Origin of the sequence: Salinivibrio sharmensis (assembly GCF_001995985.1) — a bacterium.
GTDB classification, from domain to species: Bacteria; Pseudomonadota; Gammaproteobacteria; order Enterobacterales; family Vibrionaceae; genus Salinivibrio; species Salinivibrio sharmensis.
The window spans coordinates 173,015-266,116 of record NZ_MUFC01000004.1 but is presented as its reverse complement, the minus strand read 5'-3'; the positions used below and the strand labels follow the sequence as shown (position 1 = coordinate 266,116).

The window sequence follows — 93,102 nt, the reverse complement described above, 5'->3', positions numbered from 1 at the left end:
ACGGCTCACAGCCGTGACCCCATTATTAAAATATTTTTGAACAATTCAACTATCGTTATAGTGATAGCATAATTGCGCAACAATTTACTGCGTAAGATCAAGCTAAGTGTGCACGGACTAGGCAAAAACAAAAACCGATAAATAGCTCACAGCGGCCACTACCAACACTAATGATAAATAAGCAAACAGTTTGGCACGCCTCCGGTGGCCCCAAGTCCCCAGGCCCGTGAACAAGCTACGATGCGGGCGCATCACCCCCAGACTGAGAGCATATTGATGAGCTAGACGTTGGTGGCCTTGCGCATATAACCGCTCAAGCAGCTGATGGACATGCGCCACTGAGCAGTGACCCAGCACAGCCATACACTCCTCATGGGGCATGACCGTGAGCAATTCAACTTGCTTGTTGAGCTCATATTGCAAAAAGGCATTGCGAGCGGCCACGATTTCTGACGTTGAAAAAGTGGTCGGTTCAGTAAAAGGGTTGTTCATTACCGTCATGGCGAATCTCCCGATTGGCAGTAGGTAACGACCATCAACAACATAGTGCCCAACTAGGCAAAGTGATGTGTAACAGCGAGAGGAGAAAAACAAAGCGGGCGGAGCCAACTATCGACGACAGTTGGTAACGATGAGATACAGCAATACCAACAGTCGCTATTTTTCTCTGTTCAGACTCGGAGGATGGTCGGTATTGTTCATGGTTGTCTCCAAATACATGTGTTGCTTGGAAAGCATGACAACTATACCAAGAAACGCAGGGACTGTCTGTCAACGGAAGGTCATCTCTCACCCCATAGCTCGATCAACAATAGCCATGACATTAGGATTTCGTTTCAGCGCGCTGACGACATAACAACAAACTGGCGCCCAACAATTGCGAAAAAGCGACCGTTAAATCGGTTTGCATTTGTTGTTCACACTCTTGTTGTAGTGTTTTTAAACATCTGAATGCGGCACCATTATCGGCTTTACCGCTGATTAACACATAAAAACAAAGCTTTAGCGTTGCTTTAAACTCACCCTCGGCATGCATCGCTTGCATCCAGCTTTTCATAAACGCATTGATGGTACTGCGAGTATCGAGGGGCGTACGCAGGCTCTCCACCAAAAAAGGCTCTAATGCGACCATAAAATCTTGCTTGCGGGGAAAGTGGTGGCTGATCCCGGTGCGCGATACGCCTGTCGCTTCACTGAGCGTGGTATAAGACATTCCTTCATAACCAAGCGCCAACAGCTGCCGCTTCGCCTCTGCCAAGATAGTCTCAATGGTTTGCTGTGTTTGGGCTTTACTGCGTTTTGGCATGCGTAATCTGTTCTCCCCGTCAATCGCCGTCATTGGCGCTGTGATGACACGCGCGCCACTCGGCTCGCGGTCAGGCTAACTCACGAAAAAGTCCCGCCCCTTTTAAAATAGTACAGACTGACTCACTCAGCCTGACACTAACGCTGTACCAAGACGCTGAAGCGGATCAAACTTCCAAAAACCTTATTGAGAAGAATATGAAAAAACTGAAAAATCCGAAGCAAATCACTGCAAATAGTGCCGTCAGTCATAATTTGAACACGTGTTTAAATGATTATCTTGCTTCTCCTCGCCCCTGATCACTAAATTAACATTATTATAACGTTTAAACGTAGTCTTACGTTGCGACAATGAGGAAGTCCAATGTCACATATCAAACCGAACGATCAGATCCTGCGGTGGGCCGAGGAACGTCCAAGCCATGTTTTTCTGCGCCAAATTCACGGTCGCCGCTTTCATGACTACACCTTTGCCGATGTCGCAGACCAAGCATTGCGCATGGTGACTGCACTGCGTGACATGGGGCTCAAGCCCGGTGATAAGGTCGCGCTCATCTCCAAAAACTGTGCGGAGTGGTTTATTGCCGATTTAGCGATGATGATGGGCAGCTATATCAGCGTGCCGATATTTCCAACGGCCGGGACAGACACCATTGACCATGTGGTGACCCACAGCGAATCGAAAGCCATGTTTGTGGGCAAGCTTGATGACAGCAAAGCCCTGAGCACCTCACTGGAAAGCATGCCAGGCTTAAAAACCATCGCCTTTCCTTATCCGACGATCAGCTGTCATTTCGAGTGGCATGATTTAATCGCCAACCACGAACCATCAAATGAGCGCCCGGTACATCAAGACAGTGATGTAATGTCTTTGGTCTATACCTCTGGCACTTCCGGCTTACCCAAGGGCGCCATCTTAAGTTACGGCGGCTATTGCTGGTCCGCCCAGCGCTTGATTGATCATATTGGTATTGAGCCTGATGATCGCTTGTTCTCTTATCTGCCACTGGCGCATATTACCGAGCGAGTTTACATCATGGGATCGGCGATCATGGGCGGGATCCCAACCGCTTTCCCTGAGTCACTCGATACCTTTATCGAAGACGTCAAAATGCATCGCCCCACCTTGTTTATTTCTGTTCCTCGGCTTTGGACGCTGTTCCAGCAACGCATTCAAGAGAAGCTTCCGGACGGAAAGCTTAATCTTCTCCTTCGCATCCCCTTGGTCAATAGCCTGATTAAAAACAAAATCGCTAAAAACCTTGGATTGGATCAGGCACGCGTGTTGGGGTGCGGCTCAGCACCTGTCGCGCCCGCATTATTGCAATGGTATGAAAAACTTGGGTTGCACATTACCGAAGCGTGGGGCATGACAGAAAGCTATGCCTACAGCACCCTCAACTATCCGTTTAGAGCCGATAAGATTGGCACAGTGGGTAACGCAGGGCCTGGGGTTGAGATCAAAATTGCCGATGATCAGGAAATCTTGGTAAAAAGCCAAGGCCTATTCAGTGGTTACTACAAAAACGAAGAGGCCACCGCCGAAACCTTAGTGGATGGCTGGTTACACACGGGTGATTTAGGTGAGCTGGACAGTGAGGGGTATCTGAGTATTTCCGGGCGTAAGAATGACACCTTTAAAACCGCCAAGGGTAAATTTGTCGCACCGGTGCCGATTGAAAAACGCTTGTTCGAACTCTCTAATGCCGAGATGCTATGTGTGATCGGTTCAGGCATGCCTGCGCCTATTCTACTGGCGTTGCCTCATCACTTCCCTAACTTTGACCGTGCGCGGTATGAACGCCGTGTCAAAAAAGTGGTCGACACCATCAATAGTGAGCTGGAATCGCATCAGAAAATCAAAGGTGTGTTGATGATTAAAGAGCCGTGGAGCATCGAGAATGGCAAGCTCACGCCGACACTCAAAATCCGCCGTCATAAATTAGAACAAGAGTACCATGATATTGGTACCCAATGGCCTAAAGACACCTTGGTGCAGTGGGAAGAAGACTGGTGTTAGTCTTTTAAACGCATTGTTTACACGTTCACCCACTATTAGCGCATTCGCCAATAGTGGGTGATGTCTTTGTCAGCACCTGTATCGCTGTCATCGCCACGCCGTGCGACAAAGCCCGCAAAATCTGACCTGCCTCAATGTGCCACAACCTAGAGTCTGCTAAAGATCAGTGTATTGATTTTACAGCAGGCGATCAGCACCTTTTCTCATGCCTGCTGTTTGTTTAATTGTAGGGGAATACCATGAAAGAGAATCAAACCGATGCCTGTGATGCATGCGGCGTCAGCGCTGAAATTGGTTATATTATTTCGGAAGGCGACGAAGTGGCTGAAGTGACCATTCACGGCGACAGTGGCGACGCGATTCAAGCACGTTTTGACAAGTATCTTGCACTTGCGACCAGCATTAACCCTGAGGTTAAGCACGACTTTGAACCGCAACGCATCGAAGGCCATACCGCACACATTAAAATGCAGTTTGAGTGCAGCGCCGAGAAGCTGATTTTTGAACTGCGCAGCCGTGGTCTTAATAACGCCTAAGTGTTACACAGAAACGGCGTGGTCAAGCAACAGGGTGTTTTCTCACACCCTGTTGTCGCTTGCTGAAGGCCTGTTACAAGCGCAAGCTTTGCCAAGCCTCACACATTTCACGAAACGTAGTCGCGTCCCCTTCCGGGCGATCGGGGTGCCATTTGAGAGCCATTTTGCGCCACTGACGCCGAATTTCATGCTCACTGGCATTCTCATCCAACCCCAACACTTTTAACGCCTTATTGCGCTCCAACATGGCTTCACCCGGCGCCTCGTTGCCGATATGACGCTGGTAGTGCTTCCAAAACGAAGACAACAATTCTTTGACGTCATCTTGGCTCGCATCATAGTTGTTCCAGTCCATGTAGTAGTCGCGTAGCGGGTCTTGGTAATCGATCTCTTTTGCCACGAAACCACTGTTACCAACCCGCCACTGCAACTGAATGTCCATGGATTCCACCTGCAACCACTGCTGCGGCAACAGCATTTCTTGCAGCTGATACAGGGCATTCATGATCAGGAAATTACGTTTAAATAAATCAAGGTGGGGGTCAGCATCGAGCTGAGCCATCATGGTATCTTTTTGCAGTTCACCTAAAAGGTGGTGCACTTTCCAGCTTTGTCGTGTTGACTCTAGAATACTGAGTATTGGCCAAATCAGGGGGTTATCGATTTCGTCCCGTTTTTCAGCAAGCATGACGTTCATCCTCTGTCGCTGGCCAGCTACCTTGAACCGGCATCTCTTAGGGTTGGTTGTAAAGCCACCTTATTAAGGTATAAACCAATTCTGGCTATTTTGTGGCAATTATCAGGAAATCCCTTCTTTGTCAGCGAAACTCGTCATTATAATGACGCGCCGTCAATTGCCGGTTAATTATTAAGCATATCTAGTGCCAACTTATGGGCAAACCGTAAGGTTTTGCTACACAGCAGTACCATGCGCGCGTTGCCTTCGGGGAAACACCGATATCGCACACCACTTTATGCGTGCAAACCCCATAATTTTTGTCATCTAATTCGCATTCTGCTCAGAACTCCATTAATCTTTCTACAAGCACAGACTAAACAATCTCTTTTCTATGACAGCTTCTCCAACACAATGCGAGGCCTGCAGGGATGCGCAGCCGCTCACATTCGAATTTACCATGGCATTCCAACCGATCATTCAGCTTTCTACCGGTTCCATTTATGCCTATGAAGCACTAGCTAGGGGGATAGATGGCAGTGGTGCAGGCAGTGTGTTCCAGCATGTCAATGCAGATAATCAGTATAAGTTTGACCAAACCTGTCGCATCAAGGCGGTGAAGCTGGCCGCTGAGCTGGGTATCCCTTGTTATCTCAGCATTAATTTCATGCCCAATGCGGTTTACGAGCCAGAGCGTTGTATTCGTACCACCCTTAAAGCAGCGAATGACTATCACTTCCCACTTGATCAGATTCTGTTTGAGTTCACGGAAGGTGAAGAAGTGTTGGATTACGGCCATATTCAACGCATTATTCGCTATTACCGCTCGCAAGGTTTTTTGACCGCAATCGACGACTTTGGTGCTGGCTATTCCGGCCTAACAGCACTGGCCAATATTGACACCCATATGGTGAAACTGGATATGGCATTGGTACGGAATATTGACACTGACGTCACCAAACAAGCCATTGTTCGCCATAGTGTGGCTATGTGTCATGAGCTACATCGTCAAATTATTGCCGAAGGCGTTGAAACAGAAGCAGAGTTGCAGTGTTTGGTCGGGTTGGGGGTCGATTTTTTTCAGGGCTATTACATTGCCAAGCCTGGATTTGAGTGTTTACCTGAAATCAATCAAGCACCTGGATTGGATGCCTTTCACCGTCAATAATCTGACTGCCCAGCGAGTTTGACCGCTCGCTGTTTTAACTGCCTCACACTCACAATTGATAATCTTTCTCAACTATTGTCTTCCAGGGTATACTGGCGAGCATTCACCATGTTGAGGAGGTTTACAGGATGAGCTGGGATAAGTTGAGCTCTCAGGGCGTTTCCCGACGCCAATTCTTACAAAAAACGGTAGCCATTGCAGCGCTTTCCACTCTGCCCGCTTGCTCCCTAGTCTCTGCCTCTCGGCAAAACGGCCAGTGGGAATACCATTTAAGCGCTGAACCCAGTCAGGCTGAGTTGGTGCCCGGTCATCAAACCGACGTGCTCGCCTTTAATGGCGAAATCCCAGCCCCCACGATCCGCTGTCGCCAAGGCGAGCCAGTAACGATTCACTTTACCAATAACCTCAACGAACCCACCACCATTCACTGGCATGGCTTACGTATCCCGATTGAAATGGACGGCGTCCCCTTTTTATCGCAAGCGCCTATTCAGCCGGGTGAAACCTTTATCTACCGCTTTACCCCACCGGACGCTGGCACTTTTTGGTATCACCCCCATATGAACTCTGTGGTGCAGCTAGGAAAAGGACTGGTAGGCACCATTGTGGTGGAAGAGTCATCACCGGTCGAGTTTGACGAAGAACATGTTCTCATGCTCAAGCACTGGCATCTCGACCGCCAAGGGCAATGGAAAGATCTCGCTATTCCGCGTTATAGCGCTCGCATGGGCACACCCGGCGAGTGGGGTACCGTGAACGGTATTCATCACCCTGAGTATACACTGCAAGAAAAAGCGACCACTCGGTTGCGGCTCGCTAACGTGGACAATACGCTCACTTATCCCATTCAAGTTCGCGGCGCAAAAGCCTGGATAATCGCCATCGATGGTAACCCGATTGCCACACCACGCCGGTTAGAGGAGCATAAGATAGCCCCAGGGATGCGGCTAGATATTGGCCTGATTGCACCAAGCGCCGGTGAAAAAGTCGAAATAATGCAGATGAAAGGTGATTTTCCTTTCTTGCTCGCCAGTTTTATCTCGACGCCCTCGCAGTTGCGCGAGACAAAGCTTCCGGCGCTCCCGCTCAACCCTGTGCCTGCGCTTGATTTAGCCAACGCCGAAACCCGACATTTTGTTTTTGAGTGGGCTGGAGCCATCACACCTGCTGATAAGCAAGGCAAAGGAAAACACGAGTTTTGGCTGATGAATAAGCGTGCCTGGGAGGGAATGAGTAGAGGTAACATTCCTGAGCCGATCGCAACACTCGAGCGGGGTAAAACCTATATTTTCGATTTGAAGAATGTCACCCAGTACCACCACCCCATTCACCTGCATGGACATACATTTACAGTACTAGAAATGGACGGTAAGCCGGTGACACCTTTCCACACTGATACCGTGCTGTTGGGTAAAAATGGCCACGCCAAGGCAGCGTTTGTGGCCGATAACCCGGGCCGATGGATGTACCATTGCCATGTGATCGAGCACATGAAAACCGGCCTCATGGGCTTTGTTGAAGTTAGCTAGCGGCCAAATGACGCCCATAAAAAAAACGGCGGGCACTTGGCTCGCCGTTTTATATTGTCGCTCAATGTCCCCGACGCCGTTACCTGCCCTTCTCGGTTTTAAATCGGTTGACCAGCTCAGAGAGCTCTGAGGCCACCATACGCAGCTCGGCCGCCGTGGCATTGGTTTGCTCTGCCGTGGACGCTGCACTGTTGGCGCCTTCTAACACACCAGTCACATTCTGATTGATATCTTCAAAAACAGAGTGCTGCTCCTCGGTGGCCGTGGCAATTTGTGCCGCCATGTCGTGAATTTGCCCTACCAAACTTTGGATGGTGTCAAAGACGCTCAAGGCCTCTTCCGTCGCCTCCGTGGTGGTTTGTGAGTGCTCAACACTGCCTTGCAGCTTCTCGGAAAGCTGATTCGTGCGCTGGGTTAAGGCCTGCAACAGCTCATCAATTTCTTCGGTTGATTTGGTGGTTTTTTGTGACAGCACCCGTACCTCGTCGGCCACCACGGCAAAGCCTCGCCCATGCTCCCCCGCACGCGCTGACTCAATCGCCGCATTAAGCGCAAGCAAATTGGTTTGTTCAGCAATGCCTCGAATGGTATCCAGCATGGCGGTGATATTATCGTTCTCTTTGGTCAGCTCAGCCATCGCGCTATCCGCTTCGTTTAGCGTGGTGGCCATTTCTTGCACCGCTGCGCGCGTATTATTCATCAAGGTCATGCCACGATCGACCTCCGACTGACACTGCTGGGCAGAATCCGCCGTTTGATTGCAGTTTTGAGAGACTTCGTTGGCGGTGGCCACCATTTGGTGGAAGGCGGTGGCGATTTGTTCTAACCCTGAGCGCTGTTGGTGACTGGCGCCGTCCAGCTGTTCAGCAAATTGAGTGGTGTGATCGGCATGAGACGACAGCTTGGTGGATCTGTCCTTGATACCGACGATCAACTCTTGAATCACATCCACAAACTGATTAAAGGCACCCGCCGTTTTACCCAACTCATCCTGGCTGCGAACCGGTAAACGCTTGGTCAAATCACCATCACCGCTTGCCGCATCACTCAGCCCATCACTGACGGTAATGATAGATGCAGATATACGTTGAATCATAAAGTAACCAAGCACACCAAACACGACAACAAGGATCAGGCTGATGGATAAAATAACGGTTTGCAGCCGGGTAACCTGACCTAGAACTTCTTGCTGCGGCACAATCCCAATCAAGCGCCAGCCACTCTCTGGCGCTTTGTACTGATTGACAAAATAATCTTTACCAGAAAAGGAAACAGCAGTGAGTGATTCACTAAAATTCCCACCGCTGTAAACACTGTCGACACTCTGGGCAGGTTCAAAGTTATTGTCTGGGTTGTTCGGGTCAGCAAGCACCGTGCCTGTGTCTTCCACCAGCACAATATACCCCGACTCACCGAGGGTGACGTCACCTAACATATTTGTCAGTGCTTCTAGCGTAACGTCGACACCAATCACACCACTCAGGCCGTCTTGGGCTTGAAACTCCATCACATAATCAAGGAGGGGGGCACCCGTCGTCACATCTTGATAAGCAGGCACCCTGACAGGATTATTGCCGCTTCCCTGGCCCGTCTGGTACCAAGGACGCTGACGAGGATCATAGTTGCCAGATTCCCCTTGCGGCCACTGAATGTACCCACCATCACTTAGCCCAAGGAACACATACGCAAAATCTTCTCGTGACTCGCCCATCGCCTCAAGCAACCCATATGCCCGTGCTTCAGCGGGGCTATTTTGCTTGGAGGTCATGGTTTTGGTTGCGCCCATGTATTTGGTGACGGAGCTGTCTAAACGTTGAAGGGCGTCGCTGTTACCCAGCATTTTGGCGTTTGCGGCCAACCCCTCTAAGTAGAATTTAAACGCATTGCCTATGTGCTGCATCTCTTTGTACGAGCTCTGCTCATAGCTTTGCAACGTACTCGTTCGGAACTGGTAGAGTGACACAATGGCGATAATAAGCGTGGGCAGGATAACGCCTGTCAGGACTACCACGAGTAATCGTTTTTTAATACTCATACTGACCTCCGTCAGTGACTGCACATAGAAGCATATCTAGTTAAAAGGTGAAGCGTGTTGTTTTAAACTAGAACAACTGTTAATGACAATCTAATAAATAACGCGTTTATCCCTATTTTTCCTAAAAGGCCGACTTGTGCTGCTCGCCTTTTTAGACAAATGCAACGACTCGGCAGGCACAGATTGCATCTACACGCAAAACCCTTTAAATTAGACAAAACTAAACTAAAGGGCAGGCCTTATGACGAAGAAAAACTATCAGGAAATCAATCAGCAACAATTGGCGCTCAATAAACAATTTAAAGCTCACAGCAGTGATACTCTGTCCGCATTTGGACAGCTTCATCGGGCAGCCATGGCAGAGGGCGATCTTGACGTAAAAACCAAAGAGTTAATTGCACTAGGGATTGGTATTGCCGCACGCTGCGATGGCTGTATTGGTGCGCATGTGGCCGCCGCGCTCAAACACGGTGCCACCAAGCAAGAGTGCGTCGAGACCATTAACGTCGCCGTATTGATGGGCGGCGGCCCGTCTTTGATTTACGGCTCTCAAGCACTGGAGGCGGTCGAACAGCTGAGTGAGGCGTAACTTATTAGCGCTCGGCAACATTATCAGGCTGAGATTAGACGGTCTCAGCCTTATCGAGGACCCTTGTTACTACTAACGCAAATAGTGTATCGATATGCTGCCAAAACACCTACTCGTAACATGTTCGATAATCTCTCGAATCCCACCTCCCATGAGCACAGAGAACACAAACATTCCCAGCCGCCCATCTCAGCGAAAATCGGTTCATCCCCGTGGGCACGGGGAACACAGAACAAGCCAGCCCCGAGGGTGCCGCGCCGCGGGTTCATCCCCGTGGGCACGGGGAACACCGGTCTATTCTTTAACAAAATCCGTCTAATAGGCGGTTCATCCCCGTGGGCACGGGGAACACCCAGGCATTGAGATGGTTTTTGATCGCCATCACGGTTCATCCCCGTGGGCACGGGGAACACGCTTTAGCATTATGGATTAAGATTACCCCAGAGCGGTTCATCCCCGTGGGCACGGGGAACACCAGAATTCACCATCAATCGGCTCAGGTTGATACGGTTCATCCCCGTGGGCACGGGGAACACAGCATCTGAGTCATCTGTTCCTGTCTTTTTAGCGGTTCATCCCCGTGGGCACGGGGAACACAGATAAGAGTTGGTTTGATGACCGTGTAAAACCGGTTCATCCCCGTGGGCACGGGGAACACCGTCCATCAAAAAGAAAACATCTTGCTCAATGCGGTTCATCCCCGTGGGCACGGGGAACACGCTCAGCGCATCGATAGCGATGGACCCAAGCGCGGTTCATCCCCGTGGGCACGGGGAACACTCAGACGAACAGCACGCCGACGCGCCGAATGTCGGTTCATCCCCGTGGGCACGGGGAACACATCAGCGCGCAGCTTGTCATCAAACTCGATGGCGGTTCATCCCCGTGGGCACGGGGAACACACCAAGACTTTGAGGCCACCGTGACAGGCGGCCGGTTCATCCCCGTGGGCACGGGGAACACCCGATGATTATATCGAGAGGGAGCCCAGTAAACGGTTCATCCCCGTGGGCACGGGGAACACCCGACAGACTCAATCGTTAGGCCGCCAACCACCGGTTCATCCCCGTGGGCACGGGGAACACGATTTAGTGTCCGTGTCGGTCGCCAATGACGGCGGTTCATCCCCGTGGGCACGGGGAACACGGTTTCGCATCACGCAAAGCCTATGCCGATCGCGGTTCATCCCCGTGGGCACGGGGAACACGCATGGATTGAAAAAATCCGTCGTGATCTCGACGGTTCATCCCCGTGGGCACGGGGAACACAATCACCGTTTGAACACCTTAAGCACAGAACGCGGTTCATCCCCGTGGGCACGGGGAACACTTTGATTTGGCCGGCATACGCATCCGAGCGTGCGGTTCATCCCCGTGGGCACGGGGAACACAAGGTATAGCACCCGTCGAAGACACTGATGAACGGTTCATCCCCGTGGGCACGGGGAACACGGTTTGCCAGAGCCGAGCCTCGCTGATCGAAACGGTTCATCCCCGTGGGCACGGGGAACACGCTGACAGAGATTTGGCCGCGCCTTCGCGATTCGGTTCATCCCCGTGGGCACGGGGAACACTTCACCGCGCCACCGGAACCCGCGCCGGAACGCGGTTCATCCCCGTGGGCACGGGGAACACAATGATGGCATTCATTATGAATGCAGTCTTGGCGGTTCATCCCCGTGGGCACGGGGAACACTCCGCCATTGGTGCAATTACCATTTCGAGCGGCGGTTCATCCCCGTGGGCACGGGGAACACGCGGTAGGCTTTTGACGGCCACATCAGGCAGGCGGTTCATCCCCGTGGGCACGGGGAACACACTTGATGCGTCATTGAAATTAACGCGCATTTCGGTTCATCCCCGTGGGCACGGGGAACACCCAACCCGCTCTGTCAAGACCCCATGTTCATGCGGTTCATCCCCGTGGGCACGGGGAACACTCAGGGTCTATCCCATGCGACTGAACCACTGACGGTTCATCCCCGTGGGCACGGGGAACACGTTTCATGTTGATGTTGAGCAAGGGACTGTATCGGTTCATCCCCGTGGGCACGGGGAACACAGAAAAGGAAGAAAATGCCCGTCTAATCAAGACGGTTCATCCCCGTGGGCACGGGGAACACGCTTTCGACTTCAACAGGTGGCATTTCGCGCACGGTTCATCCCCGTGGGCACGGGGAACACGTCTGCAAACAAGACATTGTTCACACTAATATCGGTTCATCCCCGTGGGCACGGGGAACACAGAGGGATACAAGGCAGTCCCACGCCCAGCACCGGTTCATCCCCGTGGGCACGGGGAACACTTAAGATATTGTTTCGCATTTTGGCGGGGTCACGGTTCATCCCCGTGGGCACGGGGAACACCTTATTCAGCTCACGCACAACGTCGTCGTGCGCGGTTCATCCCCGTGGGCACGGGGAACACTGAGCGATAGTGGCGGTTGGTTTGATGGGGTGCGGTTCATCCCCGTGGGCACGGGGAACACTGATATTGACGTGTTCAAGCTCGGAAAGATCGCCGGTTCATCCCCGTGGGCACGGGGAACACTTAATTTAATCACTGATTTGGGGATCGTGCGGCGGTTCATCCCCGTGGGCACGGGGAACACATCACGCACCTAGCGCCCAACTCCCGCGAAACCGGTTCATCCCCGTGGGCACGGGGAACACGCCAAGATGCCGTAGCCAACGGGTATTGTCCGCGGTTCATCCCCGTGGGCACGGGGAACACGCATTTATCACCGTTATCGGCACACGTATTTACGGTTCATCCCCGTGGGCACGGGGAACACCAAACGTGCCGCACAGGCTCGCCGTGCGCGCGCGGTTCATCCCCGTGGGCACGGGGAACACCGTAACTGATATAAGCGGCGGTGTTGTTTTCGCGGTTCATCCCCGTGGGCACGGGGAACACTAGCGGAATTGCAAACGGCATCGCTACCCCTCCGGTTCATCCCCGTGGGCACGGGGAACACATATCTATACGAGTAAATCCTAACTGCCCCGCCGGTTCATCCCCGTGGGCACGGGGAACACGACTCTGATGCCTTTGCTAACGAGTTATCGCTCGGTTCATCCCCGTGGGCACGGGGAACACGTTGCGTATCAAGATGGGGAAAAACGAGTTTTCGGTTCATCCCCGTGGGCACGGGGAACACTCAATGATGACGAAACCGTTCTCTGAGATAGCCGGTTCATCCCCGTGGGCACGGGGAACACCGCTCGGGATAATCGAACATCTGACGGCCAACCGGTTCATCCCCGTGGGCACGGGGAACACTTAAGATATTGTTTCGCATTTTGGCGGGGTCACGGTTCATCCCCGTGGGCACGGGGAACACCTTATTCAGCTCACGCACAACGTCGTCGTGCGCGGTTCATCCCCGTGGGCACGGGGAACACGGGCAGTTCGCGCACTTTAACGGCTGGCAACGCGGTTCATCCCCGTGGGCACGGGGAACACGCTGCTTTGGCCGCTTGGTACACATCGGCGAGCGGTTCATCCCCGTGGGCACGGGGAACACGCGGTAGGCTTTTGACGGCCACATCAGGCAGGCGGTTCATCCCCGTGGGCACGGGGAACACCAAACGTGCCGCACAGGCTCGCCGTGCGCGCGCGGTTCATCCCCGTGGGCACGGGGAACACCGTAACTGATATAAGCGGCGGTGTTGTTTTCGCGGTTCATCCCCGTGGGCACGGGGAACACCGAATGGCGTATGCCACGTCCTGGCGTACTAGCGGTTCATCCCCGTGGGCACGGGGAACACTTGAAGTAGTGAATTCGGTGGCGGACATAGTTGCGGTTCATCCCCGTGGGCACGGGGAACACGCCTCGTGGGTAGGTCAAGAACGCGGTACCAGCGGTTCATCCCCGTGGGCACGGGGAACACTGGTTAGTGAATGCTGTATAACCCCATTGTTCCGGTTCATCCCCGTGGGCACGGGGAACACCAATGGGCAGGGCGCGAGGCTGCTTCTAATGCCGGTTCATCCCCGTGGGCACGGGGAACACTCGGTATTAGGGCCGCTCGGTGAGGGCGTGAGCGGTTCATCCCCGTGGGCACGGGGAACACAGCTCTATATCAAGATCGGTGAGTGTCGTTTTCGGTTCATCCCCGTGGGCACGGGGAACACTTGCTGGTTTTTTTATGCGTGTCGTTCGCACACGGTTCATCCCCGTGGGCACGGGGAACACATTTCACCTCGCTTAACATTCAATACAAATCACGGTTCATCCCCGTGGGCACGGGGAACACCCACGCCACGGTGCCCGACTCGATAACGCGGCCGGTTCATCCCCGTGGGCACGGGGAACACGTAAACAAACGACACGTTCATGTCGTATTGCGCGGTTCATCCCCGTGGGCACGGGGAACACATTCGGTCACGAACCGCCGGAACATCTGCAATGCGGTTCATCCCCGTGGGCACGGGGAACACGTGCGCTTTCAGTGCGTTGTACAGCGCAAGGCCGGTTCATCCCCGTGGGCACGGGGAACACGTGAGCCAATCCACCAACTCTTCGAGAATCGGCGGTTCATCCCCGTGGGCACGGGGAACACCTTACGCCATGAATATCACCAATAGTTGAATACGGTTCATCCCCGTGGGCACGGGGAACACTGTCGTTTGGATAGTTCATCATCGAACCTGGGCGGTTCATCCCCGTGGGCACGGGGAACACACAATACAGAAAGTAAAATGACCGTAATACAGCGGTTCATCCCCGTGGGCACGGGGAACACCTCGCTCATAATAGTCTCGGCTACGGTAGTAGCGGTTCATCCCCGTGGGCACGGGGAACACCCGTTCGGAGACTATGAGGGCAAGCTCGCAGGCGGTTCATCCCCGTGGGCACGGGGAACACGTATGGGGGCTGGGCGATGGCAACAAGCAAGCCGGTTCATCCCCGTGGGCACGGGGAACACTGGTCGGGGTTTCGCGTGGATGAAGAAAACGGCGGTTCATCCCCGTGGGCACGGGGAACACGTTATCTTCCGGATTCGCCGATTGGCTGGCCGCGGTTCATCCCCGTGGGCACGGGGAACACTCTAAGCGGATAGTACTGTTTTATATAACAAAAATCGACCTGCATTTTTCTACCAACTTTTTAAAGAGCAAACTGGGCTTATTTATCCTCATCACTCGGCTTGAATACCACCAGCCTTAAACCATCCAAATCGACAGGCTCTCGGCGATTCTCACCATAAGTTTGAAAGTCAAAACCTGATTCATTATTCACCGCCCAACACATCACCACGTTGCCTACATCAGCGAGTTCAGTTATCTGCTCCCAAATCATTTCCCGCACGCGACGTGTTACATCGCCCACATAAACACCAGCGCGAACTTCGAGCAACCAGACAGCAAGTCTGCCACGTAATCTTGGCGGTACGGCTTCGGTGACGACAACAAGCATACTCATTATCTAGCCGCTCCTATGTCCGCTATCACCGATTGATTTTGGCTCAGGTATAGCTGGTGGTTGAGCGTCATGAGGCGGTTCAGGTGGTGTAATATCACCGGCCGCTAATACCTCTTCGATCATCGGAATAATATTTTTCAATAACTTGCTAGTTCTAAAGAGTTCACGACAAGCAAGGCGTACTTGTCTGTCAGGTGCTGCGGGTGAAGAGGCGGCAACTTTGAAGGCGAGTGGTACGACCGTGTCAAACTTAACAATGTCTGCAATATCATAAACAAACGAAAGTGGTTTACCCGAGTGGATAAATCCAATCGCCGGCGCGTAACCAGCTGCTAAAATAGCCGCTTCAGTCACGCCATAAAGGCAACTGGTCGCCGCACTAATACATTGATTGGTCACATCGCCTTTATCCCAGTCATTTGGATCATAGTTGCGGCCATGCCATTCAACGCCGTATTGCTTGGCCAATATTTTGTAGCTGTTGCGTACTCGAGCCCCTTCAATTCCACGTAATTGTTCAACACTACGTCTTTGAGGCGCCGGCTCACCAAATCGTAGCTCAAACATTTTACGCACGACTTTTAGACGTAAATCAGGGTCAAGCGCAAGCTGCGCTTGGTATAAAAGACGATCAGACCGCGCACCGCCAGGTTGCCCCACAGAATACAGTCTCACCCCTGCTTCACCGACCCAAATCAATAATGTACCCGTTGTTGCCGCGAGTTTAACCGCAGCATGACTGATGCGCGTACCCGGCTCCAACATAATGCATACCACTGAGCCCACCGGGATATGCATTCGTTCACCATTAACCTCATCAATCACAACAAAGGCACCATCACGCACATCAATGCGCCCCATCCCGACAAAAACCATCGAACGCCTGTCTTTTACCGGGATAGGTTTCAACGGAATGAACCCCATGGTGCCTCCATATTTATTGGCCAATATCTATGCAGGCCGAATCAGCATTAACCCACAACCCATAGCTTTGGCGCGCCCAAAACCTTTTGCATATTGTTCCAAAAAGCGTTCGCTGTCTTGGAGCGTTAAAGTACCGCGAGCATTCACACTCGAAAACTGCACATGCGCGCCACTCTTTTTCCAGCTTTGATGTTGGGTATATCCCTCAATCGTTGGCACGTTATCGAATGTTATACCCCACTGCGACAATCGATTTTCATCACAAAGCCATTGTTGCGCGGCCTGATCCATAGTTTCCTGCAATGCGATAGCGCTTACTTCCCCCACTTGCTTTTTCGCATGCATAAGGACATCGTGCCGCTGTCGCTTTCCTTTTGCATCTGTCACACAAATCGTCGGGTTAACCCTTAGCTGAAAGTGAAGTCGCTGACTATTGTATAACTGGGGCGAAAATGGCTTGATTTGGAGGTCGAACACACCGGTTTCATCTTGTGGTGGAATAGTAGAAAGCACATAAAACAGAGGCCGTCCCGTGGCTTGATCTTGCTCCTCTCGATATATAAACGGTCGTTCACTCGCATGACGAAAGAGTTGCCAAATGATTTGGTGAGCACTATATGCACCATTGTGGCCAAATTTTGAGATCAGTTTAACTGCTTGTGCGGATGAAAGTAGCCGGACTTTAGACAGATACATCATTGGCCTCCTTTACCGTCAATTGATGCATAACACGTTGTTTAAACTGCCAACGACCGCGATTGATAGGCTCATCCCAAGGGTGGGTGGTTAATACGCGCTCATCATCAATTTCTCCCACATCGCCTTCCCAAAAGTAAGTCGCATAAGGTGTCGCCCCCAGCCAGAGTGCATCGCTTTTATTCGATGCTGTTATCGCTGGAAAATCGATATCTAATGCTGACTTTAAATCAGCATTGGCCACCAAGGTAGGTTGTAGTGGTAAGGCCGGTGGACATGATTTTCTCCCCAAAGAAAGGGGATACACAGGCTTTAACAACGCCTTTTTTAGCTCGTTTAATGACATCGTAGCCGAGGGCGAGAGCCACACTGCAACTACCCACAAACCGTCACAACGATAATCACGTTTTGAGAGCACAGTTTGTAGTTTCTTTCCCGTTTTTAATTCACTTTGGCGCGTGCGATGTATGCGCTTTTTATCGTGACTCGGCACCTGCGCGGTATGGTAGTCACGCAAAAGCGAACCCGGTACACACTGTTTGATGCCGATACATACGCTTTGTTGCAAGCTCAAAAGCTGCGTCTCATCATCCCGTTTTATGCCAAGTGCCGCCCCAAGTAATCCAAGTACGGCTGAACGCGACGGATACGCGCTGGTGGGTCTGTCGCCACCAACGGCTGGCTCCCCCCAACTGGCTAGCGGTCCATATAGTCGAAAAACAAGATAATCTCGCATCTTGCCTCCCACTTATTCTGTAACGAAGTTGAGTAGTTCATCAAACGAGCCGCTACCCTCAAATACATTTAATGCATAGCGGCTATCTGCACACTCACCATACACTTGATCGAATTTTTGCACTTGATCGTTGAGCGCCGCTACGGCCGCTTGACCTTGATCGGGATCGTTAATGGGTTTAAGAAACGCTACCGATAATTGTCTTGGCTGGTGTTCGCCTTTCTCGGCTAAAACAAAACTCGCGTAAGCACGTGAAGCAAAGCTATTTTGTTTTCCTGAAGGTGCTACTTTAACCGCCGCTTCCGTCAGGGCTTTGATCGCGCTATCGGCAAGTGCCTCATCGCCCTGCAAGTTGTCAATCAACTGCGTTTTGTTGATGCAGATATAGGAATAGAATAAAGCGGCCGCAAAACCCGCTTCGCCAAGGTGAGCGGAGCCCGCATCTTCCTCTTTGTTGTTCAAATCATCCACAGCAGTGAAATAATCATCTTCCACAACCACGCTATGAACACTCAATGCATGCGCAACTTGGCAGGCCGCTTCTACGTTAGACTCCTTAGAAGCGGTTAACATACGGCCAAATAAGGCGATGTCGGCTGCTGCATGACCCGCTTTTAATAGATCCAGTTCTTCTTTTTTGGGCGCACGATTTTCTTCTGCTAATACCGCAACCAAAGAGCGTGCAGCATCTTGCTCTTCTGGGCTAATATGAACAATTTGCTTAGTGTCTAATTGATCTTTTTCAATGTTACCAAAAACACCCGCTATCTCTGCCGCCCATACTTTGGCGGATTTTTCGGTAACACCTTGTTCGACAAGCTCACTGTATAACTGTCGGCCGAAACGTTTGGTCCGAACCCCAATTTTACCTGCCAACGCCGTTTCAAAAACTTCCGATGTCCGCCAATGACGTTTTAAACTTTGCGAGCTCACACGCAAGCGCTCAAATCCGCCCATTTTTGCGGTTTTGGGCCGACCTAAATCGTCACGGTTCAGATTAGAAGGCGCATACGAAGTCAGTAGGTGTAGTTGAATAAATTGGCTCATTCTCTTTTCCTTTTTTCTATTTAGTTCCCGCTGCGCGGTAATAGTCCATTGCCCATTGAACAGTGATGCGTTTATCTGCTTGGCGAGGATAAAATTGGCTGTGTTCCCCAAACCATTGATAGATATCTTTCGCCAAAGATGAAACCAAAACACTGTGATCAAGCTGATGCAGGATCCTCCTTAAACGGCGCAGAAATTCATCCGGTGTCTTGGTATCTTGTAGTTGTGCAAAGCGCAGCTCACTCACTCTCGATTTATCACTCTGTGCTTTGCTCCCCGCCGCCGTCGCCAGATTGTGTGCGCTATCATGCTTCACATGTACTAGCGCACCAGCAATAGCTGCCCAGCATTCCATGTCATTTGATGTGGCATGCTCCGTTATAGGCGCAGGCAAGCTTTGCCATAAGGCACGAAACCCTGGCGTCAGCATAACGGCGTCAAGATCTCGACAACGTTTTAGCTGTGCTTTTTGTGCGTTTGGGGCTGGCGTGATACCTTTTTTGTATAATTCATTCGGTGATAAGTACATACTTTGCCACCAGCGTAAAACACTATGTTGTAGTGTACTATCCATTAGGCGATCTCCTTATCAATCGCAATATCGTGTTCACGAATAAATGCTTTTATATCTTTACTGTTAAATAGCCACCAGCTCAGAGTCTGTCTCGCTTTAATCCGTCTCGCCATATTCCTCGCATTACCCAGCTCAGTCATGGCATAACCATCAAATAAGTCGAAACATACAGCGCGTAATGTGTTGAGCCATTTTTTTGCTTGTTCCGGGGTTAAGCTCTCGTCTTCTTGCTCTATATTTTCAATCAACTGCGACACGGCAGTAAAAAAACCAGACTCCGTCTTCTGCCAGAACGCGAGATCGATAAAAGATGTATCGCCTTTCGCATCCTTTGGACGATCAAACCACGCATTTTTAATTTGGTCGCGTAGCTGATTAAGACTTTTTACCGATAAATCTTGCAGTGTGTTAACTTCTAGTACTATTTCATTTTTCTTATTTAAATCCAAATAAAAAATGGGAAAAGTGGAAGAGTACCAGCCGTCGACACGAGCACTATTATTTATATCATAGCCAAACATCCATAATCTTGGGATATGTGGATCAACACCATCTTGACTATTTAAACGTAATGAGTAGAACCTATCAACTACTTGTGCGCACTTCAGACCATAAGAATCGTGATTAAGAAATAATGACGTCCAGTTTTTATGGTAAAATTCGTTGCAATGCCCGCCAAATGGTAAATATTTATTCTCACCACTTTCCTTCTTAACTCGATAAGGCGTTAGAGGATGAATCCAATTTCCCTTATAACTATTCCCATACCCTTTAAATTTACACGATGATACTGAGTATGATTTTTCTCCCGAGATATCACAGCATGCAACTCTATTTTCACAAGATAGTCTTATTCGATATGGCATTGCCCAATACATGTGTAAGGGGTGAAGGGTGGATGGGTATATTTCAGAACCTGGCTTATCACTTACTTTCGTTTTTCCTAACCAAGGAAAAACAGAAGCATCGCTAAAACATGGTTCATTATATTTAAAGTCTTTCCGATTAATAATATTAAGCCAGAGCTTATGCCAAAGAGTAGACTTGGTATTAGTAGGCATAATCAAGGTTGTTAGAGGACCAACTCCCCTTAATCCGGCACGCCCATTTTTACACCCACGATTTGGAACGGTATTAATTTGAAAAGTAAACAAAGCCAACGCTGCCATTTCGAGAGACAACACTTGGCCAATACCCCGCTTGATAAAATGATCGGTATTGTTCTTTATGCCGTTTGCGCCAGGCGCTTCTATCAATAGCCCTGAGACCGTGGTCGATGGCGCATCCTCGAGGGAGTCAAAATCCTGCATAAATAAGGGACCTTCTCCAACCACATTAAAGGCGTGACTGACCTGATTAAAAGCTTCTTCCAAAACAACATCGGCCGGTGGCGTTTTAAAGTAATGGTGCCATTGTGACAAATCTTTTGGCGCAAACGCGGTTTGTAATAAGCCAATAGCAAACTGATACGCTGCGCCATAAAAATCGGCCCTTGGTAGTGAAAAATCTACGACGTCGGGATCACATATCGCAGTGATCGGCCGTTTCTTAATGTCGCCATTACGATGGATATAATCCAACCATGGGTCTTGAATTAAATTCATGTCGCCTCCTGTGGCCGCTCGTAAAATCCTTTTTCCTCGCTATAAGCAAAGCGAGAATCGTTTTCGGGCAACCAAATTTTCATATATTTCACATGAGGGTGTTGCTCGATCAACTTTGTCAATGTAGGCTCAAGCCGCTCGGGCAAAGGCGCAAGTTGTTCAGCGTACTTTCTTTTTGACAGCTTGACCGTACTCAGCGCCACTGCAAATCGATTGTCTTTTGCTATTGGCACTAGTTCACCTTCTTGTTCGTTAACCAGCAAAACGTCCACGGTTTCTATGTCGTTATAGCGGGTACTAATATCTGTTTCATCATCAAACCAATAGTCTGCACTGCGATCACAATAACCATATTGCCAATCAATACATTGCGACTGTGCTCTCGCGCCAATACTGTATGTTTTCCCCAAATACTCTTCTTCCATAGGTTGGAGCGCGGTTGGAATTTGTGCTAGTGATTCATCACTGTAAACGGCTTCAACCAATTCACGTGCATGCGTTGGCATGCAGATTTCGCCTAATTGGCGTAGTTTTCTAAGCCCCAACCAAAGTCGTCCAGGTGAGCGATAAACAAATTGCGTGGGTTGAAAGTGACGACTTAGCCAGTCGGCTTTCGGCTTGTCTTCCCAAGAGGGGGCATGAATATAGAGAACGGGAGGGTCGCGTTCGTCGTCACCTTGCGCAATATAGACACCTTGTTTGTTTCTTTTATGACGGTGCAAACGTCCCGCGCGTTGGATCAAGTCATCAATCGGACAAATATCGGATATCATCACATCAGCGTCAGCATCTAAGCTCTCTTGAAAAACTTGAGTCGCAACTAATACACGACCTTGACGCTCTGATTGCGAACTGCTTTTTCCAAAATTGTCGAGAACGGTTTTCTCAATATTTTTTCGATCGGCTAAGATAAATCGGCTATGAAATAAATGGCACCGTTCCGGATGATCAAGCCGACTCATTAACGTTTCATACGCTTCACGTGCATCATCCACGGTATTTCTTATCCAAACCACGCATTGCCCTTTAGCAACCGCCGTCAACACCGTTGCTAAACAGTCATCAAACTGAGTGAGCATATCTACTGCGACCGCACGTTTTTGTTTAGCTTGCCGAGCAATAGCGGTTTCTTTCAGCGCTGGGGCTTTATCAATCGCCACTTGGGTAGCTAAAGGGAAGTGATCCTGACTCGGCATCACAGGGGCTAAACCGGCGGCTTGCTGCCAAACTTGACATAAGCGTTGCCGTTGTTGCTGAGATAAGGTAGCCGTTAACAATATAACCGAGCCGCCCTGATGCAGATGCAATGATAATAAGCTTTCCAACAAGGCGAGCATATATTCATCCGCTGCGTGGATTTCATCAAAAATCAGGATCTTTCGGTTTAACCCCAGCAAGCGCAAAGATTGGTGCCGACGAGGCAGAACAGCGAGCAACGCTTGATCAATGGTGCCCACGCCAACAGGTGCCAACAACGCTTTTTTGCGCGAATCCGCAAGCCAAGCATTACATTGTGCCGTCACGGTTGCATCACGCTGGTGATAGTTGCTATCTACCGTACCTGTGGTGTGCACCATTTCTCGAAATCGGTCATTCATATCACGGGCACCGTGTGCCAGCGTAATACTGGCTTGTTCTCCCTCACCAAGTTTCACCATTTGCGTATAGTGATCGGCGACTCGATCAAACATGGCATTGGATGTCGCCATGGTCGGCAAGCCAAAATAAAAACCATCGGCCGCGCCTGCGGCCATGAGTCGATGTGTGAGTGTGAGCGCGGCTTCAGTCTTCCCTGCCCCTGTCATATCTTCTAAGATAAACAGCTGAGGTTGGTCGTTGATTTCTACCGACGCCGCCCAAGCCTGCAAAGGTGTTGGGGAAAAGGGGAAGATATCGGAAAAGGCACCAAAAGGTGTCACTGTCGGTGTGCGAGATAAGTCGGTATGGCTTAATGCTTGTTCGGCACACGCCAGCGCACAATGCCAATACTGTTCAAGCGGTTGAGGCTGAGAGACGTAGGGAAAAAAGTGAGTATCTGAACCCATCCAGTCCGCCAGTACGGCCAGCCCTGCTAGTTGCCAGCTCACTTGTTCAAGTCGCGTTCGCCAATCAGCAGACGACAATATCTCAATATTAATTTGCGGCTGAAACAGTTCACTCACATCGGCAATAAATGCTATCACCGCATCATGGTTACGCACTTCTGTAAAAGACTTAATCCATGGCGGCATTTGCCGATTGATTGGCTGACCGTGATGTCCCAATACACATTGCGCCAGCACGTCAACTGCTTCATAGATGGCTATTTCATCATCCATTGAACCGAGCGATTGACCACAAATAGCTTGAACTATCTCAGTCTCATGCTGCTGCCAGAAATAATACCCTAGCCTGTCATGTCGGTATTCTCGCCCGTCATATTCTTTTTTACTTCGAGGGTTTAATAGGGCAGCGGAAACACTGAGGTTCAGTTCCTGAAATGCGGACGCATACTTGCCTAAGTCATGAAGCGACATCATGAAACACCATAGGGTTCGTAGCTGTTCTGGAGAGAGTTCGAGAAATTCCGCGATGGCTTTCGTGAGCGGCCGCTCTTTATGAAGGAGGCGATAGCTAACGGCCGCTACGTCCAAACAGTGATAGGCCAGCTGGTGATAAGCATCTCCGCCTCCTAAATCAGCACTGGCTTTTCCCCAATAGGAAAAATAAGGCTTATCGTTATCCACAACCCATACCCAAGTCCTACGCTTTTATAGACGCTAACATAGGCATATTCAGCCAGCAATTTAGCCATTTGAGTTATGTGAGTTAGAAACGAATCGAAACAGTCGCGGTATAATGTCATTAAAAATGAAGATGGCACATCGAACCCCTATTCACCATAATCAATAAGTGATGTGTGCCATCTATATGAGTAACAATCATTTAACCGCGATAATACCGCTGCGGTACAAAGGGCATTTTTTCGACTGTCATGGGCAGTTTTTTGCCACGTACTTCCGCGTATACCTCGGTGCCGGGGGCAATGAACGCAGGAGGGAGGTAACCCATTGCCACGGGCATGCCTTTGGTGGGGCCAAAGGTGCCGCTGGTGACCACGCCGATTTCATTATCGTCTGCATCAAACAGCTTGCTGCCTTCACGCACAGGGGCTTTGCTTTGGCCCACAAGGCCAATCCGCTTGCGGCTCACCGCTTTGGTAGCGATTTGATCGAGTATTTTCCCCTCACCGGGGAAGCCACCCGCACGCTCACCATCCGCACGGCGCACTTTACTAATGGCCCAAATCAAGGTTGCTTCAACCGGCGTCGTGGTGGTATCCAGATCGTGCCCATACAGGCAAAGGCCGCACTCAAGGCGTAGTGAGTCACGCGCGCCGAGCCCAATCCATTCCACCTCATCGTGAGCTAACATGGCTTTGGCGAGTGACTCTGCATGTTCGGCCGGGACAGACACTTCAAACCCATCTTCGCCGGTATAACCTGAACGACTCACTACACACTCAATGCCATTAATCTCAACAGGTTGAATGTCCATGAACACCATGTCATTAACCTTCGAGTTGAATATCGCCAGCACTTGCGCCGCCTTCGGGCCTTGAAGTGCCAATAAGGCGCGATCCTCAAGCACCTCGACGGAGACATTCCCTTTCAAGTTATCGCGCAGGTGCTGAATGTCTTGTGCTTTACATGCCGCGTTGACCACCAGAAAAAGGTAATCGCCGAGGTTGGCAATCATCAAGTCATCCAAAATGCCGCCCTGCTCATTGGTGAATACGGCATAACGTTGTTTACCTTGAGGGAGATCCAACACATCGACTGGGACGAGCGCTTCTAATGCTTTGGCCGCATCCGCGCCGTGAAGGCGGATTTGCCCCATATGAGAAACATCAAACAACCCGGCATGCTCACGGCAATGAAGGTGCTCTTTGCGCACACCCAGCGGATACTGGACCGGCATGTCATAGCCAGCAAAAGGGACCATTTTTGCGCCCATATCAAGGTGCAGGCTGTGTAACGGGGTCGTGAGTAACTCTGCCATTATTCTCTCCATATTGTGCCAGCGGGCATCTTGCCCACGTTAAGCAATGCGTTTATGTGGTTGGTTAAGACGCCGTTACCCATAAGATCAGTGCATCGTCATCACTGACGGAAGCTAGCATGTGTCCCATGGTGGCGTCGTAATATACGCTGTCACCCTCATTGAGCGTGATCGCTTCATAAAACTCAGAAAAAAATTGGATGCTGCCTTCCAACACCAATAAAAACTCTTCACCGTCGTGTCGAATCCAGTCGCTATAATCCTCAAAAGCACGTGCCCTGACCCGCGACTTAAACGGCATCATTTTTTTATTGCTTAGCTGTGTTGCCAACAATTCATGCTCGTACGTGCCAGTGGGATGCGCTTTACCCTGACCGGCAAACGTCACATCTCGCCGTCCCGTAGCTTGCCGTTTTTTGGGCGGGGCAAACAACTGCGGGATATCAATGTCCAATCCGTGCGCAAGTTTTTGCATGGCTTGAAAGGTGGGAGATATCTGCTCATTCTCAATTTTGGACAAGGTTGAACGCGCCAAGCCTGTGCGCTGGCTGGCCTCTTCAAGTGTCAGCCCTAACCCGACCCTCACCGCTTTTAAGCGCGGGCCCAAACGCAACGGCGCAATAGGCTCACTCGCTTCCCCCTCGCGCAGCGATCGTTCAACCTGCATCGACGGGTACACATCCTGTGTTGATTGGTCTGTTGTCACCAGCTTTTCGCCTCTATCGGTTTGTCCCACTGTGTTTAACGCTTTAACACTTTTAACAAAAAAGTTTCCTATCGGAAAATAGCGATACCATAAACGTGACCTCGCAAGCGAATTGGCAAAGAAGCACGACATTCGATACGTAGTCAACGTGGCAGCATTGAACATTAAACACTACTAAAAACAATGATTTAAACGTTTACATGGCACAATAACAGTGCTAGCCGCTGACAAAGGCTTCGTGTTGTTAATGCTGCCTATTTGCAATTTACCCTAGTTTAAGATAAAAAGGCAAACGTTTGCTTTGCTTGGTACGTGGCCAACAGAGCAAGGTTTTGTCTCCATGATCACAACATACGTTTCTTATTGGAAATTTATTTTGCGGAAAAGTGAACGCTTAGGTACGTTAACAAAATGTTTAAATCAACAGTAAGCGTAGAATCATCGCGGATCTGTTGAGTGCAACGTGAAGCAATGTCGACATCGCCGATGTCAGGACAACATAAATAATGACAACAACGTACCTTACTGATTTAGGAGACAGGCCATGAGTCACAGCATGTTTGACCTGTTTAAGATAGGCGTCGGGCCATCTAGCTCACACACTGTCGGCCCGATGGTTGCCTGCGCACGCTTTACCCAATATGCGGCGCAAACGCTGTCCATGACCGATATCGACAACGTCAGAGTCGACCTATACGGTTCGCTGGCGTTAACCGGTAAAGGCCATGCAACTGACGTGGCATGTGTGATGGGGTTAATGGGCGAAATGCCTGCCACCATCGAGTCAGATGAAATCGATACCATGACCAAAATGGTCAAAAATGGTGGCGAGCTTCCTTTTGCGGGGCGCCACTATATTCGATTTAACTGGGAGGCAGATATTGCCTTTCACTATGAGAAGGTGCTGCCCGAGCACCCCAATGGCATGACGGTAAGCGCCTTTACCAACGCAGGAAAGTGCCTTGTTCGCAAAACCTATTTCTCGGTAGGCGGTGGCTTTGTGGTGGAAGAAGGTGAAACGGATGCGCTGGCGACTGATTTCACTCCGCCGTATCCATTTGAGAGCGCGGCGGAATTACTTGAGCAATGTACAAAAACGAACATGACCATCAGCGAGCTGATGTTCGCCAATGAGGTGGCACGCGCGCAATATCACGACACCAAGGCCACACGCGACACGGTCAATCAAGCGCTCGACCATATCTGGCAAGTAATGCGTGAGTGTATTGATCGCGGGATTAAACAAGGCGGCGTGCTGCCAGGGGGTTTGAACATCAAGCGCCGGGCTAAAGGCATGTTCGAAGCGATTCACGATAAACAAGCCCATGGGTTACCGACAGATACCAATGATTGGGTCAACCTCTTTGCGATGGCGGTCAATGAAGAGAATGCCGCCGGTGGCCGAGTGGTCACCGCCCCAACCAATGGCGCCGCGGGCGTGATCCCTGCCGTGCTTGCTTATTACGATAAGTTTGTATCGCCCAATAACCCAGATGGCATCCGTACCTTTATGGCCACCTCCGCGGCTATCGGCTCTTTGTACAAGACCAATGCCTCTATTTCGGCAGCAGAAGTCGGTTGTCAGGGAGAAATTGGCGTGGCGTGCTCGATGGCGGCGGCAGGATTAGCAGCAGCCATGGGTGCAAGCAATCAACAAATTGAAAATGCGGCAGAAATCGGGATGGAGCATAACCTAGGCCTTACGTGTGACCCGATTGATGGCCTGGTGCAAGTCCCCTGCATAGAGCGCAACACCATGGGCGCTGTAAAAGCGATTAACGCCACCCGATTGGCAATGGGTGGCGACGGTGAACACCATGTCTCACTCGATAGCGTGATTAAAACCATGCACGAGACAGGGCTCGACATGATGAGCAAATACAAAGAAACCTCACAAGGTGGCCTCGCCACCAATGTGATCCCGATTAACGTCGTGGCCTGTTAGCCACCATCGCCAATAAGGAAAGCGCAATGAAACCGAGCTACCCGAATGTAGAATTGGAGCAGTTTTTCTCCACCAACTTATCGGAATCCGATGGTGCTGTGATGTCGGCCGTGCAGGCCGAACACAAACGTCAGCAACAACAAATTGAACTGATCGCCTCAGAGAACATCGTCTCGCAAGCCGTCATGCAAGCGCAAGGCACCTGCTTAACCAATAAATACGCCGAAGGCTATCCGGGCCGCCGCTACTATGGCGGCTGCGAGCACGTTGATGAAGTCGAAGCCATCGCCCAGGCCCGCGCAAAACAGCTGTTTAGCTGCGAGTATGTCAACGTACAGCCGCACTCTGGCGCACAAGCCAACGGTGCGGTGATGCTTGCGCTGCTGCAACCTGGTGACACCATTTTAGGTATGTCGCTCGATGCCGGCGGCCACCTCACTCACGGCGCGCGCCCTGCGCTATCGGGTAAATGGTTTAATGCCGTACAGTACGGAGTGAGCAAAGAGAGCTTAGAAATTGATTACGATGAGGTTGCGGTGCTGGCTCGTGAGCATCAACCCAAGATGATCATCGCTGGTGGCAGCGCGATCCCGCGTCCGATTGATTTTGCCCGTTTCCGCGCGATTGCCGATGAGGTAGGCGCCTACCTGATGGTTGATATGGCGCATATCGCTGGCTTGGTTGCCACTGGTGCCCACCCCTCGCCACTACCCCATGCGCATGTGGTCACTACTACTACCCATAAAACACTGCGTGGCCCGCGCGGTGGCATGATCCTGACCAATCACGAAGACATCAACAAAAAGATCAATTCGGCGGTGTTCCCCGGCCTGCAGGGTGGTCCGTTGATGCACGTGATTGCGGCTAAAGCCGTCGCATTTGGTGAGGCGCTAGAGCCTGAGTTTAAATTGTATATTGATCAAGTGGTTGCTAACGCCAAAGTCTTGGCCGAAGTACTACAAACACGTGGCTGTGACATTGTCACCGGCGGCACCGATACCCATTTGATGTTGGTTGATTTACGCCCCAAAGGCTTAAAGGGCAACCAAACTGAGCAGGCGCTCGAGCGTGCTGGGATCACCTGTAACAAGAATGGCATCCCCTTTGATACCGAAAAGCCAATGATCACCTCCGGCATTCGCCTCGGCACCCCCGCTGGTACCAGCCGCGGTTTTGGCACCGAAGAGTTCCGCCAAGTTGGTCAGTGGATTGGGGACGTGCTCGATGCTTTAGTCGAGGCACCAGAAGGCAACGCCGAGGTTGAGGCACGCGTGCGTAAAGAAGTGCAGCAGCTGTGTGCTCGTTTTCCGCTTTATCGTCAGTGATAAGGATATGAAGCAACTCGCGAAATAATCTCGGCATCGTCTATCACGATTGCAACCAGCACAAGCAAGACACAGGAGGCGGTGTAATCACCCAAACGCCGTCTCAATTTACATTGTAAATCGCTCAACGATTGAGCAGCTCGTATTAAAGCAGGAGAGTAACAAATGGACGCGACACTAAAGTTTTCTGAAAGCCATGAGTGGGTCAAAGACAACGGCGATGGCACTGTCACTATGGGGATCACCGATCATGCCCAAGGCCTGCTTGGCGATGTCGTGTTTGTCGATCTGCCTGAGGTGGGCGACAGTACTGAAAAAGGTGAAGGCTTTTCATTGGTGGAATCGGTGAAAGCCGCGTCGGATATCTATGCCCCCGTAGACGGTGAAGTGGTAGCCATTAATGAAGATCTGGAAGATAGCCCAGAACTGGTCAACGAAGAACCTTTTGAAGGTGGCTGGATTGCCAAGATTAAGCTGGCAGACGACACCAACTTGGATCATCTGATGGACGCGGACGCCTATACCGCCACAATCGACGACTAATTCAGGACGAATACCATGACGCAGACTCGTTTACTCGATAGCCTGGTAGCCGATAATGATTTTATCGCGCGCCACAATGGCCCTGATACCAATCAGCAAAACGCGATGCTGGCAGCGATCAATGCCACCAGCCTCGAGCACGTGATTGAAGAAACTGTCCCTGCTGACATCCGCTTACCACAGCCTCTTAACCTCAGCGCTCCTAAAAGCGAAACCCAGATGCTGGATGAGCTAAGTGACATTGCCGCGCAAAATACCATTAAGCGCAGCCTGATCGGTCAAGGCTACTACCACACGCATACTCCACCGCCTATTTTACGCAATGTGCTAGAAAACCCGGGTTGGTACACGGCTTATACCCCTTATCAGCCCGAGATCTCGCAAGGCCGGTTAGAATCGTTGCTGAACTTCCAGCAGATGGTGATGGACTTAACGGGGATGGATTTGGCGAACGCGTCACTGCTCGACGAAGCTACTGCAGCCGCGGAAGCCATGACCCTGTGTAAACGTGGCGGCAAGCACAAAGGCAACGCCTTTTTTGTTGCCAGCGATGTGCACCCACAAACCTTGGACGTGATTAAAACGCGCGCCAACTTCCTCGGCTTTGACATCGTTGTTGATGGCACCGACACACTGAACCAGCACGATGTATTTGGCGCCCTGCTCCAGTACCCGGGCACCACCGGTGAAGTGCGCGATCTCAGCGCGCTTATCGCGGAAGCGCAAAGCAAGAAGACCTTGGTCGCCGTCGCCACCGATCTGCTTTCACTCACTTTGCTCAAAGCACCGGGTGAAATGGGCGCGGATGTGGTGATTGGCTCAGCACAACGCTTTGGTGTGCCCATGGGTTACGGGGGTCCACACGCCGCCTTTATGGCGACACGCGACAAGCTAAAACGCACCATGCCTGGCCGCGTGATTGGCGTATCGGTCGATAGCAAAGGCAACCAAGCCCTGCGCATGGCGATGCAAACGCGCGAGCAACATATTCGCCGTGAAAAAGCGACCTCGAATATTTGTACCGCCCAAGCATTGCTCGCCAACATGGCTGCTTTTTACGCGGTCTACCACGGCCCCGACGGTTTGAAGAAGATTGCCCGCCGTGTACATCATCTGACCGCGCTGTTCGCCAAATCGGTACAAGCGGCCGGCTTAAACCTCGCGCACGATAGCTTCTTTGATACCGTCACGCTTAATACAGGCGAGCAAACTGATACCTTGTACCAAAAGGCGCAAGATGCCGGTTTTAACCTGCGTAAACTGGATGGCCAACTCGGCGTGAGCTTTGATGAAGCGAGCACGCTGGCAGAAGTCAATCAATTGCTTACCGCGCTCACCGGTCAAGGCAATGCGGAAGCCGTGTCGAGCGACATTGAAGCAGATGAATTTGCCGCCATTCCTGCCGCATGCCGCCGAAGCAGTGCATACCTGACGCACCCCGTCTTTAACCGCTATCACAGTGAAACCAAGCTGATGCGGTATATGAAGGCGTTGGAAAACAAAGACTTCTCCCTCACCCACGGTATGATCCCGCTGGGAAGCTGTACCATGAAGCTGAACGCCGCGGCCGAGATGATCCCTGTTACCTGGCCAGAGTTTGGCGCCCTGCATCCGTTTGTGCCATTGGAGCAAGCCAAAGGCTATCAAACACTGGGCAAATCACTGCGTGACATGCTGTGTGAAATCACCGGCTACGACGAGATCTCCATGCAGCCGAACTCAGGCGCACAAGGGGAGTATGCGGGCTTGATCGCGATTCAGCGCTACCATGAAAGCCGTGGTGACAGTCACCGCAACGTGTGCTTGATCCCAAGCTCCGCGCACGGCACCAACCCTGCCTCCGCGGCGATGGTCTCAATGAAAGTGGTCGTGGTTGGTTGTGATGACGATGGCAACATCGACATTGACGATCTGAAAGCCAAGATCGATAAACACCGCGATGCGCTCTCGTGCATTATGATCACCTACCCATCGACACATGGTGTGTACGAAGAAACCGTGCAGCAAGTGTGCGAACTAGTGCACGAGTCAGGCGGCCAAGTTTACTTGGATGGCGCCAACATGAATGCGCAAGTGGGGCTGACAACGCCGGGTTACATTGGCTCAGACGTCTCGCATCTCAACCTGCACAAAACCTTCTGTATTCCCCACGGTGGTGGCGGCCCGGGCATGGGACCGATTGGCGTGAAATCGCACCTTGCGCCTTTCCTCCCCGGTCATGTCGAGCAAGGCGACGAATTTGCCGTCTCGGCTGCACCAATGGGTAGCGCCTCGATTTTACCTATTTCATGGGCGTACATTGCCATGATGGGTGAACAAGGCCTGACCCGCGCGACCGAGTTGGCGATTCTCAGCGCCAACTATGTAATGGAGCGCTTGCGTCCCTACTACCCCGTGCTCTATCGCGGCAAAAACGGACGCATTGCGCACGAATGCATTATCGACATTCGTCCGCTCAAAGAGGCATCCGGCATCAGCGAAGAAGATATTGCTAAACGCTTGATGGATTATGGCTTCCATGCGCCGACCATGTCGTTCCCGGTCGCGGGCACCCTGATGGTTGAGCCGACCGAAAGTGAAAGCCAAGAGGAATTGGATCGCTTCTGTGATGCCATGATTGCCATCCGCGAGGAAATTGCCAAGGTGCAAGACGGTGAGTGGACGCTGGAAGACAACCCATTGGTCAATGCGCCACATACCCAAGCAGATCTAATGGCTGACGAGTGGTCCCACGCCTATTCACGTGAGCTGGCTTGCTTCCCATCTGCTCATAACAAGGCAAGCAAATACTGGCCATCAGTCAATCGTGTCGATAACGTCTACGGTGACCGTAACCTCATTTGCTCTTGCCCTAGCATTGAAAGCTATATGGATGAGTAATCCACTCCGTTAACGGACACAGTGATGTTAATGGCGAGCCACTCGGCTCGCCTTTTTTGATTGCTTCGTGCTATCCAACATTGCGATTCAACAACCTGTAGTGACAGCTTTGGCCAATCCCGCTCAGCGAAATTTTTCCCCGCCTTACCGCTTGCTGGCTAAACTTAAAGTAATGCACCATTTTACTGAGAGTGATCAAGCCTTGCTGAGTCTATGTCGACGCCCTGTTGTACGTGTGCTATTGATGGTACTGCTGTTGGGAATGACCGGAGTAGTCCATGCTGCTACGGCAACCGTGCGCTTAGTCACGTTAGAATACCCTCCCTATATTCAAACCTCGGATGGCTCACTGGATGGTGTAGCGGTGCGGGTGGTCAGTCGAACCTTCGCCAAGCTAGGCTATGACGTCGAGATTGAAGTGCTGCCATGGGCGCGAGCACTCTACCAAGTCCGAACCGGCCTAGCGGACGGTATATTCACCATTTTCAAAACATCAGAGCGCGAAGCCTTTCTCGATTACTCTGAGCAGATTTTATTCCAACAAGGGATCCGTTTTGTTCATCGCCCCGATGTCAGTGTCTCTGAAGATGCTATTCAATCGTTCAATTTTGACGCTTACTCCGTCTGCGTGATCAATCAAGTCAGTTACGGCAGCCGAATGGATACTGCCTTGGCGCAAAATCAATTCGATCAGGTTTTCCGGCTAACTCGCGCGCCACAGTGCCTTCGGATGTTGGAAAGTGGCCGAGCACGCTTGTGGCTCAGCAACCATTTTGGAGCACGCGCGCTGATTAGTCAGCTGAATATGAAGGGTATTGTCGAGATCAACCCCCACCCGATTGAAGACACCCCCAGTTACATTGCCTTTTCTAAAGTGCAAGGGCTATCAGCTCTGCGCGACCAATTTGATCACGCGTTAGCAGACATGAAAGCCACCGGAGAGTACCAAGCGATCATTGATGACTTTTTTAATGATTAACCGCTGACATTCCTGCAGAAGGTTTTATCGCGCACCCACTTTGAGCCGCTAAAAAGCAGCCGCTTATCATCCAAGCTCACCCTCACACCGTAGTGGAGCATGTCAGTTATCAACAAAGGACACGACATGCTCTCATTTTTAAAGCCAAATCCGGTTAAAAAGCTAAAAAAGCAGTACGAAGCTAAGCAACAGCAAGCCTTTGAGGCCCAGCGCAATGGCGATATCAGAGGTTACTCACTACTCACCGAAGAAGCGGAAAAGATTGACCAACAAATCAAAGAATTGGAAAACAACGCTTAAGGATGCGATGGCTGACTAAATTGCCGTTTTACCAAGCGTTGATACAGAGGGCAGCGCGCCAGCAAGGCGGTATGGCTGCCTACATCAATAAGTTTGCCTTGATCCATCACTACAATGCGGTCGGCATGCTGAATGGTCGATAAGCGGTGAGCGATAATCAAGGTCGTGCGGTCCCGCATTAAAGCTGCCAAGCCTTGCTGCACCGCATGCTCACTTTCACTATCGAGTGCACTGGTGGCTTCATCGAGCAACAAGATCCGTGGGTCTTTAAGAATCGCGCGAGCGATCGCAATTCGCTGTCGTTGGCCGCCCGAAAGCCGCACGCCTCGCTCACCTAGAAAGCTGTGATAACCATCCGGTAATTGCTGAATAAAGGCATCGGCGTGCGCTTGCATGGCCGCCTCTTTCACCGCTTGCTCACTGGCATCTGGCCTGCCGTAGCGGATGTTACCTATCACATCATCGCTAAACAGGGCGGGTTGTTGTGGCACCAGAGCCATTTGTTGGCGCAACGCTTGCGGGGACAAGCTGCGGATATCTTGTCCGCCCAACATAACCGCGCCTGATTGCGGATCGTAGAAACGTTGCAATAATTCAAACACGGTGGTTTTCCCCGCTCCCGATGGCCCTACTAACGCCACGACTTCACCGGGCTGAATAGCAAGGTTCAGCGTATCAATCGCCGGTTGATGGGACCGCGTGGGATAATGAAAATGCACCGCTTCAAAGCGAATATCATTGCTCAGTGATTGGGCATCGACACTCGGTGAGGTAGAAGGAGTGCGAATATGGCTTTGCACGTGCAACAGCTCCACCAAGCGCTCCGTCGCACCTGCCGCGCGCTGCAACTCCCCCATCACTTCCGACAAGGTAGCCATCGAGGAGGCAACCATGATGGCGAAAAATACAAAGGCGCCCAAATCGCCTGCTGACATGGTATCTTGAATCACATCGCGACCACCGACCCATAACATGCCAGTAATGGCGCTGAACACAATCACGATCACGCCAGAAATAAGAATGGCTCGTTGTTTCACGCGCTCGCGTCCGATGTGATAGGCACGCTCCACCTCTTGCCCAAATGCGGCTTTGGCGTGATCTTCTACTGCGAAGCTTTGCACGGTTTTGATATTGGTGATGGCTTCACCGGCATAGCTGCCTACATCAGCCATCGAATCTTGGCTTTGCCGCGACAACGCCCGCACACGACGGCCATAGATAAGTATTGGCACCAAAATAAAAGGCACGGAGGCCAGCACAATCAAGGTCAGTTTAATATTGGTGGCAAACAGCATGATGATGGCGCCCACGCACATCAGCGCACTGCGCATCGCCATGGAAAAGGAAGAGCCGATTATATTTTGCAGCAAGCTAGTATCTGTGGTGATACGCGACATGATTTCGCCACTGCCATGGGTTTCAAAATAGCTCGGATGCAGGCCAATTACATGATCAAACACCGCTTGGCGAATGTCGGCACTGACCCGCTCACCCACTGACGACACCAGATAGAATCGGAAGAAGGTGCCGATCGCGATTAATACCGTGATCAGCAAAATAAACTGTACCGCATTCCCCAGCTCAACCAGTGATTGCTGCGCAAAGCCTTGGTCAATCAAAAGCCGAACGCCGTGTCCAACCGACAGCGTTAATGATGCAGTAAACACTAAGGCCAGCAAGGCCGCACTCACTTGCCAGCGATAAGGACGAATAAACGCAATCAGCTCCCACAGAACCGTCAGGTTTTTACTGTTGCGACTTGAAGCAGATGGTGTCGAGGCGGTGTGTGTTGAAGCGGAATTGGCCATAAGCTCTACTTAGTGCGGTCCTTGCACATTTAGGGGCGGGTGAGCAATATCATTAACTCGCGATTGTCGTTGATAAGCGCATCGATGGTGCATGCATCCAACTCCTTTAAAAAGGCTTGTTTGGCTTTCGCTAAACGCTCTTTTAAGCGGCACGCTGGAGTGATATGACAAAACTCAACCGAGCAATTGACGAGTTCCAACGGTTCAAGATCGCGTACGACTTGCCCCACCGTGATCGCGGTCGGCGCTTGCAGTAGACGAATCCCCCCGTTCTTTCCGCGCACCGTTTGAATATATCCCAACTGCCCTAACCGGTTGATGACTTTCACCATATGATTGCGCGACACACCAAACAAACGTGTCACCTCAGTAATGTTGGTAAGCTCACCCTCTGGCAAGGAGGCCAGAAAAATCAACGTGCGAAGCCCGTAATCTGTAAAGCTGGTTAGTTGCATATGTGCCTCTTGCTGCTCCGCCAAATTGTAAGTCTTCACTCAGTGAAAACAAAGCTATCGTCACTGTTATCATCGTCTTCTTGTCTCACTTTTTCTAAGAAAGGTTAACCAAAAACAGTTTAAAAAAGTCGACCACATTCAACTAGACAGCCAAGACTAGTCTACTATGCATTGAGGAAAGGTGTAATGTGTTGGTTTAGGGGAAAAGAATGACATCAATATTCAAAGGCTCTACATTTTACAAATATTTGATTTCATTTGTTATTTTTGGAATTCTGATCGTAGCAATCACGAATGCGCTCAACTACTACCATCTCAACCAGATATCAAAAGGGATCATAAAAGACCAAATCGACTTTCAATTTGATCGGGTTGGAAACACGACGCGCACGCTGATTGGCTCTGCTGAGCTCACCGTAGTGAACGCGGCGCAGAGTGACTTTATTGATAGTTACCTGACAACCAAATCTCCAGATGCAAAAGAAAACCTTCAGCGCTATCTGCTCGGCTTGGCGCGTGCTAACGCCGCTATCTTTCAACTGCGGCTACTTGACGTGAATGGCAATGAGATTATCGACGTTTATAAGCCCAACAGCGCAAACAGCGCAAACAGCGCAAACAGCGCCTATCGAATTGAGAAACCGGAGCAATTGCAAGACAAGTCGGACAGCCGTTATTTCGCTGAGCTACAAACGCTTTCTGACGACACTACCTATTATTCCAGTATTAACCTCAACAAAGAGTTTGGTGAAATTGAACGCCCACTTCGACCCACATTACGCGTCGCTCGCCCTGTGATTTCGCCAGTGACGGGAAACCGTGCCGGTTATATTATTGCTAATATGAACGCCTCGTACCTGCTCGGTATCTTGGTGAACAGCGATAAACTAGATATTACTATCACAGATAAGGATGGTTTTATCCTTACATCGACTAACAGCGAATATGACTTCAGTCGCTATCTTAATAAATCACCCACGGTGCAAACAGAAATCGCATCACTGAGAGAGCAGCTTTTATACAGCGACGGCTCTGTTTTCCAATATGATCTGGATAACCTAATTAAAAATGACAATGGCTTGGTGCTTTACGCACGTGCATCGCAAAATTTCACCAATCAACTCACCGCCGAAGCGATAGAAGGGGCACTTCAGTCAGTTATTGCGATTCTAGTATTGGCTTTTCCTGTTGCGTTTTTAATTGCAAAGTCTCTATCAAAAACAGCCAATGCTTTGCAAGAAAACATAGAAGAGAACAAGAAGTACAGCAGCATTATCGATCAATACATTCCTATTTTAGAAACCGACAAAGAAGGCATCATTATTGGCTGTAATGATGCAATGTCCGTGCTTTCTGGCTATCGACGCCGAGATGTCATTGGTGCACCCGCTTCTATTTTTCAGCATGATGCATGCGTACCCTCCGACTTTACCCAGTTGTGGACGAATTTAAAAAACGGGATCAGTTGGAAAGGTGAGTTTCACAATAAAACCGCACAAGGTGAAGAGTTTTGGCTGCAGACCCATATTATGCCCAATAAAAACGAAGCAGGAAAAGTGATTGGTTATATTGGTATCGGCGCTGATATTACCGATAAAAAACTGTTGGAGCGTCGCTCTGAAGTCGACAGTATGACGGGGCTGTTTAATCGTTTAAAAGGCAACCATATTTTAGAACAACAGCTCGATAATGCCTCGTACACGGGCAAGTCGTTTGGTGTGATTATTCTCGATGTCGATCACTTTAAACAAGTGAATGATACCTATGGCCACCTTGAAGGTGATCTGGTCTTAAAAGACGTTGCCAACATTCTAAAGTACAACGTGAGAAGTACAGATTATGTCGTTCGCTGGGGCGGCGAAGAATTTTTAGTGATTTGCCCCAATCTTGACTTAGCAACGTGCGTAAAAGTGGCAGAGAAATTGCGCGTGCAAGTTGAAAGCTTCCCGTTTGAAGGCCAAGCAACCGGTATCACGGTCAGTGCCGGCGTCGCGGTATTTACGGGCGCTTCCACCATCAACGCGTTACTGGCTGATGCGGACAACTTTTTGTATCAAGCCAAAGAACAAGGCCGTAATCGCGTGGTTTCCGCACTATCAAAATACACCGCTGAAACCCATATATCAGCAAGTGATATGCAAAAAAGCTCATAGAAATTCCTCCTCTTTCACCTAGCAGGACTCAACGATTGAGTTCTGCTAGGTTATAACTAACATACTGCTTAACAAACACTTTTTTGTTCTCTGTTTTCTCTTCACATTTTTCTTAGCCATTTTACATTGACCTAAACATGCATTTTAGATACAACTTAAACATGCATTAAGTATACATGTTTAGAGAGACGCGAATGTTAAGCCAACAAACCATTGATATTGTTAAATCAACTGCCCCTGTGCTCGCCGAAACTGGCCCGAAGCTGACGACCCACTTTTACCAAAGACTGTTCCACCATCACCCCGAGTTAAAGGACATTTTTAACCTCCGCCACCAGCAAAATGGCGATCAGCGGGAAGCGCTGTTTAACGCGATTTGTGCCTATGCACAGAACATCGACAACTTGCCCGCTTTACTGGGTGCGGTAGAGAAGATTGCTCACAAACATACCAGCTTGCTGGTCCAAGCCGAGCATTATCCGATTGTCGGTCAGCATTTATTGGCCACCATTGATGAGCTCCTTTCGCCGGGACAAGCCGTGCTTGATGCATGGGCTGAGGCCTATCAAGTGCTCGCGGATGTATTTATCGCCAAAGAGCAGCAGCTTTATGAAAATAGCCACGCCCAAATCGGTGGCTGGCAAGGGCAACGAGCATTCACGTTGATTGAAAAACGCCCCGAGAGTGAACAGGTCACCAGTTTTGTGTTTGCCCCTCAAGACGGTGAGCCCGTCGCACCTTTTACGGCCGGGCAATACATTGGCATTGTCGTGAATCATACCGGCTTTGAACATCAAGAAATTCGCCAATACAGTTTGTCACATGCGCCTAACGGCCAGCATTATCAGATCTCGGTAAAACGGGAGCCACAAGGTCAGGTCTCCAATTACTTACATGACGAATTAGCCGTTGGTGGCACTGTGATGCTCACCCCACCGGCGGGCGATCTCAAACTGAACGTGGATCCGCATACACCCGTGGTATTAATTTCTGGCGGGGTGGGCGTAACGCCAATGTTAGCGATGCTGGAAAGCCTGACCGAACATGACGCGCCCGTCACTTGGCTGCATGCGACCGAGAACGGCAAACTGCATGCTTTCAATCATTCTGTCCGCACCCTCGCGCGTCAGCACGCGCATATTCAGACGCACATTTGGTATAACCAACCTCAACCCACGGATACGCTTGGACAAGACTTTGATCATACCGGATGGATGGATCTCACTGCGGTGAGCAATACGTTCAGTCCAGCCGCGGTACAGGTGTATCTCTGCGGCCCAGTTGGCTTTATGCGCCATATTCAAGCGCAACTTCGCGAGCTTGGCGTGCCTGACGAACAGTTCCATTATGAGTGCTTTGGGCCACACAAAACCTTGTAGTGCGTTTTTAAGCTAGGGTTATTCAGCTTTTTAGAACAAGATGCTCAATCTTACGCCGTGTTCGCACGGCGTTTTTGTTTCTACACTGCATTTATTGTTCAGCGTTACCGCTGTTCAACATCGAATTAGTGAGGAGAAGCATTATGATCACCGTCCGTCATGCCAGCGATCGCGGTCAGGCCAACTTTGGCTGGCTACAAAGTCGCCATACTTTTTCATTTGGTAGCTATTACGATCCCCATCATATGGGCTTCTCTGCACTGCGAGTGATCAATGATGATATCGTCTCGCCCGCCGCAGGCTTTGATACCCACGGACACCGTGATATGGAAATCATCAGTCTGGTGCTGGAAGGGGAAATCGAACACAAAGACAGCCAAGGCAACCGACAAACCCTACCCGCTGGCGAGTTCCAGCTGATGTCGGCGGGGCGCGGTATTTATCATAGCGAGTATAATGCCTCGTCAACCCAAGCCTTACGCTTTCTACAAATCTGGATTGAGCCCAATGAGCAAGGCGGAGAGCCGGGCTATCAGCAAAAAGATTTTGGTAAGCAGGCTGGCTTTACCATTATCGCGACCCCAACAGGGGAAGATGGCACCTTACACATCAAACAAGATGCGCGTTTGCTACAGCTTATTCTACCGCCCAGTGAATCGGTCACCTTGCCATTGGAGGCTGGACGCCATGCCTATGTGCATCAGGTCGCGGGCACGCTCGACGTTGAAACGACATCTCTGGCCCCCGGTGATGGCGCAAAAATTGAAGATATCCATCACGTAACCTTCAGTAATAAGAGCAATGAAACCAGCCAAGCTCTGGTGTTTGATCTCCCCTAACGCTCGGACTCAGCCGCCCTGGCCTGCCGGTCTATTTGCGCCGCAGGCCTTATTCTGGGTACACTGCGCCCTTTCTTTATACATGAGAGGTTGAATGCTCACTCTATCGAATAAGGTGGCGATTCCCGACAATGAAATTGAGCTCACGGCCATCCGCGCCGCAGGGAAAGGCGGGCAAAACGTCAACAAAGTATCGAGCGCCATTCATCTACGCTTTGATATCCAAGCCTCGTCACTGCCTGATGCGTACAAAGCCAGATTAATGGCTCTGTCTGATTCGCGCATCTCCAAAGAGGGCGTCGTGGTAATAAAAGCGCAAAACTATCGCACTCAAGAATTAAACCGAGAGGATGCGCTAGAGCGGTTGCAGGCGTTACTCAAAAGCGCGATGGTAGAGCAGAAAAAACGTAAACCCACTAAGCCCACCAAAGCCTCACAACGTCGCCGCGTAGACGCCAAGAAACGCAAAAGCCAAACCAAAGCGCTGCGAGGCAAAGTGGCGCCTTAACCGTTTCACGCCACCACTTTATTCCGACCACCTGCTTTCGCCGCATACAAATTCGCATCCGCTTGACGATTAATTTCTTGAGCACATTTTGATGCCTCGCTTTGCGTGATCCCGATACTGACCGTGACTGGAATGGCGCGCTGCTGATAAACAATGGGGGTTTTCGCAATACGCTTGCGGATTCGCTCTGCCATCGCTAGCGCATCATGATGAGAAACACCTTCTAATAGAAGACAAAACTCCTCTCCCCCTTGCCGGAATACATTGTCACTCCCCGCGACCTCAACCATGGTGTTCACCACCGATTGCAACACGACATCGCCGCCATCGTGGCCATATTCATCATTAACCGCTTTAAAATGATCAATATCCAGCACCAAAAGATGAAACCCAGCTTGCTGATCTTGTAATGTTTTATAGCGATGCTTCAACGCGAGGCGGTTATTAGCTCCAGTTAGCGGATCACACGTAGCCAGTTTACTCAGTTTATTTTCCGCCAGTACGCGATTGATTTCATAGGCATGTGAGACAACGGCAATGGTGACGTAACAAAACGAAAAGTTAAGCATCATGGTTATCATGTCGAAATACTGCTCAGTATTAAACTGAAAAGCGATATTAACCATTTGGATGAGAAATAAAGAAGCAGTGGCCAAAAATCCCGCTTTGTGTCCTAACAGCAGGTAATAAATAATGGGAAAAATTAACGTCCAAAAGAACACGCCAGTGTCCGTTGGCTTCAAAACCGTTCCCGCAATCACTAACAGTGTCAAGCTGGCCGACATGATGTATTTGTGGCCATTAAAAATGGTCGTTTTAGCGGTCTGTCGATATACATGCCAAGAGTAAAGCGCGTACAGCATCACAAAAGAGGCATAGATATAGCTTTGACTAACAAGTACATTACCGATCGCCACCAAGACCGCTAAACCACCCACACCCAGGCTTAATCCTTTAAGCACTTTGAGGCGCAACTCAGAACTGCTGTTGAGTTCACTCACTTCCATTTTCATTCTCGTATAGGTCAATCTTTTAACATCAGCTATCATAGCCTGGATTGATTAACATGTTAATAACAAAGGCATCAATGGTATGTGCACACGCATCTTTAACAACCTTAATCCACAGTATCCTATCACTGCGCGCAATATGGACTGGTTTTGGCCGATTAATACCTATTTCTATCGTTTCCCAAAAGGTATGAAAAGTCGAGGACTGGACGCGAAGTCTGCTAGCCAGCTCGGTATTCGTAAGCAGCAGGTACTACAATGGCGCTCGGAATACGCAAGTCTCGTCACTGTCATGGGTAGTGACAAGCAAGGTTATGCTGCCGTGGACGGCCTCAACGAAGCCGGATTAGCCGTGAATGGCCTATATGACTCAGATGTCAGTTACGGGCCGGCAACCGGAGACGGACAATTTTTGAGTGCTAACCGCTGGGTGCAGTTTGTATTGGATTGTTTTGCCAACGTTCATCAAGTGATTCAGTTTTTTACCTCAAACACGATCACCATCGTTTCAGAACGCTTACCTGATACATCGGACACCGACTCTCATTTGCATCTATCACTTTCCGATGCCGATGGAAATGCCGGAGTTATCGAAGTGCGAGACGGCGCTTTTCAACTCTATGAAAGCCATGACGATACTGTTGTCACCAACCAACCCGACTATAAAACACAGCAAACGCTGAAGGCTTACTGGACTTATACGTGGGGCCTTGATCCCAACAATCCTATTGCTCACCCGGTTTATTCAGCACCCGGCGGCAACAGTGCTACACAACGCTTTGAACGAGCCAGCTATTACTTAACCTTTAGCCGGCCCGCGCAAAACCAGTGTGAAGCGGTTTATCAAGCACGTTCGCTCGTGGCTACATGCTCCGTTCCTGTCAATTTTAACCCTTATCACACAGAAAAAGCGTCTTACACCATTTGGACTAATGTGGCTGATCATCGTCAGCATGTTTATTACCTTGCCAACACCTTGACCATGGATAGCGTATGGATACACTTTTCACCGGACCATCAAGACTGTCAGCGACTGCAACTCCAAAAAGAAAAATCGACAAAGTCCGTCTGCCCAGTTCAATCGGGTGATGTGAGTCGCTATCTCACGCTATGCGAGAACCCGTTTCAATAGTGACTTTGTGACTGTCTCGCTATTAAGCGTTTTACTGTAAGGGAACCCTATGACTGAACTGAATCAACGCCTTAAGGCAATTCGCATCGTGCCAGTGATTGCGATTAACAATGCGGATGATGCCGTGCCGCTCGCCAAAACCTTGGTAGATAATGATCTACCGTGCGCTGAAATTACCTTTCGCACTGACGCCGCCGCCCGTGCTATTCGTCTCATGCGCGATGCCTATCCCGATATGCTGATTGGTGCCGGCACGGTACTCACTGCAACCCAAGTCGACGCTGCGATTGACGCAGGCGCCGATTTTATTGTCAGCCCTGGGCTTAACCCAACCACAGTGAAACATTGCCAACAGCGCGGTATTCCTATCATCCCCGGGGTCAACAACCCCAGTTTAGTCGAGCAAGCCATGGAGCTTGGGCTGGATACGTTGAAGTTTTTCCCCGCGGAAGCTTCAGGCGGCATCGCGATGTTAAAAGCGTTATCTGCCGTGTACCCCGTGAGTTTCATGCCAACCGGCGGCGTGGGTGAGGCGAATGTAAATGATTATCTCGCGTTGCCCTCAGTACTTGCATGCGGCGGTACCTGGATGGTGCCCGGCAAGTTGATTGACGCGCGCAGCTGGGATGACATCGCAGCATTGGTTAAGGCGTTGTAATCACGCTTTTCTGAGTTAGAAAAGGTTCTCCGCTTACTCAATAGAATGGGGTTGCTCGCACTCACGCTCTCTTGTGCTTGCAACGTTAACACGTCGTCGATACCGTCTCTTCCCTTGTTTATAAAAACCACTAGGTTAAAAAAGGGGGAGAGGCGGCATGTTGACACAAGCACTTGAGCACATTTTTGGGTTTTCATCATTTCGAGCAGGGCAAGAATCGGTCATTGCTCAGATAATGCAAGGAGAGTCAGCCTGTGCTATCTTTCCTACCGGTGCGGGTAAGTCATTGTGCTATCAACTGCCCGCCACACAACTGCCTCACTTAACCTTAGTGATTTCACCTTTATTAGCGCTCATGCATGATCAAATCGCATTTATGCGCCGTAAAGGTATTGTTGCCGCTACCATTGATTCCACACAGACCCCCGAGCAAACTAAACAAGTGATGGAGCAAATCCGTCGCGGCGACATCAAAGTCCTGATGATTTCGGTCGAACGGTTAAACAACGAACGTTTTCGCCAATTTATCACCCCTATCCCCATCTCTTTACTGGTCATAGATGAAGCACATTGCATCTCAGAGTGGGGCCACAATTTTCGCCCTGATTACCTCAAACTCCCTGCTTATCGAGAGCAATTAAATATCCCGCAGGTATTGCTTCTCACCGCAACTGCAACCCCAGCGGTGGTCGAAGACATGCAGCGAAAGTTTGCCATTCCGTCAAACAACACCACGTTGACCGGCTTTTATCGTCCAAACCTTCACCTGAATGTGATCGCTGTAGAGGAAGTGCAAAAACGACAAGCACTGATTGAGCAGTTGCAACCTGATCCCCATTTGCCGACTGTCATTTATGTCACTCAGCAGCAAACCGCCGAGGATGTAGCCCAGTGGCTACAAACCCAGCATATCCCCGCGACGGCTTACCATGCCGGTATGAGTCACGACACCCGCGTGTCGATACAAGAGGCGTTTATGGCGGGCCGTTCGCCGTGTATTGTCGCAACCATCGCCTTTGGGATGGGGGTCGATAAGGCTGACATCCGGCGTGTCATCCATTTTGACTTGCCTAAATCGATCGAAAACTATAGCCAAGAAATTGGCCGCGCAGGGCGAGATGGCCTTCGAGCAACGTGCACTGTGCTCGCCAATCAGTCGAGCCTGAATGTACTGGAAAATTTTATCTACGGTGATACACCCGATAAGGCAGCGATTGAGGGGCTGTTGCAAGAAATAAAACAAGCAGGTCAACAATGGGAAGTCATGCTCCATAGCCTGTCACGGATGTATAATATTCGCCTTTTGCCTCTTAAAACGCTGCTGGTTTATTTGGAAATGGCCGGCGTGATCACCAGCCAATACAGCTATTTTGCCGATGTGAAATTCCAATGTGTTGAGTCGCCAGCAGCCATTACGGCTAAATTTCAGGGCGAGCGGCGCGAATTTGTTGTCCAACTATTTGCGTGCGCGGTCAAAGCTAAAACCTGGTACAAAATGGATTTCCAGCAATTGTGGCAACGCTTTGGGGCAGAAAGAAAGCGTGCGTTAGCAGCACTGGACTATTTTCACGAGCAAGGTTGGATAACACTTGCCACCCAACAGGTCACGCAAGTCTTTTCGATCAGTCCCCATGAGATTGATGTTCCAGCGCAAGCCGAACAATTGCATGCCCTTTTTGCTAAAAAGGAAGCGAGCGAACTGGCCCGCATCAACCAATTACTGGCTTTATTGGCCTCTTCAACCTGTATTAGCCAGCGTCTTGCCGACTACTTTGGCGATCACGCAGCGCCAACCACCTGTGGCCATTGTTCCGTATGCCAAGGACATATTGCTCAGCTACCCCCACGCCCTGAGTTACCCGCGATCGATGTACAGGCATTATCATCATGGTGCCAGCACTTCGCCGTCGCTTGCGATGCAACGCCAAGTCACGCGGCAACGACACGCTTTTTACTCGGCCTGTCTTCACCGCTTCATACCAAAATCAAAGCGAAGACAATACCCGGTTTTGGCGCCCTTGCGTCGTATCCGTTTCAAACGGTCAACGCTCATGTGCTCGCTGAGCACGGGGCCAAACAGTAACAGATTAACAATGTGGCGCACCCAGCTTAGCAACGCCCGGAGCGCCACCTCATACCGTTAATATTGCCCAAATCGGGTGCATCAACACCAACGCACTATCCTCTCAATCTTGCGGAAAAAGTGATATTTATCCCCAGCCGCTAATGTTTTGTTCATATACTGGTAGTAATGGGCGCGTGCATTGGGCGCCATTATTTCTAGCCATTGCCAGATTCAAGGGTTGTTTATGCGGCATTCTGGGGTGTTATCTGTGGTGACTCGTGTCATCGTTGCGGTTCTGAGCGTTGGCGTCCTCTTGACCATCACGCTGGGTGTTGACGCTGAGCAAAACCAACAGTCCAAGTCGCAAAGCCCTGTTTTAAAAGTGGCGAACTCGCATGCTTGGCGACCATTTTCCTACCTTGACCGCAATCAAGAGCCAAAAGGGATCTTGATCGATTTTTGGAAAGAATTTGGCAAACGTAACGGCTATCAAATTGAGTTTGTGTTAACTGATTGGCAGCAATCGATTGATGCAGTACGAAGCGGTCAAGCCGATGTTCACGCAGGCTTACTTCGCTCGCCAGAGCGGTTAGCGTTTATGGATTTCGGCACCCCCCTTTTTAGCATCGATACGCAAGTGTTCTTCAGCCAAGCTCTCACGGGCGTATCGGCGGATTATGTGTTAGCGGGCGAAACCGACCACGCAGTCGGTGTTGTGCAAGGCGGGTACGAAGAAGAGTTTATGAGAACCGAATTTCCAGATGTAACGCTGCAGCTTTTCCCGAATAATCAAGCCATGCTTGATGCAGCGTTATCTGAAGAAATCCAGGCATTTGTCGCCGATCTGCAAGTGGCCAATTATCACCTTTACACCACCAGTAACAATAATCTGTTTATCCCCGTCAGGCACCTCTATACAGAAATGTTGTATACCGGTTTTGCGAAAGGGAGAACGGCATTACTCAATCAGGTTGATAATAAATTTGCTTGGCTCAACGATGACACCAAGCGGCGGCTACTCAACCGCTGGGTGTATTACGATGTCGAGACTGTCTATCCGGCATATTTGTTACCAACGCTAATCGCCTTTGGGGTGATGATTGTCATCAGCTATATCGTGTTACTGAAAAGAACGGTTAAACAGAAAACCCGCGCATTACAAGCAGCCAACGATTTATTGCAAGACCAGGCCATTACCGACTCACTCACCCATCTTCACAATCGACGTTACTTTTATCAGTGCTTATATGGGCAGATGCGTAAAGCAGAAGGAATGACGTTGATGGTGTTTGATATTGATGATTTCAAAGCCTTTAATGATGGCTTTGGTCATGCACATGGCGACGAAGTACTTTGCTTTGTCGCTCAAACAGCACGAAATCTATTGCCCAATGACGCCGTGGTAGCTCGGATCGGTGGCGAGGAGTTTGCCGTATTGCAGTATTTTTCTTCCGCTGAACGCGCACTCGCGCAGGGCAAACTTTTATGTGAGGAAATCTCAAGACAAAGCCTTGCTTTGTTTAACCACCCGTCGATGCCCGTCACAGTGAGTTTAGGCGTGGCTTATTACCCTAACGGCATGCCACATTGTGAAATTGTTGATGCGGATAAAGCGATGTATCAAGCTAAAAAGCAGGGCAAGAACTGCGCCGTTCTCAACGTGTTCGATTGATCTTTAATCGCGACTGCATAACCACTGCGCTAAACGCTGTACATGCTTTGACGAGAGAAAAATAATGGTGAATGCGATCGGCCAAGCGACGATAAAAGCCTCAACCCAACGCCAAACAAACCCATCACTTAACCCAGTATTCACAGCCGTAATTACCGCTGTCATCAATGTCACCATTAACACTGACATTAAAAAAGGCGCAACAAAAGGGAAAAATCGTTTAGGCAGCATAGCGACCTTTACATAAGAAAAAACTAATATTTAGACTTTAGCGATACAAGAGAAAAATAGCAAGTACTGTTAGTGGTCTCTTAATGCATTGTTGAAGGAGAGTTTAAGGGAGGGTTGTCAGTCACTCTCCATAAAATTCAGTAGTGACGACTCACCATATGAAGCCGTGATCGCGTTTTTTACTTGCGCTTAGAGGCCTAAAAGCGCCCATTGGGCGCTTTTAACAGGTTATAACGGATTCTTCATTAGCCTATCAAGTTATAAAGCAACGCTGAAATCGCCAGCATGCCGGTGACAAAGATAAAGTACGTACCCGCTTTGCCGCGATACTGCGCCAGCGCTTTGACTTTGTAGGCCGCAACCGTTGGCATAATAAATAGGATCATCGCAATCACAGGCCCAGACAATGCGCCCATCATATCGAGGATGCTGGGGTTAATCACCGCACACCACCAAATAGCAAAAAACATCACCACCACGCCGAGCTTATCGGCCTTTTTATAAGTGAGTTTGCTATGTTTGGTGACCAGGCCGTTCAGACTTTCGCGTGCACCGAGGAAATGCCCCAAAAACGATGATGTGATAGCAATAAAGGCGACCAAAGGCCCTAAGGTGCCAATAAATGGGTTTTGGGTGACATTAGCAAGGTATGAGAGCACAGACACATTTTGCGCCTTCGCTTCCGCCATTTGTGCCGGGGTGAGGGTCAACACGCACGAGAAAACAAACAGGAGTACAAAGGCAACTAACATCACGCCCGCGCGTTTAAGAATTTGCTCTGACTTGCCTTGGGCATCATCACCATAGTGACGGCGCTGAATATTAGCAAAGCTAGAAATCGCCGCCGCATGGCTGAACGAGAAAATCACCACTGGCACGGCGAGCCATAGATTCATGCCCAGTTCTCCCATCCCGGGCATAGCGAGGTTCGGTGCTTGCCATGATGGTATTAGGTAAAAAGACAAAAACGCCAAGATAGCAACCAGCGGATAAACCATCGCCGCAAATGCACGCAGCATCAGGCGCTCGCCGCCCATCATGATCGCAATCATACCAGCGACTAACACACCAGAAAGCATTACGCGGTTTGGCGACGCCCACCCGAGCTGATTAACCAAAAAGCTATCAACTGTATTGGTCAGCCCAACGCCATATATCAACAAAATGGGGAAAATAGAAAGGAAATACAGCATGGAGATCAAACGGCCTGCATGACTACCGAAGTGTTCGGCAACCACATCGGTGAAATCGGCATCTTTGTGGCGCGACGACAGCACAAAACGTGCTAGGCCTCGGTGAGCCATAAACGTCATCGGAAACGCCAGTACGGCCATAATCATGAGCGGCCAGAAGCCTCCCATCCCAAGATTAATCGGGAGGAACAGGATCCCAGCCCCCACCGCGGTACCGAATAAGCTCAAGGCCCAATGGGTATCATGTTGGGTCCAACGGTGCGATACACTTTTTGAGGAGATATCTATAGTCTGGTTCACGTCAAACTCTCTTAGTTATAATATTTTGTGCGGTTGCATAGTAGCGAGTTCGACTTAAAGTATCACATAAATGTAATAGACATATGTCCTAATTGTTTTGTTAAAAACTTGTCATATAATCTAGTTAAAAATCAAAAATGCAGCTTATAACACCAATAAAACACCACTTAATTGAAATTAAAAACTAAATTATCAAGCAAAGGTAGATTGATTGAATTGTTTGCAAAATAATGCAACAACCACATTTTCGTTCGCAACATGTTGACAATGTGTAACAACTCATCTCTCAGTTTTTGATGATAAATTATTCAACTGTTACATCTCGCTCGTGCAAGCGCTTAGCAATTAGCGAGGGCGATCACACGCTGTGAGTGACAAGACGTTTATCCTGTGCTGAGCAACATGCACTCCAACTCAGCGATAGGCCAGCTTATGCGTGAACCCATTATTATCGACTGCGATCCCGGCCATGACGATGCTGGTGATGCCTGACCTCTTCCAGTGTGAATCACTATGGGTGGGTGTCGAGACACAAGGGACGTTAACCACTGGAATGACGGTCGTCGACCGCTATCACGTCACGAGCAATCTCGCAAATACCGAGGTGGCAATGGCCGTCGATCGAAAGGGCTTTATCAACTTGCTATACGATTGCTTGCGCCAATACCACTAAAAAGCGCGGCTTTGTGCCGCGCTTTATCGTCATCTTGGGTCATAAAACGGTTTCGGTCATAACGCGACCGCCTTAGCTACAGTGCATTAGTATCGCGCTGTCACACTGACACCGTTAAAAGAAGTGTAACCATTAAGCATCACGTGATAGCGACCATTTTGTGTGCTTTGCACGGTACACACTTCACTATTGCCGTAATTGTAAGGGCGACAGTCCCAGTTATTTAAGGTTGGCTTCGACCCATGGCGTAGGTATAGATCTGCATCACCTGACCCGCCACTGATGTTGACTGTTAGGCGTTGCCCTGCATCGACATCAACATAAAAGAAGCGCTGCGCACCTTGTGTCCCAGAGATACCCGTGACTGGCTGGCCATTTTTCAGCTCATTTGTTGGCCCTGGCGTCGGGTCACAATCAGGCTCGCAACTGCTATCCGCTTGGCTGTAGAGCAATTTGTTAACCGACCCACGAGGATCGCTAACTTTGTTGACGCTGGCACGGTTACTGATCAAGCCCGCAAGTTGCGCAGGTGACAGGCTACTATTTTCTTGTAAATACAAAGCAGCGACACCGGCAACATGAGGTGTGGCCATTGAGGTACCGCTGATGGTGCGATAACCACCGTCATACCAGGCAGATTTGATTTGCGAGCCTGGTGCAAATACATCAAGACAGCTGCCCCAGTTTGAGAAGCTAGAGCGATGATCGCTGCTGGTGGTTGAGCCCACAGTGACGCCACTTGGCTCACGAGCCGGTGAGCTGTTACAGGCGTCGGCGTTGGAATTACCAGCCGCCAGCATAAAGCTCACACCCGATTGCACCGCACTGGCAACCGCCCGATCCAGTGCTGTAGATACGCCACCACCTAAGCTCATGTTTGCCACCGATGGTCCACTGGCATTAGCAGCCACCCAATCAACCCCACCAATCACGCCGGACGTTGAACCTGAACCACTACAGCTCAGCACTCTCACCCCAACAATATCGACATTTTTAGCGACGCCATATTGGCTACCACCGATAGTGCCGGCCACATGGGTGCCGTGACCATTACAGTCTGACGCGTCATTATCGTTGTCAACAAAATCATAGCCAGAGCGAGCACGACCACCAAACTCTACGTGTGATGTTGTCACACCTGTATCAATGACATACGCCGTCACACCTGTGCCATCAAAATTGGTGCTGTAATTGTTATCCAAAGGCAGGTTACGTTGGTCAATGCGATCCAGTCCCCACACTGGGTTGCTCTGATTGGCGTTTGGGGTGATTACTGGGTCCAACGAAATCGTCTTATCTTGCTCAATAAAATCAACTTGCTCGTCCATACGCAACGCGCGCAGTTGCTCTAGCGTCAATTTGGCTACAAAGCCACTCAGCGAGCGATCAAACACTTTCTCAACTTTAACCGCGTGTTGGTTGACCATGCTTGAGACGGTCTGCTGCGTGAAGGTTTGTAGCGCTTGTGGATCGTCGCTGAGCGTCATCGGCTGTTTGAATACCACAATGTATTGGTCTTCAATCCCCTGCTTGTCTGACGCGACAACCAGTGGCGCTAGCGTTTGCTGCTGAGAGATCGCTTGTTTACCTTCTTCCTGTTTTGCGAGTGCTGCAGGCGATGCAGCGACTAATGCTGATGCAATACAGCAGCTAAGAACATTCTTTAACATATTGTATTCCTTACAATGGTTAAACGTATCAAAAATTAATTGCCTACAAATAACAACAAGCACGTTTATAAAGCTATGCATCAACAGCAATTTTTTCCGCAGAGAAAATCGCTTTATTTGTTCAATCTACCAGCATTATTTACTATTACATCAGCAGCATGAATATTAACTTTTTGTTTACAAAGTGTTTGTGTAGGCCATCCGTGAGTACTTAACACTTTTTTACTAAAAATGATTGATGAACAGTTCTTTGATGTTGCTCACAACCAAAAATGAAAGTGAATTAGCACATGCAGTTAGAGAGTGAGATTGATTGGCATAAAAAAGCCAGTGACGGAGCACTGGCCGGTAAGATAATCGGTGTTCAACCTGATTTAAGTTGGCTGCTCATGAACCAATACGCCGCCCTCAAGCGCCCCCACCAATACATTCGGTACGTCAGCTTCATCAGAGGTAACAGCAATACGCGTACCCGGTCCAATCGCTGAGATAGGGGCAGCCATCATCAAAGGGCCACGCTCCCCGTCATCAACAAGCTTCCACGATGGCGCGGCTGCCGCATGATCATTGGCATATAGCCGACACTTGTTTCTGTCAGGTTCAATTAAACAGTCCAAGCCATATTCAATGTCGTCATAAAAAAACGACCACTGATAATAGCCCGCGTTGACGCTGCAAGGGGTTTTGATAAAACTCAACGCCTCTGCGTTATCTTGGGTTAAGGTAATAAAGCGCTGCGCATCCGGCACCATCGCTAAATATCCCAGTGATTTGCCATTGGCATCGGTAACCGCGAGCTTTACCTCTTGCTCAACCATCGCGCGCTCATGATCACCAATGTCTGGCAACATGGAATCGGGTTGTACTGAAAACGCCATTGTGTCGCTCCTTTGGTTGCTTTGCACCACTTTTAACAGTTATGTAACAACCAAAGATATAGATCAATTTCTCGGAAAAGTTTAGGGATTTAATTGCACGCTATGTTGATGAATCGCTCGATCCGATCATTGTGCCCGTTGGCCGAACAATGACGTTGCTTGTGGCTTCAAAACGATCGCAGCCAATATCATAGTGTAGAGCGTCGCACCTATCGCAATCATGATTAACATCACCCAGTCTGCGGCACCATTAAGCATCGCAAGTTTGGAGCCCGTTAACGGTGGTGCTGAAAGTGCACAGACAAGGCCGACTACAATACTGAACACAAAAGCGCGCTTGGCGCTGCGCAAAGAAAAGCGACGAAAAATCACTAACGACACTATGGGCAAACCCAGTAAAAGTAATAACCATCCCCAGTAAGGAGCGGCTGAATACAGTATTACGGTAAAAATTGCGTCAAGAGTCATGTCCGCCTCCATTAAATTTTTCCATCCAACATCGCTTGATAGGCTGGTAACAACATTTGTTCTTTCATTACCCAAGCCATCCACGTTTCTTCTGTTGGACTAATAAACGGGAAAGAAGGGAGTAATTTGCCACCGTAACCGAACTCAGCCAGAATCGCTTTGCCAAACCCAGTGATCAATGGGCAAGAGGTATATCCATTGAACTCAGCCTCTAAAGGCTTATCGTTCAGATAACTTAAGAGGTTTGCCTCAACGATGGGAACTTGTTTTTTTACACTTGCAGCCGTTTTCGATAGCGGAATACCGGTCACATCACCGATACCAAATACATTGGGGAAAGTGGGATGTTGTAGCGTATATTGGTCCGCTGCCATCCATTCACCCTTATGAGGACCATGGTCCCAAACAAGATCACTATGCTTAATCACATCGGGGGCACTCATGGGAGGCACGACGTGGATATAATCATACTCTTCGACCCGTGTTTTCCCCGTCGCTGTGAGTGAGAAGCGTGCTTTTTTATTAGTCGGGTCGATGCCAATCAACGTTTTCTGATCAGCAATGTCTACCCCTTGGTTACCAAAGCGTTCCATGACAAAGTCGTTATAAACGGGAATAGAAAACAATCGGTCTTTAAACGGCGTGGCGAAGTTCACATCATATGCTTGACGGTGGCCAGTCTGCTCAAGACGTGCAAGCGAGGTAAAGGTCATTTTAAGTGGTGCGCCTGCGCACTTGATTGGTGTTTCAGCAAGAGTAAATATGGCTTTGCCCTCGCCTCTATTCATAAACTGTTTAAACGCTGTATCCGTTGCCAGTGCACCTTCTGGCCCCGGATAAACACTACCAATACCATGCTGACCGATAAGACGTTCATCCATTCCCTCAATGTGGGTGTAATTAAGTTGGGTGCCCATGGCAACAACCAGTACGTCATAGCTGAGCGTAGTTCCATTCTCAAGTACGACTTTTTGTTGTTCAGGTAAAAACGCACTGGCATTTTGTTGGTGCCATTTTATACCAGCAGGTAACCATTGTTCTGTTGTTGATAGGACTTGGGATACTTTCCATAACCCAGATGCCACCAAAGTTTGCCCAGGCTGATACAGATGACGCTGTCTTGCACCGACTAACGATATTTGATCGGTAGAAAGGTGTTGCACAAGGCGATTAGCCAACGAGATACCGGCAGCACCATTCCCGACAATAACGATCTTGGCGCGAGTTTGAGCGCGTGAGGGTAAGCTTGCCGGCATCAAGCTTATCGCGCCTGCGCCTGCCAGTAGTTTTAAAAATCGGCGCCGCTCTAGATTCGAATTTTGATACGACATGACCACCCCTTACTAATTAAGACATAACTTAATTAGTAGTTTCGAATCAAAATGAGCGCAACACCATTAAATAGCTTTTGTGGCTTTATTCACAATTCAATCAAGAGTCACTACCGCATCAGCCACCAGCGCATTAAGCGTTTGTACCAGCGGTTATACGGCGGTTTGACTAAAAAGCTGGTGTCCCATTTATCACGGGTCAGGACGGTTTTACTGTGGCTAAAGGTGTAAAAGCCTTCAATGCCGTGGTAATGCCCCATGCCGGAATCGCCAATGCCGCCAAAAGGCGCATCTTCGGCAGCGACATGGAACAAGGTTTCATTAATCCCCATACCGCCGGCGTGAAGCTGTGTGGTGACCTGCGTGCGTATCTCAGCGTCATTGCTCATCAAATATAAAGCAAGCGGCCGTGGACGCGCCTGAATATAACTCAGGGCTTCAGAGAAGTCTTGATAGGTGACAATAGGTAGGAGCGGGCCAAAAATCTCTTCTTGCATCACCCGCATGTCATCGGTGACGTGGGTTAGCAGCTGGGTCGGCCAGCGCTGATTTTCGGCGGTCGGCACGGTTTGCTGGTCGAGCGCACACCAGCGACGCGCCCCCTTATCGAGCGCATCTTTCAATGTTTCCTCTAGCCGCGTCGCTTGAGTTTGATTAATGATCTGGCTGTAATCTGGGTTGGTTTCAAAGTCTGGATATAGGGCTCGGAACGCGCGTTGATAGGCATGGATAAAGGCCTCTTGGCGATGCTCAGGGCAAAGCACATAATCGGGCGCGACACATATTTGCCCAGCGTTTAAACACTTCCCGTAAATGAGCCGTGAGACAGCCACGTCCATATCAACCTGGTCATCAATGATCACCGGCGATTTCCCCCCCAATTCGAGGGTCACCGGGGTTAAATTATCGGCCGCCGCCAGCATGACTTGGCGTCCGACCTGGGTTGAGCCAGTAAAAAAGAGGTGGTCGAACTCCAATTCTGTAAAGCGGCGCGACACTTCAACTTCACCTTCTACCACGGCCACTTCGTTTGGGCTAAACACCTCAGCGATTAACGCGCGTAATACCCGATTGGTGTTAGGCGTGAACTCCGAAAGCTTAAGCATTACCCGATTGCCGGCCGCAACCGCACAAATCAGGGGGCTTACGGCCAGCATGATCGGGAAGTTCCAAGGTACAATAATCCCAACCACCCCTTTGGGTTGTTGGTGCACCACTAATTGCGTTCCCAGCAGAGTTATCCCAGTACGCCGCTTTTGTGGCTTCATCCATCGCTTTAATCGACGACGGGTGTAATCAATCTGGTGCAGCAAGGGCAAGATGTCGGCAATTTCAGTATCAACGGGCGCACGGTAGCCGTAATCGTCGCTAAGGGCTTGTTGTAACGCAGGCGATTTTTGCTTGATCGCCTGACGCAAGCGCAGCAGCGCGTCGCGACGATGGCTGTACTCTAAAAAAGGACACTGAGACACCTGCTCTTTTTGCGCGTCGAATGTCTCACGCATCTCTTTAACCGTTTCCAACCACTGTGAGCCTGGCTCCGTCATCCTTGCCTCCTCTTTTCGCGATACACCACTTCTTCATTGATGACATAGTCTCACCAACAACGCAACTGGGCATGCTTCACGTCGTTGTGCGGGTATAGCGACCACGGCTTACGCTGCCCGTCTGAGTCTTGACATGTTAAAGCCTTGTATCTTTATCCCTGTTATTCATCACGTTTTTAGCGCCATAGCCCACAGAAAGCAGCTTGGTTGTATAGCAAATATTGTCGCTTTATTGATCTCAGGCTTATACTGAAACAAACTCAGTTTAACGCCAGCTTTATTCGCTGATATCGAAAGGAAATGTGGTAGGCATGAACGACGAGCCAACAAAGAACGAAATATTGACGGAAAGTGGTACGAATGAGCTAGAGATCATTGAGTTTCACTTAATCAAGCAACTTCCTGACGGCAGTACCAAAACCTGCTACTACGGTATCAACGTTGCCAAGGTTCGCGAAGTTATTCAGGTTCCAGAAACCACTGACTATCCAAATGCACAGTCGCACATGATTGGAGTGTTTTCATCACGCGATAAACTCACCCCACTGATCGACCTCGCAGGCTGGCTGGGCGTTCCCACTCGCCCCGAAAAAGACAACAAGTTCGTGATCGTCACCGATTTTAACAACATGACCAATGGCTTTTTGATTGACAGCATCAGCCGCATTCACCGCATTTCCTGGGAAGCGGTTGAGTCACCGAGTCAATTCTTAGAAGCCGGCGAGCAAGATTGTGTGGTAGCCGTTGTCCGTAAAGACAATAACCTGATTATGATTTTGGACTTTGAGAAAATCATTGCCGATATCAACCCTGAATTGAGCATGGAAAAATACGATGTCACTCAGGATAGAAACGTCAATATTTCTGAGTCGAGTGCGAAAAAGCGCGAGGCAAAAACCATATTGGTGGTCGACGACTCTGCCTTTATTCGTAGCTTGATTGAAAACACGCTACGCTCAGCCGGCTTTAACATTATATCGGCCAAAGATGGTGGCGAGGCCTTTGACAAACTCACCGAATTCGAACGCATTTCCAAAGAAGAGGGCGTGTCGATCAATGAATTTGTCGATGCGATCGTGTCAGACGTAGAAATGCCACGCATGGACGGCATGCACTTAGTCAAACGCCTCAGAGAGATGGATACCTATAAAACGATGCCGATTATCATGTTCTCATCGATCATGAGCGAGGATAACCGTGCCAAAGCCTTACAATTAGGCGCAAATGACACCATTACCAAGCCTGAAATCGGTCGCATGGTGAGCCTGGCTGATACCTACGTATTCGGCGCACCACTTGATGATTAATCAACGATAAAGGCCAACATAGTGAACAAAACAAAGGCTGCACATTGGCAGCCTTTGTTAGTTTTAGCGTGACAACAAAGTTGTCAGTCAAGACATTAACTGTCGGTTACCTGTGAGCGGTGACTTTCACGGTAACGGTGGCTGGCAAAATACGTTTTAGCGGCTTGGTTTACCTTAGGCGCCAGCAGCAACGCGGAGACCATGGTGGGCACTGCCATCAGCCCATACGCCCCAATGAGGAATAAGAACACCACATCCAGCGATAATACCGCCCCCAGCACCACAAGCGATAAGTATAGGTACTTATAATACTGACCCGCCTGCTCGCCAAACAAATAGACAAAGCATTTATAGCCGTAATACCAAAATGTAAATACCGTGGTGAAAGACAACACTAACACCTGTGCCGCCAACAGCCACGCCCCTGGCGCGCCAAAGGCCGCTTTAAATGCCGCCATGGTCAGGCTAACACCTTGCATGCCCTCGGCCTGATCGAGCACACCGGTTACCAATATCACCAGCGCAGTACAACTACAGACAATCAAGGTATCAATGATAGGACCCAGGCTAGCGACTAAGCCCTCACGAACAGGCTCATTGGTCTTTGCCGCACTGTGGGCCATGACTTCGGTGCCAATCCCAGCTTCATTAGAAAAAGCGCCACGACTCACCCCAACAATAATCACACTGATCAAGCCACCAAACATCGCATCCGGTGAAAAGGCGCTGGCAAAAATGGACTGAAACACGCCAGGGACGCGCTCGGCATTGATCGCCAAGGCAGCAATCGCCATCACCATATAACTCCCCGCCATCAGGGGCACCAACGCGCCGGCAACATCAGCCACACGCTTCAAACCACCCCAAATCACCATGCCAACAAAGATCGCCAGTACAATACCCAGCGCCCAAGAGAAGGCGCTGCTCTCCAGCCAAGCGACACCCGGAAATAGCTGAGTTTGTACCACGGCACCAAGCTGGTTAATTTGGAAAGACGGTACAAACCCCATTAGACCGGCAATGGCAAACATCACCGCCAACCATTTAAATTTTGGCCCTAAACCGTGCCGAACTGTATACATGGGACCACCATGTACGTTTCCCTTGGCGTCTTTGTGACGATACATAACCCCCAGCGTACAAGTATAAAACTTGGTCGAGACGCCCAGTAATGCCGTTAACCACATCCAAAACACCGCACCCGGTCCACCGGCACTTAGCGCCAGAGCTACACCGGCAATATTACCGAGACCCAAAGTGCCGGAGAGCGCGGCAGCAAGTGCTTTGCGATGAGATAAATCACCATGGCCACTACCATCGTCCACCTTACCGGTTAACAGCTTGATGCTGTGTGCCATATAACGAAACGGGGTGAACTTACCATAAAGGGTAAAGAAGACCCCACCGCCAACCAGTAAGATCAACATCGGCTTACCCCAAATAAAGCCGACAAAGGCATTAATCCATTCTTCAATCATGTTTTGCATCCTTTCTTGATGCTTGGCTAATTACTTTGCTTGCTAGACCACTGCCTAGCCGGTGCACGCCAACTAACAAAATAATTAGACCATAAAGCAATAAACCATTCTGGCGTGACTAAAAACCCATTCAAATTAAGTCCAAATGAGGTTTCAGGCGATAAAAACACCATTTATACGTGATGTTGATCTCACAAAAATCAGACAATAATGAATAACTATCAATGCAATTTGATTTGAACACGAAGTAGCGTGCTTGACGTGTTCTACTATCAGCGAGCGCGACATTTAACCTTACTTTTATCCGGTGTTTTGCGTCAGTGGCATTCGCTATACTCCGCGCTCACGTATACACACCACCCATGCACTGGATTTACGCTCCAGCCAGCAAGAGGAAACAAGATGTCTAAATATGTCATTTGTGCCTTATATAAATTTGTCACACTCGACGACTATCAGTCTTTGCAAGCACCACTGCTTGAAGTCATGGAAGCCAACCAAATCGGCGGCACACTCCTTCTCGCCCAAGAAGGCATAAATGGCACAGTGGCCGCGACAAGAGAAAACATGGATGCGCTATTTGCGTGGTTTAAAAACGATCCACGCCTAGCGGATATTGACTATAAAGAGTCGTTCGAAGACAGCCAGCCATTTAGTCGCACCAAGGTAAAACTCAAAAAAGAAATTGTGACCATGGGGGTTGAAGGCATTGATCCGCGCCAAAGCGTGGGCACCTATGTCAAGCCAACAGAATGGAACCAATTAATCAGCGATCCAGACGTTTTAGTGATCGATACACGTAATGATTACGAAATCGAGATTGGTACCTTTGAGCGGGCTATTAACCCACATACAGATAGCTTCCGTGAATTCCCTGACTATGTCGAACAGCAGCTTGATCTGACGAAGCATAAAAAAGTGGCTATGTTTTGTACTGGTGGGATCCGCTGTGAAAAATCGACCGCTTTTTTGAAAGAGAAAGGTTTCGATGAGGTGTATCACCTAGAAGGCGGGATCCTGAAGTACCTCGAAGAAGTGCCTGAGAGTGAAAGCTTGTGGAACGGTGAGTGTTATGTCTTCGACAGCCGTGTAGCTGTTAATCACGATTTGGAGCGAGGGTCTTACGCAATGTGTAATGCCTGTCGCCTGCCCATCACGCAAGCGGACATGGAAAGCGAACACTATGAGCAAGGCGTCTCTTGCCCTAAATGCATCGACAAACACACCGACGCCCAAAAGGCAGCGTTTCGAGAGCGAGAGTACCAAGTCCGACTTGCACGAGAACGCGGTGAACAGCACGTCGGCGGTGAAGCGAGAAAGATCATTGAACAACGTCGCGCAATGAAAAAATTCCGGCGCCAACGTCAAAACCAAGATAAATAATCAGACAAAAACGGCACGTCAGACGTGCCGTTTTTTATGATTTTATGAGATTGGGTCGGGCTAACGTATAGTAACAACTGGATTGTTTAACGATGCCGTTTCTGCCGGATAACAAGGAGTGAATAAGCGTGTTGATTGGTCCCTTTTATAGCTTGGTCGCCGCGTGTTTATTCACGGTCAGCTGGTGGATGCCCAACCTCCTTCTTACCTTGCTTTTCGCATGGTGCGCGGCAGCGTTTTTCACCGTCAGCATCGCTTATTGGCGCAACCAGCCTCGCCTTTTTCGCAAACGCCAATCTGGGCAGTTGCCTCGCATCAGTCAGTGGGTGTTTGCGCCATTTTTTGCCTTTACTCACCTGTATAATCGTTGGGCGAGGAAACGTGATATCACACCGCCCGTCCAGCAAGTTGCTCCTGGGCTATATGTCGGTGCCCGCCTGACCCATCAAGACATACCCGATCTACAAGCACAAGGTATTGATGGAATATTAGATGTCACCGCTGAGTTTGAAAGCGTCGACCGCTTCACCCAATCACAGACTGTTGCCTATCTATCTGTGCCCGTTCTAGATCACGCCTACCCCTCGCGTAGCCAACTGATGCGCGCGTTGCAGTGGCTGCATCAGCAGCGACAAGCCAGACACAACGTAGTGGTACATTGTGCACTAGGACGCGGGCGGTCCGTGATGGTGGTGGCCGCCTACCTTTGGGCGCTTTCCCCTCAACAAACGCTTGATGAGGTACTGGACGCAATCAAAACAATACGCCCTAAAGCACACTTGAACCGACGCCAGCGCCGCGCTTTGGTGCGTTTTCAGCAAAGCGGTGCGTTGCGGTTGGCGCGTCCCATTGCTTGGATCATTGCTAATCCTGCCGCAGGTGGAAAGAAATGGCGTAAGCACCGCGACTATATTCAGGCCTATTTAGGTGACGGGTATCGGTTAGTCGTCCATCAGACACGCCATAATCGTCGCAGTTATCAACTCGCTTGCCGCGCTGTTTCACAACAGGCTGATGTGGTGATCGCTGCCGGTGGAGATGGCACAGTAAACGCCGTTGCGAGAGCACTGATTAACACCGCAATCCCTTTAGGCGTATTGCCGCTTGGCACCGCAAATGCCTTGTGCCATGCGCTGTGGGGGATAAAAACCAAATTTTTAAATATTGATGCCGCTTGCGATGTGATTTTAGATGGGACACCTCGAACTATCGACACCGCACGCTGTAACGGCAAAGTGGCGTTGCTAGTCGTGGGCGTCGGCTTTGAACAACAAATGATTCGCCACGCCGCTCGAGAGCAAAAAAATCAATTAGGCCAGTGGGCGTATTTGCAGGGTTTATTTGGGGCCGCCAGTCAAAATCAAGCCATCGATCTCACCGTTCAATTCGACCAGCAAGCGCCTCAATTGATCCGCACCACCAGTATGGTGATCGCCAATGCCGCGCCAATGACAACCTTATTGGCACAAGGGCAAGGCCAGCCAAATTACGCCGACGGCAAACTCGATGTCACTTGGCTCACCGCAAGCACCACCAAAACAGATACCGCATTGTCCCTGATGGAGTTAGCACTCTCGAGCCTGTTTGAAACACGGTTAGGCCGCTTTACTCACTATCAACAAGTGACACGCGTTTCGATACGTGCCACATCCGTCATTGATTATGTCATTGACGGTGAGCTATATCGCGACCGAAAACTGACGATTGACGCGCAGCCTCAATCACTCGCGATCCTGTCTCCGCCTCTGCCTGATACGGCTCAATCAGACGATAACGCATGATATTGCTGGAGTTTGTTGTATAAGGTTTTAGAGCTGATCCCAAGCGCCTTAGCCGTACGCTGACGGTTTCCTTGATAGCGTGCGAGTGTTTGTAAAATCGCTGCTTTTTCGAGTTCATCGAGACTGATTCCCTCTGGCAGCGCAAGCGTCTCAACTGCTGTCGACGGATCATCAACCATCACGCTAGCGGGTAGATCCGTGACTTCAATGCACCCGTTACTCAATAGAAAGCCATGCTCAATAGCATGTTTAAGCTCACGTACATTCCCTGGCCAATGGTAGCGCTGGACGTGCTCGAGCGCGTTATCGCTAATGCTCACGGTTGTCTGATGATTAAAATTCAATTCAGCGAGGAAATGCGTGGTCAGTGCATGAATGTCATCGCCTCGCGCCCTTAATGGCGGAACCGTCACCACAAATTGTGCCAAGCGATAATAAATATCCTCACGCAGCTTGCCTTGCTGAATCGCCTCTCGCGCATCGCGGTTGGTGGCGGCCAGGAGACGCACGTTCGCTTGTTGATTGCGTGTCGAGCCAACCGGGCGATATTCCCCTGACTCCAGCACCCTCAATAATTTCACTTGCAGCGACTGGGGCATTTCCGTTATTTCATCGAGAAACACCGTTCCCCCTTCGGCTTGGTAAAAAATCCCTTGGTGATCTTGATGCGCGCCAGTAAACGCCCCTTTGACATGACCAAACAACTCACTTTCGATCAGTTCTGGGCTCAGCGCCCCACAGTTGACCGCCATAAAAGGGGCATCCCCCCCTTGGCTTCGCATGTCCATCTCGCCTATGTCAGTCGGTCGACCCAAGCCATGGAGTGTTTTTGCGACATGCTCCTTGCCCACCCCACTCTCACCGATGATAAACACATTCGCTTTCGTTGGGCCCAGTCGTTGAAGCTGGCGGTACAGGGCCTGCATCGGGCTTGACGAGCCCAATAAATAGCCGTATTGATCCGCCTGGCTAGTCATAACGGGGGTACCCTGTGATTGCCCTCGATCCTCACTGTAAACCTGATCAATAACGAGACGCTGGAAGGCCTGCTTATCGATAGGACGACGAAATACCATCGCTGCCATGTCTTGGGCGTGGTGATTCCAAGCAGGAAAGGGCGCACCATCAGTCAATAACACCCATTGCGCGTGGGTGACACGTGTCATGATGGTGAGCAGCTCATCGATATCGCCATCCTTGGTATCAACATCTAATACGACCCAGTCAGGGCCATCAAGCTGACACGATTCCAACAGTGCGGCTAACGTATCAAAGCACACCACGTTCGTAGCTCGCGCGTTAAGCGCCACCTTTAGCATCTGACGCAAAGAGGCATCTGACGATTGAGGTAAATAAGCGAACAAGCAAGACATATACATCGCACTCCTTCCAAGCGTTTTGTTGTTCTAGACTGCCATATCCAACCCTAGCAATTAAGTAATAATTACCCTATATAAGAAAAAATTACCTAAATAGAAAAATATTCAATTCATCATAACATAGTTAAGCTTCTGATTTTTAGATATTTTTAAAAGTGGCATAGATTTCGCTTTTATTAGACCTAGCAACGCCACAACGTTGCTCACACTCATTGAAAAAGGAGGATTTAATGAAGACGACTCCACAAGGTCGATTTCATCCTTTATTTGTATCATTAGGGTTAGCGCTTGCGCTTGGCGCTTCATCTGTCTCTGCAGCGAGCAGCGCCAATGACTGGCAAAATGAAGCCAAAGACGCGTGGATTGATGGGAAAGCCGAGTCGATGCTGATGGTGAACACTAACCTCAATAATTTTGATATCAACACAGATGTAGAGCAAGGCGTGGTCATTTTAACCGGGAAAGTAGATACCGAGCTCGACAAGAGCTTAGCCAGTGGCTTGATGCGTCAGATTGACGGGGTAAGTCAGGTGAGAAACGAGCTCACCGTGTCACAACCTGCAAGTCAATCAGCCGACTTGGGCCAAGCCGTCGTTGACACCAAAGTCAGCGCAGCGCTTAAAACAAGCTTGCTGCTGAATCCCGACATTAGTGGAACCAATATTGATGTCTCCGTCGATGATGGCGTCGCAACCTTATCAGGCGAAGTGAAAAGTGACGCAGCACGCGATTTGGCAGTTCTGATGGCCGAGAACGCCCAAGACGTTGAGCGAGTCATTGATGAACTCGACGTCGAAGGCAATGCCTAAACAATAAGGCGTTTCGCCACTAATTAATCGCCTGTGCGTAGACTTAGGCCCTTTTAATAGGAGGTATTATGCAACGCCAAGAGATGATAGATAAGCTACATAATCGCTTGCACGACTGGAATCAAGAAATTGATAAGCTTGAAGAAAAAGCAAACGTTGCCTCGGCGAATGCGAAAGCAGAGTACCGAGAGTCAATTGAGCATTTGCGCGCAAGAAAAGAGCAAGCCAAAACGCGCATTAATGAGCTGCAACATGCCAGTGACGATGCGTGGGACGACATTAAACAAGGGGCTGAACAAGCGTTAACGTCCCTTAAAGAAGCGTACGATTCAGCCAAACAAAAATTCTAGCGAACTCGTTAGGATTGAGACAATTCGCTCCAAAATCTTTGCCGCTCTCATCGGAGCGGCTTTTTTTTGTCTCTATGTTAAGGTAATAGCTCTATTTTACTAAAAGGAGGGATTATGCAGGCTCGTGCACTTTTTGTGGCGATATTGAGTGTCTTCGGTGCCATGTGCGCCATCCAGTTTGGCGCATCCTTTGCTAAGCAATTGTTCCCTCTTGTAGGCCCCCTCGGAACCACTGCCCTACGCGTTGGCTTTTCAGCGCTTATTTTATGGCTTGTATTTCGCCCATGGCGTCAGTGGCCACGCGCGCGACACTGGCGCGCCATCGCTGTTTACAGTAGCTGCCTGGGCGGCATGATGATGTTGCTTTACCTCTCAATCGAAACCATTCCTCTTGGTATTGCCGTCGCATTAGAGTTTACAGGCCCTTTATTAGTCGCTCTGCTCTCTATCCGCCGCGCTAGAGACAGTCTATGGATCGTGCTCGCCGTAGGCGGTGTTATCACCCTCCTCCCCGATTTGTCAGGCGTGGATGCCCTGGATCCAAAAGGGGTTGCTTACGCGCTAGCAGCGGGTGGCTGTTGGGCTGGCTATATTCTATTTGGACAAAAGGCAGGGAATTTAGCGCCAGGCGGCGGGACGGTTGCTTTAGGAATGAGCGTTGCTGCCCTTTATCTCGTACCAGCGGGCTATATTGCGACTGAAGGTGCAATTTTTCAATGGCAATTGATACCCTTGGGAATCGCTGTCGCGCTTGTCTCCAGTGCTATTCCCTACTCTCTGGAAATGATTGCGTTACGCAACATGCCCAAACAAACCTTCAGTGTGATGATGAGTTTAGAGCCTGCTGTTGCCGCCATGGCCGGGCTGCTCGTACTCGATGAACAACTGGCTCTGCGTCAATGGCTCGCTATTGGCATGGTGATCAGCGCATCACTAGGCAGTACGTTATCGGCTAAAAGGCATTAACGAAAAGACACTAACATCAACCAATAGAAAAGAGCGCCGAGGGTCGGCGCTCTTTTTCGTCATCGCATCTTGTTCTTTAAACGGCTCACTTTACCGGGTGTTAGCTTGCTTCACTTAATGGCAGTGCGTGTACCTTGACTCGCTGCTGCTCGATGTATTGGCTAATCGCATCAGCCTGCTCATCAGTCAAATAGAGGCCAAGCTTGGTACGTCGCCATAATGCATCTTCCGCGTGCTGAACAAACTCATGCTGTACCAAATAGTTGATTTCTACTTGGTAGACATCCTCAGCAAACTGATGACCCATATCCGCTTCACTGTGACAACCTCTCATCAGTTGATGTGTGCGGGTACCGTAGGTATCGACAAATCGCTGCGCCGTGTGGTGACTTAACCACGGATAACGTTGTTTAATCGACAGGGCAAGCTCATCACGTGTGCAGCTGAAATCACCACCGGGAAGCGCACCGTTAGCCGTCCAAGGCTGACCCATCTTGTCAAAAAATGGCTCGAGTTTGCGCATTGCAGATTCCGCCAGTTTACGATAAGTGGTGAGCTTACCTCCAAAGATGGAAACCAGCGGCGCTTGATTGCCTTGTTGTTCCAACTCTATGGTGTAGTCGCGTGTCATCGCCTGTGGAGAGTCCGATTCATCATCACATAATGGTCGCACACCGCTATAACTCCAAATCACATCGCTAGGCTGGATTTGATGCGTAAAGTGCTGATTAACCACATCGACAAGATAATCAATCTCAGCATCATCGATTTTCGCTTCACGCGGATCGGCTTTGTGCTCGACGTCCGTGGTGCCAATGAGTGAGAATTTATCTAAGTACGGAATAACAAATACGATGCGGCCGTCATTATTTTGTAAAATATACGCTTGTGGGTCTTGATGAATACGCGGTACGACGATGTGAGAGCCTTTGATCATTTTGATCCCACGAGGCGATTTTTCGTGGAGACTGTCATCGTAGAATTGCTTCACCCAAGGGCCAGTGGCGTTCACCAATGCCTTGGCTTTGCGCTCAAAGCGCTCACCGGTATGTGCGTCCTCTAGCGTCACTCGCCAAATCGTGTTTTCACGCTCTGCCGCGACCACTTGGCAGTAATTGCGTACCTCTCCCCCTTTTTCACGCGTATATTGCGCATTGAGTAAGGTTAAACGCGCATCATCCACCCAAGCATCTGAGTACTCAAACCCGACTTTCATGTCTTTGTTCATGTAGCCAGTTTTACGCAAGTCAACCTTGTGGCTGCTCGGTAATGTTGAGCGCTTACCGAGGTGGTCATATAAAAATAGGCCACAACGGATCATCCAAGCTGGGCGCAGATACGAGCGATGAGGCAAACGGAAACGCATCGGAAACGCAATATGGGGGGCCTTGTTGATCAGTACCTCACGTTCGGCCAGTGCTTCCGAGACCAAACGGAACTCATAATGCTCGAGATAGCGCAATCCACCATGAATAAGCTTCGAGCTCGCGGATGAAGTGGCCGAGGCGAAATCTTTGGCATCGTACAGACCCACGTTGAGTCCACGACCCGCCGCATCAGCGGCGATACCGGCACCATTGATTCCGCCCCCAACCACGAGGATATCGAGAAGTGCGTCTTGATGAGAATTATGCGTAGTCATTTTTATCCGACCTTGTACAAATATGAGCGAACGAGCATTAACTGATGAGTATAACTGTATATCAACTTTCGTTTTCGGTCACTATATATGTTCGAAAAATTATTATTGACTGTGACAAGTGTAGAATAAATGTTACGAAAAAGGCGTTCGTGTGAACTAAAAAACCGTCTAAAAGGTAGAGAGTGCTTTAATAGGCGGAGAAAAAGTGCAGTTTAAGAGAGGAACACGAACAATCGAACAGCGAAAAGGCAATATGAAAAAAGGCGCGAAAACGCGCCTTTCATTATAAAAGGGTGATATTAGGCTTACACATCTTCTTCTTCATTATGCAGCTCAGCCCACGCTTGTGCGCATTTTACTGCTCGCTTCCAACCACGATAGCGACGATTGCGTTTTTCTTCGTCTCGATGCGGTTCAAAACTTCGGTTCAGTTTGGCTTTATCTTTTAGCTCATCCAGGCCATCCCAGAAACCGACCGCCATACCCGCAAGGTACGCCGCGCCTAATGCGGTGACTTCTGTCACTTCCGGACGATGCACGTCGGTGTCGAGCACATCGGCTTGGAACTGCATCAAGAAGTTATTCGCAACGGCGCCGCCATCAACACGTAACGCTTCAAGCTTAATACCTGAATCCGCCTGCATGGCATCCAATACATCACGCGTTTGATAGGCAATGCTTTCTAGGGTTGCGCGAATGATATGGTTAGAGTTTACACCACGGGTCAGCCCCACAATGGTACCGCGAGCGTAGGCATCCCAATAGGGGGCCCCCAAACCGGTAAACGCCGGGACAACATACACGCCATTCGATGTATCAACTTTGGTGGCAAAGTATTCAGAGTCATGGGCGTCTTCCAACACTTTTAGCTCGTCACGGAGCCATTGAATCGAAGCACCACCCATAAAGACCGCGCCCTCAAGCGCATAGGATGGTTCGCCCTGCGGGCCACAACCAATGGTAGTCAACAAGCCATGGTTCGATGTCACCTTCTCTTGCCCGGTGTTCATCAGCAAAAAGCAGCCCGTTCCATAGGTGTTTTTCGCTTGGCCAGCTTCAACACACATTTGTCCGAATAGAGCTGCTTGTTGGTCACCCGCAATCCCCGCAATAGGAATACGCGTACCGCCTTTACCACCGATGTTCGTTTGCCCATAGACTTCGGAAGAGCGGCGCACTTCAGGGAGCATTGAAGCTGGGATCCCAAGCTCATCGAGCATTTTTTGATCCCAGCACATATCATTGATATTGAAAAGCATGGTGCGCGATGCGTTAGTATAATCAGTCACATGCACACGCCCTTGGGTCATCTTCCATACCAACCAAGTATCCACAGTACCGAATAGCAGTTTACCGGCTTCTGCGTCTTCGCGCGCACCTTCTACATTGTCCAAGATCCATTTCACCTTGGTGCCAGAGAAGTAAGGGTCAAGGACTAACCCAGTGTTATCACGCACATAAGACGCCAATCCACGCTCGCGCAAATCATGACAGATGTCAGCAGTACGGCGGCATTGCCACACGATGGCATTGTAAACGGGTTTACCGGTTTCTTTGTTCCACACAACCGTGGTTTCACGTTGGTTAGTAATCCCGATCCCGGCAATCTCATCGCTACGAATGCCGGTTTTGCCCAGCACTTCCACCAGCGTTGAGCTTTGGGTGGCATAAATTTCCATGGGATCGTGCTCAACCCAACCCGCTTGCGGATATATTTGCGTAAACTCGCGCTGAGATACACCGACGATATTAGCATCGTGATCCATAACCACTGCACGTGAGCTGGTAGTGCCTTGGTCGAGAGCAACAATATACTTGTTCGCTGACATAATAGGGTTTCCTTCTATCTCTCTTATTTTAGTCTGTATCGCGACATTTCGCGCCATGTGTCATTGCACATTGCTCAATGTCGCGCATTGCTTTATTTAATGCTGAGTGCCATTGCACACAGTGCTAGGTTATGCGTTGACTTCTCGCGTCTCCGTTTCAGCCAGCTCATCATCGTCACACTGGTTGGGGATCGTGCAGCCATGACCTGCTTGTGGTAGATACGGGGCAATCGCTTTCGGATACAGCCAACCGCCAAAACACGCGCCCAAAATAGGGGCAACAATAGGCACGATGAAATATGGGATATCACGTGCGCCCGTCAGGGCGTAGTCCCATCCGGCGAGGTAAGCGAAAAGCTTCGGACCAAAGTCACGCGCTGGGTTCATCGCAAACCCAGTTAGTGGACCCAAAGAGCCGCCAATCACGGCGATGAGAATACCAATTAGCAGTGGGTTCATTGGACCGCGTGCCGCACCATTGTTTTCATCACCCAGTGCGAGAATGCCAAACATCAATACCGCAGTGATGACAAACTCTACCGCCATTGCGCCAGTAAACGACAACGCAGGATGCGCATAGGTAGAGAAGATCCCTGCGGTTGATAAGGCTTCTGGGCTACTGCGCACAATGTTGTTTGCCAGCTCAAACTCGACAAAAAGGTTACTATAAAGGCTGTATACGAGTGCAGCCGAGGCAAACGCACCGAGCATTTGTGAAATGATGTAGGGAACCACTTTACTCTTATCAAAACCGTGAAACGCGGCAAGTGCAATTGTGACGGCAGGGTTAATATGGGCGCCCGACACCCCTGCAGTGCAGTAAATGGCGATAGCAACACCAAACCCCCACACAATACTGATTTCCCACTGACCAAAGTCAGCCCCGGTGAGCACTAATGCCGCTACACAGCCCACGCCAAAGAAGATAAGTAAGCCCGTGCCGATAAACTCGGACACGCACTCTCCTAATAGAGTCGACGATGCTTTTTTCATGATGATTATCCTTATCACTGTTAGTAGGGTTACACGTTCAAAACCACACTATCATTTTGCATAATCACAGCATCTCGAAAACAAACTCACAACAAAAATGAGCGTTCGAGCATAAATTTATGTCGCAATACTGACATTTTTGTTAACCACATCATCATTTGAGCAGGTTCGCGCACAAAGTGGGCAAAGGGATGTTGGAAGCTTGGAGGGCAGGCGGAGTGCGGTACACTTCGCCTTTTAGCAGTTTTATAATGTCTGGCTGTCGTTATCTAGTTGTTAATTAGACGTTATCTAGGTAGGCCGATGGTATCTAAGTCAATCCCTTGCTCTTTCGCAAGCGATTCAAGTACGGGTAACAAGGGACCCAGCTGTTCATTGAGCGTTTCACGTACGGTATCTACCATCACTTGCGTCTGGCGCTCGATCTCGATATTGACGTGAGCCCCTACTGTCTTTCGCTCGAACGTTGTCATGCGACGTGTCTCAGGAATCAGCCAAACATCAAACCAGCCTTGTTCTTTACTTACCTCTGCAATGGTCAAACTGGCACCATTGATGGCAATATAGCCTTTGGAAAAGACATAGCGCATCCATTCAGGCTGTACCGAAAAGCGCAAACGATAGTTTTCTTCTTGTACCAGCACATCGGATAAGGTCGCACGGCAATCAACATGCCCTGATAACGGATGCCCGCCAATTTCGGCGCCATCTTTCGCGGCACGTTCAGCGTTGACCTCATCTCCCGCTCTAACATCTTTTAGTGTCGTGATGGCGAGGCTTTGTACCATTACATCGAAGCGAACCAGCGTCTTTTCAAGCTGCTCAGTCACTGTCAAGCACACACCATCGATGGCGACACTAGCTCCAACCGCTAACCCTTCACAAAAGCCATCTGGGAAACGAATATCGAATGTTCGAATACCTTGATGATCGCGGCAAACTTCAATATTTGCCACCGCTTGAATAATTCCAGTAAACATGGGCATATCCTATTGAGTATTTCCCAGTATCATACTGCTTGGCAACAAAAATAACCAACACTCATAATTGATAATCAATCTCATTAGCATTGCTAGTTACCCAGAGCTGACGTATAGTGCGCGCTTTTATACGTCAGTGAAGTAGTATCAATATGCCATATCGCTCTCTACGTTTTACCGTTTTGGCAGCCTTTGCCGTTAGTGCTCAAACCGCCAGTGCGACCACAGACTCCTCTTCTAGCCGCATTGAAACTATCGAGATACAAGGTGAGCAATTAAACCACCCTATCACCCTCACCTCACCCGGAAAGTCGACATTAGAGCTAGACGATATTCAACGTGAACAGGCGCATAATATCGGAGAATTGGTAATGAAAATGCCTGGCGTCTCACTCGACGCTGGCGCACGTCCAGGCAGTGAACGTATCAATGTGTGGGGCTTCTCGCATCCCTCGGCACTGTCTGTTCGGGTCGATGGTGCCCCCGTTGGCTTTCAACAGTATCGCTATGGTAGCTTTTTCATCGATCCTCAGTTACTACGATCCGTGCGCGTGGTAAGAGGCGATCATAATGTGCGTGCCAGTGTGGGGGCTTTTGGTGGCAGCTTTATCATGGAAACCAAAGAAGCGGCTGACTTTCTTGACCCTGACTCGTCGATTGGCGCGATGGCGCAAGCCGGCTTCAACAGTGTGAACCAACAATGGAAGCGTAGTGTGACCACTTATGGTGCTTCTGACGCTGGCTGGTCAGTGCTGTTGCACGGCTCTCGACGTGATGCCGATGATATCGAACTGGGCAACGGGGATGTCTTTACGTTCTCTGGCTACCGTCAACACAGTTTGCTGGGTAAGATTCGCTACCAGTCAAACGCGCACAATATGATGCTCAGCCACACCCGCTATGACGATCAAGGGAGAAAGCCGTGGGCGAATCGTCGCGGCGCCATGCCTTCAATTAGTGATTACAAAATCAATAAATATGGTAGCTACGAAGCCGCATTATTCGCCACCTCAGTAGATAATCACTATCGCGAATATACCAGTACGTTGAATTATCACTACCAACCGTTTAACGACAATATCGACACCCGTGTCGTGATCGCGCATTCACAAAACCATCGCTATTGGGAACGCCCAGATAGTACCTATCAGTCTTACATCACATCAGGCCAATACGGCCACCAAGTCTGGTTGTCCTATGAGCGTTGGTTTGCCGAGATCACCAATACCAGTTACCTCGGTGATCACGAAGTCATGATCGGGGCCCAGTATCAAGATCAAAATCGAGACTCGCACGTCTACAACCACACGTATCGTAAAAAGCCATCGAAAAACAACGGCTACTACACACCCAACTTTGAACCATCGGGCGCGCAACAAACAGCCAGTGTGTTTGTACAAGATAAGTACTTTATTACCCCAGATCTCGAACTCACCGCCTCACTTCGCTATACCCATATTCGATCACAAGGTGTGCCAAACCCAGCGCCTGATTACAACGATCCATCAGTCGGCCATGATTACAGCGCTATCAGCCACCAAGGCTGGGAGCCCCGTGTTGCACTGACTTATGATGTCAGTGCATCAACACAGCTTAAAGCGGCTTATGCCTATGGCATGAAAGCGCCAACCATTGACGAGTTATATACGGTGCAATATGCCAAGGCCTCAAAACGGGCATCTTCAAGCCACGACCTTTCCGTCACGCGTATCAATGCGTATCTGTTGGGCTTGTCTGATAAACGTCAAAATGTGTTGACTGCAGGCGATCATCTCGCCTCCGAAGTCACACTATTCTGGAATGACATTATTCATGATGTTGCTCAGCGCCGAGGTGTCAATGCGACCACACAAAAACAGGGCTATTACACCAACCTGGACGGACGATATACCTACGGCTTCGACGCACAACTGCAATATCGTCTTAGCAAGTGGTTTACAGACGCGTCTGTTTCCATGGTGAGAGGTAAACACAAAGGTTCGTTGCGCGATAGCACCGGCAACGACGAATACTGGTATGAAAACCCACCACTCAATGCCAAGTTAGGGATTGGACACCAATTAACGGAAACCGTCCAACTCGGATGGCAAGGCCAATACTGGGATGAGCAAGACCGTCTTCCAGAGAACTCCTTTTTGTATACTGCAAATGTGGAGAGCGACGCTTACTTCTTCCAAAACCTCTATGGAGAGTGGGCGCCGCGTGACGACTTCACGCTACGCGCGACCATCGTTAATCTTACCGATCAGTATTACACACCTTATCTATCTGCCGGTGTGCCAGCCGCTGGTCGAGATATCCGCATTAATGCCACGATGCGTTTTTAACCAAGCGAGATAAGCCCAATTCGCAAAGCCGGACACACGTTCGGCTTTTTCATTACATCGAAGCGAGCCAACATTTTTCAATCGGCTCAATCACCCAGCATCAATAGTAAAACTGGCGCCCATTTATAGTATTTCACAAAATCCACTAAGACCGATGAATCGAATGTTTTAATAACATGGTGCTCTCGCCCTATTTCGATCGTTATCGCTGCTTAAAACACGGCGGAAAGTACAGGTATATCCTCAGATATCACTCCAGCTACTTACAGACGAAACGGTTGTCATGCAGTTACGCTTGCACAGAAGACGTGGAGTTCTACTCACGGATTACCTCACATTTTGCCATTACTCTATCCGACCATGCTAAATGGAGTATCGAATAGAAACGCAGAGTAATCGCTCTAATTAGCATATTTTTCGACTCAGCCTCAAATTCTGTCTAATTGTACCTACAAATTCGGTGTTAACACTCATATCATAGCGTGGTTAATTTTCTGTCTATGACTAAGTATCAATACCCGAAGGATAATGAACATGGCTAACGAACGATCACCGGATCAGTCTGAGGAAAATGCACCTAACTCCCAAATAGAGAAGACACCTCTAGTAAAGAAATTAGATAATCAAGAATTAAAAAACACAGGCTTTTGGCTTAGTCAACTATTTATGATCATATCAACAATAGTGGGTGTCTATTTGGCCGCCCAAAGTGGTTTGGAGCAAGCCTTAACTTTTGATGCATATAGTAAAATGGAGGATAACTATTACTTACGTCAATCCCTTCATGCTGAGCTTGCCGACAACGCCGATGCGATTGAAGCCTATGCCGATGAATTTCTAATTCGTAGTCGTCCATTACAAGAAATCAAAAATTTTCGTCCCCCTCTCGATCGATATGTTTGGGAAACGATGAAATACAACCCAACAACGTTAGAAACACCGAGCTCCTTGATCACTCAGGCTCGCCGATTTTATTCACATTCCGATAATTTAATGGATAGAGCCGAACGACGAGCGTTGGGTGCCAACTATGCAGGCAAGCAGCTTAAACAATTGGTGAAGAAACTTCGAGAACAAACATTACCCGAGCTAAAACGCAGTGCTGAGCATTTGAAAAAGGAACTCAGTGAGAAAGGCGTAGAAATCGGTTCACTGAAGGAAACGTAATCATGACCAAGCGTAATAATTGCCCAAAGTGTAAAAACCAAGAGCTACTCGCGACCGAGTATCAGGGGGAAACGATTGATGTATGTCGTGGCTGCGGGGGGCTCTGGTTTGAGAAGATGGAAGTCAATCGTATGATTGAAGAAGTCAATGATGGGCCAGTGGGTGAATGCTTCAGCGAGCGTTTTGGTGATTGGATCGCTGACACCGAACTCGCTTGCCCAGAATGTGACGAGCATATGACACGCCACCACTTGTTGGAAAACTTTCATGTCGAGATTGATGTGTGTCGGCAATGTAACGGGAGCTGGATAGACAAGGAAGAGCTAGAAGCGGTAGAGAAAAGCCCTGTACTAAAAGAAACGCTCGATCATCTCAACCAAAAAATCAGCTGGAAAACGTATTTATTTCAAATGCTCACGGCAATGCCTGTTGAGTACAACATCAAACCTCAAAGCAAACCATGGATAAACTGGTCATTAATCGCTATTAACATTCTCATTTTTCTAACCTATGCAGCGAATGACAGCAGTATGCATTATGTCCTTGACAACTTTGCAATGGTTGCAAACGAAGTCAGCCATGGAGAAAAGCTCTATACTCTGCTGACTGCGACATTTCTGCACGGTGGTTTAATGCACCTCGCTGGTAATATGTACTTTCTTTTTGTTGTCGGGGACAACATAGAAGATATACTCGGCCATAAAAAGTACCTCATGCTTTACTTGCTCTGCGGTTTAGGCGCGTCACTGATAAGCATGGTTGCTCATATAGGCAGTGCTATCCCCGCACTGGGAGCAAGTGGTGCTATAGCGGGGCTATTTGGTATCTATCTTGTTTGGTTCCGCAATGCTAGTTTAACGTTTATGTTCTTCTTTTATCAGCGCAAGCTCTCCGCCGCTTGGTTCTTTGCTATTTGGCTGGGTTTTAATCTTTTGGGAGCACTTTCCGGTGAGATGGGTGTCGACTACGCAGCGCACATCGGCGGTTTTGTGATTGGCTTGGGGATCGGTCTAGCCACTAAAGAAAAAGTATGGCAAGCAAACCCTCTGGTGCGATTGATAAATAGCGAGTTTGCACAAATTAAACGCACATAGATGACACGCTATACGCATCGCGTCGGTTCAAGTCGCAATGCATTTCTCTTCAACCCCCATTTCCATGCTATCTGGGGGTTTATTTTTGATGGAAATCACGTTATTGATACACGTCACATTTCCTCCTCGACAGCTTCGGAGGCTAGTTAATGACGACCATTGCCGTATTTAGCGCCAAATCTTATGACAAGGCCGCCTTCTCTCATGTGAATGATGCGTTTGATTATACATTTGAATTCCATGATTTCTTACTCACTGAAAAAACCGCCAAGATGGCGCAAGGTGCACAAGCGATTTGTGCTTTCGTGAACGACGACCTTTCTCGGCCCGTTTTAGAAGTTCTCGCTGATTCAGGGGTTTATTTAGTTGCATTACGTTGCGCGGGATACGATCGTGTCGATTTAGATGCTGCCAAGTCGCTAGGCATTACCGTGGTCCGTGTCCCGGCTTACTCGCCTGAGTCGGTCGCTGAGCATACGGTTGGGATGATGATGTGCCTCAACCGCCGCTTTCACAAAGCATACCAACGCACCCGTGATGCTAACTTTGAGCTAGAGGGTTTAGTTGGGTTTAATTTTCACGGTAAAACAGCCGGGATTATCGGTACAGGAAAAATTGGGATTGCTACCATGCGCATTCTAAAGGGTTTGGGTATGCGCTTGCTTTGCCATGATCCCTACGAAAACCCCGAAGCCATTGCGCTTGGTGCTGAGTATGTCTCGAAAGAAGCGCTGTATGCCCAAAGCGATATTATTTCCCTGCACTGCCCGATGTCTCAAGATAATTATCACTTGCTCAGCGCCGACGCCTTTGCGCAGATGCAAGATGGGGTGATGGTGATTAATACCAGTCGGGGCGAGCTACTCGACTCGGTTGCAGCGATAGAGGCGCTTAAACAAGGTCGAATCGGGTCATTGGGGCTCGATGTTTACGATAATGAGCGTGAATTGTTTTTCCAAGATAAGTCAAATGATGTCATTGTCGATGATGTATTCCGGCGCCTTTCTGCCTGTCACAACGTGCTAATTACCGGCCACCAAGCGTTCTTGACCAAAGAGGCACTGCACAATATCGCCGAGACGACGTTAACCAACGTTCAAACCGTTTTGAGTGGACAAACTTGCCAAAACCAAATCGCCGAAGTGGAAGACCGCAGCGATTAACCTCGGTCTCTCACTAAGAAAGCAGGCCTGATAACTCAGGCCTGCTTGATGATGGAGCGGTGCGCTTTGAGCTGTGTTACATGGCTTCCATGAAAATCTTGGCGATTTCGTCGTGTGTTGCTTGTTTCGGGTTAGTGAAGCCACACGCATCTTTCAGCGCATTTTCGGTTAGCACATCAATATCTTCTTGCTTGGCGCCTAATTCGTTTAATCCAGCAGGAATCCCCACATCCGTTGAAAGCGACTGAATCGCTTGGATGGCGGCTTTCGCGCCCTCATCGGCAGTCATATTCTCAGTATCTACGCCCATCGCGGTGGCGACATCACGTAAGCGCTCAGCGCAAACCTGCGCGTTAAAGCGCTGAACATGAGGTAGCAATACGGCATTGCATACGCCATGCGGCAAGTCATAAAAGCCGCCGAGTTGGTGAGCCATGGCGTGGACATAGCCTAAGGACGCATTGTTAAACGCCATGCCCGCCATGAACTGGGCATACGCCATTTGTTCGCGCGCTTCAATGTTTTGGCCATCAGCCACGGCGGTGCGAAGATTATCTTGGATTAACGTCATCGCTTTTAACGCCACTGCATCGGTAATCGGTGTCGCTGCAGTAGACACGTACGCTTCAATCGCGTGAGTGAGCGCATCCATACCTGTGGCCGCCGTTAATGAGGCAGGCTTAGCCAACATTAACTCAGGATCATTCACCGAAATGATAGGTGTGGTGTGTTTATCCACGATCGCCATTTTAATGTGGCGCGCCTCATCAGTGATAATGCAAAAACGCGTCATTTCCGATGCCGTTCCCGCTGTGGTGTTGATTGCGATCAACGGCAACTGAGGTTTGGCAGACTGATCCACTCCTTCATAATCACCAATTTGCCCGCCATTAGTTGCCACTAAGGCGATCCCTTTTGCACAATCGTGTGGTGAACCACCGCCGAGTGAAATCACACAATCACACTGATTCTCTTGTAGCAGAGCCAGTCCTTGCGCCACGTTTTCGGTGGTCGGGTTCGGCTGCGTGCCATCATAGACCACGCAATCAACCTGGCGGCTATCAAGCAGCCCCGCAATTTGTTTTACCACGCCAATTTGATTTAGCACCTTGTCTGTGACGATCAGCGCTTTTTTGAATCCATGAGATTGAATCGCGTCTGCGGCTTCTGCAAGGCACCCGGCCCCCATTAGGTTAACGGCTGGGATAAAGAAAGTGCTCGACATGATCGTTGGCTCCTTTTGTAGGGATAATAGGGGGTGGCACAAAGACGATGCTCCCCTTTTGATTTGATGCCTTTTTGTAACACGTGGTTTGTTCGTCACATTTTGATCCAGCGCAATTCGCTTGGCAGGATGCAGAGATAAAAAGGCAAAACTGAGAGTTATGTCATCGGTGCGCACGATATTGTTTAAAACGGCAGCAACAATTCATTTTTTTGACACTTTCTTGAAGAACACTGTCTAACGTGCGATAGGTTATGGTAGCTAACGCGTAAACAGAGAGAAGACAATGGAAAAAAAATACAAACTCACCGCTGTGGCAGTATTGACGGCATCTTTGGCTCTCACCGGGTGTGAATCGATGTCTAATACCCAAAAAGGCGCAGCCATTGGGGCCATTACTGGAGCTATCGCGGGTAAATCAACCTCCAACCACAAAGATAAGCGCGCATTTATTGGCGCCGCGATTGGGGCCATTGGGGGCGCTGCAGTCGGCAACTACATGGATAAACAGGAGCAAGCTTTCCGTGAGGAGTTGGCCGGCTCTGGCATTCAGGTGGTTCGTGAAGGGGATAATATTCGCCTGATTATGCCGTCAAACATCACCTTTGGGCTTGACCAAGACGCCATTGCTGCCGACTTTTATCCTACCCTCAATGCCGTCGCTAACGTGATGCGTAAATACGATAAAACCTTTTTAAGCATTGAAGGGCACACGGATAACACCGGCGCCGCCTCATACAACCAACGCTTGTCAGAGCGCCGAGCAATGAGTGTCAAACGTTACCTCGCAAGTCAATCGATTGATAGCGCGCGCCTGTATACATCAGGCTTTGGCGAAACCCGTCCCCTGGTCGCGAACAACAGTGCCTCTAACCGCGCCTTGAATCGTCGCGTCGAGATCCAAGTCGTGCCTAATACCCAGTAATCATGCGTCGGCGCGTTCATCGCACGTGAGCGCGCCGAATAACCAGACTACAAAGCATCTAAATTATCGAGCAACGCGTCTGCATGACGTAAGATACCATCGCGCTGGGCCTGCTCCATTTTGTCCCAATTTCTATAAGGCATGGCCATCCGCGGATTATGCGCAAATCGCTCGCGATGCCGGTGCATAAAGTGCCAATAAAGCGCGTTGAGCGGGCAAGCTTGCTCTCCCACTTTCTCTTTCACGGAATAGTGACAGTCACTGCAATAGTCGCTCATGCGATTGATATAGGCACCACTAGCCGCATAAGGCTTGGTTGCGACGAGTCCATTATCGGCAAACTGTGTCATCCCTCGGGTGTTTGGCATCTCAACCCACTCAATCGCATCGATGTAAATCGACAAATACCAATCATCTACCTCATCCGGCGCGATACCCGCTAATAGGCAAAAGTTGCCTGTTACCATTAATCGTTGAATATGATGCGCGTACGCGGTTTGTAAGGATTGTAAGATGGCCTGTGAAACACACCGCATTTGGGTATCGCCCGTCCAAAAAAAACGGGGTAAGGGTCGCTGCGCGGATAATGCGTTTTTATTGGCGTACGCAGGCATATTGGTCCAATATACCCCGCGTATATACTCTCGCCAGCCTAAAATTTGCCGCACAAACCCTTCAATTTGCGCCAAGTTAACGTCATCGGTGGCGCGAAAGTGGGCGATGGCGGTTTCGATTACCTGCATCGGGTGCAATAGCTTGGCATTTAACGCAAAGGATAGACGGCTGTGATAGAGGCTCCACTGGTGCTCGCTTCGCCCTGTCATAGCGTCTTGGAATTGACCAAACAGGGGCAGACAGTGACGACAGAAGTGCTCCAACAAAGATTTAGCCTGTGAACGGGTCACAGGCCAGAGCAAGTCTGGCGCTGGCTCTCCGATCGTGGCCACGTGATGTCGTTCAATACGAGCCAAAATATCGCGTACATCATTGCTAAATACTAAGGGGGTTGGGATAGCCGCTATATCACTTTTTTTGAGTTTATTACGATTGTCTTGATCATAATTCCAGCGCCCGCCCTCAGGCGAATCACCCTCCATCAAAATGTCGAACTGCCGACGCATATCGCGGTAAAAGTACTCCATTTTACGATGTTTATTGGCAGTGAACTGTTTAGATATTTGATCATATGGCAGCAGAAAATGTTCAGTATCCACACATTTTTTCGCCACATGTTGAGGGAGAGACATACCAGCGAGTTGCTCACAGAGTCGGTATTCATCCGGCCGTTGATATTCAAAAGCTTTGATCTGATAGCGCTCGCACAGATCAATCACTAACGCCGGTAAGTCATCGTAGTGTTGGGTGTCATCCAAGGTTAGGTAGCAAACGTGATGACCTGCTTGACTCAGAGCGTGGGAAAACGCTTCCATGGCAGCAAAAAATGCACTGACCTTTTGAATATGATGTTTAACATAGCTCGCTTCTTGCTTAAGCTCGGCAACAAGATACAGCACCTTTTCATCGGTCTGTTTGTACCATGAGTGGCTGGCGTTAAGCTGATCTCCCAACACAAGACGCAATGTTGAATACTGGCTGTTGGTCACTGGCACCTCGATAATTGTCAAATAAACCCTAAGCGTTACGCAGCAAACCACATTTTAGATGATTAACCACAGCGGGTACTTGAATATTGGCTAAAACCCTCTACATTAAAGCCAGTATTGATAACCCATGCGGCTGCGAGGCGATGAAAGCATTCTTTGTCGGGCTTTGCCTACTCCCAATTACAATGATAGTGGCTTACCCCGCACTCGCCATGAATGAGCCGGCCAGTCAGTTTGTTCAAGATCTTCGCTTTCACGGTTACATCGACAATTACGGCAATGTAAAACTTCGATTCGCTCCAATTACAGCACTACCTGCCGGCTTTAAAACCAAAGGCTACTTAGATATCGAAGCCAGTGATATTGTCCGACTCCCTCGTGGTCTCGATGTTGGTGGCTACTTTAATGCCGCCAATACCGCGATTCGACAACTACCGATAATGAAAGTCGGCGGCTATATCAACCTCACCAATACGGCGATTACCCGCCTGCCACCAAACTTGGTCGTGCGGGGTGATTTGAGCCTCGTCAACACACCGCTCACCCAATTGCCGCGCCGTTTATTCGTCGAGGGAAACTTGTACCTGACTAACTCTCCCATCGAGAGCATCCCTGAAGACATCTATGTGGGTGGTAACCTGTATATCCGTGGCACCAAGATCCAATCGGTCAGCCCTGAACTTCGTATTGAGGGGCAGGTGCTGCCTTCTGTAAATCAATGATCTCATGACAGCTGTTGATCGAATTAGCGCTCTATTCGTACGTTAACCCCGAGCCTAATTTTTAAATTACAGTCAAAAAACGGTCCATTATGATTACCTTACATCATCTAGAGCAGTCGCGGTCGCAGCGTATTGTCTGGTTACTCGAGTCGCTTGCGATTCCGTACCAGCTGGTGCGTCACCAACGTGACCCAAAAACCAAGCTTGCGCCCCGCGAGTTAAAGCAAATACACAGTTTGGGAAAAGCGCCTGTTATCGAAGACGGCGATGTTGTCATCGCTGAGTCAGGGGCGATCATTGAATACCTAATCGACAAATACGGCGATGGCACGCTAACCCCTAGCACTGACCAAGAAAAAGGCCTGTATCGCTATTGGATGCATTATGCGGAAGGGTCACTGATGCCGCCGCTGGTGATGTCTCTGATTTTTAGTAAGATCCCTGAATCGCCGATGCCATTCTTTATTCGCCCTATCGCCAGAAAACTGATGAAGGGGGTGACAGAGCAGTTCTTGGCCCCTCAGCTTCGCGACCATTTTGCGATGATTGATTCACATCTCGCTAAACATACATGGCTGTGTGGGGATTCGCTAACAGCAGCAGACATTCAAATGAGCTTTCCGCTATTAGCGGCGCGCAAGCAATTGGATGCTCAAAAGCACGCTAATATTCTTCGGTATCTGGAACACGTTGAGCAACAACCGGGTTACCAAAACGCCTTATGTGTCGTCGGCCCACTCAAAGCGCTGTAACTTGCTAAAACGCTTGCCGAGCTCAGTCGTTAAATCATGCGGGCAGTGTTGACGCTGCCTGCATCACCCAGCGCTGGTAACCGGGGCGCTCTGCCAGTTGCTGATACCAACGCTCGACATTGGGCGGCAGTCCCCAATCACTTTTCTGACTCAGGTGGTGAATTAAGCTACCTACTGCGATGTCTGCCAGTGTCATCCGATCGCAGGTAAGGTAACGCTGGTCGTCTAACGCATCATTGATTCTATCCAGCTCATAGCGGCATTGTTCCCACGCTCGCTGCTGTGATTGGCGTGCCTCCGAGCCATCTGCTGAAGGCGTAAATAACGCAGCCTTAATCACTGGCTGAAACGAAGACAGGCACCAATCCATCCAGCGCTCATAACACGAGCGTTGAAACGCACAATCGGGGTACCACATTTTGTTCCCGTAACATGCCACGAGATAGCGCAATATGGTATGCGACTCCCAAACACTGTTGGGGCCATCTTCGAGCACGGGCACTTGGCGCATCGGACACCGCTGTGCGACCGCTTGCGCATCGTGCCGATTGTGGTGAATATCGACTTCTTCTAGCGCGATATTTAAATCTAGCTCATCGATTAGCCACATCACTTTCTGAACATTAATCGATAGCGGATGCCCATAAATCTTCATTTAACTCTCCTTGTCACGCGATAAAGCATTTCCTTGCTTGGTTGCGCCTTTGAGGCTCGCATAATCTTTTAGCCATAGCAAGTAATCGGGCATTGAGGCCCAAAACCTCGATACTTGGCCCATTATTCATCGCAAGAGCAACAGGTTGCACCTCGTTTTAAGCGTTTTATGATGTTTCCTTCTGAAACAGACAGTCAGAATTACGGTAAGCTTATCCAGTGATGTCACATTTCTTTCATTATGTATTGGCCTGCCTAGGCATCGGCGTTAATCTATTGATTGTTAAGACTTATTAACAAAACACTCAACCAAGGAAGGATTATGAAAACAACGCTATTAGCCGGTGCGTTAGCACTCGCGTTAGGCGGCTCGGCATTTGCCGCGCAAGTTCCTGATGACGTTACCCTCGCTGAGAACCAGACACTTATCTGGGGCGTAGCGGGAGAAGTGCCCACGTTAGATCCCACCAAATCCAGTGACACTGCCAGCAATAAAATCATCTCCGATTTGTTTGACGGACTGATGGTGCGTAACCCAAATGGCGACGTGGTGCCTGGCTTGGCGAAAGAATGGGAAGTAAGCGAAGACGGGCTAACGTATACGTTCCATCTGCGCGAAGCCAAATGGTCTGACGGTGAGCCCATTACCGCCGACGATGTGGTTTATACACTAAAGCGTGTGGTTGACCCGGTCACTGGCGCGCCTTATGCGTGGTACCTAGGCACGGCCAATATCAAAAATGCCAAAGCGATCACCGACGGCGAAAAACCCGCCGAACAGCTTGGTGTGAAAGCTATCGACGATCACACGGTGGAATTTACCCTTGAGCGCCGTACGCCCTACTTCCCTAATATGCTCACTCACTCGTCCACTTATCCGGTACCACAGCACGCGTTAGAAGCCTTTGGTGACAGCTGGACGCGCCCAGATAATATGGTCAACTCTGGCGCCTATAACCTCACCAACTGGGTCATTAATGAGCGTATTGATTTGGCGCGTAATCCACTTTACTGGAATAACGACGAAACGGTCATTAATAAAACCTCGTATGTCGCCTCCAGTGATGTCAACGCTGAATATAACCGTTACCGTACCGGTGAAATTGATATCACCTCGAGTTTCCCTTTGGAACAATATGATCAAATCAAAGAGCAACGCCCTGATGAGTTGATCACTATGCCGTCTTTGGCGACCTATTATTACTTGTTTAATACAGAGAAACCGCCTTTTGACGATGTACGAGTGCGTAAGGCTTTGTCGTATGCGATCGATAGAAATATCATTACCGACATCATTCTTGGTCAAGGCCAGCTTCCGGCATATAGCGCCACGCCACCAGCCATCAATCACTTTGAGCCGCCTAAGCTCGAGTGGGCGGAAATGAGCCAAGATGAGCGATACCAAAAAGCCAAAGCTTTGCTAGCAGAAGCCGGCTTTACCCAAGATAACCCATTGGAGTTTGAGCTGGTTTATAACACCATGGAGTCACACAAAAAGCTGGCGTTAGCGGTGACGTCTATGTGGAAGCGGCATCTTCCTGTCAATGTCAACTTGGCTAACCAAGAGTGGAAAACCTTCTTGCAAAAAGTCTTGCAAAAAGACTTTGATGTCGCCCGTGACGGCTGGATAGGTGATTACAACGAGGCGTCCACTTTCCTTAGCTACTTCAGCAGTGATGGCATGAATAAAACCAGTTGGGGCAACAAAGATTATGACAAGGCACTTGATCAGGCATTAACAGTGGCAGAGCCCGAGAAACGCAAAGCTTACTATCAAGAAGCAGAGCGGATTTTCGCCCGCGACATGCCAGCGATCCCACTGTACTTCTATACCCGTAGCGTGATTAAGAGCCCGAAAGTGGGCGGGTATAACACAGATAACCCCAACAAGCTTCGGTATACACGCAACCTGTATATCACTAAAAATTGATCGCCACTAAATAAGCAGTGATCGATCACTAAGACCAACGCCACGCTTAAACGCGTGGCGTTTTTTATTCACAAGCACAAACAAAAAACGCCAGCCTTTCGGCCAGCGCTTCTTATCAATTTGGCTCCCCCAACTGGACTCGAACCAGTGACATACGGATTAACAGTCCGCCGTTCTACCAACTGAACTATGGGGGAATCGTCTCTGCGACAACGAGCGAGATGATAGGCAATCCATTATCTCGGTGCAACCCTTTTTTAAAGAAAACCTGCCATGTAGCGCTTGAGTGGCTAAAAAGGCAACAAATCAGATTGTTAAATCTATCTTCTTTGCACTGACGTAGGTAAAAGTGCAAATATAATTCACAGCAGATAATCACGAGGACACAGACACATTGGAAAACACCGCGTCGCTCCCATTGTTTATCGCAGGCCCTATGCTAAGGCGCACCACCCAGCATGAAGTGACACTGTGGTCCGTGCTGACACAAAAACCCGATAAGGGTACAGTGTCAGTCTATCAGGGGAGTCAGCTTCTCGCTTCCATGCCTTTGTCAGCGGGACATTGGTTTCGTATTGGCGAGCGTGCGTGGGTCGTGCTTCATCACCTTCGGCCGGCCCATGGGTTTCCAGTCGACGTTCCCTTGTCCTACGACATGGAGGTAGAGCGGCAACGCTTAGCGGATACCCAACCTCATCTCCTCTATGATAATGAGGATACTCCTGAGTTTTGTATCCCTGCTAAAGCCACACACATTGCGCATGGCTCTTGCCGCCACCCGCATCATCGTTGCGAGGACGCCTTGGTGACTCTTGATGCACAGCTGGCGACCACTCCAACGACACAATGGCCCAATCTGCTAGTGATGAGTGGCGATCAAATCTATGCCGATGATGTCGCCACGCCTATGCTGCAGCGTATTCGCCGGTTAATTGCCGTATTAGGTCTTAAAAATGAGTATTTCGAGGCCGCGCCCATTGTCGACTGCCGTGCCTTGGATACACACCCTGACAGCTATGTTCAACGCGGCAAGCTCCTCCCTAGCCAGCGCGCGGAAAAGGGCGGCCGTTTAGAGAGACTGTTTGGTCAACCACTGCCTATTTTTACATCTAAAACCGTCTCCAATCACTTGATAAGCTTTGCAGAACACGTCGCCATGTATTTGCTGGTTTGGGCGCCCGTTTCTTGGGCACTAACAGATGGGCCTCATCTTCAACCTCCCACTCAACTGACCGACAGTCAACGCGAGCGCTATCAACAAGAAACACTCGCACTCAATGCGTTTCGTTCCGGTTTAACCGGCGTGCAGCGACTATTCGCACACCTATCAACCTATATGATCTTTGATGACCACGACATCACTGACGATTGGAATATCACCGTCGGGTGGGAGCAGGCGGCGTATTTTAATCCCTTTTCTCGCCGTATTATCGGTAATGGTCTGATGGCTTACTGGTTGTGCCAAGGTTGGGGCAATGCACCCGATAACTTTAGCCAAGAGTTTCTCACTACCGCCTGTCAAAGCGCCTATCAGCCCATTGATGTTTGCGACCTGGACACACAAACAGAGACGCATCAGGCCATGGTGGAAGAATGTCTGCGCTTTGAACACTGGCATTACACGGTACCAACCACCCCCCACCTCGTCGTGTTAGACACACGCACTCGGCGCTGGCGCTCTGAGTCACGAATGAATAAACCATCTGGCCTGATGGACTGGGAAGCACTGATGGATTTTCAACATGACTTGTTACGGCATGATAGCGCAGTGATTGTCTCTGCCGCCCCCATGTTCGGTGTTAAGTTTATTGAAGTATTGCAAAGAGTCGCGACCTGGCTGGGTGCGCCAACCGTCGTCGACGCCGAAAACTGGATGGCCCATCCAGGGAGTGCTAATACCCTACTGAGTATTTTTCGTCATCAGCGCACGCCAACCAACTATGTGATTCTGTCTGGCGATGTACATTATTCGTTTGCCTATGACATCCGTATCCGTTTTCGTACCAACAGCCCGCGTTTGTGGCAAATTACCGCCAGCGGCTTCAAAAACCGCTTTCCCGAACCCCTATTGACCCTCTGCGAGTGGTGCGATCGGGTGCTGTTTAGTCCGCTGTCCCCGCTGAACTGGCTTACCAAACGTAAACGTATGCATATTGAGCGGCGTGATCCTGATACCCCCGGCCCCAAGCGCCTTGTCAATGCCAGTGGCGTCGGGCTGGTTGAGCTCAATGATGACGGCTCGCCACACTCCGTTAGCCTGCTAAAAGCAGACGGTACTCGCGTCTCTTTTCCAGAGAAGACAAACACCTAGTCACTCGCTCCCCGCACTGATTGCCAGTGCGCCAAAATAAACTTGGATTATCGCCCAAGCAGGCCTAACCTTATAAGGGTTAGGCCGAGAACAGGAGGCTTTATGCAAGGAGAAAACCACGCTCTCGTTTTTGATTTTCCAGAACACCGCGATCGTATCCATCACCTGAAACAGTACGATCCTGACTTCCAGCTTGATGCGCAACGCTACCACCAACTGGACCACCACATTCGTGGTTTAGAGATGAACCAAATCCCCACCAGCGACGATGTCTTTACTGCGATGAAAAGACAACGTGCTCACCTTAAAGACCGTCTATACCAAAAACTACGCACACACTAACAGGAGACAACAATGCGCATTTCGCATTGCCTCTGCCTATTGGTGCTTTGCTGGGGCGTTATAGGGGCTACACAAGCGAAAATCATCAGTACGGAGGCAGTTAGCCTCCGCACTGAAACGCTGAAATCCGGTTTTTCACACCCATGGGGACTCGCTGAACTGCCGGATGGCGATCTGCTGATTACCGAGCGTAACGGCAAACTCAAACGGCTGACCCCCAATGGGCTGGTTGTTACTGTGTTGGGCACACCCAAAAATGTGTTTCAACAAGGGCAAGGCGGTCTACTTGATATTGCTCTCGCCCCTGACTTTGCCAACAGCCACCGTGTTTATCTGTCCTATGCTGGCGTGAATGAGCAGGGGCAAGCTGGCACGGAAGTGATGATGGCAACCTTGTCCAAGGACGTGCTGATTGATAGCCGTGTTATCTTTAAAGCGTTACCCAAACGCGGCGGGGGACGCCATTTTGGCAGTCGCTTATTGGTCACCTCTGAGCATCTATATATTACGCTCGGTGACCGTGGTCACCGCGATCGTGCACAGTTTGCCGACGATCACCTGGGTACGCTCGTTCGTCTTAATCTTGATGGTACAGTGCCGAAGAGTAATCCCTTCACACAGGCGGATGATAAACGCCCTGAGGTGTTTAGTTATGGACACCGAAACGTTCAAGGCATCACCCTCGACAACACAGGCTCACGCATTTGGGCTCACGAGCACGGTCCGCAAGGGGGTGATGAGCTTAATATTATCCGCGCTGGTGAAAACTACGGGTGGCCAACCATCACTTATGGGGTGAACTATGGGTTGGGGACACAAATTGGAGAGGGAACATCAAAACCAGGTATGCGCCAACCGGTTTATTATTGGGATCCCTCTATTGCGCCCTCTGGGATGGTCATGGTGAACGGCGCGCCTTTTTCTATGTGGGACGGTAACTTGCTGCTCGGTTCGTTGAAATTTGGGCTCCTAGTCAGGTTAGTATTGGAAGATGGCAAGGTAACACACGAAGAGCGGATGCTCGATGGTGAGTTTGGTCGTATTCGCGATGTCATACAAGCGCGAGACGGCAGTTTACTCATACTCACCGATAGACGGAATGGCAGTGTCTTACGCCTGACCCCCACAGCCGACTAGAGGGCACAGCGCTAGGATAAACTGGAGGTCAGCTCACCGTCATTATTCGGGACGGATAAGTGATACTGCTCACCATCGTAGTCTAAGTTGGTGATTAACCACGCCCCTCGCGATTTAGAACGATCATCGAATTTAAACCCGCAGTGGTAGCGATCACCCTTCAATCGGTGGCTTAAAATCATACCGGTCATGGTCAAGGCTTGGCTCGCGGCGATATCAACTAAGCTAAGCGTAGCAAGTTGCTCCGCATTAATCTGCAAGCCGACCGCGCGATACGAAAAAAGACACCCGCCTACCGAGAGGTCATGTATTGTTACCGAGATCGCTGACTTGCCATCCATGTTTAGCTGGGCCGCCAACTCGACCGGGAAACGCCTATCCTGGCGAAGAGGCGTAGCGGTCGCCCCCTCACGCGTAAGCTCGACACTCAATAAAGTATGATAACCCTCCATCACACTGTGTATCCTGCCCCCAAAACGCATCAGTGCGCCTTCCGGCGAGACGCCGTGAATACGCAAATTATACCCCGCGCCGAAATATAATCGTCTTTGTTGAGACGATAGCTGTGGTAACTGCACATAACAAAATCGCTGCCCATCGCTGCCAATGAGTAACGCATTGAACCGAAACAAAGCGTTGGTCGGGGTCTGGATATGGACACGCACTAGCGTCGCACCGCCCAGTTTGAGCACAGCGGTAGCCACCGGTAATGAGATCGCCTCTCTGGTTTTCTCTATCGCATTGAGTTGTTCTTTTCTGGGCATAGTCGGTTTTGTCGTATCCGCAATGTGAATTTCAACGTATTCATAGAGTTCGATTGCCTTGAGTATAGATAGCGCTCTTACCTCATGTTACTTTTTCGATACTTAAAGCACTTACCAAGCAAGGACACGCCATGATAACGACACCAAAGCGGCTGCTGGTTAGCACCCTATTCGTTTGCGCCACCTCAGTGCAAGCCAATGACAACAAGGTTTGCGGTGATGTTTCTATTGCTGATATGAATTGGAATTCAGCCACTTTGATGGCACATGTCGATCAGTTTATCCTCGAACATGGGTACGGATGTAATGCGTCTTTGGTTCCAGGTGATACCATGCCTACTGGTGTCTCAATGACAGAAAAAGGCGAACCTGATATTGCGCCAGAGTTTTGGACCAACTCTCACAAAGCGATGTTAGATAAAGGCGTCAATGAGGGGCGGCTACGCTATGCCGGTGACGCATTCTCACAAGGCGGCAACGAAGGCTTTTGGGTCCCCAAATACATGGTTGATAAACACCCTGAGCTAGCAACGATTGAGGGTATTAAAGCCCATCCAGAGCTTTTCCCGCATCCTGAAGACCCCGATAAAGCGGCATTCATGGGTTGCCCCGCAGGATGGACGTGTCAAATTTCCGCTGAACATATTTTTAACGCCCTTGAGCTCGACAAAGCCGGATTTAAAATTGTCGACCCAGGCTCCGCCGCTGGACTGGCCGGAACCATCGCACGTGCTAACGAGCGACAAAACCCTTGGTTTGGCTATTATTGGGCGCCAACCCCTGTGATGGGAAAATATGAAATGGTTGAGGTCGACTTAGGCGCTGATGTCGATCTGGAACACTACAAACAATGCATTACCCAAGCAGATTGCCAGTCACCTAAGGTCACTGCATTTCCGGTCTCTCCCGTACACTCTTTGACCACTGCATCCTTTGCCGAGCAAGCGCCAGCAGCATTTAACTATATCAACCGCCGTGAGTACGATAATCAAGTGATGAGTGACATGCTAGCTTGGATGGATACCTACCAAGCTGACGGTGAAATAGCCGCTGACGAATTTCTACGTCGCTATCGCACTGAGTGGCATCAGTGGGTCGACGACAAAACAGCACAGCGCATTGAAGACGCCTTGCAATAGAAAGAGAGGCACACTTGCTGATCAGGTAAAATCACCCTTGCCAAGGCAGATTCTCCTTGGCAAGGATAAAAGGCAGACCACTAGATCACGCCAAGCTCACGCAGACGCTCCATCAAGTAACTGTTGGCTGTATGACGCTTAGACAGTACAACATCTGGCTTAGGGTGCAAAAACAGCGGCAACGAGATACGCGCTTTGCTCTTATCCGCACCTTCTGGATTGACGACCCGGTGCGTCGTTGACGGGAAATAGCCGCCAGACGTTTCCTGCAGCATATCACCTATATTGACAATCAAGTTGCCAAAATCACAAGGCACGTCTAACCAGCTCCCATCCTTTGCTTTCACTTGTAAACCCGGTTCGTTGGCAGCGGGCAAAATAGTTAACAAGTTAATATCCTCATGGGCCGCCGCACGAATGGCTCCCAACTCCTCATCACCTTTTAATGGTGGGTAATGTAAAACACGTAACAAGGTTTGTTGGCTGCCATTAATCATACTGGATAGTGGCTGTGAGTAGTGCTGGCTCACCTCAGACGGTGACTGACGTTCAACCCATGACAGCAAGGTCTCCGCCAAGGTCGTGGCATGCTGATAATAAGCCTGCAGGTTGTCTCGTAAGTCGGCAGGACACTGTCCCCAAGGGTAGTAGTGGAAGAATTCTTTTAAATCGCGCTTAGTATGACCTTTCGCCGTTTCTGCTACTTTTGCAGGAAAAAAGCCGTCTTGCGTATCTGGCTTATATGTAAAGTCATGTTTGTTCTCAGTGTTAAAAAAACCTTCCCATTGCTGATAAATATCATCGACCAATTGCTGCTGTAATGGATGATTTTTTAGTACACCAAAACCTGTTTCACGTAAGGATTCAACAAACGCCTGCTCCGCATTAGGCGCTGTAAAGTCAATGGCTTGCAGTGTCATAGTAGCCTCGTAATCGTTTGCTTTTTATCGTGAGGTGATTGAAACAATAGTTTAACAGGCAGATCGACGTACACAACGCAAAACCGTTCTCATATGGAAACGCTTTGTTTTCCAAAAGAAACAGCTGAAGTTAAATCATTCAGCCCTGAGCTGGGTAAACAGGTATCACGTGTTACACTCTACGCAGTTGTAAACGCATGGAGGTTATATGGGCGTTATTCGTTGGATCCTAGGTAAGATTATTCTGATTGTTGAGTCGTTGACAAAACCCAAGGCGCCTCAGCTGAGCGCAGCACAAAAACACGCTATCGATACGTTGGCGCAGCAGGTTACCTTGTATCAATTTGCGGCCTGTCCATTTTGTGTCAAAGTGCGCCAGGCAAGTCGAAAACTGGGGTTACCGCTGAACACGAAAGATGCCAAACGTGATTTAACCGCGCGTCAAGAACTTGAACAAGGTGGAGGGCGAATCAAAGTCCCCTGTTTACGTATCCAAAACACGAGCGGGGAAACACATTGGATGTACGAGTCAGACGATATTATTGCCTATTTAAATAAGCAAACATCTCCGATTATTGAAAAATAATTAGACAGAGGCAAAGTCGGGGTCTATGGTTTTAGTGACAAGACTCCTTCGCTTGCCCCTTGTTGCCCGACAGGCGTATGCCTTTTATCGGGCTCTGCTAGACTGCCCCAGCCCTGCGCTCGGGCAGTTTTTTTTCAACCCAATGGCTTTCCATGTGACCGTTATTCACTGCCACCGATTCCAAAAAGCATGTTCACTTAAGTGCCATTAACACCCAATAAACGACGCAACTAACATCAAGTAAACCAAGAAAGACGACATGCTTTCCCATTTAACCTTAGAGCGTATATCATTGCCACCATCGCTCTGTCTTGAGTTAGGCTCAATCACAAACTAGCTTTAAAAGACGGGAACAATAAGGAGTGTGAAATGATAAATGACAACACGACACACCACTCGGGGAAAATACGTTACACCAGCCCACTCATTTTGCTCTTTCTGCTTCTAATGCTATTAAGTCACCCTGTAAAAGCCAGATCGCTATTGACCGTTTATGGCGATGTCGCCAAGCAGTCGTTCAATCGTGAAGAGCTGATGCAACTGGCTGATCGCACGATCGAAACCAAAACACCGTGGACCGAAGGCACACAAGTATTCCTTGGGGTGTCAGCGCAAAAGCTGTTAAAGACCTATGACAAACCAGGGCATGAATTAAAAGTTCACGCGTTGAATGATTATTGGTCGAAAGTACCCACTGACGAGATTGAGAAATATAACCCCGTTTTCGCTATCAAGAAAAACGGCGAGTGGATGTCCGTTCGCGACAAAGGGCCAATTTGGGTGATATATCCGTTATCGGAGTTCGGTCAATACGACAACGAAGTCTTACACAGCCGTATGGTGTGGCAAGTCGATCGTATCGAAATTTTAGAAAAAGAATAACAACAGCCTTATTGGCTCAATCACGACTTTTTACCTACATCACGAGCCTCTAGACTAAACCACAAGCAGCTAGGCAAAACACAGTAGTAAAGGAATATATTGGCATGGTAAAGCGCCCTCTTATCGGTTTCATCATTTTTGCATTTACCACGTTAGCCTTCGCGGCCTCGGCGCTTTACCAGTTTCATAATGCCTACGCACGACAAGCACTACATACCCAATTGTCAGCATGGGCATTAGCACAAATGGAGCTCGAAACCTTAGAATTTCGCAATGAACTCGCCTTGTACCTCGCCACGGCATCAGACAAACAGTCTCTTGTCCTCTCTTATGACATCCTATGGAGTCGTTATGACACGTTTTTAAGTAGCCAAGAGGCTGCGCCCATGCGTCGTACGTTTGATGCCCAGCCCGTGGTAAAACATGCTTTTCGTTTAATTCAGCAACATGAGCAAGCGGTATTGAATGGTGACCGTCAGCGGCTTTCTGGCCTTCTTCATGAAATGGATATTGTCCTTCCTCAGGTACGAAACCTGATGGTAAATAATTTTACCGGGCCGGCAGCTATCGAGCAGCGTGAATTTTTACAAGACCAAATAAAAACCATGTACGCGGCTATCATTATACTGATGTCGTTATTGATTTTTTTCGCCTTTCGCCTCTATCGCAATAGTAGCAAACAGCAAAAAATGGCATGGCACGATAGTCTCACTGGCCTCCCCAATCGCAATTACCTCTTGGAGCACCTCTACAAAGCGGCACATAAAAAACAAATACATACGTTATTGTTGATCGATGTTCGTCGTTTTAAAGACATCAATGACCTGATGGGGTACGAACAAGGCGATATCGCGCTAACACAGTTAGCCAATGAATTAAAAAGCATGTGTTTACCTTACGGTTATCCTTGTGCGCGGATCAGCAGTAATGAGTTTGCAGTTCTCGCGTACACCGACAATCGTCAGCTGAGTTTCTTTACTCAACCTTTGTGCAACGCGCTGCGAA

Annotated in this window: 76 protein-coding genes, 1 tRNA gene and 1 CRISPR repeat array (1 of these 78 running past the window's edge); of the genes, 41 read left to right on the top strand and 36 right to left on the bottom strand. The window is 49.5% G+C overall.

Going from position 1 to position 93,102, the window contains the following annotated elements:
• Positions 1-117: 117 nt before the first annotated feature.
• Positions 118-501 carry a hypothetical protein gene (locus BZG74_RS06050; RefSeq protein WP_077771791.1) on the bottom strand — a complete coding sequence of 128 codons (384 nt, stop codon included), beginning with the start codon at positions 499-501 and terminating at the stop codon, positions 118-120.
• 322 nt (positions 502-823) lie between these two features.
• Positions 824-1,306 carry a TetR/AcrR family transcriptional regulator gene (locus tag BZG74_RS06045; protein WP_162274005.1) on the bottom strand — a complete coding sequence of 161 codons (483 nt, stop codon included), beginning with the start codon at positions 1,304-1,306 and terminating at the stop codon, positions 824-826.
• 363 nt (positions 1,307-1,669) lie between these two features.
• Between BZG74_RS06045 and BZG74_RS06040 the strand changes: the two genes are divergently transcribed.
• Both BZG74_RS06040 and BZG74_RS06035 read left to right on the top strand, forming a co-directional pair.
• Positions 1,670-3,325: an AMP-binding protein gene (locus tag BZG74_RS06040; protein WP_077771789.1), complete on the top strand. Its 1,656-nt coding sequence runs from the start codon at positions 1,670-1,672 to the stop codon at positions 3,323-3,325.
• A 239-nt stretch (positions 3,326-3,564) separates the two neighbouring features.
• A complete protein-coding gene (locus BZG74_RS06035; protein ID WP_077771788.1) occupies positions 3,565-3,861 on the top strand; it encodes a DUF406 family protein in 297 nt (98 codons plus the stop codon).
• Between the two features lie 73 nt (positions 3,862-3,934).
• On the opposite strand, the gene BZG74_RS06030 is transcribed toward BZG74_RS06035, so the two are convergent.
• Positions 3,935-4,549 (bottom strand): DNA-J related domain-containing protein, encoded by a 615-nt coding sequence (locus tag BZG74_RS06030; RefSeq protein WP_046075714.1) that lies wholly within the window; start codon positions 4,547-4,549, stop codon positions 3,935-3,937.
• Positions 4,550-4,931: 382 nt separating this feature from the next.
• Between BZG74_RS06030 and BZG74_RS06025 the strand changes: the two genes are divergently transcribed.
• Together BZG74_RS06025 and BZG74_RS06020 are read left to right on the top strand one after the other, a co-directional pair.
• Complete coding sequence (locus BZG74_RS06025) at positions 4,932-5,705, top strand: EAL domain-containing protein (RefSeq protein WP_077771787.1); 774 nt, start codon at positions 4,932-4,934, stop codon at positions 5,703-5,705.
• A 128-nt stretch (positions 5,706-5,833) separates the two neighbouring features.
• Entirely contained in the window at positions 5,834-7,234 is a 1,401-nt protein-coding gene (locus BZG74_RS06020) for a multicopper oxidase family protein (RefSeq protein ID WP_077771786.1), read from the top strand.
• A 79-nt stretch (positions 7,235-7,313) separates the two neighbouring features.
• Here the strand turns inward: BZG74_RS06020 and BZG74_RS06015 are convergent, their stop codons facing one another.
• Positions 7,314-9,269, bottom strand: a complete 1,956-nt coding sequence (locus tag BZG74_RS06015) for a methyl-accepting chemotaxis protein (RefSeq protein ID WP_077771785.1) — start codon at positions 9,267-9,269, stop codon at positions 7,314-7,316.
• A gap of 241 nt (positions 9,270-9,510) precedes the next feature.
• Here BZG74_RS06015 and BZG74_RS06010 point away from each other — a divergent pair, with 241 nt between their 5' ends.
• On the top strand, positions 9,511-9,858 hold the full coding sequence (locus BZG74_RS06010; protein ID WP_077771784.1) for a carboxymuconolactone decarboxylase family protein: 348 nt from the start codon (positions 9,511-9,513) through the stop codon (positions 9,856-9,858).
• Positions 9,859-10,058: 200 nt separating this feature from the next.
• Positions 10,059-14,911: a CRISPR direct-repeat array (repeat unit 29 nt; unit sequence CGGTTCATCCCCGTGGGCACGGGGAACAC).
• A 78-nt stretch (positions 14,912-14,989) separates the two neighbouring features.
• Here the strand turns inward: BZG74_RS06010 and cas2e are convergent.
• The 10 genes from cas2e to BZG74_RS05960 form a co-directional block, all read right to left on the bottom strand.
• Positions 14,990-15,286, bottom strand: coding sequence for a type I-E CRISPR-associated endoribonuclease Cas2e (cas2e, locus tag BZG74_RS06005; RefSeq protein WP_069589326.1), 297 nt, complete (start codon positions 15,284-15,286; stop codon positions 14,990-14,992).
• Positions 15,287-15,289: 3 nt separating this feature from the next.
• Positions 15,290-16,210 carry a type I-E CRISPR-associated endonuclease Cas1e gene (gene cas1e / locus BZG74_RS06000; RefSeq protein WP_077771783.1) on the bottom strand — a complete coding sequence of 307 codons (921 nt, stop codon included), beginning with the start codon at positions 16,208-16,210 and terminating at the stop codon, positions 15,290-15,292.
• 27 nt (positions 16,211-16,237) lie between these two features.
• Complete coding sequence (gene cas6e, locus BZG74_RS05995) at positions 16,238-16,906, bottom strand: type I-E CRISPR-associated protein Cas6/Cse3/CasE (protein WP_077771782.1); 669 nt, start codon at positions 16,904-16,906, stop codon at positions 16,238-16,240.
• On the bottom strand, positions 16,893-17,642 hold the full coding sequence (gene cas5e / locus BZG74_RS05990) for a type I-E CRISPR-associated protein Cas5/CasD (RefSeq protein WP_077771781.1): 750 nt from the start codon (positions 17,640-17,642) through the stop codon (positions 16,893-16,895). Before cas5e ends, cas6e begins: the two co-directional genes overlap by 14 nt.
• Positions 17,643-17,654: 12 nt before the next feature.
• Positions 17,655-18,689, bottom strand: a complete 1,035-nt coding sequence (cas7e, locus tag BZG74_RS05985) for a type I-E CRISPR-associated protein Cas7/Cse4/CasC (RefSeq protein ID WP_077771780.1) — start codon at positions 18,687-18,689, stop codon at positions 17,655-17,657.
• A gap of 16 nt (positions 18,690-18,705) precedes the next feature.
• The gene (casB, locus tag BZG74_RS05980) at positions 18,706-19,263 is read right to left on the bottom strand and encodes a type I-E CRISPR-associated protein Cse2/CasB (protein ID WP_077454965.1); all 558 of its coding nucleotides are present in this window, start codon (positions 19,261-19,263) and stop codon (positions 18,706-18,708) included.
• Positions 19,263-20,867 (bottom strand): type I-E CRISPR-associated protein Cse1/CasA, encoded by a 1,605-nt coding sequence (gene casA / locus BZG74_RS05975; protein ID WP_077771779.1) that lies wholly within the window; start codon positions 20,865-20,867, stop codon positions 19,263-19,265. Before casA ends, casB begins: the two co-directional genes overlap by 1 nt.
• Positions 20,864-23,593: a CRISPR-associated helicase/endonuclease Cas3 gene (locus tag BZG74_RS05970; RefSeq protein ID WP_077771778.1), complete on the bottom strand. Its 2,730-nt coding sequence runs from the start codon at positions 23,591-23,593 to the stop codon at positions 20,864-20,866. Before BZG74_RS05970 ends, casA begins: the two co-directional genes overlap by 4 nt.
• Positions 23,594-23,792: 199 nt before the next feature.
• Positions 23,793-24,908, bottom strand: a complete 1,116-nt coding sequence (gene gcvT, locus BZG74_RS05965; RefSeq protein ID WP_077771777.1) for a glycine cleavage system aminomethyltransferase GcvT — start codon at positions 24,906-24,908, stop codon at positions 23,793-23,795.
• A 64-nt stretch (positions 24,909-24,972) separates the two neighbouring features.
• A complete protein-coding gene (locus BZG74_RS05960) occupies positions 24,973-25,575 on the bottom strand; it encodes a helix-turn-helix domain-containing protein (RefSeq protein ID WP_077771798.1) in 603 nt (200 codons plus the stop codon).
• 583 nt (positions 25,576-26,158) lie between these two features.
• On the opposite strand from BZG74_RS05960, the gene BZG74_RS05955 reads away from it, so the two are divergent.
• The 6 genes from BZG74_RS05955 (at position 26,159) to BZG74_RS15550 (ending at position 33,586) form a co-directional block, all read left to right on the top strand.
• Complete coding sequence (locus BZG74_RS05955) at positions 26,159-27,559, top strand: L-serine ammonia-lyase (RefSeq protein WP_077771776.1); 1,401 nt, start codon at positions 26,159-26,161, stop codon at positions 27,557-27,559.
• 26 nt (positions 27,560-27,585) lie between these two features.
• Positions 27,586-28,884: a serine hydroxymethyltransferase gene (locus BZG74_RS05950; RefSeq protein WP_077771775.1), complete on the top strand. Its 1,299-nt coding sequence runs from the start codon at positions 27,586-27,588 to the stop codon at positions 28,882-28,884.
• A 165-nt stretch (positions 28,885-29,049) separates the two neighbouring features.
• Positions 29,050-29,427 carry a glycine cleavage system protein GcvH gene (gene gcvH, locus BZG74_RS05945; protein WP_077673249.1) on the top strand — a complete coding sequence of 126 codons (378 nt, stop codon included), beginning with the start codon at positions 29,050-29,052 and terminating at the stop codon, positions 29,425-29,427.
• A gap of 15 nt (positions 29,428-29,442) precedes the next feature.
• Positions 29,443-32,307: an aminomethyl-transferring glycine dehydrogenase gene (gene gcvP / locus BZG74_RS05940; protein WP_077771774.1), complete on the top strand. Its 2,865-nt coding sequence runs from the start codon at positions 29,443-29,445 to the stop codon at positions 32,305-32,307.
• Between the two features lie 67 nt (positions 32,308-32,374).
• A complete protein-coding gene (locus tag BZG74_RS05935; RefSeq protein WP_077771773.1) occupies positions 32,375-33,286 on the top strand; it encodes a substrate-binding periplasmic protein in 912 nt (303 codons plus the stop codon).
• A gap of 126 nt (positions 33,287-33,412) precedes the next feature.
• Positions 33,413-33,586, top strand: a complete 174-nt coding sequence (locus BZG74_RS15550; protein WP_108744072.1) for a DUF6435 family protein — start codon at positions 33,413-33,415, stop codon at positions 33,584-33,586.
• Here the strand turns inward: BZG74_RS15550 and BZG74_RS05930 are convergent.
• Together BZG74_RS05930 and nsrR are read right to left on the bottom strand one after the other, a co-directional pair.
• Positions 33,583-35,394 carry an ABC transporter transmembrane domain-containing protein gene (locus BZG74_RS05930; protein ID WP_077771772.1) on the bottom strand — a complete coding sequence of 604 codons (1,812 nt, stop codon included), beginning with the start codon at positions 35,392-35,394 and terminating at the stop codon, positions 33,583-33,585. The two genes, BZG74_RS15550 and BZG74_RS05930, sit on opposite strands and share 4 nt — an antisense overlap.
• 29 nt (positions 35,395-35,423) lie before the next feature.
• Entirely contained in the window at positions 35,424-35,849 is a 426-nt protein-coding gene (gene nsrR, locus BZG74_RS05925) for a nitric oxide-sensing transcriptional repressor NsrR (protein ID WP_046075700.1), read from the bottom strand.
• Between the two features lie 209 nt (positions 35,850-36,058).
• Between nsrR and BZG74_RS05920 the strand changes: the two genes are divergently transcribed.
• From BZG74_RS05920 to arfB, 4 genes are all read left to right on the top strand, one after another.
• Complete coding sequence (locus tag BZG74_RS05920) at positions 36,059-38,002, top strand: sensor domain-containing diguanylate cyclase (RefSeq protein WP_077771771.1); 1,944 nt, start codon at positions 36,059-36,061, stop codon at positions 38,000-38,002.
• A 194-nt stretch (positions 38,003-38,196) separates the two neighbouring features.
• A complete protein-coding gene (gene hmpA, locus BZG74_RS05915) occupies positions 38,197-39,381 on the top strand; it encodes an NO-inducible flavohemoprotein (RefSeq protein WP_077771770.1) in 1,185 nt (394 codons plus the stop codon).
• A 143-nt stretch (positions 39,382-39,524) separates the two neighbouring features.
• The gene (locus BZG74_RS05910; protein WP_077771769.1) at positions 39,525-40,220 is read left to right on the top strand and encodes a pirin family protein; all 696 of its coding nucleotides are present in this window, start codon (positions 39,525-39,527) and stop codon (positions 40,218-40,220) included.
• Between the two features lie 94 nt (positions 40,221-40,314).
• Positions 40,315-40,728 carry an alternative ribosome rescue aminoacyl-tRNA hydrolase ArfB gene (arfB, locus tag BZG74_RS05905; protein WP_077771768.1) on the top strand — a complete coding sequence of 138 codons (414 nt, stop codon included), beginning with the start codon at positions 40,315-40,317 and terminating at the stop codon, positions 40,726-40,728.
• Between the two features lie 5 nt (positions 40,729-40,733).
• Here arfB and BZG74_RS05900 read toward each other — a convergent pair whose 3' ends face one another.
• Positions 40,734-41,735 (bottom strand): GGDEF domain-containing protein, encoded by a 1,002-nt coding sequence (locus BZG74_RS05900; protein WP_077771767.1) that lies wholly within the window; start codon positions 41,733-41,735, stop codon positions 40,734-40,736.
• A gap of 85 nt (positions 41,736-41,820) precedes the next feature.
• Here BZG74_RS05900 and BZG74_RS05895 point away from each other — a divergent pair, with 85 nt between their 5' ends.
• The 4 genes from BZG74_RS05895 (at position 41,821) to BZG74_RS05880 (ending at position 47,265) form a co-directional block, all read left to right on the top strand.
• Positions 41,821-42,870, top strand: coding sequence for a linear amide C-N hydrolase (locus tag BZG74_RS05895; protein ID WP_077771766.1), 1,050 nt, complete (start codon positions 41,821-41,823; stop codon positions 42,868-42,870).
• Positions 42,871-42,919: 49 nt separating this feature from the next.
• Positions 42,920-43,528: a bifunctional 4-hydroxy-2-oxoglutarate aldolase/2-dehydro-3-deoxy-phosphogluconate aldolase gene (locus BZG74_RS05890; RefSeq protein ID WP_077771765.1), complete on the top strand. Its 609-nt coding sequence runs from the start codon at positions 42,920-42,922 to the stop codon at positions 43,526-43,528.
• A 157-nt stretch (positions 43,529-43,685) separates the two neighbouring features.
• Positions 43,686-45,611 (top strand): RecQ family ATP-dependent DNA helicase, encoded by a 1,926-nt coding sequence (locus tag BZG74_RS05885; protein ID WP_077771764.1) that lies wholly within the window; start codon positions 43,686-43,688, stop codon positions 45,609-45,611.
• Positions 45,612-45,837: 226 nt separating this feature from the next.
• Positions 45,838-47,265 (top strand): transporter substrate-binding domain-containing diguanylate cyclase, encoded by a 1,428-nt coding sequence (locus tag BZG74_RS05880; RefSeq protein WP_077771763.1) that lies wholly within the window; start codon positions 45,838-45,840, stop codon positions 47,263-47,265.
• 3 nt (positions 47,266-47,268) lie between these two features.
• Here the strand turns inward: BZG74_RS05880 and BZG74_RS05875 are convergent, their stop codons facing one another.
• On the bottom strand, positions 47,269-47,454 hold the full coding sequence (locus BZG74_RS05875; RefSeq protein ID WP_227486448.1) for a DUF2798 domain-containing protein: 186 nt from the start codon (positions 47,452-47,454) through the stop codon (positions 47,269-47,271).
• A gap of 287 nt (positions 47,455-47,741) precedes the next feature.
• On the bottom strand, positions 47,742-48,989 hold the full coding sequence (locus BZG74_RS05870; protein ID WP_077771761.1) for an aromatic amino acid transport family protein: 1,248 nt from the start codon (positions 48,987-48,989) through the stop codon (positions 47,742-47,744).
• 436 nt (positions 48,990-49,425) lie between these two features.
• Between BZG74_RS05870 and BZG74_RS05865 the strand changes: the two genes are divergently transcribed.
• Positions 49,426-49,662 carry a nucleoside hydrolase gene (locus BZG74_RS05865; RefSeq protein WP_077771760.1) on the top strand — a complete coding sequence of 79 codons (237 nt, stop codon included), beginning with the start codon at positions 49,426-49,428 and terminating at the stop codon, positions 49,660-49,662.
• Positions 49,663-49,748: 86 nt separating this feature from the next.
• Here BZG74_RS05865 and BZG74_RS05860 read toward each other — a convergent pair whose 3' ends face one another.
• From BZG74_RS05860 to BZG74_RS05840, 5 genes are all read right to left on the bottom strand, one after another.
• Positions 49,749-51,332, bottom strand: coding sequence for a S8 family peptidase (locus tag BZG74_RS05860; protein WP_077771759.1), 1,584 nt, complete (start codon positions 51,330-51,332; stop codon positions 49,749-49,751).
• Positions 51,333-51,706: 374 nt separating this feature from the next.
• Entirely contained in the window at positions 51,707-52,210 is a 504-nt protein-coding gene (locus BZG74_RS05855; RefSeq protein ID WP_077771758.1) for a hypothetical protein, read from the bottom strand.
• Positions 52,211-52,336: 126 nt separating this feature from the next.
• Positions 52,337-52,678 (bottom strand): hypothetical protein, encoded by a 342-nt coding sequence (locus tag BZG74_RS05850; RefSeq protein ID WP_131825621.1) that lies wholly within the window; start codon positions 52,676-52,678, stop codon positions 52,337-52,339.
• Positions 52,679-52,689: 11 nt separating this feature from the next.
• Positions 52,690-54,009, bottom strand: a complete 1,320-nt coding sequence (locus BZG74_RS05845; protein ID WP_077771756.1) for an NAD(P)/FAD-dependent oxidoreductase — start codon at positions 54,007-54,009, stop codon at positions 52,690-52,692.
• A gap of 110 nt (positions 54,010-54,119) precedes the next feature.
• Complete coding sequence (locus BZG74_RS05840) at positions 54,120-55,556, bottom strand: coniferyl aldehyde dehydrogenase (RefSeq protein ID WP_077771755.1); 1,437 nt, start codon at positions 55,554-55,556, stop codon at positions 54,120-54,122.
• Positions 55,557-55,867: 311 nt separating this feature from the next.
• Between BZG74_RS05840 and BZG74_RS05835 the strand changes: the two genes are divergently transcribed.
• The gene (locus BZG74_RS05835) at positions 55,868-56,863 is read left to right on the top strand and encodes a chemotaxis protein CheV (protein ID WP_077771754.1); all 996 of its coding nucleotides are present in this window, start codon (positions 55,868-55,870) and stop codon (positions 56,861-56,863) included.
• A gap of 95 nt (positions 56,864-56,958) precedes the next feature.
• Here BZG74_RS05835 and BZG74_RS05830 read toward each other — a convergent pair whose 3' ends face one another.
• Entirely contained in the window at positions 56,959-58,341 is a 1,383-nt protein-coding gene (locus tag BZG74_RS05830; protein ID WP_201247354.1) for an alanine/glycine:cation symporter family protein, read from the bottom strand.
• 402 nt (positions 58,342-58,743) lie between these two features.
• On the opposite strand from BZG74_RS05830, the gene trhO reads away from it, so the two are divergent.
• Both trhO and BZG74_RS05820 read left to right on the top strand, forming a co-directional pair.
• Positions 58,744-59,724 carry an oxygen-dependent tRNA uridine(34) hydroxylase TrhO gene (gene trhO / locus BZG74_RS05825; protein WP_077771752.1) on the top strand — a complete coding sequence of 327 codons (981 nt, stop codon included), beginning with the start codon at positions 58,744-58,746 and terminating at the stop codon, positions 59,722-59,724.
• Between the two features lie 128 nt (positions 59,725-59,852).
• Positions 59,853-61,505 (top strand): diacylglycerol kinase family protein, encoded by a 1,653-nt coding sequence (locus tag BZG74_RS05820; protein ID WP_158020632.1) that lies wholly within the window; start codon positions 59,853-59,855, stop codon positions 61,503-61,505.
• Here the strand turns inward: BZG74_RS05820 and BZG74_RS05815 are convergent.
• Positions 61,484-62,878, bottom strand: coding sequence for a sigma-54-dependent transcriptional regulator (locus BZG74_RS05815; protein ID WP_201247353.1), 1,395 nt, complete (start codon positions 62,876-62,878; stop codon positions 61,484-61,486). The two genes, BZG74_RS05820 and BZG74_RS05815, sit on opposite strands and share 22 nt — an antisense overlap.
• 236 nt (positions 62,879-63,114) lie before the next feature.
• Here BZG74_RS05815 and BZG74_RS05810 point away from each other — a divergent pair, with 236 nt between their 5' ends.
• The 3 genes from BZG74_RS05810 to BZG74_RS05800 all read left to right on the top strand — a co-directional run bounded on the left by BZG74_RS05810 (position 63,115) and on the right by BZG74_RS05800 (position 65,009).
• Positions 63,115-63,693, top strand: coding sequence for a BON domain-containing protein (locus tag BZG74_RS05810; protein WP_077771749.1), 579 nt, complete (start codon positions 63,115-63,117; stop codon positions 63,691-63,693).
• 68 nt (positions 63,694-63,761) lie between these two features.
• A complete protein-coding gene (locus BZG74_RS05805; protein ID WP_077771748.1) occupies positions 63,762-64,043 on the top strand; it encodes a sll1863 family stress response protein in 282 nt (93 codons plus the stop codon).
• Positions 64,044-64,157: 114 nt separating this feature from the next.
• Complete coding sequence (locus BZG74_RS05800; protein WP_077771747.1) at positions 64,158-65,009, top strand: EamA family transporter; 852 nt, start codon at positions 64,158-64,160, stop codon at positions 65,007-65,009.
• A 100-nt stretch (positions 65,010-65,109) separates the two neighbouring features.
• Here the strand turns inward: BZG74_RS05800 and glpD are convergent, their stop codons facing one another.
• The 4 genes from glpD to BZG74_RS05780 form a co-directional block, all read right to left on the bottom strand.
• Positions 65,110-66,651 (bottom strand): glycerol-3-phosphate dehydrogenase, encoded by a 1,542-nt coding sequence (glpD, locus tag BZG74_RS05795; protein WP_077771746.1) that lies wholly within the window; start codon positions 66,649-66,651, stop codon positions 65,110-65,112.
• A 305-nt stretch (positions 66,652-66,956) separates the two neighbouring features.
• Positions 66,957-68,480, bottom strand: a complete 1,524-nt coding sequence (gene glpK, locus BZG74_RS05790) for a glycerol kinase GlpK (protein ID WP_077771745.1) — start codon at positions 68,478-68,480, stop codon at positions 66,957-66,959.
• A 129-nt stretch (positions 68,481-68,609) separates the two neighbouring features.
• On the bottom strand, positions 68,610-69,473 hold the full coding sequence (locus BZG74_RS05785; protein ID WP_077771744.1) for an MIP/aquaporin family protein: 864 nt from the start codon (positions 69,471-69,473) through the stop codon (positions 68,610-68,612).
• A gap of 287 nt (positions 69,474-69,760) precedes the next feature.
• Positions 69,761-70,453 carry a riboflavin synthase subunit alpha gene (locus tag BZG74_RS05780; protein WP_077771743.1) on the bottom strand — a complete coding sequence of 231 codons (693 nt, stop codon included), beginning with the start codon at positions 70,451-70,453 and terminating at the stop codon, positions 69,761-69,763.
• A 152-nt stretch (positions 70,454-70,605) separates the two neighbouring features.
• On the opposite strand from BZG74_RS05780, the gene BZG74_RS05775 reads away from it, so the two are divergent.
• The 4 genes from BZG74_RS05775 to BZG74_RS05760 all read left to right on the top strand — a co-directional run bounded on the left by BZG74_RS05775 (position 70,606) and on the right by BZG74_RS05760 (position 76,204).
• On the top strand, positions 70,606-72,780 hold the full coding sequence (locus tag BZG74_RS05775; RefSeq protein ID WP_077771742.1) for a TonB-dependent receptor domain-containing protein: 2,175 nt from the start codon (positions 70,606-70,608) through the stop codon (positions 72,778-72,780).
• Positions 72,781-73,314: 534 nt separating this feature from the next.
• Positions 73,315-73,947 carry a hypothetical protein gene (locus tag BZG74_RS05770; protein WP_235605712.1) on the top strand — a complete coding sequence of 211 codons (633 nt, stop codon included), beginning with the start codon at positions 73,315-73,317 and terminating at the stop codon, positions 73,945-73,947.
• A gap of 2 nt (positions 73,948-73,949) precedes the next feature.
• Positions 73,950-75,041, top strand: a complete 1,092-nt coding sequence (locus tag BZG74_RS05765; protein ID WP_077771741.1) for a rhomboid family intramembrane serine protease — start codon at positions 73,950-73,952, stop codon at positions 75,039-75,041.
• 149 nt (positions 75,042-75,190) lie between these two features.
• Positions 75,191-76,204 (top strand): 2-hydroxyacid dehydrogenase, encoded by a 1,014-nt coding sequence (locus tag BZG74_RS05760; RefSeq protein ID WP_077771740.1) that lies wholly within the window; start codon positions 75,191-75,193, stop codon positions 76,202-76,204.
• Between the two features lie 76 nt (positions 76,205-76,280).
• Here the strand turns inward: BZG74_RS05760 and yiaY are convergent, their stop codons facing one another.
• Positions 76,281-77,429, bottom strand: coding sequence for an L-threonine dehydrogenase (yiaY, locus tag BZG74_RS05755; protein ID WP_077771739.1), 1,149 nt, complete (start codon positions 77,427-77,429; stop codon positions 76,281-76,283).
• A gap of 286 nt (positions 77,430-77,715) precedes the next feature.
• Here yiaY and BZG74_RS05750 point away from each other — a divergent pair, with 286 nt between their 5' ends.
• On the top strand, positions 77,716-78,354 hold the full coding sequence (locus tag BZG74_RS05750; RefSeq protein WP_077771738.1) for an OmpA family protein: 639 nt from the start codon (positions 77,716-77,718) through the stop codon (positions 78,352-78,354).
• A gap of 47 nt (positions 78,355-78,401) precedes the next feature.
• Here BZG74_RS05750 and BZG74_RS05745 read toward each other — a convergent pair whose 3' ends face one another.
• Positions 78,402-79,979 (bottom strand): cryptochrome/photolyase family protein, encoded by a 1,578-nt coding sequence (locus tag BZG74_RS05745; RefSeq protein ID WP_235605711.1) that lies wholly within the window; start codon positions 79,977-79,979, stop codon positions 78,402-78,404.
• 65 nt (positions 79,980-80,044) lie between these two features.
• Here BZG74_RS05745 and BZG74_RS05740 point away from each other — a divergent pair, with 65 nt between their 5' ends.
• Both BZG74_RS05740 and BZG74_RS05735 read left to right on the top strand, forming a co-directional pair.
• Entirely contained in the window at positions 80,045-80,680 is a 636-nt protein-coding gene (locus BZG74_RS05740) for a hypothetical protein (RefSeq protein ID WP_235605710.1), read from the top strand.
• Between the two features lie 89 nt (positions 80,681-80,769).
• Positions 80,770-81,432, top strand: a complete 663-nt coding sequence (locus tag BZG74_RS05735; RefSeq protein WP_077771737.1) for a glutathione S-transferase — start codon at positions 80,770-80,772, stop codon at positions 81,430-81,432.
• Positions 81,433-81,466: 34 nt separating this feature from the next.
• Here the strand turns inward: BZG74_RS05735 and BZG74_RS05730 are convergent, their stop codons facing one another.
• Complete coding sequence (locus tag BZG74_RS05730) at positions 81,467-82,087, bottom strand: glutathione S-transferase family protein (protein WP_077771736.1); 621 nt, start codon at positions 82,085-82,087, stop codon at positions 81,467-81,469.
• A gap of 321 nt (positions 82,088-82,408) precedes the next feature.
• Between BZG74_RS05730 and BZG74_RS05725 the strand changes: the two genes are divergently transcribed.
• Positions 82,409-84,016, top strand: a complete 1,608-nt coding sequence (locus BZG74_RS05725) for a peptide ABC transporter substrate-binding protein (RefSeq protein ID WP_077771735.1) — start codon at positions 82,409-82,411, stop codon at positions 84,014-84,016.
• A 121-nt stretch (positions 84,017-84,137) separates the two neighbouring features.
• Here the strand turns inward: BZG74_RS05725 and BZG74_RS05720 are convergent.
• Positions 84,138-84,213 (bottom strand) — tRNA-Asn (locus BZG74_RS05720).
• Positions 84,214-84,452: 239 nt separating this feature from the next.
• Here BZG74_RS05720 and BZG74_RS05715 point away from each other — a divergent pair.
• The 3 genes from BZG74_RS05715 (at position 84,453) to BZG74_RS05705 (ending at position 87,806) form a co-directional block, all read left to right on the top strand.
• Positions 84,453-86,327 carry an alkaline phosphatase D family protein gene (locus BZG74_RS05715; protein ID WP_101494665.1) on the top strand — a complete coding sequence of 625 codons (1,875 nt, stop codon included), beginning with the start codon at positions 84,453-84,455 and terminating at the stop codon, positions 86,325-86,327.
• Positions 86,328-86,429: 102 nt separating this feature from the next.
• Positions 86,430-86,669 carry a YdcH family protein gene (locus tag BZG74_RS05710; protein ID WP_077771733.1) on the top strand — a complete coding sequence of 80 codons (240 nt, stop codon included), beginning with the start codon at positions 86,430-86,432 and terminating at the stop codon, positions 86,667-86,669.
• A 12-nt stretch (positions 86,670-86,681) separates the two neighbouring features.
• Positions 86,682-87,806, top strand: coding sequence for a PQQ-dependent sugar dehydrogenase (locus BZG74_RS05705; protein ID WP_077771732.1), 1,125 nt, complete (start codon positions 86,682-86,684; stop codon positions 87,804-87,806).
• Positions 87,807-87,817: 11 nt separating this feature from the next.
• On the opposite strand, the gene BZG74_RS05700 is transcribed toward BZG74_RS05705, so the two are convergent.
• On the bottom strand, positions 87,818-88,570 hold the full coding sequence (locus BZG74_RS05700) for a PilZ domain-containing protein (RefSeq protein ID WP_077771731.1): 753 nt from the start codon (positions 88,568-88,570) through the stop codon (positions 87,818-87,820).
• Positions 88,571-88,701: 131 nt separating this feature from the next.
• Here BZG74_RS05700 and BZG74_RS05695 point away from each other — a divergent pair, with 131 nt between their 5' ends.
• Positions 88,702-89,709, top strand: coding sequence for a glycine betaine ABC transporter substrate-binding protein (locus BZG74_RS05695; RefSeq protein WP_077771730.1), 1,008 nt, complete (start codon positions 88,702-88,704; stop codon positions 89,707-89,709).
• Between the two features lie 80 nt (positions 89,710-89,789).
• Here BZG74_RS05695 and BZG74_RS05690 read toward each other — a convergent pair whose 3' ends face one another.
• Positions 89,790-90,629, bottom strand: coding sequence for an isopenicillin N synthase family dioxygenase (locus BZG74_RS05690; protein ID WP_077771729.1), 840 nt, complete (start codon positions 90,627-90,629; stop codon positions 89,790-89,792).
• Between the two features lie 208 nt (positions 90,630-90,837).
• Between BZG74_RS05690 and BZG74_RS05685 the strand changes: the two genes are divergently transcribed.
• The 3 genes from BZG74_RS05685 to BZG74_RS05675 all read left to right on the top strand — a co-directional run.
• The gene (locus tag BZG74_RS05685; RefSeq protein ID WP_077771728.1) at positions 90,838-91,215 is read left to right on the top strand and encodes a glutaredoxin family protein; all 378 of its coding nucleotides are present in this window, start codon (positions 90,838-90,840) and stop codon (positions 91,213-91,215) included.
• 369 nt (positions 91,216-91,584) lie between these two features.
• Positions 91,585-92,097, top strand: coding sequence for a hypothetical protein (locus BZG74_RS05680; RefSeq protein WP_077771727.1), 513 nt, complete (start codon positions 91,585-91,587; stop codon positions 92,095-92,097).
• A 104-nt stretch (positions 92,098-92,201) separates the two neighbouring features.
• Positions 92,202-93,102, top strand: the 5' end (the start) of a protein-coding gene (locus BZG74_RS05675; RefSeq protein WP_077771726.1) for a putative bifunctional diguanylate cyclase/phosphodiesterase. The gene runs 1,019 nt beyond the window's last position; the window shows 901 of its 1,920 coding nt (coding positions 1-901); the start codon lies at positions 92,202-92,204; the stop codon falls past the right edge of the window.

Excerpts from the sequence above, each read along its gene's own strand:
- BZG74_RS06050 (WP_077771791.1), bottom strand. The coding sequence starts at position 501 with ATGACGGTAATGAACAACCCTTTTACTGAACCGACCACTTTTTCAACG.
- BZG74_RS06045 (WP_162274005.1), bottom strand. The coding sequence starts at position 1,306 with ATGCCAAAACGCAGTAAAGCCCAAACACAGCAAACCATTGAGACTATC.
- BZG74_RS06040 (WP_077771789.1), top strand. The coding sequence starts at position 1,670 with ATGTCACATATCAAACCGAACGATCAGATCCTGCGGTGGGCCGAGGAA.
- BZG74_RS06035 (WP_077771788.1), top strand. The coding sequence starts at position 3,565 with ATGAAAGAGAATCAAACCGATGCCTGTGATGCATGCGGCGTCAGCGCT.
- BZG74_RS06030 (WP_046075714.1), bottom strand. The coding sequence starts at position 4,549 with ATGCTTGCTGAAAAACGGGACGAAATCGATAACCCCCTGATTTGGCCA.
- BZG74_RS06025 (WP_077771787.1), top strand. The coding sequence starts at position 4,932 with ATGACAGCTTCTCCAACACAATGCGAGGCCTGCAGGGATGCGCAGCCG.
- BZG74_RS06020 (WP_077771786.1), top strand. The coding sequence starts at position 5,834 with ATGAGCTGGGATAAGTTGAGCTCTCAGGGCGTTTCCCGACGCCAATTC.
- BZG74_RS06015 (WP_077771785.1), bottom strand. The coding sequence starts at position 9,269 with ATGAGTATTAAAAAACGATTACTCGTGGTAGTCCTGACAGGCGTTATC.
- BZG74_RS06010 (WP_077771784.1), top strand. The coding sequence starts at position 9,511 with ATGACGAAGAAAAACTATCAGGAAATCAATCAGCAACAATTGGCGCTC.
- cas2e (WP_069589326.1), bottom strand. The coding sequence starts at position 15,286 with ATGAGTATGCTTGTTGTCGTCACCGAAGCCGTACCGCCAAGATTACGT.
- cas1e (WP_077771783.1), bottom strand. The coding sequence starts at position 16,210 with ATGGGGTTCATTCCGTTGAAACCTATCCCGGTAAAAGACAGGCGTTCG.
- cas6e (WP_077771782.1), bottom strand. The coding sequence starts at position 16,906 with ATGTATCTGTCTAAAGTCCGGCTACTTTCATCCGCACAAGCAGTTAAA.
- cas5e (WP_077771781.1), bottom strand. The coding sequence starts at position 17,642 with ATGCGAGATTATCTTGTTTTTCGACTATATGGACCGCTAGCCAGTTGG.
- cas7e (WP_077771780.1), bottom strand. The coding sequence starts at position 18,689 with ATGAGCCAATTTATTCAACTACACCTACTGACTTCGTATGCGCCTTCT.
- casB (WP_077454965.1), bottom strand. The coding sequence starts at position 19,263 with ATGGATAGTACACTACAACATAGTGTTTTACGCTGGTGGCAAAGTATG.
- casA (WP_077771779.1), bottom strand. The coding sequence starts at position 20,867 with ATGAATTTAATTCAAGACCCATGGTTGGATTATATCCATCGTAATGGC.
- gcvT (WP_077771777.1), bottom strand. The coding sequence starts at position 24,908 with ATGGCAGAGTTACTCACGACCCCGTTACACAGCCTGCACCTTGATATG.
- BZG74_RS05960 (WP_077771798.1), bottom strand. The coding sequence starts at position 25,575 with ATGCAGGTTGAACGATCGCTGCGCGAGGGGGAAGCGAGTGAGCCTATT.
- BZG74_RS05955 (WP_077771776.1), top strand. The coding sequence starts at position 26,159 with ATGAGTCACAGCATGTTTGACCTGTTTAAGATAGGCGTCGGGCCATCT.
- BZG74_RS05950 (WP_077771775.1), top strand. The coding sequence starts at position 27,586 with ATGAAACCGAGCTACCCGAATGTAGAATTGGAGCAGTTTTTCTCCACC.
- gcvH (WP_077673249.1), top strand. The coding sequence starts at position 29,050 with ATGGACGCGACACTAAAGTTTTCTGAAAGCCATGAGTGGGTCAAAGAC.
- gcvP (WP_077771774.1), top strand. The coding sequence starts at position 29,443 with ATGACGCAGACTCGTTTACTCGATAGCCTGGTAGCCGATAATGATTTT.
- BZG74_RS15550 (WP_108744072.1), top strand. The coding sequence starts at position 33,413 with ATGCTCTCATTTTTAAAGCCAAATCCGGTTAAAAAGCTAAAAAAGCAG.
- BZG74_RS05930 (WP_077771772.1), bottom strand. The coding sequence starts at position 35,394 with ATGGCCAATTCCGCTTCAACACACACCGCCTCGACACCATCTGCTTCA.
- nsrR (WP_046075700.1), bottom strand. The coding sequence starts at position 35,849 with ATGCAACTAACCAGCTTTACAGATTACGGGCTTCGCACGTTGATTTTT.
- BZG74_RS05920 (WP_077771771.1), top strand. The coding sequence starts at position 36,059 with ATGACATCAATATTCAAAGGCTCTACATTTTACAAATATTTGATTTCA.
- hmpA (WP_077771770.1), top strand. The coding sequence starts at position 38,197 with ATGTTAAGCCAACAAACCATTGATATTGTTAAATCAACTGCCCCTGTG.
- BZG74_RS05910 (WP_077771769.1), top strand. The coding sequence starts at position 39,525 with ATGATCACCGTCCGTCATGCCAGCGATCGCGGTCAGGCCAACTTTGGC.
- arfB (WP_077771768.1), top strand. The coding sequence starts at position 40,315 with ATGCTCACTCTATCGAATAAGGTGGCGATTCCCGACAATGAAATTGAG.
- BZG74_RS05900 (WP_077771767.1), bottom strand. The coding sequence starts at position 41,735 with ATGGAAGTGAGTGAACTCAACAGCAGTTCTGAGTTGCGCCTCAAAGTG.
- BZG74_RS05895 (WP_077771766.1), top strand. The coding sequence starts at position 41,821 with ATGTGCACACGCATCTTTAACAACCTTAATCCACAGTATCCTATCACT.
- BZG74_RS05890 (WP_077771765.1), top strand. The coding sequence starts at position 42,920 with ATGACTGAACTGAATCAACGCCTTAAGGCAATTCGCATCGTGCCAGTG.
- BZG74_RS05885 (WP_077771764.1), top strand. The coding sequence starts at position 43,686 with ATGTTGACACAAGCACTTGAGCACATTTTTGGGTTTTCATCATTTCGA.
- BZG74_RS05880 (WP_077771763.1), top strand. The coding sequence starts at position 45,838 with ATGCGGCATTCTGGGGTGTTATCTGTGGTGACTCGTGTCATCGTTGCG.
- BZG74_RS05875 (WP_227486448.1), bottom strand. The coding sequence starts at position 47,454 with ATGTCAGTGTTAATGGTGACATTGATGACAGCGGTAATTACGGCTGTG.
- BZG74_RS05860 (WP_077771759.1), bottom strand. The coding sequence starts at position 51,332 with ATGTTAAAGAATGTTCTTAGCTGCTGTATTGCATCAGCATTAGTCGCT.
- BZG74_RS05855 (WP_077771758.1), bottom strand. The coding sequence starts at position 52,210 with ATGGCGTTTTCAGTACAACCCGATTCCATGTTGCCAGACATTGGTGAT.
- BZG74_RS05850 (WP_131825621.1), bottom strand. The coding sequence starts at position 52,678 with ATGACTCTTGACGCAATTTTTACCGTAATACTGTATTCAGCCGCTCCT.
- BZG74_RS05845 (WP_077771756.1), bottom strand. The coding sequence starts at position 54,009 with ATGTCGTATCAAAATTCGAATCTAGAGCGGCGCCGATTTTTAAAACTA.
- BZG74_RS05840 (WP_077771755.1), bottom strand. The coding sequence starts at position 55,556 with ATGACGGAGCCAGGCTCACAGTGGTTGGAAACGGTTAAAGAGATGCGT.
- BZG74_RS05835 (WP_077771754.1), top strand. The coding sequence starts at position 55,868 with ATGAACGACGAGCCAACAAAGAACGAAATATTGACGGAAAGTGGTACG.
- BZG74_RS05830 (WP_201247354.1), bottom strand. The coding sequence starts at position 58,341 with ATGATTGAAGAATGGATTAATGCCTTTGTCGGCTTTATTTGGGGTAAG.
- trhO (WP_077771752.1), top strand. The coding sequence starts at position 58,744 with ATGTCTAAATATGTCATTTGTGCCTTATATAAATTTGTCACACTCGAC.
- BZG74_RS05815 (WP_201247353.1), bottom strand. The coding sequence starts at position 62,878 with ATGTCTTGCTTGTTCGCTTATTTACCTCAATCGTCAGATGCCTCTTTG.
- BZG74_RS05810 (WP_077771749.1), top strand. The coding sequence starts at position 63,115 with ATGAAGACGACTCCACAAGGTCGATTTCATCCTTTATTTGTATCATTA.
- BZG74_RS05805 (WP_077771748.1), top strand. The coding sequence starts at position 63,762 with ATGCAACGCCAAGAGATGATAGATAAGCTACATAATCGCTTGCACGAC.
- BZG74_RS05800 (WP_077771747.1), top strand. The coding sequence starts at position 64,158 with ATGCAGGCTCGTGCACTTTTTGTGGCGATATTGAGTGTCTTCGGTGCC.
- glpD (WP_077771746.1), bottom strand. The coding sequence starts at position 66,651 with ATGACTACGCATAATTCTCATCAAGACGCACTTCTCGATATCCTCGTG.
- glpK (WP_077771745.1), bottom strand. The coding sequence starts at position 68,480 with ATGTCAGCGAACAAGTATATTGTTGCTCTCGACCAAGGCACTACCAGC.
- BZG74_RS05785 (WP_077771744.1), bottom strand. The coding sequence starts at position 69,473 with ATGAAAAAAGCATCGTCGACTCTATTAGGAGAGTGCGTGTCCGAGTTT.
- BZG74_RS05780 (WP_077771743.1), bottom strand. The coding sequence starts at position 70,453 with ATGTTTACTGGAATTATTCAAGCGGTGGCAAATATTGAAGTTTGCCGC.
- BZG74_RS05775 (WP_077771742.1), top strand. The coding sequence starts at position 70,606 with ATGCCATATCGCTCTCTACGTTTTACCGTTTTGGCAGCCTTTGCCGTT.
- BZG74_RS05770 (WP_235605712.1), top strand. The coding sequence starts at position 73,315 with ATGGCTAACGAACGATCACCGGATCAGTCTGAGGAAAATGCACCTAAC.
- BZG74_RS05765 (WP_077771741.1), top strand. The coding sequence starts at position 73,950 with ATGACCAAGCGTAATAATTGCCCAAAGTGTAAAAACCAAGAGCTACTC.
- BZG74_RS05760 (WP_077771740.1), top strand. The coding sequence starts at position 75,191 with ATGACGACCATTGCCGTATTTAGCGCCAAATCTTATGACAAGGCCGCC.
- yiaY (WP_077771739.1), bottom strand. The coding sequence starts at position 77,429 with ATGTCGAGCACTTTCTTTATCCCAGCCGTTAACCTAATGGGGGCCGGG.
- BZG74_RS05750 (WP_077771738.1), top strand. The coding sequence starts at position 77,716 with ATGGAAAAAAAATACAAACTCACCGCTGTGGCAGTATTGACGGCATCT.
- BZG74_RS05735 (WP_077771737.1), top strand. The coding sequence starts at position 80,770 with ATGATTACCTTACATCATCTAGAGCAGTCGCGGTCGCAGCGTATTGTC.
- BZG74_RS05730 (WP_077771736.1), bottom strand. The coding sequence starts at position 82,087 with ATGAAGATTTATGGGCATCCGCTATCGATTAATGTTCAGAAAGTGATG.
- BZG74_RS05725 (WP_077771735.1), top strand. The coding sequence starts at position 82,409 with ATGAAAACAACGCTATTAGCCGGTGCGTTAGCACTCGCGTTAGGCGGC.
- BZG74_RS05715 (WP_101494665.1), top strand. The coding sequence starts at position 84,453 with ATGCTAAGGCGCACCACCCAGCATGAAGTGACACTGTGGTCCGTGCTG.
- BZG74_RS05710 (WP_077771733.1), top strand. The coding sequence starts at position 86,430 with ATGCAAGGAGAAAACCACGCTCTCGTTTTTGATTTTCCAGAACACCGC.
- BZG74_RS05705 (WP_077771732.1), top strand. The coding sequence starts at position 86,682 with ATGCGCATTTCGCATTGCCTCTGCCTATTGGTGCTTTGCTGGGGCGTT.
- BZG74_RS05700 (WP_077771731.1), bottom strand. The coding sequence starts at position 88,570 with ATGCCCAGAAAAGAACAACTCAATGCGATAGAGAAAACCAGAGAGGCG.
- BZG74_RS05695 (WP_077771730.1), top strand. The coding sequence starts at position 88,702 with ATGATAACGACACCAAAGCGGCTGCTGGTTAGCACCCTATTCGTTTGC.
- BZG74_RS05690 (WP_077771729.1), bottom strand. The coding sequence starts at position 90,629 with ATGACACTGCAAGCCATTGACTTTACAGCGCCTAATGCGGAGCAGGCG.
- BZG74_RS05685 (WP_077771728.1), top strand. The coding sequence starts at position 90,838 with ATGGGCGTTATTCGTTGGATCCTAGGTAAGATTATTCTGATTGTTGAG.
- BZG74_RS05680 (WP_077771727.1), top strand. The coding sequence starts at position 91,585 with ATGATAAATGACAACACGACACACCACTCGGGGAAAATACGTTACACC.